Here is a 95,313-nt window from a genome sequence, read left to right on the forward strand (position 1 = left end):
CCCACGGCCACATCGACCACGTCGCGTCGGTCGTCCCGGTCTGCGGCGCGCACGACGTGCCCGCGTGGATCCACCCCGAGGACCGGTACATGATGAGCGACCCGGAGAAGGCCATCGGCCGCGCCTTCGGCGCGCAGCTGCTCGGCGAGCTGACCGTGGGGGAGCCCTCCGACCTCAGGGAGCTGGCCGACGGCGCGGAGCTGAAGCTCGCCGGTCTCGACTTCTCCGTCGCGCACGCGCCGGGCCATACGAAGGGGTCGGTGACCTTCCAGCTGCCCGAGTCCGCCGAGGTCCCCTCGGTGTTCTTCTCGGGCGACCTGCTGTTCGCCGGCTCCATCGGACGCACCGACCTGCCCGGCGGATCGCACGCCGACATACTCGAGTCGCTGGCACGCGTGTGCCTGCCGCTCGACGACTCGACCGTGGTCCTGCCCGGCCACAACGAGCACACGACCATCGGCCGTGAGCGCGCCACCAACCCGTATCTGCGCCAGGTGGCCGCCGGCCTGGGAGCCGAAGCCGCTCCCCGACGAGGAATGTGACGAGAGAACACCCGTGAGTACCTTCCAGGCCCCCAAGGGCACGTACGACCTGCTGCCGCCGGACTCCGCGACCTACCTCGCCGTCCGCGAGGCCATCGCCGCCCCGCTGCGCAACTCCGGGTACGGCTATGTCGAGACGCCCGGCTTCGAGAACGTCGAGCTGTTCGCGCGCGGTGTCGGCGAGTCGACCGACATCGTCACCAAGGAGATGTACGCCTTCGAGACCAAGGGCGGCGACAAGCTGGCCCTGCGCCCCGAAGGCACCGCCTCCGTGCTGCGCGCCGCCCTGGAGGGCAACCTGCACAAGGCGGGCAACCTCCCGGTCAAGCTCTGGTACTCGGGCTCGTACTACCGCTATGAGCGCCCGCAGAAGGGGCGCTACCGCCACTTCTCGCAGGTCGGCGCCGAGGCGATCGGTGCCGAGGACCCGGCGCTCGACGCCGAGCTGATCATCCTGGCCGACCAGGCCTACCGCTCGCTCGGCCTGAAGGAGTTCCGCATCCTGCTGAACTCCCTCGGCGACAAGGAGTGCCGTCCCGTCTACCGCGCTGCCCTCCAGGACTTCCTGCGCGGCCTCGACCTGGACGAGGAGACCCGTCGACGCATCGACATCAACCCGCTCCGCGTCCTCGACGACAAGCGCGCCGACGTGCAGAAGCAGCTCGTGGGCGCGCCGCTGCTGGCCGACTACCTGTGCGACGCCTGCAAGACGTACCACGAGCAGGTGCGGGAGCTGCTGACCGCGGCGGGCGTCGCCTACGAGGACGACCCGAAGCTGGTCCGCGGGCTCGACTACTACACGCGCACCACCTTCGAGTTCGTCCACGACGGCCTCGGCTCGCAGTCCGCGGTCGGCGGCGGTGGGCGCTACGACGGCCTGTCCGAGATGATCGGCGGCCCCGCGCTGCCGTCCGTGGGCTGGGCGCTCGGCGTGGACCGCACGGTGCTCGCGCTTGAGGCGGAGGGCGTCACCCTCGACCTGCCGTCCGCCACCAGCGTGTTCGCGGTGCCGCTCGGCGACGAGGCGCGGCGGGTGCTGTTCGCCAAGGTGACGGAGTTGCGCCGGGCCGGGATCGCCGCCGACTTCTCGTACGGCGGGAAGGGGCTCAAGGGCGCCATGAAGAACGCCAACCGCTCGGGCGCCCGCTTCACCGTCGTCGCCGGTGAGCGGGATCTCGCCGAGGGCGTCGTCCAGCTCAAGGACATGGAGTCCGGCGAGCAGGAGGCGGTCGCGGTGGACGCGGTCGTGGCTGTGGTGAAGAGCAAGCTGGGCTGATGGTACGGAGTGGGCCCCGGGTGCGGAGGTGCGCCCGGGGCCCAGTCATTTCTTGGGGGCGTCTGCTCCTTGCTTGAGGCGAGGGCGCGCTGTTTTCTCCGGGAGTGCGGGCTCGGCTCTCCGGGAGTGCGGCTCAGCTCTCCGGGAACGCGGGCTCAGCTCTCCAGGAGCCCGTGCCGCATCGCGCTCGTCACCGCCGCCGTCCGGTCGGCCACCTCCAACTTGCCGAAGACGCGCAGCAGATGCGTCTTCACCGTCGACTCGCCGATGTGCAGCCGTCGGCCTATCTCGGCGTTCGTGCAGCCCTCCGCGACGAGCCGCAGGACGGCCGTCTCACGTTCCGACAGGTGCGGCCGCTCGGGTCTGGTGCGCAACTGGTCCACGAGCCGGGCCGCCACGGACGGCGCGAGGACGGTCTCCCCTCGGGCCGCCGCCCGTACCGCGTCGGCCAGTTCACCGCGGGCCAGGTCCTTCAGGAGATAGCCCGCCGCACCCGCCTCGACGGCGCGCAGGATGTCCCGGTCCGTCTCGTACGTGGTCAGGACGATGATCCGGCACGGGAGCCCCGCCGCCGTCATCCGTACGATCGCGTCCGCGCCGTCACCGCCGGGCATCCGTAGGTCCATCAGGACGATGTCGGGGCGCAGTCGCGCGGCGAGCGCCTCGGCCTGCGGTCCGTTGGCCGCTTCGGCGACGACGTCCAGGTCGGGCTCGGCGCTGAGCATGGCGCGCAGGCCTTCGCGGACGACGGGGTGGTCGTCGGCGAGCAGGACACGGATCACGGGGCGGTCCTTTCAGGGGGCTCTGAGGGCTCGGGGGACTCGTGGGGTGCGGGGGAGCGGCGAGGTACGGGGACGGCGCTGGGCCCCGACGGGGCGGGGGAGTCGGGGGGCTCCGGCCGGTCGTGGGCGTCAGGGGCTCCGTCCGGCTCGGGGAGCGGCAATCGGACCGTGACCGCGGTGCCCGCACCAGGCGCGCTGACCACCTCGGCCGTGCCGCTGACCTCGGCGGCCCGCGTCCGCAGCCCGCGCAGCCCGAAGCCTTCGTGGTGGGCGCCGGTGTCGAAACCGCACCCCGAGTCGCTGACCACCAGCGTGAGCCCGCCCGGCCGGTAGCCGAGGGCGACCCGCACCTCGGCGTCGGGGCCCGCGTGTTTCGCCGCGTTGGTCAGCGCCTCCTGGCAGGAGCGCAGGGCGACGACCTCCAGGCCGGGGGGCAGCGGCCGGGCGGTGCCGGTGACCGTGACGGCGGCGCCGTGGCGGGCGGCGACCCGGCGCAGGGCGTCCGGGAGGGAGCCGCCGCGCAGGTCGTCCGGCGCGCGGCCGGCCACGAGGGACCGGGCCTCCGCGAGGTTCTGCCGGGCTGTGGCCTGCATCAGCTCCAGATGGCGGCGGGCCGCCGCCACGTCGTGGTCCAGCTCCGCGTCGACGGCCTGGACGAGCATCAGCAGGCTGGTGAACCCCTGGGCGAGGGTGTCGTGGATCTCGCGGGACATGCGCTCGCGCTCGGCGAGGGCGCCGCGCTCGGTGGAAAGACGGGCCACTTCCTCACGGCTCGCCTCCAACTCCGCGATGAGGTCCGCGCGTTCCTGGCTCTGGGCGATGATGTGGATGATCCAGGTCCCGAGCGCCGCGCCGAACACCAAGGACACGGCGGCGCCCACCGAGTTGAGGAAGACGTTCTGCGCGTCCGGCCGCCACAGCAGCGCCCAGCCCGCCACCGGCGCGACGTTGATCACGGCGAGGGTGACCATGGCGCGGTGGATCCGCAGCGCGATGAAGCACTGCGGCACCAGGGCGAAGGTCAGCAGCCGGGTCTCGGTGATGAGGACGCCGGATGCCACGAACAGGGCCGTGGCCACCGTGAGATAGCGCACCGCCCGACGCTGATCGGCGCCCTCCGTGAGCAGCACCGGTCGGCCGCTGACCACGTACCAGACGAGGAGCAGCACGACCAGCGCGGCCGACCCCGGGCGGGCGGCGCTGCCGGGCGCCTCGACGCTGAGCGCCAGGACCAGCGTGCCGACCCACACGACGGCGAAGTAGCAGTCCCAGAGCAGGAAGCCGCGGTCCCACTGGTTGCTGTCCCGGGGACCGGGCTCCGCGCTCATCCGTCCCGGCGGCTCTTCCAACGAAAGGTCAACAGACACAGCGCCAATCCTCCGACGCACCAGGCCGTGAGCACCAGCGCGATGCGCCCGTACTCCCAACTCCCCGCCTGCTCAAGGACCTGGGCCGACTCCGGCAGGAACACCCCGCGGAAGCCCTGGCACATCCATTTGAGCGGGAACAGGGCGCCGAGCGTGAGCATCCAGTCCGGGACCGTGTCGATGGCTATATAGACACCGGAGATGAACTGCAGCACCAGGAACGGCAGGACCACCACGGACGAGGCGCTGCGGCCGGACCGAGGGACGCTGCTGACGGCGACGCCGAGCAGCGCGCAGCCCGTCAGGCCGAGCACGAAGATCCAGGCGAAGGTGAGCCACTTCTCCGGGGACGTCGGCAGCTCCAGGTCGAACATCGTCGCGCCGACGACGAGCAGCACCAGGGTCTCCAGGAGGCCGGTGACCAGGACGAGCCAGACCTTCCCGAGGAAGTACGCGGTCGGTGGCATCGGCGTGCCGCGCAGGCGCCGCAACACGTGCTCGTCGCGCTCCATCGCGATGGCGATGCCGAGCGACTGGAAGCTGATGGACATGATGCCCGCGCCGATCATCGCGGCGACGTAGAGCTGCGAGGCCGTGATGCCCGCGTCCGCCACGTCGTCCTTGAAGATCGACGCGAACAGGAAGAGCAGCACCACCGGGAACGCGAAGGTGAACACGCCCTGTTCGCGCTGGCGGAAGAACTGCTTCAGTTCCAGGGCGCCCTGGTGCAGCCCCAGCCACCAGGCTCCGGGAAGCCGCTCGGCACCGGACGCGGCCCGGGTGCGCCCAGGGAGACGCGGGGTCCGCGGAGCCCCGGGTGTGCCGCGCGAGGTCGTCGTGGTCATCGCTCGTCCTCCTCGGACTTCGGCCCGTCTTCCTGTCCGGTCAGGCGCAGATACACGTCCTCCAGGCTGGGGCGGCTGATCCGCAGGCCGGGGATCTCGCCGTCGAAGCGGCTCATCAGCTCGGCGACGGTCCGGGTCGGGGTCGTGGTGCGGAGGTCGCGGGGGCCGCCGTCGGGCTCGGTCCACTCGACGACGGCCTCGCCGCCGTACTCCCGGCGCAGGGCGGCGGGCTCGCCCTCGGCGACCACCCGGCCCCGGGCGATCACCGCGATGCGGTCGGCGAGCGCCTCGGCCTCCTGGAGATAGTGCGTGGTGAGGACGACGGTGGTGCCCTCGTCGGCCAGGGCCCGGATGACGTCCCAGAACTGGCGGCGGGCGGCCGGGTCGAAGCCCGTCGTCGGCTCGTCGAGCAGCAGCAGGTTCGGGTCGCCGATAATGCCGAGCGCCACGTCGAGCCGGCGGCGCTGGCCGCCCGAGAGCGCCTTGATGCGGCTGTCCGCCTTCTCCTGGAGGCCGACCAGATCCAGCACGTCCGCAGGAGAGCGCGGGTGCGGGTAGTACCGCGCGAAGTGGCTCACCGTCTCGCGCACCGTGAGCTCGGCGGGCGCCGACTCGTCCTGCCAGACGATGCCGACCCGGGCCCGCCAGTCACGGCCCGCCGTCGCCGGGTCGGCGCCCAGGACGGACACCTCGCCCCCGTCGCGTGTGCGGTGCCCCTGGAGGATCTCGACGGTCGTGGACTTGCCCGCGCCGTTCGGCCCGAGGATGCCGAAGACCTCGCCGTGCGGCACGGCCAGGTCGATGCCGTCCACGGCCGTCACGGGTCCGTACCGCTTGCGCAGCCCCCGGACGTCAACGGCCAGTTGCCCCGTCTCGGCCGCTCTCGCCCCCGCTGCCTTCGTCACTTGGGTCGTCCCTGTCGTCATGACTGCTTGCCTTCCGTCGTCACGACATCGAGCCTTCCGCCGGAGCGAACACGACGGGACCCCCATACGTATCTGCTTGTGTCCACCGATCGGTGGACACACAGCTACGTACGGCACAATGTCCCTGCCCGCAGGCCACCACGAGCGACGGAACGGCGTGATGAGTAAACCCATCTCGGTGAAGCAGCCAGTGAAGGACGGCGCCGCGGCCGGCCAGGACCACGAGGACGCGCCCGGGTCCGTCGGCGGCAGCAGGGCCCTCGCGCTGCTCCTGGTGATCACCGGCGCCGCCGGGCTGCTCGCCTCCTGGGTCATCACGCTCGACAAGTTCGAGCTCCTGAAGGACCCGAACTTCCAGCCGGGCTGCAGCATCAACCCGGTGGTCGCCTGCGGCAGCATCATGAAGAGCGACCAGGCGGAGGCGTTCGGCTTCCCGAACCCGATGCTGGGCCTCGCCGCGTACGCCGTCGTGATCGGCGTCGGCATGAGCCTGCTCGGCCGCGCCCGCTTCCCGCGCTGGTACTGGCTGACGTTCAACGCGGGCACGCTCTTCGGCGTCGGCTTCTGCACCTGGCTGCAGTTCCAGTCGCTGTACCGCATCAACGCGCTGTGCCTGTGGTGCTGCCTGGCCTGGGTCGCCACGATCCTGATGTTCTGGTACGTCACGGCTTTCAACGTCCGCAAGGGCTTCCTGCCCGCGCCGGGCTGGCTGAAGACCTTCTTCGAGGACTTCGCCTGGGCCCTGCCGGTCGTGCACATCGGCATCATCGCGATGCTGATCCTCACGCGCTGGGGCTCCGACCTCTGGATCTGAGGCGGCCGGGGCCGGTTGTCAGTGGGGTGACATAGGGTTTTCGACGTGGAGCCCGACCTGTTCACCGCCGCAGCCGAAGACCGCCAGGAGAAGGACCCGTCCAGCAGCCCCCTGGCCGTCCGGATGCGCCCGCGCACCCTCGACGAAGTCGTCGGCCAGCAGCATCTGCTCCGGCCCGGATCGCCGTTGCGCCGACTTGTCGAAGGCGGTGGCGGCCCCGCCGGAGCATCGTCGGTGTTCCTCTGGGGCCCGCCAGGCATCGGCAAGACCACCCTGGCGTACGTCGTCTCCAAGGCGACGAACAAGCGCTTCGTGGAGCTCTCCGCGATCACCGCGGGCGTCAAGGAAGTTCGCGCGGTCATCGACGGCGCCCGCCGCGCCCTCGGCGGCCACGGCAAGGAGACCGTCCTCTTCCTCGACGAGATCCACCGCTTCAGCAAGGCCCAGCAGGACTCCCTGCTGCCCGCCGTCGAGAACCGCTGGGTGACGCTGATCGCGGCGACGACGGAGAACCCGTACTTCTCCGTGATCTCCCCGCTCCTGTCCCGCTCCCTGCTGCTCACCCTCGAACCGCTCACGGACGACGACCTGCGCGGCCTGCTCAAGCGCGCCCTCACCGAGGAGCGCGGCCTGGGCGGCGCCGTCACCCTGCCCGCCGAGGCCGAGGACCACATCCTGCGGATCGCGGGCGGCGACGCCCGCCGCGCGCTCACCGCCCTCGAAGCGGGCGCGGGCTCGGCCCTCGCCAAGGGCGAGAAGGAGCTCACGCTCCAGACCCTGGAGGAGTCGGTCGACCGCGCGGCCGTGAAGTACGACCGCGCCGGCGACCAGCACTACGACGTCGCGAGCGCCCTCATCAAGTCCATCCGCGGCTCCGACGTGGACGCCGCCCTGCACTATCTGGCCCGCATGATCGAGGCGGGCGAGGACCCCCGCTTCATCGCCCGCCGCCTGATGATCTCGGCCAGCGAGGACATCGGCCTCGCCGACCCCACGGCCCTGCCCACCGCTGTCGCCGCCGCCCAGGCCGTCGCGATGATCGGCTTCCCGGAGGCGGCCCTGACCCTCAGCCACGCCACCATCGCCCTCGCCCTGGCCCCGAAGTCGAATGCCGCGACCACGGCCATCGGCGCCGCCCTCGAAGACGTCCGCAAGGGCCACGCGGGCCCTGTCCCGCCGCACCTGCGCGACGGCCACTACAAGGGCGCGGCCAAGCTGGGGCACGCCCAGGGCTATGTGTATCCGCACGACCTGCCCGAGGGCATCGCCGCCCAGGAGTACGCCCCGGAGGCCCTGCGGGGCCGCGAGTACTACACCCCCACCCGGCACGGCGCCGAGGCCCGGTACGCCGACGCCGTCGAGTGGACCAGGAAGCACCTCGGTCGCAAGCGGTCCTGACCGGCCTGTACAATTCCCGGAGCGCTGCGTCCCGTGTCCGGTCTCGTACCGGCACCACCAGAACGGGACATCCAGCCGGAGCCCCCGCCCCCGGGCAGGGAGTTCCAGGAGCGTCGCGCACCGTCGAAGGTGTCGCGGGCAGCCCACCACCCTCCCGGATCCCGGGAAACGGTCGGTGGGCCACTCGCGTGCTGCACATAGTGCCCAGACCAGGGAGCGGCTGCCAGGTGAGTCCGACCGGACCCATCGGGTTTCCCCGGCTGCGGATGTGACCTCCCCTAACCCTGGTGAAGCCGAATCCGTACAGAAAACAGAGGTGTTTGGTTCATGCCGAACCAGTCCCGCCCCAAGGTCAAGAAGTCGCGTGCTCTTGGCATCGCGCTGACCCCGAAGGCCGTCAAGTACTTCGAGGCCCGCCCCTACCCGCCGGGCGAGCACGGCCGTGGCCGCAAGCAGAACTCGGACTACAAGGTCCGTCTGCTCGAGAAGCAGCGGCTGCGTGCGCAGTACGACGTGTCCGAGCGTCAGCTCGTCCGCGCCTACGAGCGTGCCTCCAAGATCCAGGGCAAGACCGGTGAGGCCCTGATCATCGAGCTGGAGCGTCGTCTCGACGCCCTGGTGCTGCGTTCGGGCATCGCCCGCACCATCTACCAGGCCCGCCAGATGGTCGTGCACGGCCACATCGAGGTCAACGGCCACAAGGTCGACAAGCCGTCGTTCCGCGTCAAGCCGGACGACGTCGTCATGGTCCGCGAGCGCAGCCGTCAGAAGCCGCTGTTCGAGGTCGCCCGTGAGGGTGGCTTCGCCGCCGACGGCGAGACCCCGCGCTACCTCCAGGTGAACCTGAAGGCCCTGGCCTTCCGCCTGGACCGCGAGCCGAACCGCAAGGAGATCCCCGTGATCTGCGACGAGCAGCTCGTCGTCGAGTACTACGCCCGCTGATCCGGACGTAGCCTCACCTGCTTCAGCCCGCTGTCTCCCCGCCCCGCGTGGTCGGGGAGACAGCGGGTTCGCGCGTTTCCGGGGCCCCCGACGGCGCGGGCGGCTCACCGAGGCCCGGCCGGCACGCCCCCGTCGCCTCCGCGTGCTGGCGGCGCAGCGCCCGCGAGACCGCCACGTCGGGGCTCAGCTCGGCGCCCGCCCGCACACACGCCTCGTACCGCTCGTCGCCGAGCCGCTCCCGCGCCTGGGTCTCGCACAGCGCGTGCGGCCCGCCGAAGTGCTCCGAGCCGAACAGCGGCAGCCCCACCGACGGCCAGATCCGCGCCGCCGCCCCCTGCAGCACCGCCGCCTCCGTCGCGTCGCCCTCCGCCACCGTGAACAGCGCGAGCAACTCGACCGCCAGCACCGTGCCGAGCAGGTCGTGGAAGGCGTGGTCCAGGTCCAGACACCGGGTGACCAGGTCCCGCGCCCGCCCGTGCTCGCCGTGCGTCCAGGCCGCGTAGCCGAGGACGTACAGGGCATACGCCAGCGCCCAGCGCTCCCCGTGGTCCTCGCAGACCTGCCGCGCGTCCTCGCACAGCTCCACCGCGTCCCCGAGCGCCCCCTGGAAGGCCAGCGCCATCGCCAGCTCGACCTGACCCATCAGGACGTTGCTGTTCAGCTCCCCGATCCGCCGGTACTGATCGAGCGCCGTGCGCAGCAGCCGCTCCGCGCGCGGCATGTCGTCCGTGACCAGCGCCAGACAGCCCATGCGGTGCACCGCGTACGCGGCCGCGACCGCGCTGCCGGTGCGCTCCGCCGTGTCCTGGCACTCCTGGAGCGCGCACAGCGCGGGCACCGTGTCGCCCTGCAGGATCGCCACGTACCCGAGCACCCACAGCGCCTTCAGCCGCGACTCCTCGTGCGCGCCGTCCAGCTCGACGGCCCGCTCCAGCCAGTGCCTGCCCTCCGCGAGGCGCCCGCAGCCGACCCAGCAGAACCACAGCGTGCCCGCCAGGTACTGGCCCAGGTGCGTCTCGTCCGGCTCGGTCAGACAGAACTCCAGGGCGGTGCGCAGATTGGGCAGCTCGCACTCGACGAGCGTGGCCACCTCCGTCTGCCGGGGCGAGAACCAGTCCAGCTCGCACCACGTGGCGAGCCCCATGTACCAGTCGCGGTGCCGACGCCGCATCCGCGCCGCGTCGCCGGCCGCCTCCAGCCACTCCGAGCCGTACGCCCGGACCGTGTCGAGCATCCGGTAGCGCACCCCGGTCGGGCTCTCCTCACGGGACACCACCGACTGCGCCAGCAGCTCGTCGAGCACGTCCAGGACGTCGTCGGCGTGCAGCCCGTCCCCGCTGCACACGTACTCGACCGACTCCAGGTCGAACGGCCCGGAGAAGACGGAGAGCCGCGCCCACAGCAGCCGCTCCCGCGCCGTGCACAGCTCGTGGCTCCAGCCGATCGCCGTCCGCAGCGTCTGGTGCCGCGGCGGCACATCGCGCCGGGTACCGGCGAGCAGCCGGAACCGGTCGTCCAGGCGGGCCAGGAGCTGCCCCGGCGAAAGGACCCGCAGCCGCCCCGCCGCCAGTTCCAGGGCGAGCGGGATGCCGTCGAGGCGGCGGCACAGCTCCCGCACGTCGTCGAGGTCGCGCCCGTCCGGCGCGAAGCCCGGCAGGCAGGCCGCCGCCCGGTCGGTGAACAGCGCGGTCGCGTCCGGCTCCGGCATCGGTGCCAGCGGCAGCACCCGCTCACCGGCCGTGCCGAGCGGCCTGCGGCCCGCCGCGAGCACCCGCAGACCGGGGCAGCGCAGCAGCAGATCCTGCACCAGCGACGCCGTCGCGTCCACCAGGTGCTCGAACCCGTCGACGACGAGGAGCAGTTCACGCCCCGCGAGCCGGTCGAGCAGCACCTGCCGGGGCGAGCGCCTGGTGTGGTCCGTCAGCTCCAGCGCGCTGGCCACGGCGTGCTCCACCAGGTGCGGGTCACGCACCCCCGCCAGCTCCACCAGCCAGGCCCCGTCCCGCGGCCCGACCGCCGCCGCCACCCGCGCCGCCAGCCGCGACTTGCCCACGCCGCCGACGCCCGTCACGGTCACCAGGCGGGCCGAGGCCAAGGCCGCGGGCAGCGCCGCCAGTTCGGCGGTGCGCCCGAAGAAGGCGGTCAGCTCGGCCGGGAGGTTCCCCGCGACAGGCGGGCAGCCGCGGGCGCGGGCGGAGTCGTTCCGACGGTCGTCGGGGCGCTGAGAGCGTCGCATGGGGTACGGAGCGTACTCAGACGTAAGCATTCCGTACAATCGGTTCGCCCGGGCTTGCGCGTACTGCCGCGCCCAAGTGCCGCGTGCGGTAATGCGGTACGGAGCCGGGGCCCCGGCGCGATAGGGTCGGAGGACGACTTTTCGACGTTCGACGACCTTGGGATCCACGAGGAATCCAGGGCGATGTCTCAGGGAGCGGTGCCCAGTGTCCGGTGGAGAGGTGGCCGGGATCCTGGTGGCCGTCTTCTGGGCGATTCTGGTGTCCTTCCTGGCCGTGGCGCTGGCGAGGCTGGCGCAGACGCTCAGGGCGACCACCAAGCTCGTCGCGGACGTGACCGAACAGGCGGTCCCGCTGCTCGCGGACGCCTCGACGGCGGTGCGCTCGGCGCAGACCCAGATCGACCGGGTCGACGCCATCGCCACGGACGTCCAGGAAGTGACGTCGAACGCGTCGGCGCTGTCCACGACCGTGGCCTCCACCTTCGGTGGCCCGCTGGTCAAGGTGGCGGCGTTCGGCTACGGAGTGCGCCGGGCGCTCAGTCGTAAGGAAGTGCCCGCCAAGCCGTCCCGTCGTACGGTGATCGTGGGCCGCACCCTCCCGTCCGCACGGCGGGGCAAGCGGAAGAAGGACTGACGCAGCGATGTTCCGACGTACGTTCTGGTTCACCGCGGGCGCTGCCGCCGGTGTATGGGCCACCACCAAGGTCAACCGCAAGCTGAAGCAGCTCACGCCGGAGAGCCTCGCCGCCCGGGCCGCCGACAAGGCGCTCGAAGCGGGCCACCGGCTCAAGGACTTCGCGCTCGACGTCCGCGACGGCATGGCCGAGCGCGAGGCCGAGCTGGGCGACGCCCTCGGCGTGAACGCCCCGGTCGACCCCGAGCTGCCCGCCCAGCGTCGCATCGCGCTCGTCCAGCCCGCCACGAAGAAGCACCCCAAGTCCCTCGCGAACACGACGGACGCGACGGACACGACGTACTCGTACAACCGGAATGAGGACCACTGATGGAGTCGGCTGAAATCCGCCGCCGCTGGCTGAGCTTCTTCGAGGAGCGTGGGCACAAGGTCGTGCCGTCGGCGTCGCTGATCGCAGACGACCCGACGCTGCTCCTCGTTCCCGCGGGCATGGTCCCCTTCAAGCCCTACTTCCTCGGCGAGGCCAAGCCGCCCGCCCCCCGGGTCACCAGCGTGCAGAAGTGCGTGCGCACGCCCGACATCGAAGAGGTCGGCAAGACCACCCGGCACGGCACGTTCTTCCAGATGTGCGGCAACTTCTCCTTCGGCGACTACTTCAAGGAAGGCGCCATCAAGCTCGCCTGGGAGCTGCTCACCGCGCCCCAGGACAAGGGCGGTTACGCCCTGGACCCGGAGAAGCTCTGGATCACGGTCTACAAGGAGGACGACGAGGCCGAGCGCATCTGGCGCGACGTCATCGGCGTCCCCGCCGAGCGCATCCAGCGCCTGGGCATGGGCCCGAACTTCTGGTCCATGGGCGTCCCCGGCCCCTGCGGCCCGTGCTCGGAGATCAACTACGACCGCGGCCCCGAGTTCGGCGAGGAGGGCGGCCCGGCCGTCAACGACGAGCGCTACGTGGAGATCTGGAACCTGGTCTTCATGCAGTTCGAGCGCGGCGCGGGCACGGGCAAGGAGGACTTCCCGATCCTCGGCGACCTGCCGTCGAAGAACATCGACACGGGCCTCGGCCTGGAACGCCTCGCCATGATCCTCCAGGGCGTACAGAACATGTACGAGACCGACACCCTGCAGGTCGTCATGGACAAGGCCACCGAGCTGACCGGCGTGCGCTACGGCGCCGAGCACGGCTCGGACGTCTCGCTGCGCGTGGTCGCCGACCACATGCGCACGTCCGTGATGCTCATCGGCGACGGCGTCACGCCCGGCAACGAGGGCCGCGGCTACGTGCTGCGCCGCATCATGCGCCGCGCCATCCGCAACATGCGCCTGCTCGGCGCCTCCGGACCGGTCGTCGCCGAACTGGTCGACACGGTCATCAAGACCATGGGCGAGCAGTACCCGGAGCTCCTCACCGAGCGCAAGCGCATCGAGACCGTCGCCCTCGCTGAAGAGGCCGCCTTCCTCAAGGCCCTCAAAGGCGGCACGAACATCCTCGACACCGCCGTCACCGAGACCAAGGCCGCCGGTTCCACCGTGCTGCCCGGCGACAAGGCGTTCCTGCTCCACGACACCTGGGGCTTCCCGATCGACCTCACCCTCGAGATGGCCGCCGAGCAGGGCCTGACCGTGGACGAGGACGGTTTCCGGCGCCTGATGAAGGAGCAGCGGGAGCGCGCCAAGGCCGACGCCCAGGCCAAGAAGACCGGCCACGCCGACCTCGGCGCCTACCGCGAGATCGCCGACAACGCCGGTGCCACGGACTTCACCGGCTACACGGCCACCGAGAACGAGGCCGTGATCGTCGGCCTCCTCGTCGACGGCGTGTCCTCGCCCGCGGCCACCGAGGGCGACGAGGTCGAGATCGTCCTCGACCGCACCCCGTTCTACGCCGAGGGCGGCGGCCAGATCGGCGACACCGGCCGCATCCGCCTGGACAGCGGCGCCGTCGTCGAGATCCGCGACGTCCAGAAGCCGGTGCCGGGCGTGCACGTCCACAAGGGCGTCGTGCAGGTCGGCGAGATCACCGTCGGCGCCCCGGTGTGGGCCTCGATCGACTCCCACCGCCGCCGCGCCATCGCCCGCGCCCACTCCGCCACGCACCTCACCCACCAGGCGCTGCGCGACGCGCTCGGCCCGACGGCCGCCCAGGCCGGTTCGGAGAACCAGCCCGGCCGCTTCCGCTTCGACTTCGGCTCGCCGTCCGCCGTGCCCACGGCCGTGATGACGGACGTCGAGCAGAAGATCAACGAAGTACTCGCCCGGGAGCTGGACGTCCAGGCCGAGGTCATGTCGATCGACGACGCCAAGAAGCAGGGCGCCATCGCCGAGTTCGGCGAGAAGTACGGCGAGCGCGTGCGTGTCGTGACCATCGGCGACTTCTCCAAGGAGCTGTGCGGCGGCACCCACGTGCACAACACCGCCCAGCTCGGCCTGGTCAAGCTGCTCGGCGAGTCCTCCATCGGCTCGGGCGTGCGCCGCATCGAGGCCCTCGTCGGCGTCGACGCGTACAACTTCCTGGCCAAGGAGCACACGGTCGTCGCCCAGCTCCAGGAGCTGGTCAAGGGCCGTCCGGAGGAGCTGCCCGAGAAGATCTCCGGCATGCTCGCCAAGCTGAAGGACGCCGAGAAGGAGATCGAGAAGTTCCGCGCGGAGAAGGTCCTCCAGGCCGCCGCCGGTCTCGCCCAGGGCGCCAAGGACGTGCGCGGCGTCGCCCTGGTCACCGGCCAGGTCCCGGACGGCACCGGCGCCGATGACCTGCGCAAGTTGGTCCTCGACGTACGCGGCCGCATCCCGGGCGACCGCCCGGCCGTGGTCGCTCTGTTCACCTCGGCCAACGGCAAGCCCCTCACGGTCATCGCCACCAACGAAGCCGCCCGCGAGCGCGGCCTCAAGGCCGGTGACCTGGTCCGCACCGCCGCCAAGACCCTCGGCGGCGGAGGCGGCGGCAAGCCGGACGTCGCCCAGGGCGGCGGCCAGAACGCGGCCGCCATCGGCGACGCCATCGCCGCCGTCGAGCGCCTCGTCACCGAGACGGCCTGAGGCCCGCCCCGATGACCGAAGGCATCCGTCGCGGGCGCAGGCTCGCGATCGACGTCGGGGACGCCCGGATCGGGGTCGCCTCGTGCGACCCCGACGGGATCCTCGCCACCCCGGTGGAGACCGTGCCGGGACGTGACGTCCCGGCCGCCCACCGGCGCTTGCGGCAACTCGTCGAGGAGTACGAGCCGATCGAGGTCGTCGTCGGACTCCCTCGCTCCCTCAAGGGGGGCGAGGGCCCGGCCGCCGTGAAGGTCCGCGGCTTCGCCCAGGAGCTCGCCGCCGGGATTGCGCCCGTTCCGGTGAGACTCGTGGACGAGAGGATGACCACAGTGACGGCCAGCCAGAGCCTGCGCGCCTCCGGCGTGAAGTCCAAAAAGGGCAGGTCTGTCATCGATCAGGCGGCGGCCGTCGTGATCCTCCAGCAGGCATTGGAGTCCGAACGGGCGTCAGGCAAGGCCCCCGGCGAGGGCGTCGAAGTGGTCATCTGATCGCGATACGGTAACGTTCCGCGCGATGCGGCGGCGTTCGAACAGCTGCCGCACAGCATCAAGAGGCGGAACGGTTGCCCTGACATCCAGCCGGCGGCCCCCGCCTCGCGGCTCGTAGGGGATCGATGACTGAGTATGGCCGGGGCCCAGGCTCCGAACCGTGGCATCCCGAGGACCCGTTGTACGGGGACGGCGGATGGGGAGGACAGCAGGCCGACGCCGCGTCCCCCTACGGCGGCCAGGAGCAGTACCACCCTCAGCAGCCCCACCAGCAGCACCCCCAGCAGTCGCACCACCAGCCCCACCCGCAGCAAGGGCAGTACCAGCAGCCGCATCCCCAGCAGGCCCAGCACCCCCAGCAGCAGGCTCCGTACGGCGACTGGAACACCGGCCAGCAGCAGGCCTACGGCCACGGCCAACAGGGGTACGACCAGCAGGGCTACGCACCCGCCCAGGCGCAGTACGGCGGGGGCGGCCAGCCCGGCGACGGCGGCTGGGACACCGGGCAGCACGGACACGTCCCGTACGGCGGTGACCCGGCGGACCCCTACGGCGGGCAGCCCGGGCCCTACGCCGAGGAGCGCCCCGACTACTACGGCACGCCGGAGGCCTACCCGCCGCCCGAGCCGCCGGGACGCCGGCGCCCCGCACCCGAACCGGAACCGGAGACCGACTGGGACCCCGGACCCGACCAGGGCGAACACGCCTTCTTCGCGGACGGCGCCGACGAGGACGAGGACGACAGCGAAGCGGGGCGCGGCGGCGGTCGCGGCGACCGGCGCGGGCGCGGCGGCAAGAAACCCAAGAAACGCCGCAGCGGTTGCGCCTGCCTGGTCGTGACCCTGGTCTTCGCCGGTGGCCTCGGCGGCATCGGCTACTTCGGCTACCAGTTCTACCAGGATCGTTTCGGCACGGCGCCGGACTATTCGGGCGACGGTACGTCGTCCGGTGTCATCGTCACCATCGACAAGGGCTCCGGCGGCTACGACATCGGCAACAAGCTCAAGGCGGCCGGAGTCGTCAAGAGCGTCGACGCATTCGTCTCCGCACAGGGAAAGAACCCCGACGGACAGAAAATCCAAGCGGGCGTCTACAACCTGAAGAAACAGATGTCGGCCGCGTCCGCCGTCGAATTGATGCTCAGTCCGAAGAGCCGTAACAACCTCATCATTCCGGAAGGCAAGCGGAATGCATGGGTGTACCAGCAGATCGATGAACGACTGGAACTCGACAAGGGCACCACGAAGGCCGTCGCCCACGACGAATGGAAGAGTCTGGGCCTGCCGAAGTGGGCCTCGGCGAACATGACCAGCGAGGTCAAGGACCCCCTGGAGGGATTCCTCTACCCCTCCAGCTATCCGGTCGCCAAGGGGCAGAAGCCCAAGGAAGTACTGCGGAAGATGGTGGCCGAAGCCACCGCCAAGTACGACGCGATGGGCGTCGAGGCGCAGGCCTCGGAACTGGGCCTGAAGAACCCGCTCCAGGTCGTCACGGTGGCGAGCCTCGTGCAGGCCGAGGGCAAGTACAAGCACGACTTCGAGAAGGTCGCGACGGTCGTCTACAACCGCCTCAAGCCCGGCAACACCGAGACCTACGGCCTGCTGGACTTCGACTCGACGGTCAATTACATGAAGGGCCAGTCCAAGCTGGCCATCGGCTCCGTCGACGAGCTCCGCAAGCTGAAAGACCCGTACAACACCTACAAGATCAATGGCCTGCCGCCCGGACCGATCGGCAACCCCGGTGAGGTCGCGATCAAGTCCGCGCTCAAGCCGGCCACGGGCAACTGGTACTACTTCGTGTCCGTCAGCGCGGACGAGACGCTCTTCTCGGAGACGAACGAAGAGCACAACCGGAACCGCGAGAAGTACGAGCAGAACCTCAAGGAACAGAAGGGTCAATGAGCGCGCAGCAGCGCCGAGCGGCCGTGCTCGGCTCTCCCATCGCCCACTCTCTCTCCCCGGTGCTGCACCGCGCCGCCTACGCCGAACTCGGTCTCACCGACTGGTCGTACGACCGCTTCGAGATCGACGAGGCGGCGCTGCCCGCGTTCATCGGGAAGCTCGGTCCCGAATGGGCGGGTCTTTCGCTGACGATGCCGTTGAAGCGGGCGATCACGCCGCTGCTCGACGAGGTCAGTGAGACGGCGGCGTCCGTCGAGGCCGTGAACACCGTCGTGTGCACGCAGGACGGCAGGAAGGTCGGCGACAACACCGACATCCCCGGCATGGTCGCCGCCCTGCGGGAGCGCGGCATCGAGCAGGTCGAGTCCGCCGCGATCCTCGGCGCGGGCGCCACCGCGTCCTCCGCGCTCGCCGCGCTCGCCCGGATCTGCACCGGCGAGGTCGTCGCGTACGTACGCAGCGAGGCCCGCGCCGCCGAGATGCGGCAGTGGGGCGCGCGGCTCGACGTCGACGTGCGCACCGCCGACTGGGCGGACGCCGAGCGGGCCCTGCACGCCCCGCTGGTCATCGCCACCACCCCGGCGGGCGCCACGGACGCGCTGTCCCACGCCGTGCCGGAGCGGGCCACCACGCTCTTCGACGTGCTGTACGACCCGTGGCCCACGACGCTCGCGGCCCGCTGGTCGGCGTACGGCGGCGCCGTCGTGAGCGGCCTCGACCTGCTGGTGCACCAGGCGGTGCTTCAGGTCGAGCAGATGACGGGGCGGACGCCCGGGCCCCTGGACGCGATGCGCAAGGCGGGGGAGCGGGCGCTCGCGGAGCGCTGACGGCCGCCGCCGCGAGGAACCGCCGTCCGTTCCGGCGTCCGTCTGCTGGACCGGGCGCCGGGTCACATCCCGGACGTGGGAGGATCGGGGTGGCGGGCCAGGGCCGCGCATCCGGTCGCGCCGACAAGCAGTTTCAGGCGCGAGCATGAGGAGCACCGTTGAGCAGGTTGCGCTGGCTGACCGCGGGGGAGTCGCACGGACCCGCACTGGTGGCGACGCTGGAGGGCCTTCCGGCCGGCGTCCCGATCACCACGGACATGGTGGCGGACCATCTCGCCCGGCGGCGCCTGGGCTATGGGCGCGGCGCCCGCATGAAGTTCGAGCGCGACGAGGTCACGTTCATCGGCGGCGTCCGGCACGGCCTGACCATGGGCTCGCCCGTCGCGGTCATGGTGGGCAACACCGAGTGGCCCAAGTGGGAGCAGGTCATGTCGGCCGACCCGGTCGACCCCGCCGTGCTCGCCGAACTGGCCCGCAACGCCCCGCTGACCCGCCCCCGGCCCGGCCACGCCGATCTCGCGGGCATGCAGAAGTACGGCTTCGAGGAGGCCCGGCCGATCCTGGAGCGCGCCTCCGCCCGCGAGACCGCGGCCCGCGTGGCCCTCGGCGCGGTCGCCCGCTCCTACCTGAAGGAGACGGCCGGGATCGAGATCGTCAGCCACGTGGTGGAGCTGGCCGCGGCCAAGGCCCCCTACGGCGTCTACCCGACCCCCGCCGACGTGGAGAAGCTCGACGCCGACCCCGTGCGCTGCCTCGACGCCGACGCGTCGAAGGCGATGGTCGCGGAGATCGACCAGGCCCACAAGGACGGCGACACCCTGGGCGGTGTGGTCGAGGTGCTCGCGTACGAGGTGCCGGTGGGCCTCGGCTCGCACGTGCACTGGGACCGGCGTCTGGACGCGCGGCTCGCGGGTGCGCTCATGGGCATTCAGGCGATCAAGGGCGTCGAGGTCGGCGACGGCTTCGACCTGGCGCGGGTGCCGGGCTCGCAGGCGCACGACGAGATCATCGCCACCGCCGACGGCGTCAAGCGCGCCACCGGCCGCTCCGGCGGTACCGAGGGCGGCCTCACCACCGGTGAGCTGCTGCGGGTGCGCGCCGCGATGAAGCCCATCGCGACCGTGCCGCGCGCCCTCGCGACCATCGACGTGGCCACCGGCGAGGCGGCCAAGGCGCACCACCAGCGCTCCGACGTCTGCGCCGTGCCCGCCGCGGGGATCGTGGCCGAGGCCATGGTGGCGCTGGTGCTCGCGGACGCTGTCGCCGAGAAGTTCGGCGGCGACAGCGTGCCCGAGACCCGCCGCAACGTGCGGTCGTACCTCGACCACCTCCAGATCCGGTGACGGCCGCCGCGACCGGATCGGGGACCGGGCCGCGCGTGGTGCTCGTGGGCCCCATGGGCTCGGGCAAGTCGACCGTCGGCGCGCTCCTCGCCGACCGGCTCGGCGTGGCCTACCGGGACACCGACGCCGACATCGTGGCCGGCGAGGGCCGTGAGATCGCCGACCTCTTCCTCGACGAGGGCGAGCCGTACTTCCGCGAGCGCGAGCGCGCGGCGGTGCGGGCCGCCGTCGCCGACCACGACGGCGTCCTCGCCCTCGGCGGCGGCGCGATCCTCGACGAGGGCACCCGCGCGCTGCTGCGGGGGCTGCCCGTGGTCTACCTCGCGATGGACGTCGAGGAGGCGGTACGCCGGGTCGGCCTCAACGCCGCCCGCCCGCTGCTCCTCGTCAACCCGCGCAAGCAGTGGCGCGAGCTGATGGACGCGCGCCGCCATCTGTACGAAGAAGTCGCCCGTGCCGTCGTCGCCACGGACGACCGCACCCCCGAAGAGGTCGCGGAAGCGGTCCTCGACGCACTGGAGTTGAAGGAAGCATGAGCGAGGCAGTGACGCGGATCCACGTCGGCGGCACGGCGGGCACCGAGCCGTACGAGGTGCTCGTCGGGCGGCAGCTCCTCGGTGAACTCGGCGCCCTGATCGGCGACACCGTCAAGCGGGTCGCCGTGATCCACCCCGAGTCGCTGGCCGAGACCGGCGACGCGCTGCGCCAGGACCTGGCCGACCAGGGCTACGAGGCCGTGGCCGTGCAGGTGCCCAACGCCGAGGAGGCCAAGACCGCCGAGGTCGCCGCGTACTGCTGGAAGGCGCTCGGCCAGTCCGGCTTCACGCGCACCGACGTGATCGTGGGCGTCGGCGGCGGTGCCACCACAGACCTGGCCGGATTCGTGGCCGCGACCTGGCTGCGCGGGGTCCGGTGGGTCGCCGTGCCGACGACCGTGCTCGCCATGGTGGACGCGGCCGTCGGCGGCAAGACCGGCATCAACACCGCCGAGGGCAAGAACCTGGTGGGCGCCTTCCACCCGCCCGCGGGCGTGCTCTGCGACCTGGCGGCGCTCGACTCGCTGCCGGTGCACGACTACGTCTCCGGGCTCGCTGAGATCATCAAGGCGGGCTTCATCGCGGATCCGGCCATCCTCGACCTCATCGAGGCCGACCCGGAGGCCGCCCGTACGCCCGCCGGGCCGCACACCTCCGAGCTGATCGAGCGCTCCATCAAGGTCAAGGCCGAGGTCGTCTCCGGCGACCTCAAGGAGTCCGGCCTGCGCGAGATCCTCAACTACGGGCACACGCTGGCGCACGCCATCGAGAAGAACGAGCGCTACAAGTGGCGGCACGGTGCCGCCGTCGCCGTCGGCATGCACTTCGCGGCCGAACTCGGCCGCCTGGCGGGCCGCCTTGACGACGCGACCGCGGACCGCCACCGCACCGTCCTGGAGTCCGTGGGGCTCCCGCTGAGCTACCGCTACGACCAGTGGCCCAAGCTCCTGGAGACCATGAAGGTCGACAAGAAGTCCCGCGGTGACCTGCTGCGCTTCATTGTCCTCGACGGCCTCGCCAAGCCCACCGTCCTGGAGGGCCCGGACCCGGCGGTGCTGCTCGCCGCGTACGGGGAAGTCGCCGACTGACCGCGCGGTCCGCCCCGTTCGGGGCGGACTGAACCAGCCATGGGCACTTCTCGGCCGCCCCGGCCGTTCACACAACATCGGCCGGGGACGGTACCGTTCGGTAAGGGTGGCCCCGGCTGCCGCCCGCACCAGCAGTCGTACGAGACGGAGTGGCACCGGATGCAGCACGCAGTGGGGTCTCCGCTGCCGCCGCCCCCTCAGCCGGGGCACGGACCGGCCACCGGCTGGTCCCCGGCCGCACACCACCCGAGCGGGCCGCCGCCGGGTGCGGGTCCGGGGTCTCCGCCGCCGCATGTGCCCGGGGCGTCGGCTGCGCCGGGGGCGTCACATGTGCCGGGTGGCTCGCTCGCGCCGGGATCGCAGCAGGCACCGGGTGCCTCGCACGTGCCGGGTGCTGCACACGTGCCAGTTGCTTCTCACGCGGCGGGGGCGCCGCAGGCACCGGCGGCTCCGCACGGCCATGGACCCGCTCCGCATGCTCCGGGGAACCCACACGGAGGCGGACCGGCACCGCACGCTCCTGGACCGGCACCGCAGGGTCCCGGACCTGGCTCGCACGCCCCGGGGTCAGCGCCGCAGGCTCCAGGACCGGCCCCACATGCTCCCGGGCCGACGTCGCACGCTCCGGGACCGGCCCCGCAGGCCCCCGTACCGGCTCCACATGCCCCCGGACCAGCCCCGCACGCTCCCGGCCCGGGACCGCACGCCCCCGGGCCGACGTCGCACGCCCCGGGCCAGGCCCCGCACCCCTCGGCCCCCACGCACGCCCAGACCGGCCACCCCGGCCCCGGCCCCGCCTCGCACCATGCACCCGCGGCCGCCCCGCCCGCCCGTGACACCACCGGCCACATCCAGCTCCCGCCCGGCGGCCCCGTCGCCATGCCGAGCCCGCCGCCCGGCACAGCCCGGGCCGACACCGGCTCCACCACCCTCGCGGTGCTGCTCATCGGCCCCGCTGGCGCGGGCAAGACCAGCGTGGCGAAGTTCTGGGCCGAGCACCGGCGCGTGCCGACGTCCCACATCAGCCTCGACGACGTACGCGAGTGGGTGCGCTCGGGCTTCGCCGACCCCCAGTCGGGGTGGAACGACCACTCCGAGGCGCAGTACCGCCTGGCCCGCCGCACCTGCGGCTTCGCCGCGCGGAACTTCCTGGCCAACGGCATCTCTTGCATCCTCGACGACGCCGTTTTCCCCGACCGGCCCGTCGTCGGCCTCGGCGGCTGGAAGCGGCACGTCGGCCCCGGCCTGCTGCCCGTCGTCCTGCTCCCCGGCCTCGAGGTCGTCCTGGAGCGCAACGCCCAGCGCAGCGGGAACCGTCGTCTCACGGACGAAGAGGTGGCCCGCATCCACGGCCGCATGGCCGGGTGGTACGGCTCGGGGCTGCCGATCATCGACAACTCCCAGCTCGACGTCCCGGCCACGGCCCGCCTCCTGGACGACGTCCTGGCGCGGGCGATCGCGAGCCCGCCGCAGTGGTGAGGGCGTCGGGGCGCGCGTGACGGCAGACGGCGCGGTAGCGGTGGCCTCAGCCGCCTCAGCCGCCTCAGCCGCCTCAGCCGTGCGGTTCACGCGTCACGAGTAGGTCGCCCCCACCCCCAAAGCTCTTACGCGCCGGACGCCCCGGCGCTACGGTCGGGGCCCAGCGGTATCAGTCCTCGGGGGACGAGATGACCACTCCGCACGTCACACCACCCGGCACACCCCGCACCGCGCCCAAGTGGGCGCGAAAGCGCTTCGTGATCCCCGCTCTCGCCGTCGCGTTCCTGATCGGCATCGGAGCGGGCGCCAGCGGCAATGAGTCCGAGGGCGACAAGAAGTCCACGGAGGCCGCCGCACGGTCCACGGTCACCGCGACCGCGACGGCGACCCCCAAGGCCAGGACGGAGAAGGCCGAGCCCGAACCGGCGGACACCGTCACGGTGCGCACGACGAAGACGGTGAAGGCAACCGTCACGGTGCGGCCCCCGGACAGCGGCTCGGGCGACGACGAGCCGGGTGGTTCCGGCGACGACGGTTCCGGCGGCGGGGCCGTCTACTACGAGAACTGCGCGGCGGCCCGCGCAGCGGGCGCGGCACCCGTGCGACGCGGCGAGCCGGGCTACGGCCGCCACCTCGACCGCGACGGCGACGGCGTCGGCTGCGACACCTGAGCGCGAGGCCGACCTGTGCCCCGTAAAGGGCGCGGGGAACTGCGCGACCAGCCACAACAAAAGCCGCAGTCGCATCTGCCGGGATCTCGGCAGACGCGTCTGCGGCTTTTCGCGCGCTGAGCGCGCAGTTCCCCGCGCCCCTGACGGGGCCCGGCCCCGGCCACACGGGGCGCCCGTGCGGCGGGCAAGCCCCATCCGGACGCGCTGAACCGGCCGCGCCCCCTCCGCGCTCATAGGCTCGCCCCATGTCAGAGGTGTACGCCGCGCGCAGGGAGCGGCTCAGGGAGCGCTGTGCGGGGGGTGGGAGCGCGGCCGCGCTGGTGTCGCGGCCCGCCAATGTGCGTTATCTCGCGGGCACGGCGCCCAGCGGGGCCGTGCTGCTGCTCGGGCGGACCGAGGACGTGCTGGTGTGCGGGCGGCCGCCGGGGGAGGAGCCGGGGACGGAGCTGGCCGACGCGGGGCTGCGGACGCACGTCCTGGCGGCTCCGGGGGGCGACCCGGCCGTCGTGGGGGCGGGGCAGGCCGCGGCGCAGGGGGCCGAGACGCTGGCCGTGGAGGAGCACCACCTCACCGTCGCACGTCATCACGCGCTGGCCTCCGTCGCGCCGGGGGTGCGCCTGACGGACCTCGGGCAGGGTGTGGAGCAACTGCGGCTGGTGAAGGACGAGGAGGAGATCTCCTGCCTGCGGATCGCCGCCGAGATCGCCGACCAGGCGCTGGGGGAGCTCCTTGAGTCGATCCTGGTGGGGCGCACCGAGCGGCACCTCGCGCTGGAACTGGAGCGCCGCCTCGTGGACCACGGAGCCGACGGACCGGCGTTCCCGACCTCCGTCGCCACCGGTCCGAACTCGGGCCGCGGCGGCCACCGCCCCACCGACCGGCGGGTCGAGGAGGGCGACTTCCTCTCCGTCTGCCTGGGATCCTGCTATCGGGGCTACCGCAGCGAGATCGGCCGCACGTTCGTCATCGGCACCTCGCCCGCGGACTGGCAGATCGAGCTGTACGACCTCGTCTTCGCCGCTCAGCGGGCCGGTCGCGAGGCCCTGGTGCCGGGCGCTGCCTGCCGTGACGTGGACCGCGCGGCACGCCACGTACTCGACGCGGCGGGCTACGCGGACGGCCTTCCTCCGCTCACCGGACACGGCGTCGGACTCGAAATCGACGAGGACCCGCAGTTGGCGCCCGCAGCCATGGGTAAACTGGACGCTTGCGTGCCGGTCACCGTCGAACCGGGGGTCCACCTCCCGGGCCGGGGCGGGGTCCGGATCGATGACACGCTCGTCGTCCGCTGCGAAGCGGACGGCGGACCCGAGCTACTCACCATTACGACCAAGGAGCTGCTCGCGCTCTAGCGGTACCCACCGCGGCGCGTGCCCCGGCGTCGTCCACGTCAGTCCAGGAGATTCCGCAACCGTGGCTTCCACGAACGACCTCAAGAACGGCCTGGTGCTCAAGCTCGAAGGCGGCCAGCTCTGGTCCGTCGTCGAGTTCCAGCACGTCAAGCCCGGCAAGGGCCCGGCCTTCGTGCGCACCAAGCTCAAGAACGTGCTCTCCGGCAAGGTTGTCGACAAGACGTTCAACGCCGGCGTCAAGGTCGACACGGCCACGATCGACAAGCGCGACATGCAGTTCTCCTACATGGACGGCGACTACTTCGTCTTCATGGACATGGAGACCTACGACCAGCTGCACATCGACCGCAAGGCCGTCGGTGACGCCGCGAACTTCCTGATCGAGGGCTTCACCGCCACCGTCGCGCAGCACGAGGGCGAGGTCCTCTTCGTCGAGCTGCCCGCCGCCGTCGAGCTGACCATCGCGGAGACCGAGCCGGGCGTCCAGGGTGACCGCTCCACCGGCGGCACCAAGCCCGCCACCCTGGAGACCGGCCACCAGATCCAGGTCCCGCTCTTCATCACCACGGGCGAGAAGATCAAGGTCGACACCCGTGACAGCGGCTACCTCGGCCGGGTGAACAGCTAACCGTGGCCGCCCGTAACACGGCCCGCAAGCGCGCCTTCCAGATCCTCTTCGAGGCCGACCAGCGCGGTGCAGACGTCCTGACGGTCCTCGCGGACTGGGTGCGCCACGCGCGCTCCGACACCCGGCAGCCGCCGGTCAGCGAGTACACGATGGAGCTCGTCGAGGGATACGAGAAGCACGCTTCCCGCATCGACGAGCTGATCTCGCAGTACGCCGTCGGATGGACGCTCGACCGGATGCCCGTCGTCGACCGCAACATCCTGCGCCTCGGCACGTACGAGCTCGTCTGGGTCGACGGAACGCCCGACGCGGTCGTTCTGGACGAGGCCGTCCAGCTCGCCAAGGAATTCTCCACGGACGAGTCGCCGGCCTTCATCAATGGGCTGCTCGGCCGCTTCAAGGAGCTGAAGCCGAGTCTTCGCCGGGCAGAGTAGGCTGCTGCCGCTTTTCTCGGACCCCGTAGGGCCCGCAGCCGTTTGGCTGCGGGCCCTACGGGGTTTCTCTTTCCGGCCCGGCAGGTTTTTTCGTCCGCCGCCCGTCATTGGCGGCGCCGGCGGTTCCGGGGCAGCACACGAAAAAGCCGCCGGGGTGGCCGGAACCCAATCGGTTCCGGCCACCCCGGCGGCACGTTTCTGCTCAACTCTCCCTTGGGAGAATCAGACCTCTTCGTGGGCCACGGCGCGGCGCGCGTCGGCGTCGAGAACGCCCCAGCTGATGAGCTGCTCGGTGAGCACCGAGGGCGACTGGTCGTAGATGACGGCGAGGGTGCGCAGGTCGTCCTGGCGGATGGAGAGGACCTTGCCGTTGTAGTCGCCGCGCTGGGACTGGATCGTGGCGGCGTAACGCTGCAGGGGACCCGCCTTCTCGGCCGGGACGTGGGCCAGCCGCTCCAGGTCCAGGACCAGCTTGGGCGGGGGCTCGGCGGCACCGCCGGGCGGGGTGCCCGGGAGGAGTTCCTGCACCGGAACGCCGTAGAAGTCCGCCAGCTCGGCAAGGCGCTGCACGGTCACGGCACGGTCGCCGCGCTCGTACGACCCGACCACGACCGCCTTCCAGCGACCCTGGGACTTCTCCTCGACTCCGTGGAGGGAAAGGCCCTGCTGGGTGCGGATGGCGCGGAGCTTGGCCCCGAGCTGTTTGGCGTATTCGCTGGACATATAGCTCCCCGGACGCTGTGACAACGTGCGGCTCCGCCGCGCTGCTGGTGACTCACTGTGAGGTTACGCAGCGTTACTTGGCTGCGTCAAGCCGAATGAGTCCGAGGGCCCCTTCCGTGGGGGTGGTGACGGCCCGCGTTGCCGTTGCTGGTACCGTAGAAGACGCAGTTGGCGCAATTTAGACGTCCTTTAAGGTCCGTCCCGTGAGGCGGAGAAGGAGGTCCGTTTTACATGGACACGCATGACTCCGATGTCGCGCGGCCCGTTCTCGAAGGCCCGGACATCGCACGGGTGTTGACCCGTATCGCCCACGAAATCGTCGAGCGCGCCAAGGGCGCGGAGGACGTGGTCCTGCTCGGCATTCCCACTCGGGGTGTCTTCCTCGCCCAGCGGCTCGCCGCGAAGCTCGAGGAGATCACCGGCCGCAAGATCCCGGTCGGCTCCCTCGACATCACGATGTACCGCGACGACCTGCGGATGCACCCGCCGCGCGCCCTCGCCCGCACCGAGATCCCCGGTGACGGCATCGACGGCCGCCTCGTCGTCCTCGTCGACGACGTGCTCTTCTCCGGCCGCACCATCCGTGCCGCCCTCGACGCCCTGAACGACATCGGCCGCCCGCGCGCGGTGCAGCTCGCCGTTCTCGTCGACCGCGGCCACCGGGAACTGCCCATCCGCGCCGACTACGTCGGCAAGAACCTCCCGACGTCGCTGCGGGAGACGGTCAAGGTCCAGCTCGCCGAGGAGGACGGCCGCGACGCCGTGCTGCTCGGTGCCAAGCCGACCGCTCCGGCCGGCGAGCGCTAGCTCCTTACCGCACGGCCCGGCCCCCGTGGCCCCTGGTCCGTGCGCGAGCTGACGCGCGCCCGCATGCCCGCCGTGCCCCGCGGGGGACACCCGCACCCGGGCACCCGCACACCTGAATTCCCTTACGGAGCCCACCAGATGATGCGACACCTCATCTCGGCCGCCGACCTCACCCGCGACGACGCCGTTCTCATCCTCGACACCGCGGAGGAGATGGCCCGCGTCGCCGACCGGCCGATCAAGAAGCTGCCGACCCTGCGCGGCCGCACCGTCGTCAACCTCTTCTTCGAGGACTCGACCCGGACCCGGATCTCCTTCGAGGCCGCCGAGAAGCGCCTCTCCGCCGACGTCATCAACTTCACCGCCAAGGGGTCGAGCGTCTCCAAGGGCGAGTCCCTGAAGGACACCGCCCAGACCCTGGAGGCCATGGGCGTCGACGCGGTCGTCATCCGCCACGGCGCCTCCGGTGCCCCGTACACGCTCGCGAACTCCGGCTGGATCGACGCGGCCGTCATCAACGCGGGCGACGGCACTCACCAGCACCCCACCCAGGCCCTCCTCGACGCCTTCACCATGCGCCGCCGCCTGGTCGGCCGGGACACCGGGCTCGGCCAGGACCTGGCAGGCAAGCGCGTCACGATCGTCGGCGACATCCTGCACAGCCGCGTCGCCCGCTCGAACGTCGACCTGCTGCACACCCTCGGCGCCGACGTCACCCTGGTCGCGCCGCCCACCCTGGTCCCGGTGGGCGTCGAGCAGTGGCCGTGCGAGGTGTCGTACGACCTCGACCGGGTGCTGCCCAAGTCGGACGCCGTGATGATGCTGCGCGTACAGCGGGAGCGCATGAACGCCGCGTTCTTCCCCACCGAGCGGGAGTACTCGCGGCGCTACGGCCTCGACGGCGAGCGCATGGCGCGGATGCCCGAGCACGCCATCGTGATGCACCCCGGCCCGATGGTCCGCGGCATGGAGATCACCGCCGAGGTCGCCGACTCCGACCGCTGCACGGTCGTCGAGCAGGTCGCCAACGGCGTCTCCATCCGGATGGCCGTCCTGTACCTGCTGCTCGGCGGCAACGAGCCCGCCGTCACCCACACCCGCCCCACCACCGAGCGCCCCGCGCACACCGTTCTCTCGGACGAGGAGAAGTAAGACCATGAGCAAGATCCTGATCCGTGGTGCGCAGGTGCTCGGCGGCGAGCCGCAGGACGTACTGATCGACGGCGAGACCATCGCCGAGGTGGGCACCGGCCTCAGCGCCGAGGGCGCCACCGTCGTCGAGGCCGACGGCAAGGTCCTCCTGCCGGGCCTGGTCGACCTGCACACCCACCTGCGCGAGCCCGGCCGCGAGGACTCCGAGACCGTCCTCACCGGCACCCGCGCCGCCGCCAGCGGTGGCTACACCTCGGTCTTCGCGATGGCCAACACCTTCCCCGTGGCCGACACCGCCGGCGTCGTCGAGCAGGTCTACCGGCTCGGCAAGGAGTCGGGCTACTGCGACGTACAGCCCATCGGCGCCGTCACCGTCGGCCTGGAGGGCAAGAAGCTCGCCGAGCTGGGCGCCATGCACGAGTCGGCGGCCGGTGTCACGGTCTTCTCCGACGACGGCAAGTGCGTCGACGACGCCGTGATCATGCGGCGCGCCCTGGAGTACGTGAAGGCGTTCGGTGGCGTCGTCGCCCAGCACGCGCAGGAGCCGCGGCTCACCGAGGGCGCCCAGATGAACGAGGGCATCGTCTCCGCGGAGCTGGGGCTCGGCGGCTGGCCCGCCGTCGCCGAGGAGTCGATCATCGCCCGGGACGTGCTGCTCGCCGAGCACGTCGGTTCGCGCGTGCACATCTGCCACCTGTCGACCGCGGGCTCCGTGGAGATCGTGCGCTGGGCCAAGTCCCGCGGCATCGACGTCACGGCCGAGGTCACCCCGCACCACCTGCTCCTCACCGACGAGCTGGTGCGCTCCTACAACCCGGTCTACAAGGTCAACCCGCCGCTGCGCACCGAGCGCGACGTCATGGCGCTGCGTGAGGCCCTGGCCGACGGCACCATCGACATCGTCGCCACCGACCACGCCCCGCACCCGCACGAGGACAAGGACTGCGAGTGGGGCGCGGCCGCCATGGGCATGGTCGGCCTGGAGACCGCCCTGTCCGTGGTCCAGCACACGATGGTCGACACCGGCCTGCTCACCTGGGCGGGCGTCGCCGACCGGATGGCCCACACCCCCGCGCGGATCGGGCAGGCCGACGGCCACGGCCGCCCCGTCTCGGCAGGCGAGCCCGCGAACCTCACGCTCGTCGATCCGGCATACCGTGGACCCGTGGACCCCGCGGGATTCGCCTCCCGCAGCCGCAACACCCCCTACGAGGGCCGTGAGCTGCCGGGACGCGTCACGCACACGTGGCTGCGGGGCCGGGCCACGCTCGTCGACGGGAAGCTCCAGTGACCGCAACGCACCTTCTTGCCAACACCCACCTGACCCATCTGGCCGCCGAGGAGAAGTCGGCGGAGGTCACCGACTGGGCCGCCCGCCTCGGCTGGGTCGTCGGCCTGCTGCTCTTCATCGCCCTCGTCTACTGGCTGATGCGCGAGGGCTGGAAGTGGCGCGGCACGCTCCAGTCGGACCTGCCGGAGCTGGCCGGCGTGCCGTCCGACCTCGGCCCGGCGAAACTTGAGCTGACCGGCAGGTATCACGGCTCGACCACCGCGGGCCACTGGCTCGACCGGATCGTGGCGCACGGCCTGGGCACCCGCAGCCGGGTGGAGCTGACCCTCACGGACGCGGGTCTGGACGTCGTACGCCCCGGGGCGCGGGACTTCTTCATCCCGAAGGAGGCGCTGCGCGAGGCCCGGCTCGACAAGGGCATCGCGGGCAAGGTCCTCGCCGAGGGCGGCCTGCTGATCGTCACCTGGGCGCTCGGCGACAAGCTGCTCGACTCCGGTTTCCGCTCGGACCACGCCGCCGAGCAGGCGGAGTGGGTCGACACCATCAACAACATGATCAACAGCACCGAGACCGACGGCGCCGGCGCCGGGGTCGACAGCACGACGCAAACGGAAGGCGCACGATGACGACCTCCACTCGGGGAGCCGTGAAGACTCCCGCCGTACTCGTCCTGGAGGACGGCCGCATCTTCCGCGGACGCGCCTACGGGGCCGTGGGGGAGACCTTCGGAGAGGCCGTCTTCTCCACCGGCATGACCGGCTACCAGGAGACCCTCACCGACCCGTCGTACCACCGCCAGGTCGTCGTGATGACCGCCCCGCACGTCGGCAACACCGGCGTCAACGACGAGGACCCCGAGTCGGCCCGGATCTGGGTCTCCGGCTACGTGGTGCGCGACCCCGCGCGCGTGCCCTCCAACTGGCGCGCCGAGCGCTCCCTGGACGAGGAGCTGGAGCGCCAGGGCGTCGTCGGCATCAGCGGCATCGACACCCGCGCGCTGACCCGGCACCTGCGCGAGCGCGGCGCCATGCGCGTCGGCATCTTCTCCGGAGACGCCGTCGCCGCGGACGCCGACCTGCTCGCCAAGGTCCAGGACGCCCCGCAGATGAAGGGCGCGAACCTGTCCGCGGAGGTCGCCACCAAGGAGACGTACGTCGTCCCCGCGATCGGCGCGAAGCGCTTCACCGTCGCCGCCGTCGACCTCGGCATCAAGGGCATGACCCCGCAGCGCATGGCCGAGCGCGGCATCGAGGTGCACGTGCTGCCCGCGACCGCCACCGCCGAGGACGTGTACGCCGTCAGCCCCGACGGCGTCTTCTTCTCCAACGGCCCCGGTGACCCGGCCACCGCCGACGGCCCCGTCGCCGTCATGCAGGAGGTCCTGCGGCGCGGGACGCCGTTGTTCGGCATCTGCTTCGGCAACCAGATCCTCGGCCGCGCCCTCGGCTTCGGCACGTACAAGCTGAAGTACGGCCACCGCGGCATCAACCAGCCCGTGCAGGACCGCACCACGGGCAAGGTCGAGGTCACCGCGCACAACCACGGCTTCGCCGTCGACGCGCCCCTGGACCAGGTCTCCGACACCCCCTACGGCCGCGCCGAGGTCTCCCACGTGTGCCTCAACGACCAGGTCGTCGAGGGCCTCCAGCTCCTCGACCAGCCCGCGTTCAGCGTCCAGTACCACCCCGAGGCGGCCGCCGGCCCGCACGACGCCGCGTACCTCTTCGACCGCTTCGTATCTTTGATGGAGGGCCAGCGTGCCTAAGCGCACCGATATCCAGTCCGTCCTGGTCATCGGCTCCGGCCCGATCGTCATCGGCCAGGCCGCGGAGTTCGACTACTCCGGTACCCAGGCGTGCCGCGTCCTCAAGGCCGAGGGCCTGCGCGTCATCCTCGTCAACTCGAACCCCGCGACGATCATGACCGACCCGGAGATCGCCGACGCCACGTACGTCGAGCCGATCACCCCGGAGTTCGTCGAGAAGATCATCGCCAAGGAGCGCCCCGACGCGCTCCTGCCCACCCTGGGCGGCCAGACGGCCCTCAACACGGCCATCTCCATGCACGAGCAGGGCGTCCTGGAGAAGTACGGCGTCGAGCTGATCGGCGCGAACGTCGAGGCCATCAACAAGGGCGAGGACCGCGACCTCTTCAAGGGCGTCGTCGAGGCCGTCAACGCCAAGATCGGCCACGGCGAGTCCGCGCGCTCGGTGATCTGCCACTCCATGGACGACGTCCTGGGCGGCGTCGACGAGCTCGGCGGCTACCCGGTCGTCGTGCGGCCCTCCTTCACCATGGGCGGCGCCGGTTCCGGCTTCGCGCACAACGAGGACGAGTTGCGCCGCATCGCGGGCCAGGGCCTCACGCTCTCGCCGACCACCGAGGTGCTCCTGGAGGAGTCCATCCTCGGCTGGAAGGAGTACGAGCTGGAGCTGATGCGCGACAAGCACGACAACGTCGTGGTCGTCTGCTCCATCGAGAACTTCGACCCGATGGGCGTGCACACCGGCGACTCCATCACCGTCGCGCCCGCGATGACGCTCACCGACCGCGAGTACCAGATCCTGCGGGACGTCGGCATCGCGATCATCCGTGAGGTCGGCGTCGACACCGGCGGCTGCAACATCCAGTTCGCCGTCAACCCCGACGACGGCCGGGTCATCGTCATCGAGATGAACCCGCGCGTCTCGCGCTCCTCGGCGCTCGCTTCGAAGGCCACCGGCTTCCCGATCGCCAAGATCGCCGCGAAGCTCGCCGTCGGCTACACTCTCGACGAGATCCCCAACGACATCACCGAGAAGACCCCGGCGTCCTTCGAGCCGACCCTCGACTATGTCGTCGTCAAGGCCCCGCGCTTCGCGTTCGAGAAGTTCCCGCAGGCCGACTCCACGCTGACCACGACCATGAAGTCGGTCGGCGAGGCCATGGCCATCGGCCGCAACTTCACCGAGGCCCTGCAGAAGGCGCTGCGCTCCCTGGAGAAGAAGGGCAGCCAGTTCACCTTCACCGGCAAGCCCGGCGACAAGTACACGCTCCTGCGCGCCGCCGTGCGGCCCACCGACGGGCGCGTCAACACCGTCATGCAGGCCATCCGCGCGGGCGCCACACCCCAGGAGGTCTTCGACGCCACGAAGATCGACCCGTGGTTCGTCGACCAGCTCTTCCTCATCAAGGAGATCGCGGACGAGCTGACGGCCGCCGAGAAGCTCGGCCCCGAGCTGCTCGCCGAGGCCAAGCGGCACGGCTTCTCCGACGCCCAGATCGCCGAGATCCGCGGCCTGCGCGAGGACGTCGTCCGCGAGGTCCGGCACGCCCTCGGCGTCCGTCCCGTCTACAAGACGGTCGACACCTGCGCCGCCGAGTTCGCCGCCAAGACGCCGTACTTCTACTCCTCCTACGACGAGGAGTCCGAGGTCGCGCGGCGCGAGAAGCCCGCAGTGATCATCCTGGGCTCGGGGCCCAACCGCATCGGCCAGGGCATCGAATTCGACTACTCGTGCGTGCATGCGTCGTTCGCGCTGAGCGACGCGGGCTACGAGACCGTCATGGTCAACTGCAACCCGGAGACCGTTTCCACGGACTACGACACCTCCGACCGGCTCTACTTCGAGCCGCTCACCCTGGAGGACGTCCTGGAGATCGTCCACGCCGAGCAGCAGGCGGGCCCGGTCGCGGGCGTCATCGTCCAGCTCGGCGGCCAGACCCCGCTCGGCCTCTCCCAGGCCCTCAAGGACAACGGCGTCCCGGTCGTGGGCACCTCGCCCGAGGCCATCCACGCCGCCGAGGACCGTGGCGCCTTCGGCCGCGTGCTCGCCGAGGCGGGCCTGCCCGCGCCCAAGCACGGCACCGCGACGACGTTCGCCGAGGCCAAGGCCATCGCCGACGAGATCGGCTACCCCGTCCTCGTCCGCCCCTCCTACGTGCTCGGCGGGCGCGGCATGGAGATCGTGTACGACGAGGCCCGGCTGTCCTCGTACATCGAGGAGTCGACCGAGATCAGCTCGTCCCGGCCGGTCCTCGTCGACCGCTTCCTGGACGACGCCATCGAGATCGACGTGGACGCGCTCTACGACGGCCACGAGCTGTACCTGGGCGGCGTCATGGAGCACATCGAGGAGGCCGGCATCCACTCCGGCGACTCGGCGTGCGCGCTGCCCCCGATCACCCTCGGCGGCCATGACATCAAGCGCCTGCGCGCCTCCACGGAGGGCATCGCCAAGGGCGTCGGCGTGCGCGGCCTGATCAACATCCAGTTCGCGATGGCCGGGGACATCCTGTACGTCCTGGAGGCCAACCCGCGCGCCTCGCGCACCGTCCCCTTCACCTCGAAGGCGACCGCGGTGCCGCTGGCCAAGGCCGCCGCCCGCATCTCGCTCGGCGCGACCATCGCCGAACTGCGCGCGGAGGGGCTGCTCCCGGCGGTCGGCGACGGCGGCGAACTGCCGCTGGACGCGCCGATCTCCGTCAAGGAGGCCGTGATGCCCTGGTCGCGCTTCCGCGACATCCAGGGCCGCGGCGTCGACACCGTGCTCGGCCCGGAGATGCGCTCCACCGGTGAAGTCATGGGCATCGACTCGGTGTTCGGCACGGCGTACGCCAAGTCGCAGGCGGGCGCGTACGGTCCGCTGCCGACCAAGGGCCGCGCGTTCATCTCGGTGGCCAACCGCGACAAGCGCTCGATGATCTTCCCCGCGCGGGAACTGGTCGCCCACGGCTTCGAGCTGCTCGCTACCTCCGGCACCGCCGAGGTCCTCAAGCGCAACGGCATCAACGCCACCGTCGTGCGCAAGCAGTCCGAGGGCGAGGGCCCGAACGGCGAGAAGACCATCGTCCAGCTCATCCACGACGGCCACGTCGACCTCATCGTCAACACCCCGTACGGCACCGGCGGCCGCCTCGACGGCTACGACATCCGTACGGCCGCCGTGGCGCGCTCCGTGCCGTGCCTGACGACCGTGCAGGGCCTCGCCGCCGCCGTCCAGGGCATCGACGCGCTCAACCACGGGGACGTGGGCGTGCGCTCGCTCCAGGAACACGCGGAGCACCTGACCGCGGCCCGCGACTAGCAGCCCAGGAGGGGGACACCGGATCCGGTGTCCCCCTCCGTATGCCGTATGCCGTATGCCGTATGCCGTATGCCGTATGCCGTGCGCCACACGCCTCACGAGCACCCTGAGCACACTGAGGACACCACCCATGTACAAGCTCTTCTTCCGCCTGGTCTTCACGCGCATGGACCCCGAGCAGGCCCACCACCTGGCCTTCCGCTGGATCCGCCGCGCTGCCCGCGTCCCCGTCCTGCGCACGTTCGTCGCGGCCGCCCTCGCCCCGCGCCACAAGGAACTGCGCACCGAGGCCCTCGGCCTGCGCATGCACGGCCCCTTCGGGCTCGCCGCCGGGTTCGACAAGAACGCCGTCGCGATCGACGGCATGGCGATGCTCGGCTTCGACCACGTCGAGATCGGCACGGTCACGGGCGAGCCGCAGCCCGGCAACCCCAAGAAGCGCCTGTTCCGCCTCGTGCCGGACCGCGCGCTGATCAACCGCATGGGCTTCAACAACGACGGCTCCGCGGCCGTGGCGGCCCGCCTGGCGGCCCGTACGCCCGTCTTCAGGACCGTCGTCGGCGTCAACATCGGCAAGACCAAGGTCGTGCCCGAGGCCGACGCGGCCGCCGACTACGTGAAGTCCACGGAGCGCCTGGCCCGGCACGCCGACTACCTGGTCGTCAACGTCTCCTCGCCGAACACCCCGGGTCTGCGCAACCTCCAGGCCACCGAGTCGCTGCGCCCCCTGCTGAGCGCCGTCCGCGAGGCCGCCGACCGCAGTGTCGAGGGCCGCCGCGTCCCGCTCCTCGTGAAGATCGCGCCCGACCTCGCCGACGAGGACATCGACGCCGTCGCCGACCTCGCCGTCGAGCTCGGCCTGGACGGCATCATCGCCACGAACACCACCATCGCGCGCGAGAGCCTCGGCCTCGCCTCCGACCCGGAGCTGTACGCGGAGACCGGCGGTCTGTCCGGCGCGCCCCTCAAGGAGCGCTCCCTGGAGGTCCTGCGCCGCCTCTACGCGCGCGTGGGCGACCGGATCACCCTCGTGGGCGTCGGCGGCATCGAGAACGCCGAGGACGCCTGGCAGCGCATCCTCGCGGGCGCGACGCTGGTGCAGGGCTACAGCGCGTTCATCTACGAGGGCCCCTTCTGGGGACGCGCCATCCACAAGGGCCTCGCCGCCCGCCTCGCCACCTCGCCGTACGCCACGCTCGCCGAAGCGGTCGGCGCCGACACCCGAAAGGCCTCCGCAGCATGAGCCCCCTGGAACCCTTCGGCGCCCGGCTGCGCCACGCCATGGACACCCGCGGCCCGCTCTGCGTCGGCGTCGACCCGCACGCCTCGCTGCTCGCCGCCTGGGGCCTGAACGACGACATCCAGGGCCTGGAGAGCTTCACCCGCACCGTCGTCGAGGCCCTGGCCGACCAGGTCGCCGTCTTCAAGCCGCAGTCGGCGTTCTTCGAGCGCTTCGGCTCCCGGGGCATCGCCGTCCTGGAACGGGCGGTCGCGGACCTGCGCGCGGCGGGCGGCCTGGTCGTCATGGACGCCAAGCGCGGCGACATCGGCTCGACCATGGCCGCGTACGCGGAGACGTACCTGCGCACGGACGCCCCGCTCTTCTCCGACGCCCTGACCGTCTCGCCCTACCTGGGCTACGGCTCGCTGCGGCCCGCCGTGGACCTGGCACGGGAGAGCGGCGCGGGCCTGTTCGTGCTCGCCCTCACCTCCAACCCGGAGGGCGCCGAGGTCCAGCGGGCCGTGCGCGAGGACGGCCGGAGCATCGGGGCCACCATGCTGGGGCACCTCGCGGCCGAGAACGCGGGCGCGGCGCCCATGGGGTCGTTCGGGGCGGTCGTCGGGGCCACCCTCGGGGATCTGTCGACGTTCGAGCTGGACATCAACGGGCCGCTGCTCGCGCCGGGCATCGGGGCGCAGGGTGCGACTCCGGCGGACCTGCCCCGGGTCTTCGGCGCGGCCGTGCGCAACGTCGTGCCGAACGTCAGCCGGGGCGTCCTGAAGGCGGGGCCCGACGCGGGCGCGCTGCGGGACGCGGCGGCGCGGTTCGCGGACGAGGTGCGGGCCGCCGTGGCCGCCGCGTAGGACGCGGGACTTCTTTCGCCGAGAGCGCGCACGTCGGGGGGACAGAAAGGCTTTTCCGGGTGCGGATCCGCGTTTCCGGGAGACGCCGACGAGGGCGTGCGTGCGCAGAACTGACGCGTTGCTTACGCGACACCCGGCCAAAACGGGGGTGAAATGCCCGATATGCCAGGCTCGGCGGAGGCTGACCAGGACTTTTCGTCTGTTCTCGCTGACTCCGGCGGCCATGGCCGCTAGTCTCCGACGAGTGGGGGCACCCCCCACACCCTTGAGGTAGTGGGGGACAACGGGCAAGCGCGTTGCACGTTGCTCCCCTGGTGTGGGGCGACTAGGTTCCTCACCGGTCCGTATCCGACAGTTCGACATCCGAGGTGACGTAGGCGTGGCTCTTCCGCCCCTTACCCCTGAACAGCGCGCAGCCGCGCTCGAAAAGGCCGCCGCGGCTCGCCGGGAGCGGGCCGAGGTCAAGAATCGACTCAAGCACTCCGGCGCCTCCCTTCACGAGGTCATCAAGCAGGGCCAGGAGAACGACGTCATCGGCAAGATGAAGGTCTCCGCCCTCCTGGAGTCCCTGCCGGGCGTGGGCAAGGTCCGCGCCAAGCAGATCATGGAGCGTCTTGGCATCTCCGAGAGCCGCCGTGTGCGCGGGCTCGGCTCCAACCAGATCGCGTCGCTCGAGCGCGAGTTCGGCGGCAGCGGGGCCTGACGGGCTCAGGACTTCCTGGGGCTCCTGGTCTCAGGCAGTCCCGAGAGGCTGGATAATCGCTGCATGGCTGCAACATCCCGGGGGACGACCCCCGTACCCCCGGACGCACGTCCGCGGCTGACCGTGCTCTCCGGCCCCTCCGGGGTCGGCAAGAGCACGGTCGTCGCTCATATGCGCAAAGAACACCCCGAGGTCTGGCTCTCGGTCTCGGCGACGACCCGCAAGCCCCGTCCCGGCGAGCGTCACGGCGTGCAGTACTTCTTCGTCTCCGATGACGAGATGGACAAGCTGATCGCCAACGGCGAGCTCCTGGAGTGGGCGGAATTCGCGGGCAACCGCTACGGCACCCCCCGCAACGCGGTCCTGGAGCACCTGGAGGCGGGCGTCCCCGTCCTGCTCGAGATCGATCTGCAGGGTGCCCGCCTGGTGCGCGAGTCGATGCCCGACGGTCAGCTCGTCTTCCTGGCCCCGCCGAGCTGGGAGGAGCTGGTGCGCCGGCTCACCGGCCGGGGCACGGAGTCGCCCGAGGTGATCGAGCGCAGGCTCGAGGCCGCACGCGTCGAACTGGCCGCCGAGGCCGAGTTCGACATCACCCTGGTCAACACCTCGGTCGAGGATGTAGCACGCGAGCTGCTAGCCTTGATGAAAGTTGTTTGATCTTCACCCCTTTTCTTGACCCCCTTCGGAAGGCAGAGCGTGTCCTCTTCCATCACCGCGCCCGAGGGCATCATCAACCCTCCGATTGATGAGCTGCTCGAGGCCACCGACTCGAAGTACAGCCTCGTGATCTACGCCGCCAAGCGCGCCCGTCAGATCAACGCGTACTACTCGCAGCTCGGCGAGGGCCTCCTTGAGTACGTCGGCCCGCTGGTGGACACCCACGTCCACGAGAAGCCGCTCTCGATCGCGCTCCGCGAGATCAACGCGGGTCTGCTGACGTCCGAGGCCGTCGAGGCCCCCGCGCAGTAAGCACCCAAGTCCTTCAGCACGGGCCCGGCAGAGCACCTGCCGGGCCCGTGGTGTGTCATGGAGTCGTACGTTTTCGAGTGCGGGGAGGCACGGTGGACAAGCCGAAGGTCGTTCTGGGGGTCAGTGGTGGGATCGCCGCCTACAAGGCGTGCGAGCTGCTGCGCCGGCTCACCGAGTCCGGACACGACGTACGCGTCGTCCCCACGGAGTCCGCGCTGCACTTCGTCGGCGCCGCGACCTGGTCGGCGCTGTCCGGCCACCCCGTTTCCACGGAGGTCTGGTCGGACGTCCACGAGGTGCCGCACGTGCGCATCGGGCAGGGCGCCGACCTGGTGATCGTCGCGCCCGCCACCGCCGACATGCTCGCCAAGGCCGCCCACGGCCTGGCCGACGACCTGCTCACGAACACGCTCCTCACGGCCCGCTGTCCGGTCGTCTTCGCCCCGGCCATGCACACCGAGATGTGGGAGCACCCCGCCACCCAGGAGAACGTCGCCACGCTCCGCCGCCGCGGCGCCCTGGTGGTCGAGCCCGCCGTCGGCCGCCTCACCGGCGTCGACACCGGCAAGGGCCGCTTCCCGGAGCCCGCCGAGCTCTTCGAGGTCGTACGCCGCGTCCTCGCCCGGGGCGACCGTCCCGCCCAGGACCTCGCCGGCCGCCACGTCGTCGTCAGCGCCGGCGGCACCCGGGAGCCGCTGGACCCGGTGCGCTTCCTCGGCAACCGCTCCTCCGGCAAGCAGGGCTACGCGCTCGCCCGCAGCGCGGCGGCCCGCGGCGCCCGCGTCACCCTGCTCGCGGCGAACACCGCGCTGCCGGACCCGGCGGGCGTCGACATCGTGCCCGTCGGCACCGCCGTGCAGCTCCGCGAGGCCGTCCTGAAGGCCGCCGCCGACGCCGACGCGGTCGTGATGGCCGCCGCCGTGGCCGACTTCCGCCCCGACACGTACGCCACCGGGAAGATCAAGAAGAAGGACGGCGAGGCGCCGCCCACGATCACCCTCGTGCGCAACCCGGACATCCTGGCCGAGATCGCAGGCGAGCGGCCCCGCGCCGGTCAGGTCGTCGTCGGCTTCGCCGCCGAGACGGACGACGTCCTCGCCAACGGACGCGCCAAGCTCGCCCGCAAGGGCTGCGACCTTCTCGTAGTGAATGAAGTCGGTGAACGCAAGACATTCGGCTCTGAGCAGAATGAGGCGATCGTCCTCGGCGCCGATGGCAGTGAGACTCCTGTGCCGTATGGGCCCAAGGAAGACCTGGCGGACACGATCTGGGACCTGGTGGTTCAGCGACTGACGTGAACCGGTGCGCATCCACGCCGAAAACTGGGGCGAACGTCACTTTCGTCCAAGTGGAGGGCCCAAATCCTGTGAATTCGGACGGCAGGCCCTCTGGTGGAGACCGATCGTCGTATCGCACAATGCAGTGCCGCAGGTCACAGGGCTCCCATGTGGCGAGACAGGTGACCGCGCGGCGGAGTGCGACCGATAAACTGGTCGAGGACGACGCCGAGCGCAGCTCTCGGCACGTCCGCCAATGATCAGCCAGCAGCCGCTGCAACCACAGGGAGCGATGTGTCCCGCCGTCTTTTCACCTCGGAGTCCGTGACCGAGGGTCACCCCGACAAGATCGCCGACCAGATCAGCGACACCATCCTCGACGCCCTTCTGCGTGAGGACCCGACCTCCCGGGTCGCCGTGGAAACGCTCATCACCACCGGCCTCGTGCACGTCGCCGGTGAGGTCACCACCAAGGCGTACGCGCCGATCGCGCAGCTGGTGCGCGACAAGATCCTCGAGATCGGCTACGACTCCTCCAAGAAGGGCTTCGACGGCGCCTCCTGCGGCGTGTCGGTGTCCATCGGCGCCCAGTCGCCCGACATCGCGCAGGGCGTCGACACGGCGTACGAGAAGCGTGTCGAGGGCTCCGCCGCCGGTGCGGAAGATGACGAGCTCGACAAGCAGGGCGCGGGCGACCAAGGCCTGATGTTCGGCTACGCCTGCGACGAGACCCCCGAGCTGATGCCGCTCCCGATCCACCTCGCGCACCGCCTGTCGCGGCGCCTGTCCGAGGTGCGCAAGAACGGCACCATCCCCTACCTGCGCCCCGACGGCAAGACCCAGGTCACCATCGAGTACGACGGCGACAAGGCCGTCCGCCTCGACACCGTGGTCGTCTCCTCGCAGCACGCCTCGGACATCGACCTGGACTCGCTCCTGGCCCCCGACATCCGTGAGTTCGTGGTCGAGCCCGAGCTGAAGGCGCTCCTCGACGACGGCATCAAGCTGGAGACCGAGGGCTACCGCCTCCTGGTGAACCCCACCGGCCGCTTCGAGATCGGCGGCCCGATGGGCGACGCCGGCCTCACCGGCCGCAAGATCATCATCGACACGTACGGCGGCATGGCCCGCCACGGCGGCGGCGCCTTCTCCGGCAAGGACCCGTCCAAGGTCGACCGCTCCGCCGCCTACGCCATGCGCTGGGTCGCCAAGAACGTCGTCGCGGCCGGCCTCGCCGCCCGCTGCGAGGTCCAGGTGGCCTACGCGATCGGCAAGGCCGAGCCGGTGGGCCTGTTCATCGAGACCTTCGGCACCGCCAAGGTCGACACGGACAAGATCGAGGCCGCCATCGGCGACGTCTTCGACCTCCGCCCGGCCGCGATCATCCGCGACCTGGACCTGCTGCGCCCCATCTACTCCCAGACCGCCGCGTACGGCCACTTCGGCCGCGCCCTCCCCGACTTCACGTGGGAGCGGACGGACCGGGTCGAGGCGCTGCGCAAGGCCGTGGGCCTGTAGGCACGGCTGCTGCTTCTAGGTCACTGAGGCCCGGTGCTCCCCTCGGGGAGGCCGGGCCTCAGTGCGTCCTGGGGGCCGTCCCGCGGCCTGGTGGGACGCAGGCGGTGTCCGCCCGGGTCGGCGCTGTCACTGCCGTCTGGTAGGAATTTGGCTGTGAGCAGCGAGAACGGTCAGTCGGATGACGGGGAGGGCGGCGGGCCCGAGCAGCTCGCGCTCATTCGGGAGAGTGTGCGCAAGGCCAAGGTGCCCAAGGCGAAGCCGCGTACGTGGCGGGGGGCCGCGTTGGCCGAGGGGCTGCCGGTGGCGCGGGTGGTGGTCGACAAAGGGGTGCTGCACCTCGATCGGTACTTCGACTACGCGGTGCCGGCGGAGTTGGACGAGGCCGCGCAGCCCGGGGTGCGGGTGCGGGTGCGGTTCGGGGCCGGGGCACGGAACGTGCGGGACGGGCGGCGCGAGGGGGGCGGGCTCATCGACGGGTTCGTCGTCGAGCGGTGCGCCGAGTCGGACTACAACGGCCCGCTGGCCGCGCTCGCGCAGGTCGTGTCGCCGGAGCCCGTGCTGGACCAGGAGCTGTTGGGGCTTGCCCGGGCTGTCGCCGACCGGTACGCGGGCAGTCTGGCCGATGTGCTGCAGCTGGCCGTTCCGCCGCGGCACGCGCGTGCCGAGTCCCGGCCCTCGCCCGCCGCGGCTCCGCCGCCACCCGTGCCGGAGCCGGGGTCCTGGGGGCGGTACGGGCGCGGTGCGGAGTTCGTGGCGGCGCTCGCCTCCGGTGGTGCGCCCCGGGCCGTGTGGACGGCGTTGCCGGGGCCGCAGTGGGCCGACGAGATCGCCCGGGCCGTGCAGGCGACGCTCGCCTCGGGGCGCGGCGCCCTCGTCGTCGTACCGGCCGGGCGGCCCGCCGCGCGTGTCGACGCGGCGCTGCGGGAGCGGCTGGGGGAGGGGCAGCACGCCGTCCTCACGGCCGACGCCGGGCAGGAGCGGCGGTATCGGGAGTGGCTGGCCGTCCGGCGCGGGTCCGTGCGGGCCGTCGTCGGGACGCGGGCGGCGATGTTCGCCCCGGTGCGCGACCTCGGGCTCGTCGTCGTGTGGGACGACGGCGACGCGAGCCACAGCGACGACAACGCGCCCTTCCCGCATGTGCGGGAGGTGCTTGAGCTGCGCGCCTCGCGCGACAAGTGCGGCTTTCTGCTGGGGAGTTGGGGCTGCACGGTCGAGGCCGCACAGTTGGTGGAGAGCGGGTGGGCGCTGCCGCTGGTCGCCGGGCGCGAGCAGGTGCGGGGGGCCGCGCCGCTGGTGCGGACCGTGGGGGACGGGGACCTCGCGCGCGACGAGGCCGCGCGGGCCGCGCGGCTGCCCACGCTGGCCTGGCAGGTCGCCCGCGAAGGCCTGAAGCACGGGCCCGTCCTGGTGCAGGTGCCCCGGCGCGGGTACGTGCCGCGGCTCGCGTGCGAGCGGTGCCGGGAGCCCGCCCGCTGCCGCCACTGCGCCGGGCCGCTGGAGGCCCGCGACAACGGCTCGCTGTGCTGTGCCTGGTGCGGGCGGGACGAGGGTGCCTGGCACTGCTCCGAGTGCGGGGGTTTCTGGCTGCGGGCGCAGGTCGTGGGGGCGCGGCGGACCGCCGAGGAGCTGGGGCGTGCGTTTCCCGCGGTGCCGGTGCGGACCTCCGGGCGGGAGCAGGTCCTCGACACGGTGGGCGGCGCGCCCGCCCTGGTGGTGAGCACCCCGGGCGCGGAGCCGGTGGCCGAGGGCGGGTACGCGGCCGCGCTGCTGTTGGACGGTTGGGCCATGCTCGGCCGCCCCGATCTGCGGGCGGGCGAGGAGGCGCTGCGGCGGTGGATCGGCGCGGCCGCGCTGGTACGCGACCAGGGCGCGGGCGGCACGGTGGTGATCGTCGCCGAGCCGACGCTACGACCGGTGCAGGCGCTGGTGCGGTGGGACCCGGTGGGGCACGCGGTGCGGGAGTTGTCCGAGCGGGCCGAGCTGGGCTTTCCGCCGGTGTCGCGAATGGCGGCGGTGACCGCGGCCCCGGACGCGCTGTCCGAGTTCCTCCGCAGCGCCGAACTGCCGTCGGACGCCGAGGTGTTGGGGCCGGTGCCGGTCGCCACCGCGGAGGCCGGGCGGCCCCGGCGGCCCGGGGACGCGCCGCCCGGCGAGCGCTGGGAGCGGGCTCTCGTACGGGTGCCGCCCGGCAGCGGCGCGGCGCTCGCCCGGGCGCTGAAGACGGCGCAGGCCGCGCGGATGGCCCGGGGGGCGGGGCAGCAGGCGTTGGTGCGGGTGCGGATTGATCCCGCGGACATCGGGTGAGGCGGCTGGGGCGGGGTGAGCTGGCGGGCGTTGGGCGAGTTGGCGGGCGTTCGGTGAGTTGAGGGCGTCGGGCCGGGCGCGGGGCATCGGGTGAGCTGCCTGGAGTTGGGTGAGCCTGCGGGGGTGGGGTGAACTCGCGGGCGTGGGCGCCAGCTTGCGGGCGTTGGACGAGGCGGTGAAGGCAGGGCCAAAGGCGGCGGGCGTGGGCCAAGGTCGGCGGGCCGGGGGTGAGACGGCGGGCGTAGGGGCTAAATGCGGCGGGTGTAGGGCCAAGGTCGGTGCGTCGTGGGTGGGGCGGTGGGTGTGGGCTCGTCGGTGGGCGTGGGGTGAGTGAGCCCGTCCCCGGCGCTCGCCGGGCGGCGCGTCCCTTGGCGGGCGTAGGACCCGTCGGTTCGCGTGGCGTGCGTCGGCGGGTGGTGGCCGGTCCGGGAAACACGGCTGCCCCCTGCCCGTCGTGGGCAGGGGGCAGGCGGCTGCCGCCCGGGTCAGCCGTTGCGCGGGCCGGGGAAGGCGCCGGGTCGCATGTCGTCGCGGAGGCCGGGGCTGCCCGCTGACGGCTGGGTCGGCATGGTGCGGGCCGCGGGGACGGAGGGCAGGGGGGCGCCCACGGGGAGCGTGCGGGGCGGGGCGGGGGCCGTGGTGGCGGTCGCGGCGGTGGTCGGCTCGGGTGCGCGCTCGGGTTCGGCGGTGGTCTGGGCCGTGGTGCGGCGGGCGCCGTAGCGGCGGTGCACGGCCTGCTTGGTGACGCCGAGCGCGGAGCCCACCGCGTCCCACGAGAAGCCGAGTGAGCGGTCGAAGTCGACGGCCGCGGTCACCAGTGTCTCGACGCTGTCCCGCAGTTCCTGGGCCAGGCGGACGGTCGGAGCGGGAGCGCGTCCGTACACGACGAAGCCCGCGGAGGGGCTGGAGCGGCGCGGGCGGTAGACGTTGCCGAGCTGGGCGGTGAGGGTGCGCAGTGCGTCCACCTGCCGGCGGACCCGCTCGATGTCCCGCACCAGCAGGTGCAGGCTGGCCCGTGCCTGGGCGTCGTGGGTTGCGTGGTCGGCCATGAACAAGCCTCTCGAACCGGCGTTGAGGGATCGGGATGAAAGGAGAAGAAGGCGAGGTGAGGGGAGATGAGGGAGCGGGGGAACAAGGGGGACGGAGAGTGGATGCGGGGATGGCGTCGGGTGGGGACGGGTTGCGTGCGGGGGAGTGCGGGGACGTGCGGCGGGTGGTGAGCGGGGCGGGTCCGTGTCCGGGTCCCGCTGCGGCGGTGCGGGGTTGGCGGTGCTGTGCAATGAGGAGCGGGCCGCGTGTGCGGCCCGTCGTGGTCAACTTTCTCTTGACCCAACGCGCTACGTCGTGAGGGGTCACGGTCCAGGGGCGTATGTGCATATGCGCAGGGCGCACAGCCATGCGTACGCCCCCGGGAAACCTCTGGGCAGGGCCCATAGACTGGTGCGTCGCCGACCCCCAGAATCCGTCGCCGACCCCCAGAGAACCGAGGTATCACCCAGTGAAGCTGGTCTTCGCAGGCACCCCCGAGGTCGCCGTCCCCGCCCTGGACGCGCTGATCGCCTCCGGCAGGCACGAGGTGGCCGCCGTCGTCACCCGCCCCGACGCGCCCGCGGGCCGTGGCCGCAGGCTGGTCGCGAGTCCGGTGGCCGAGCGGGCGGAGGAGGCCGGGATCGAGGTGCTGAAGCCCGCGAAGCCGCGTGACGAGGCGTTCCAGGCGCGGCTGCGGGAGATCGCGCCGGACTGCTGCCCGGTGGTGGCCTACGGCGCGCTGCTTCCGAAGTCCGCCCTGGACATCCCGGTGCACGGCTGGGTCAATCTGCACTTCTCGCTGCTGCCCGCCTGGCGGGGTGCCGCGCCGGTGCAGCACGCGATCATGGCCGGGGACGAGATCACCGGTGCGTCCACCTTCCTGATCGAGGAGGGCCTGGACTCCGGCCCGGTGTACGGCACGGTCACCGAGGAGGTCCGGTCCACCGACACCAGCGGCGACCTCCTGACGCGCCTCGCCTTCGCGGGTTCGGGGCTGCTCGCGGCGACGATGGACGGCATCGAGGACGGCTCGCTGACGGCCGTGCCGCAGCCCGCCGACGGCATCAGCCTGGCCCCGAAGATCACCGTCGAGGACGCCCAGGTCGACTGGTCGGCGCCCGCGCTCCGCGTGGACCGGGTGGTGCGCGGGTGCACGCCCGCGCCCGGCGCGTGGACCGTGTTCCGCGGCGAGCGTCTGAAGTTGATCCAGGCCGTCCCCGTGCCCGACCGCACCGACCTCGCGCCCGGTGAGATCGCCGCGGGCAAGAAGAACCTGCACGTCGGCACGGGCTCGTACGCCGTGGAGCTGCTGTGGGTGCAGGCGCAGGGCAAGAAGCCGATGGCGGCCGCCGACTGGGCGCGCGGGGTGCGGATCGGCTCCGGGGAGCGGCTCGGCGTCTGACGGCGCCCGCCAGGGTGCGAGTGGGAGGCCGGGCGCGGGCGACGTACGCTGACATGGTTCGCCCCATCACCAGCAGCGGAGCACCTTTGAACGACCAGCCGAACCGGCGTCCCCGCACCCAGGGCAAGTCCTCAGGCCAGGGCAAGCCCGCAGGCCAGGGCCGCCCCGGGAACTCCGGCAAGTCCCACAAGCCGTACCGCCGCCCGCAGAAGGACCCCGTCCGCTTCCTCGCCTTCGAGGCGCTGCGGGCCGTGGACGAGCGGGACGCGTACGCGAACCTCGTGCTGCCGCCGCTGCTGCGCAAGGCCCGCGAGCAGGAGGGGCCGGAGAAGTTCGACGCGCGGGACGCGGCGCTCGCCACGGAGCTGGTGTACGGGACGCTGCGCCGCCAGGGGACGTACGACGCGATCGTCGCCGCCTGCATCGACCGGCCGTTGCGCGAGGTCGACCCGCCCGTGCTCGACGTGCTGAACCTGGGCGTCCACCAACTGCTCGGCACCCGCATCCCGTCGCACGCCGCCGTGTCCGCGTCGGTGGAGCTGGCGCGGGTGGTGCTCGGCGACGGGCGGGCCAAGTTCGTGAACGCCGTGCTGCGCAAGGTGGCGCGGGACGACCTCGACGGCTGGCTGGAGAAGGTCGCGCCGCCCTATGACGAGGACGCCGAGGACCACCTCGCGGTCGTGCACTCGCACCCGCGCTGGGTCGTGTCGGCGCTGTGGGACTCCCTCGGGGGCGGCCGCGCCGGGATCGAGGACCTTCTTGAGGCCGACAACGAGCGGCCCGAGGTGACGCTCGTGGCGCGGCCCGGCCGGTCCACGGCCGACGAACTCCTCGACTCGCTCGACGCGGACTCGGCGCTGCCGGGGCGCTGGTCGCCGTACGCCGTGCGGCTCAGCGAGGGTGGCGAGCCCGGTTCGCTCGAGCTGGTGCGCGAGGGGCGGGCCGGGGTCCAGGACGAGGGCAGCCAGCTGGTCGCGCTCGCACTCGCGAACGCCCCCGTCGACGGGTCGGACGCGAAGTGGCTCGACGGGTGCGCGGGCCCCGGCGGCAAGGCCGCGATGCTCGCGGGCCTCGCCGCCGAGCGCGGAGCCGTGCTCCTCGCCGCCGAGAAGCAGCCGCACCGGGCCCGCCTCGTGGGCCAGGCCCTGGCCGGGAACCCCGGCCCCTACCAGGTCGTCGCCGCCGACGGGACCCGACCGCCGTGGCGGCCCGGGAGCTTCGACCGCGTCCTCATGGACGTTCCCTGCACGGGACTCGGCGCGCTGCGACGGCGACCGGAGGCGCGGTGGCGGCGCCGCCCGGAGGACCTGGAGGGCTTCGCTCCGTTGCAACGTGCGCTGCTGCGCACGGCGTTGGAGTCGGTGCGGGTCGGGGGAGTCGTCGGGTACGCGACGTGCTCGCCGCATCTCGCCGAGACCCGGGCCGTCGTCGACGACGTGCTCAAGCAGTGGGGCGCCGCGGAGCTGGTGGACGCGCGGGAGTTGATGCCGGGGGTTCCGGCGCTCGGAGACGGGCCGGACGTGCAGCTGTGGCCGCATCTGCACGGCACCGATGCGATGTATCTGGCGGTCATTCGGCGCACGGGCTGACGGTTGCCAGGGCTGGGCAAGACGACTGCGATGCTGGCCTTCGCCCGGGACTTCCACCGCCGGGAGATCGCCGAGGGCGGTGCGTTCACGGCCGGCGGGCACGAACGGCTCCCGGTCTGCCGGGTGGGCCTGACCGGCAACACCGGGATGAAGGACTTCAACCGGGCGATGTCGGAGTTCTTCGGCCACCCCGGCCGCACCACCGGCACCACCGCGGAGTTCGCCCAGCGCGCCCTGGACCGCGTGCTCTCCTGTGCTGTGAAGCTCTTGATCGTCGACGACCTGCACTTCCTTCGGTGGAGGGCGGCCGGCGGTGTCCTTCGCCTGTCTCGACCACCATCTGCTGCTGGTCGATACCTGTCCTCGCTGCAGCCGTCCGCCGCGGCACTTCCCGGCGACGACCCGGCACCCGCTCGTTCCGGGGCGCTGCCACAGTCCGTCGCAGAAGCGGGCTCCGTCGGCTCGCTGCGGCCAGCCGTTCGAGGAGGTCGCCGCTCTCCGGCTGGACACGGAAGGCTCTGCGTCTGCGGCCCAGTGGCTCATCGACACGGCAATCTCGTCCCAGCAGGCCGACTTCGGTGTCTACCAGGCCAGGCCCCAGCCCAGTCTCGCGCTGTTCGGTGACCTTCGCGCCTTGGCGTCGATACTCCTGCGTCGTGCCCCCGATCGGCTGGTGGGCTTCGTCCCGCCGGAGATCTGGTCCCTGCACCAGCAGCCCTTCCCGGAGAAGCGACGCTCCTTTGACCCTGTTGAGGAGACCCGTCCGGGACGTCTGGCCCCGCAGCGGGCCGCGACCGCCGCCCTTGCCGTCAGCGCGGCCCTGCACATCCTCGGGCACGACAATGCGCACACGGCCGGAGCCGCCCTTCGCCACCTGATCAGCGACGCCGACGGCGCCATCCCGCTCAAGGTCGCACACAGGTGGCGCCACACCAGCCCGGTCTTCGACGCGGTCCACCTTGCGACGCTGGCCCCTCGCCTCAGTCACAGTGACCAACTGCGCTACCGCACCGCGGACCGGTTGCCTCGCAGGCCCGGCTCTGCGGCAGCCGCCCGGACCGCTCAGCGGGCTCGCAGGATCCCGACGCAGCTCTGGCCGGCGTGGTCCGCGCGGCTGAGCCCTTCGAGCGGGGCCCTGTCGCGCACCATCCGCCCGGCCCTGTCGTGCTACCCCCTGCTCATCGGCGGCACGGGAGACTTCACCACAGCGACCCGCCTCCTTCGGTCCCCGGCAGAAGACCGGCTCGGCCCTCACATGGCGCACCGGCTCACGAAGCAGAGGCACTGGAGGGCTGTCAGCCTCGGCCTGTCCGCGCCGGCGGACTACCTCGACCAGGAGGGATCACCGGTCGACTACGACCGCCGTCGCGCGGTCGACTACCGCGACCTGCTGCCCCAGGACACCTGGAGACAACTCTGCCGGGACATCGAACTCGAAGCCGGCGGCGTGCGGCGGCACCAATTCGCCCGAGCGCTGCTGTTCGAGCGGATCAGCGGTCTTCCGGCACCCCTCGCCCCGGCCGTCTACGCGCCTGCCACCCCGGAGCTGCGGACCCTGCTGCGGACCTTCGAAACGGATCTCGCCCCCGCGCCGGTGAGCCAACTCGAAGAGCACGCAGGCGAGTTTCTCGCCCGGCGGGGAATCCATGACGAGCCCCTCACCTGGCCGCCGCCGGCGGACATCATCGACGGTCTCGCGCTGCCCGGATGCGACCTCAAAGACGTCGACATCCACGCACTGCACCGCCTCGTCCGGGAGGAATCCCTGACGACGGCCGGGGCAGCCCGCCGCCTGGGCGTCAGCCACGACGCTGTCCGCTTCGTCCTGCAGGAGCAGCCGGCACCCTCCAAGTGATCCGCGATGTGGGAGAGAGGAGCGGCCATTCGCCGGGCTCGCGCCGCGCTCCCCAGGGACACGTTCGCCCGCTTCCACCTCGAGGAGTACCGCTCGCTCAAGTGGATCGCGAAGCATGTCGGCGTGAACGAGGAGGCCATCAAGGTCCTGGTCCGCGAGTACGGCATGAGCCGCGAGGGCAAAGCGACTCGCTGGCGCCAGATCGATCTCGACTGGCTCCGCGACCAACGGGCCGCTGGACGCACCTGCCGCGAGCTCGCCGAGGAGACCGGCTTCTCGCTCGGAATGATCAGCTACCTGGGCCGGCGGCATGATCTGCCCGGTCGCCGGGCAGGGGCCAATCGGGCCGACAGCAGTCGCTCCTGAAGCCTTCTGGCGGCGCCCGCGCTCCGTACGCGCCGCGCTTGTGAACAGCTCAGGTGTCTCAGCACCTCGACTGTCTCAGCGAGGCTGAGCGCCGAAGTGTCTCAGGTGTCGGCGAGAAGCGTCACCTGTCTGTGGCCTGTGTACGGTGCGGGGAGTCTTTCGGCTTGGCCCAGATGATCGGTAGGCAACGCCGCATCCCTAGACCCCCATTGAGGGCGCACCAGGAGTGGCGGACACGCGGCCGACGTCAGGAGCCATCACGGACGTGCAGGTGGAGCGTGCGAGCGAGGCCCTGGATGCTTTCGTCGACACGTTGGAGGTGCCGCAGCACCCGTCGCGTCGCGTTGATGTCCTCGGCCCGCGCCTCACCCTCGCTCACTGCTGGCGGGGTGGGAATCCCGGGGCCGCGCACGAGCGTGGTGCCGTCCTTGTCTCGGAGGGCTACCTGGCTGATCAGGGTCGTGAGGTTGCGGTCGATCCGGCGGGCTTCGTCCATGAGGCTTGGATCGGTGCCGATGTGGAGGCCGGCCGGGACCAGTTCGGCGGTGGCAGCCAGACTGCGGGCGTGGAAGGCCGCCGTTTCCAGCAGCCCCAGTACGCAGAGCGCGGTGCGCCGCCGGGACCTCAACGGACTGATCGGGGTGATCAGCGGTTGCGCAGAATGGCGCAGGCTGTCCAGGGCCGCGTCCAGCGCGCGGGCCGGATCCAGCAGGTCCCCGCCGGACTCACCGCCCAGCCGGGCCAATGACTGGGAGAGCACCGCGCGTAGTCGCTCCAGCGCGTCGTGCAGCAACTGGTCCGTGCGTTCCCGGGTGCGCACTGGCAGTACGAGCAGGGCGGCGATCAGTCCGCACGCGATGCCCAGCGCGGTTTCTTCGATCCGCACCACCAGTACGCCCGGGGTGAGGGTGTGGAGCAGCGCGTACAGCATGCCGATCATCGTGGTGACGAAGAAGGACATCAGCGTGTAGGACACCGCGAGCGTGTAGTACATCCCGAACACGCTGAGGCCCGCCAGGGCGAAGGCCAGCGTGGGGGTGTCGCCGATCAGGGCGGCGAGGGCGAGCCCGGCGACGACACCCGCCACCGTGCCGAGCAGGCGCCGGTATCCCCTGACCAGGATCTCGCCGGTGGAGGTGGTGCTGATGAACACCACCCAGCACGTGAACACCGCCCAGTACCAGCGCTGCGGCGAGATCAGTTCACCGCCGACGACGGCCAGCGCCGATCCGGTCGCGACCTGGAGCGCGGTCCTGGTGGTGGGGCGGACGCGGGGGACCGGCTGCTGCGGGACGGCCTTCTCCGCCAGGCCAGCATCCTTGGCCGGGTCGGCGTCCTTGGCAGTGGACTCCTCGCGCGACCGTGCCGTCTCGGGTGTGTCCCGGACCGCCGAGGTTGGCCCGTCGACGGCCAGGCGCAGCCCGATCAGGGCGCGGGTGAGTTCCCCGGCAGAGCGGAAGACGTCCTGCATCGCCGGGGATGCGTCGGGCAGTTGCTTGTCACCGCGGTAGCCGAGCAGCCGGTTGTGCACCGCGGCGGGATCGGTGCCCGCCGGCCGCTGCGGGCCGGTGCCGATGGCCGTGCGCAGCGCGCGCAGTTCCGAGACCAGCACGGGCAGCGTCGCCGCATCAAGGGTGCTGATGGCGGATCCGGCGAGGCGGGCCTGCGTCCGGTGCCCGCTCAGGGTATCGACGTCCGTACCGGGCCGCAGGACCCGCAGCACGAGGACGGCCAGCCGCTCCACGGCCGTCTCCGCTTCCGCCACGCGGCGCTGGATCGCGGAGGCGGTGCGTTCGTCGGGCGTGCCAGCTGCCAGCTGGTTCTGGACCATCAACGCGCCTGTGTGCAGGCGGGCTGTGGACCGGCGCAAGGTGGCGACCGCCCGCTCGCCGTGCGACGCCTGCGGTCCGCCCTCGGCCACGTCGATCAGCGCGTCCAGCACCAGCCCCAGACGCAACCCAAAGGCCCGCTGCAGCCGTGCCAGCGTCCGCCCGGGCGACGACCGCAGGACGGCGAACCTGACCAGCGCAGAGCTGGCGAAGGCCATCAGCACGGCCAGGAACAGCTGCGGCAACTGCCCCACGCGGGTGTTGACGAACTGGGTCACGAAGAAGAGCTGGAAGGCGAAGATGCCCAGCGTGGTGGCGCGCGGACCCAACCGCCGGATGTAGAGGGCGGCGAAGATCAGCAGCACGAACACCACGTCCGCCGTGACCCGGTGCGGTGCCAGCGCGCTGCCGACCGCTATGGCCGCCAGGGCGACCGGCACCCCCGTCGCGAGGGTCAGTGCCTGGTCGCGCGGCCGGGGTTCGGTGACCGCGGCCGTGCTGACCATCGCCGTGAGGGCGCCTGTCACCAGGATCGACACTGGGGCATCCAGCGCCGCGAGGGCGCCCAGCGTCAGCCCTACCGCGCAGACCGTGCTGAGCGCGGACCGCAGCCGGATCAGGCCGGGATCGGATGCCAAGAACCGGTCGTAGACGTCCGCCAACCGCGTTCGTACCCGCTGCATGCCCCAGCTGCTTTCCTCGCCGTACCGGTGGTGAAGGTGTTACGCCGTCAGCTCGTCGAGTGCGGCCAGGAAGTCGTCGACGCCGGTCACGTTGTGGGAGACCATGGTCAGGCCGCGCATCATCGCCTGGTAGGTGACCAGGCCGCCGGGGGCGGCTATGGCGTCGGTGAACGCCGTGACGTGGTAGCCGCGCTCCATCGCGGTGCGGGCCGTCGACTCCACGGCCATGATCCCGGAGACCCCGGCGATCGCCAGATAGTCGACGTTGCGCTGCCGCAGCTGGAACTCGAGGTCGGTGTGCTGCAGAACGTCGAGGCCCTTGTGCGGCGCGAGGACCACCTCACCCGGCTGGGGGGCCAGCTCCTCGTGGAACTCGGTGTTCCAGGTCTCGGCCTGGAACATCCGCTTGTCGAACATCTGCCGGTGGATCCCGGAGACGTGCCGCCAGGTCGAGTAGTCCTCATCGGTGAAGGCGGTCGTCGAGTAGAAGACGGGAACGTCCTCGTGCTGCCGCGCCCCGGCGATGAGCTTCTTCAGGCTGTCGATCGTGCCCAGGCGCTCGTATTCCGGCGCGTAGACGGGATAGCCCTTGCCGTCCTTCGAGAAGTTCTCGTTGACGAGGTCAACGAGCAGCAGTCCAACGCGACCGGGTTCGTAAACACTTGCCATGATCGTCCTCCAGCGTAGAAGTCATCAGCGGCAGGCCCGCAGGGGCCAACCGTTACAGTGAATGACTGTAACTTAATTGGTGTGTGAGTGCGAGCTGGTCAGGGCTCCCGCCCCTGAGGCGGTTGCGGGGCGACGGGCAGAACGCCGCCCCCGCAGGCCCGCCGAGTGCCCGCTGTGCCCGAGACCCTGGTCCGCAGGCACCTCCAGGATGTGTTGGACGCCTGCTGCGGACCGCACCAGGACCGGCCACCTCATGCTGGCCCGACGGTCCGGACGGCACTGCTTTCCGGCGCCGCCACCCTGGGATCGCCCGGGCGCCGGGCCGCGACCGCCGCCACGCGACGCGGACCGGCCGACACGACAAGCTTGTCGCATGCAGTACGAAGCTCCGCCGCCTGCAACCGGTAGCCGCCCCCAACTCGCCCTCGCTGCCCCGCGGGGCCCGCACCGCTGGAACCGCCGGGCCGGGCACTCGGTGCGCATCGCCGGGGCCGCGTGATGCCGGTGCCGCTTGGCTCGCGCGGCTCGGCGGGGCCTCGTCCTGGCCGAGGCCCGGATCGAGGACCCGTCCTTGTCCTTGCCGCGAGTGAGGTCCTCCTGCCGGTCGTGTGGCTCAACTGTGAAGGATCATGCAACATAGATAACGTTACAGATAATTTGCGTAACTTAACTTGGAGTGCCGTCGATCCTAGGTGGCTACTACTGTGAACCCGACAAGGAGGAACCGCTGTGAGCAGCAGGAACGAGACGGCCGCCAGCCGCAAGCGCCGCCCGCGAGGCCGTGCGCAGGCGGACGAGGCGGCGACTGAGCAGCAGGCCGCACCGCATCCCGGTGGCAGGCCCCGCGACCCCGCGATCGAGGAGGCAATCCTCAAGGCCACCCGCGCGCGCCTGGCCGCCGATGGCTACTCACGCATGACGATCGGTGACATCGTCGCGGACGCCGGCGTCACCCGCCCCACTCTCTACCGCCGCTGGCCCGGCAAGTACGAACTCACCGTGGATGCCCTCCTCTACGGCCTGCGCAAACAACGCGAGGCCTACCAGCCCCTCGCTCTGGACGCCATGACCCCGCTCGAGGCGTTCACTGAGGCGGTCCGCCGGGTCGACCCCCGCTACAGCAATCCGCGCGCCATGTCCCTGCACGGCAACTTCATGGCCGAAGCCGAACGCGAACCCGACCTGTTCGCCCTGATCCGCGAGCACGCCACCAAGCCGCGCTGCGACGAACTCCTGGAGACCCTGCGCCACCTCCAGGACATCGGGGCTGTCCGCCAGGACGCCGACCTCGACGCCGCCGTCACCCTCTGCCTCGGCAGCTACTTCGGCGACTATCTACTCACGGGCCGGGATACCCCCGGCGACCTCGCCGACCGCACCGTCGCTCTCCTGTGGCCCGTCCTGCGGGCAGACAACAGCGCACAGGCGCCACCCGCCTCGTGAAAGCAGACATGGCCGAGGGAATGTCCGACGGCCCCGGCTCAGCGTGGTCTTGGCCGTCTCCCGGACGCCCTCCCTCTGTGCAAGGCTTGGGCCGGTCGCCCGTGGGTGAGGAGGACGGCGGTCAGTAGCAGCGCCGTGCGGGTGGCGGTACCCGGCGCCGTCTTCGCGCCGCTGGGTGTGACGGGTGGTTGTGGCTCGTCGCTGATGCAGGTCAGCGCTGACTATGTGCGTGATGTGATCCATGCGTTCAACGAGCGGGCGTTCGGCGCGCTGGACCCAAACGGAGCGTGGAACGCCCCAGGACGATCAGTAGCCGGGTGCGCGAGCACATCTGCCTGATCGCGCGGACGTCCCTCTCCAACTGGGGGCTGGTCGGCCTGTTCACGTGGAGCCTGGGCGTGGACAGCGGCCCACGACATCGAGCTGGTCTTCCTGTCGACCTATGGATCCTGGCTGAACTGAATCGAGTCCGAGTTCGCGGCCCTGCGCTGCTTCGCCCTCAACGGCACCGACCACCGCAGCCACACCGCGCAGAACGCCGCCATCACCGCCTACGTCCGCCGCCGCAACGCCAGGGCCGAACCCAAGACTCGGTTCGGGCCTGGAGGGAGCCTCCGGCAGCCCAGGTCCGCCCGGGATGTCCCGGGGCCCCGTGTGCACCCGCTTACGCGGTGGCATGGCGGGCGGTGACGTCGTAGAAGATGCACCGGAGGGGAGGCAGAAAAGCGCGATGAGGCGCCGCCGCGTACCTCGGGGAAGGGGTGGCTGCCGGGGGCGGGCATGATCCAGCCGGGTCCCGGCAGCCGCTCGGCCCGACGAGCTCGGCGCCGGGGCCGACCCGGACATTCCGGCGCGGGGGCGCTGCTGCCTCGTCGCGCCGGGCGGCCGGCTTGCCGGTCAGCGGGAGCGGCTGGTGGCGATGGTCGGCCATAGGGCAGCGGCGACCCGCTGGGCGTGGTCGGCGGGGGTGGCGCGGCCGGTGCGCAGGTAGTGGGCGAAGTAGCTGCCGAAGCACAGGCGGACGACCGTTTCGAGGTCGCTGTCCGTGCGTACGGCGCCGCGCTGTTGGAGCCTGACGAGCGTCATGAGGAGCTCTTCGCGGCAGGGCTGTGCGCCGTGCTCGCGCAGCTGCTGCAGAAGGCCGGGCTCGCGTTCGGCCGCGCCCATGAAGCTGCCGTGCAGGGGCATCATGCAGCTGTCGCACTGGCGCAGGCCGAGGCGGCGCACGGCCTCGGTGAAGGCCTCGCGCGGCGGGAGGCGGTCCGCCTGCGGCGACGGATGCGCCTCGCGCCGCCTGCGCAGGGCGTGCCGGAGTGCGTCGAGGGCCAGCTCGTACTTGTTCGACCAGCGCCGGTAGAGGGTGGGGCGGGTGACACCGGCATCCGCGATGATGTCGCCGATCGTCATCGCCGAGTAGCCGTCGCTGGCCAGGCGGTTGCGGGCGGCCAGCAGGATCGCTTCCTCGATCGCCGGGTCGCGCGGACGCCCGCTGGTTCTGACGGGCGGTGCGGTGGCGGGGTTGCGGCGTCGGCTGCCCCGGTGAGGGGTGCGTTCGGCAGTCATCTCGCCCTCCTTCTGCCGCGCACCCTAGCGCCGTCCGGCTTTCGGTTACAGAGCTTGTCTGTAACTAAAAAGGAGGAGGTGCGTTACAGATAATGAGCGTAACTAAATCTGGGTCGTGGACCTCAGGGGCCTACTGCCGGAAGACGCGGGGCGCTGCTGTGAGCGCAGTCAGAGGGGCGGGGTCAGGCTCAGTTCGCCGCAGGGGTGGGCGCGTGGGCTGCGGTTGCGGCGCCGGCCCGCCAGGCCCGACGAAGGCGCCTCAGTGGGTGTGGTCCAGCCAGGGAGCCTCGGGGTGGGCCAGGAGCTGGTCCATGCGCGAGCGGCTGTCCTCATCAGCAGGAGTCCACACGGTGACGATCGTTTCGGCTACGGCGGGCAGCTCCATGCGCGTCAGGGACAGCGACAGCTCGCCGACCGCGGCGTGGTGATAGGTCATGGTCTGGGTCGGCGGTGCGCCGACGTCGTGGGTGGCCCACAGCCGCGTGAATTCCGGGCTGGCGGTGGCCAGTGCGCGGATCAGGTCGGTCCAGGCGGGGTCGTCGAGGTGGTGGGCGAAGTCGGCGCGGAACGAAGCGACCATGTGGGGCAGGCCGGCGTCGCGGTTGACGAACTGGCGGCAGCACTCGGGGGTGGTGAACATCTCCCACAAGACGTTGCGGGAGCTCTCGGGTGAGGTGAGCCGGGGCCACAGGGCGGCGGCCGCCGTGTTCCATCCCAGCAGGTCCCAGCGGGTGTTGATGGCCGCGGCGGGGAAGCCGGTGATGGCATCGAGGATCGTCTGCAGGGTGGGGGTGATCGGGTTGGCGGTGGCGGCCACCGCGGGGATGGGTACCTCGGCCAGGCGGTAGAGGTGGGCGCGTTCGGCGGCGTCCAGGCGCAGGGTGGTGGCGATGGCGTCCAGGATCTGCGGGCCGACGTTGATGGGGCGTCCCTGTTCGAGCCAGGTGTACCAGGTGATGGAGACCCCGGCCAGATGGGCGACCTCCTCGCGGCGCAGTCCTGGTGTCCGGCGGCGCAGTCCTGGTGCTATCCCGGCCGCGGCGGGGGTGAGGCGGTCGCGGCGGCTGCGCAGGAACGCGGCGAGTTCGGTGCGGCGGGGGGAGGGGGCGGAGTTCACCCGCCCATCATCAACCACGCCCCACACCGGCTGCCAGGTGCTGCTGGCACCAGCGTTAGCAGCGTCTTGGTAGGGGTGTCACCGCGGCGACAGGGTGGCTCTGCGACACCCGCTCCGACAAGAACTGGAGGTCTGCGCTGTGCGTGCCGCGCCCTTCCCGATGCGTTTCACCGCCCGCAGTGACGAGCCCGCCACCCAGGAACACGTGCTGACCCCACCGGACGGCGCCCACGCCGCCGAGGTGCACGGCGTCAGCACGCCGCTGGGCATGCGGACTTGGCGTCCGGTCGGCCCGGCGCGCAGCACCCGTCCCGCGCTGTTGGGCCCGGCGTGATCACGCACCCGGCGCCCGCCACCCAGGCCCCCAACTCGCGGAGAACGACATGAAATACCCTCTGGGACTGATCGATCACGGCTTCGTGCCGCGCAAGCTCACGGTCAGCTATGTGGCCATCTGCGCCGGTGCGGTCGATATCGCGGGGCTGCACACCGCGTTCGGGCTGCTGTGCGACAGGTATCCGATGCTGCGCGGCACGATAGAGACGAGCGGCGAGCAGTGCTGGCTGCACATACCCGATGGCGGCGCCGGCAACGCGGCCACCGAGACCGTGCAGGGCACGGTGGCCGACTGGCTCGAGCACGGCCTCACGGTCCTGGATCCCGCGCACGGCCTGGCGAAACTCACCATCGTGACCGAGGGCGAGCTGACCGCGGTCGCCCTGCAGGTGTCTCACGCGATCAACGACGCCACGCTGGGCTCGGCGCTGCTGGAGTACTTCTGGCACACGGCCGCCGCCCTGGCCCAGGGCGTGGTGCTCCCCGATCCGGCCCCGGTCCACCCGCGCAGCCTCGAACAGGCCTATCAGGCCCGCGCCATGGCCCTGCCCCGCCTCACCGCGGCGGCCGCGGGCCCGGTGCACAGCCTCCCCGCCGCCGACACCGGGGGCGGCGCGGGCTTCGCCCCCGAGCCGGCGCAGCGCATCACCCTGTCGCAGGCAGACACGGCCGCCCTGCTCGCTCACGCGCGGGCATCGGGGACGACCCTGCATGCCCTGCTGGCCGCGGCGATCATCCGCGCCGAACGCGCGATGCTCACCGAAGCGGCTGGTGCCGCCCCCGAACTGCCGATGATCATGTTCCATCTCGTGGACCTGCGTCCCCACCTGCGCCCGGTGGCGCGCCCCGACGAGGTCACCAATGCCGTGGGGTTCGCGCCCACGGTCACCGCATGCGGGCCCACTTCGGACCTGAACGCCCTGGCCAGGGAGACGAAGGCGCAGCTCGTCGCCGGGATCGAGGGCGGGAGGGCGCTCGCGGTCATGCGGGCCGCGGCGTCGGCGGCCGCCCAGGGCCGCGCGCGTACCGGCGTCGGGAACTTCGTCACCAACTGGGGCCCGGTGCCCGAGCTCGCCGTGCCGCCGGGGATGGAGGTCGTCGACTTCCGTGGCTTCGCCACCTCCGAGTCGGTGTCCTGGGTGGGCTATTTCGTCTCCACCTTCACCGGGCGGTGCAGCATCGAACTGGCCTGCTCCCCGCGCTACCACCGGCCCGCGCGGATGGCGCACCTGCGCGAGCGCATCGTCGCGGGCCTGGCCGAACTGACCCACCCCGCTGAACACCCACCCGCTGCGACTGCTGAGGCACCAAGCAGTGTGGCGCTTTCTGACAAGGCAGGCCCTTCGGCATGACGGTCACCGCACCCCCTCCTGCGGCCGCCCCCTCCCGCCCGTCCGGCCCGTCCGCGCGGGTGGTCATCACCACGCTGCTGGCGACGACGTTCCTGGTCAAAGCCTGCGGATTCGCCTACGACTTCCTCGGCTACTCCATCGGCGCGGCGCACGGCACCACCGCCGCCGGCGCCGCGCTGACGGTCTTCGGGGTCGGCTGGTGTGTCGGGCAGCTGGTCAGCGGGGCGATGACCGACCGGATCGGAGCCCGTGCCGCGTGCACGGCGGGACTGCTCCTTGCCGCAGTGATCTGCGCCGGGCTGGCCGTGGCCAGCAGCCTGCACGCCCTGCTGCTGCTCGCCTTCTGCCTGGGCTGCACCATGGACGTCCACCGGCCGGCCGTCTCCGCGCAGATCAACGACCGCCTCACCAATGAGGGAGCACGCACCCGCGCCCAGGGCTGGGTCTACTGGGTGTCGAACGTGGGCCTCTCGCTGAGCTCGGGCGTCGGCGGCTTTGTGGCCCACGCCCATGGCTACCGATTCCTGTTCGCCCTCAACGCCGTTGCCTGCGTGGCCGCAGCCCTCCTGGTGCGCGCCATGCTGAGCGGCCGGCCCAGCACGCCCCGGGGCGAACGCCGGCACGAGCACGCCACCTACGCACAGATCGTCTCCGACCCCCGGCTGCGGTGGATGGTCGCCGCGGCCGTCGCGGCGACGACCTGCGCCTACGGCCTGATCAGCGTCCTGCCCCTGGTCATGAGCGCGGACCACCTCGCCCCGTCCGCCTACGGCACCGCCATGCTCGCCAACTCCGCTGCGGTCCTGCTGCTCAGCCCGCCGCTGACCCGCCTGCTGGTCGGCGCCGACGACCGCGTCCGCTACCCCATCGGCCCGGTGTTCGCCGCCGGCAGCCTGATCCTGGGCGCCGCCATGGCACTGGCGGCCCTGCAGCACACCACCCTGGGCTACACCACCGCAGCTGTGATCATGGTGCCCGGCGAGATCTGCTACAGCGTCGCCGCCGGCGCCTTCGTCGCAACGGCCGCCCCGCCCGGCGCCATCGGCCGCTACCAGGCCGCCCTCAGCGTCGCGGGCGCGATCGCCTCGCTCACCCCGCTGGGCATCGCCGGCGCCCTCAACGCGGGCGGCCGCCCCCTGGTCGCCGGCCTCCTCATCACCAGCGCCGCCCTGGGGGCTCTGGCCTGCGTGCCGCTCGCCCGCACCCTGCGCACCTCCCCCACCTCAGCGCCGGCCTAGCACCGCCACCTGCCCAACTGCCCCTGTGACAGCCGGCATCCCTACGCCCACAGCTCTACAGCACCACGAGAGGAACAGCTCCATGAAGGTAGCGATCGTCGACGGATACTCCACCGGGGCGACACTGGCCAGGCGACTGGCCCGAGCGGGTGTCGACTGCATCCACGTGCGGAGCCAGCCGGACATCGGCGCCTTCCTCCTGCACTCGTTCAGCCGCGACGACTACGTCCTCGATCTGGGCTTCACCGCCGACTTCACCAGCCTCACGCGGGAACTCGCCCGCCTGCGCGTCTCCCGCGTGATGGCCGGCACCGAAACCGGCGTCGTGCTGGCGGAGACCCTCGCGAGCGCGCTGCATCTGCCGACGAACGACCCCGCCCTGGTCGCAGCCCGCCGCGACAAGTTCCTCATGCAGCAGGCGGTCCAGGCCGCGGGCCTTGCGACCCCGCACACCACCGTCGCCCGCTCCGCCCGCGCCGCAGCCGACTGGTACACCGTGTGGGGCCTGGAGGAGGTGGTGGTCAAGCCCCTGGCCAGCGCGGGCACCGACGGCGTGACGTTCTGCGGCTCGGCCGAGGAGGTCGGCCAGGCCGCCACCGCCGTCCTGGGCACCCCCAACCTCTTCGGCGAGCCCAACGACGCCGTGCTCGTCCAGGAACGCCTGCACGGAACCGAGTACTGCATCAACACGGTCTCCGCGGGCGGGCAGCACCACGTCGCCGAGATCTGGCGCTACACCAAACGCATCGGCCCGACCGCCGCACCCCTCTACGACTTCCAGGAGCCCGTCGATGCCGCCAGCGCCGCCGGGAAGGCGCTCATCGGCTACGTCCGGGACGTCCTGGACGCGCTCGGCATCACCGAGACGCCCGCCCACACCGAGGTCATGCTCACCGACCGGGGACCGGTCCTCATCGAGACCGGCGCCCGCCTGGGCGGAGGCACCGGGCCCGACGTGGTGGACGCCTACCTCGGCCCCTCCCAGACCGCCCTGGCGGTCACCGCCACGATCGATCCCGCATCCCTGCGCACCCGCACCACCCCCGATCCGGGCCGGCCGCCGCTGCTGCGGTGGGTCGACTTCATCAACCACCACCCCGGCCCGGCCGACCCCGACGCCCTCACCAAGATCGCGGAACTCCCCAGCGTCGTCGCGGTCTTCCCCGGCTTCGCCCCGGGCCAGTACCTCGCCCCCACCAGCAGCCTGCCGACCTCTCCCGGGTTCGCCTACCTCGCGGCCCCCACCTCCCAAGAGCTGATCGAGGACTACGACACCCTGCGCGCCTGGGAGCACGAGGGCCTCTACACAAGTCCACGCTGAGGCACGGCACGGCCGGGCCCCGCCACCCTCAGCAGCGGCTTGCGGACCCGCGATCCGCTCCCGCTCGCACGCCGCGAGGAGGAGCGCGCCGCACGACCGGTCCGCGCCCGCGAGCACCAGCCTTCGGGGCACGGTGCGGAACCTTCCCCGGCCCACCCACCCCCACCGACGTGACAGAGCACGAAGAAGGATCATGAACAAGGTCACTGCCCACGACAACTACACCGTCTCGGTGCTGCACCGGCTCTCGGCGAGAGGCGAGCGTGAGGCGATCGTCGCGGGAGCGCGGCGGATCAGCGGCACCGAGGCCGCCCGCACGGTCCTGCGCTTCGCTGCAGCGCTGCGGGGCAGGGGGGTGGCGGACGGAGACGGGGTGGCGCTGTTCGTGGAGAACTCGCCCGAGGCGCTCCTGCTGCAGCTGGCCGTCCATTTCGCCGGGGGCCGCCTGGTCTTCGTGCCGCCCGAGCCCGGCAACCGGGAACTCGAAGCGCTGGTCCGGCGCGCCGACGTCAAGGTGCTCCTGTTCGACCCGGTCTTCGAAGACCGGACCCGCCGGATCGCCGGCCAGGCGGCCATTCCGCATCTCTTCAGCATCGGCGCGTCATCGGTTGCCGCCGACTTCCTGACCGCGGCGTCCGGCCGTGCCCCGCTCTCGCTGAACGAGGCGGCCGACGGCCGCCACCTCGCGACACTTCTCTACACCGGCGGCACGACCGGCCTGCCCAAGCTGGTCGTGCACCGCAGCGGCTACTACGACGGCTACCTGCGGACCTCCCACGCCTGCGCCGACGGCGCGCCGGCCGACCCCGCGATGCTGATCGGCACGCTGGTGACGCACACCAGCGGCCACGCCGCCTTCCTGACCGGCGTCCTCAGCGGCCACACCATCGTCTTGCTGAGGACCTTCGACGCCGGCACGGCCCTGTCGGTGATGGACAGCGAACACGTCACCAGGATGATGGTCGTGACGCCGATGCTGTACGAACTGCTGGACCATCCGGACTGCCTGTCCGGCCGCTTCCCCGCGCTGACGACTCTGCTGTACGGCGGAGCGGCCGCTTCCCCCGCCCGTCTCAGGCAAGCGATGGAGCGTTTCGGTCCGGTCCTGCACCAGATCTACGCGGCATCCGAGAGCGGGCTCGTCACCGAGCTCACCCCCGCGGAGCATGACGTGCGGCGGCCCGCGTCCTTGACCAGCTGCGGACGCCCGGGGCCCGGGGTCGAAGTGGAGCTGCGGGACGCCGACGGCAAGCCCGTGCCCGTAGGGCGCATCGGCGAGCTGTACGTGCGCAGCCCTACGGTGATGGAGGGCTACTGGAACGACCCGGAACGCACCGCCGAGGTACTCGACGACGAAGGCTGGTTCCGCAGCGGCGACATCGCCCGCCGGGACGAGAGCGGCTATCTGTACCTGGTCGACCGCGCGCGGGACATCATCGTGACGGGCCGCACGGCCGACAACGTCTACTCCCGCCTCCTCGACGACTTCCTCACCGCACACCCGGCCGTCAAGGACGCCGCCGCCATCGGGCTGCCCGGTGACGACGACAAGGAGACCGTGCACGTGGTCCTGGTGCCCCGAGACCCGGCAGGCGCCCCGGACCTCGTACGGCTGACCCGCGGCATCGTCGACGCGCTCGGAGACCTCTACGCGCCGGCCTCCTACTCGATCACCGACTCCCTCCCGCGGACGGCCGTCGGCAAGACCGACAAACGAGCCCTGCGCGCAAGCCTGTTGACGGCCCGCACGTAGACCGTTCCGCAACACCACTGACACGGCGTCGCTGCTGCGCGCAGTGACGAGAGCGCGGCTGCCCGTGTGCCGCCCCTGTAAGACGAATTGAGGCCCCATGACCAGCTCGCTGCACCGCACCGAAGCGCCCCGGGAAAGTCTGTGGCCAAGGGCGGACCGGATCCGCCTGCAGGCGCAGGCCGCGGCCGCAGACACCGACCGCAGACGGCGTCTGGCGCCGGACGTGGTCGAGGCGCTCCGTGACGCGGGGCTGATGCGGTGCGCAGCGCCCGCCAGTGTCGGGGCCGCGCAGGCCCCGCCCGCCGACGCGCTCGCCGGCGCCGAGACGATTGCCCGGGGCGACGCCGCCACCGGCTGGTGCGTCTCCATCGCCATGGCCACCAGCCTGCTGGCGGCCTATCTGCCGGCCGCCGGCGCAGCCGAGATCTTCGGTGACCCGCGCTCGATCGCGGCCGGCGTGTGGGCGCCGCGGGGCACGGCCCGCCCGGTCGACGGCGGGCTGGTCGTCTCCGGGCGCTGGCCGTTCGCCAGCGGCATCACGCATGCGGACTACTTCTTCGGCGGCTGCCTCGTGGACGACGGCCGAGGCGAGCAAGGCGGCGCCCCGGCGATGCGCACCGTCGGGATCCCGGCCGCACAGCTGCGGATCCTCGACGACACCTGGCAGACGTCCGGACTGCGCGCAACGGGCAGTCACGATGTCGTGGCCGAGGACGTGTTCGTTCCCACCCACCGCACGCTGTCGCTGGCCGACGGTCCGGTGATCGACGCTCCGCTCTACCGGTTCCCCGTCTTCGGCTACTTCGCCCTGGCCATCGCCGCCACGGCCCTGGGCAACGCGCGCGGGGCCATCGACGACCTGCTCGACCTCGCGGGCCGCAAACTCTCCTACGGCGCGCGTCGCACGCTTGGCGAGAAGCCGGTGACACAGACCGCGATCGCCCAGGCAGAAGCCTCCCTGCGGGCCGCACGCGCCCTGTTCTATGCGGCCATCGAGGACGCATGGTGCGCCGCGTCCACCGGCGAGGCGATCGCGATGGACCTGCGCACCGGACTGCGCCTGGCGGCGACACACGCCGCTCGCACGTCCGCGGACGTCGTCCGGTCCATGTACGACCTCGGCGGCGGATCGGCCATCTACGACGGCTCGCCGCTGCAGCGCCGCTTCCGGGACGCGGCCACCGCCACCGCCCACATCCAGGTCAGCCCGGCCACATGGGAGACGACCGGCCGCATGCTGCTCGGCCTCCCCACGGACACGGACCGGCTGTAGGCAACCGTTCCGGCGCAGCCTTCCGGCAGCAGGTGCCATTCCGCTCGGATGCCCGCGTTCGTACTCCGGACCACCGGCCGACCGCGCTGCTGACGCAGGTTGCAGGAGAGCGCGTCCACCACCCGCTCGTGCCGGTTCGGCCCGCGCCGGTACCGGGCGGGGCGCGTTCCCCCGGCGTCCGCCACCACGGTGCCGATCGTCATCCGTGTGCGCCCGTCGGTGGCCAGATGTCCGCGCCCGGTCCGCGGGATCGCCTCGGTGACCGCCGGGTTCCGCGGCCTGCCCACCGGGGATGCGGTGTGCGCGTCTGCGTCCCGGCCCGGTGTCGCGGTCGGCGGGTACCGCCGACGCCCGCCTGGTTCTTGCTGCTCACAGCACGTTCCTTCCTGCCGGTGTGCGCACGGGCCCCGGCGCGGCGCCGGACTCCGCGAGGTTTAGTTTCGACTATTGACTGTAATCAAACTTGTGGTGCATCGTTGTCCCGCCGGACGGCGCGCCACTGGGCGGCCTGGCCGAAAGCCGCCGCCCACCGCCCCTGCTGGGAGCGCGGCATCCGCGCCCGGCGATCCATCCGCGGCCATGCCGCACCCTCACGAAGGAATCTCATGAGCACCGACAAGCACACCGGTCGCACCGCCGCGGTCGTCGGAACGGCCGCAGCCGCGGTCGTCGCCTCCCTCACCTCCCTGGCGCCCTCCGCCGACGCGCAGGACCTGGACGCCGCAAAGCCCAAGCCGACGGTGGTGCTGGTCCACGGCGCTTTCGCCGATGCCTCGGGCTGGACGGAGACCGCAGCCCGGCTGCGCCACCAGGGCTTCAAGGTCCGGGCAGTGGCCAACCCGCTGCGCGGCCTGGACTACGACACGGCGTACCTGCAGGGCCTGCTCAAGGGCATCAAGGGGCCGAAGATCCTCGTCGGCCACTCCTACGGCGGAGCCGTGATCACCAACGCGGCAACCGCCATCCCCGACGTCAAGGCGCTGGTCTACGTTGCCGCCTTCGCGCCGGACAAGGGCGAGACGCTCGGCGGTCTCCTTGAGCAGCACCCGGACCCGAGCGTCCCGCCGCTGCCGCAGCAGGCCTTCCAGTTCACCCGTCCCGACGGCACCACCGGCACCGAAGTCATGCTCGACCCGGCCAAGTTCGCCGACGCGTTCGCCGCCGACGTGCCCGCGAAGACCGCGGCCCTGATGGCCGCCTCCCAGCGGCCCATCGCGGCGGAGGCCTTCGGCCAGCCGGCCAAGCACGCCGCGTGGAAGACCATCCCGTCCTGGGCGCTGGTGGCCAAGAAGGACCACGCGATTGCCCCGAGCCTGGAGCGCTTCATGGCCAAGCGCGCCGATGCCCACATCACCGAGGTCAACAGCTCCCACGCGGTCATGGTCAGCCACCCCGACGTCGTCGGCGACGTGATCAACCGGGCCTACCGCGCCACCCGTTGACCCCCAGCTCCGCGCGGCGGCCCCCCGCAGCTGTGCGGACGGCGCCCGCCCGGCGGTATCCCCCCGAGCCACCGGGCGGGCAGCCCCCTTCTTCCACTCATCTGACGCTGCACACGTCCGCCCTGCGGCGGGCCGAGAAAGTCGAGGAACCCATGTCTTTGTTCGACCCCGCCCTCTGGTCCGGAAAGATCAACATCGACGGCTGGCGGGACGCCTCCGGCGGCAAGACGGCCGTCGTCAACCCCTCCACCGGTGACACCCTGGAGCACATCGGCTCCGCCGACGCGAGCGACATCGCCCGCGCCGCGTCCCGCGCCGCCGAGGTCCAGCGCGCCTGGGCCGCCACCCCGAACACCGAGCGCGCCGCGATACTGCGCCGGGCCGGGGAACTGTTCGCCGCCCACGCTCCTCAGATCCAGGACTGGCTGATCCGCGAGAGCGGCAGCACCCGGGCCCGGGCCGTCTTCGAGACGGACCAGGCGGAGCAGGAGTGCTACGAGGCGGCCGTGCTGTGCTCCCACCCCATCGGCCAGGTCATGCCGTCCGCCGAGCCGCGCCTGAGCATGACCCGCCGGGTGCCCGCCGGGGTCGTCGGTGTCATCTCGCCGTTCAACGTGCCGCTGATCCTGGCGATCCGGTCCGTCGCTCCGGCGCTGGCGCTCGGCAACACCGTGGTCCTCAAGCCGGACCCGCGCACCGCGGTCAGCGGTGGTGTCACCATCATGCGGATCTTCGAGGAAGCGGGCCTGCCTCAGGGCGTGCTCACCTTGGTCCCCGGCGACGGCGCGGCGGGCGCGGCGCTGGTCGATGACCCGCATGTGCGCGTCATTTCCTTCACCGGATCCACCGGGGCCGGGCGTAAGGTCGGCGAGGCGGCGGCCCGCGGCGTGAAGCGCGCCCACCTCGAACTGGGCGGCAACAACCCGATGATCGTGCTGGCCGACGCCGACCTGGACCGCGCCATCTCCACAGTCGCCTGGGGGTCCTTCTTCAACCAGGGCCAGGTCTGCATGGCCACCGGACGCATCCTGGTCCACGCCGACATCGCCGAGGAGTTCACCGCGCGCCTGGTCGCCAAGGCGGAGCAGCTCACCGTCGGTGACCCCGACACTGCCGACGTCGACCTCGGCCCCCTCATCAACGCCCACCAGCGGGACACCATCCACGCCCAGGTCACCGCCAGCATCGCCGCCGGTGCCCGGCTGCTGGCCGGCGGCACCTACGACGACCTCTTCTACCGCCCCACCGTCCTCGTCGACGTGCCCGACGACGCGCCCGCCTACGCGGAGGAGGTCTTCGGCCCCGTCGTACCCGTGCGCACGTTCACCACCCTGGACGAGGCCGCGCAACTGGCCGCCGACGACCCGTACGGCCTCTCGCTGGGCATCCTCACCCGCGACGTCATGACCGGCCTGGAACTGGCCGAGCGCATCCCCAGCGGCCTGGTGCACATCAACGACCAGACCATCAACGACGACGCCCGCATCCCCTTCGGCGGCGTCGGTTGGTCCGGCACCGGCGCCCGCTTCGGCGGCGAGGCCAACATCGACGCCTTCACCGAGACCCGCTGGATCACCGTCCGCAGCTCCCAGCCCGTCTACCCGATCTAACAACAGCCCACCTCGGCCAGCGCGGGCGCCCGCAGCCCTGCGGGCGTACGCCGCCGTGCCCGGCCGGCCCGGCACCGCCTGTGGTGCCGGGCCGGCGCCGACCGTTCTCCCGCCCCGCCCCTGCCTCCTTCGAAGGGCCCTCCGCGATGTCCGACCTGACCTTCCTCGCGATCTCCGGCAGCCTGCGCCGCTCCTCCCACAACACCGGCCTGCTGCGCGCCGTGCAGAACCTCGCGCCCAACGGTGTCACCATCGACCTCTACGAAGGGCTGGGCCGGCTTCCCTTCTTCAACGAGGACCTCGAGGACGGCCCCGAGCCCGCCGCCGTCGCCGACCTGAGCCGACGCGTGCGGGAGGCCGACGGCGTCCTCATCGCCACCCCGGAGTACAACTCGGCCATCCCCGGCGTGCTGATGAACGCCCTGGACTGGCTCTCGCGACCCGCCGGCCGGCACGCCCTGCGCCACAAGCCCGTCGCCGTCCTGGGCGCCTCACCCTCCCAGTTCGGCACCGCCCGCGGCCAGCTGGTCCTGCGGCAGATCCTGCACCGCATCCAGGCCCCGGTCGTGGCCCACCCCGAGGTCACCGTCTTCCAGTCCCACCAGCGCTTCGATGCCGACGGCACCTTCACCGGCGACGCCATCACCGAGAGCCTGCTGCGTGCCCTGCTGGCCGAACTGGCCGTCCTGGCCGACCTCCATGCCCCGGCCCACGCCCTCTGACACCGCCCGATCCCGGGCCCGCCCCAGCCGGGGCCGCACCCGGGCCGAAGAACCCATCCAGGAGGATGTGATGACCGGATCCAGCACGCACCTCACGTTCCCGGGATCCCAGGGCACACCGCTGGCGGCCATCCTTGACCTCCCGGCCCGGCCCCCGGCCGCGTATGCCGTGTTCGCGCACTGCTTCACCTGCGGCAAGGACAGCCACGCCGCCGCCCGGATCGCCAAAGCCCTGACCGCCCACCGCATCGCTGTGCTCCGCTTCGACTTCACCGGCCTGGGCCAGTCCGGCGGCGACTTCGCCAGCAGCACCTTCAGCTCCAATGTCCAAGACCTCGTGCGCGCGGCCGACCACCTGCGCGACCACTACACGGCACCGTCCCTCCTGATCGGGCACTCGCTCGGCGGCGCTGCCGTGCTCGCCGCCACCCACCGCATCCCCGGGGTCCGGGCCGTCGCGACGATCGCCGCTCCGGCCGCGCCCGATCATGTCGTGCACCAATTCGCCCACCACCGGCAGGAGATCGCCCAGCGCGGCGAGGCCGACGTCACCCTGGCGGGCCGGTCGTTCAGCATCCGGCAGCGGTTCATCGACGACCTCCTCGCCCAGCCCCAGGCGACGCGGATCCGCACCCTGGATGCGGCCCTGCTGGTCCTGCACGCCCCGACCGACCAGGTCGTCGACGTCGACAACGCGCGGCAGATCTTCGAAACCGCCCGCCACCCCAAGTCCTACGTCAGCCTGCCCGGCGCCGACCACCTGCTCAGCAACCGCGCCGACGCCCAGTACGCCGCTGCGGTCCTGGCCGCGTGGGCCAGTCGCTACACCCCCGCCCCGGCCGACGCGCCCCGGACCCGGCCCGGGCATTGACGCCTCGGCGTGCCGCCGCACCGACACCGTGCGGCACCACCGGACCGCACACCACCGCCGTATTGATCCCACCGACCTCAGGAGCACAGACATGCCCGAACAGCACACCCCCCCTTGAGCAGGCGGACGCTCCTGCGGCCGGCCCCGGAGACCTGCAGGACGCTCTCGTCACGGTCAGCGAGAACGGAACCGGCCCCTACGGGCAGCTGGTGCGGGCCGGACACCACGTGCTGGCGGCCGACGAGCCGGAGCCGGCCGGCGCGGACAGCGGACCAGGCCCCTACGACCTGCTGCTCGCCGCGCTCGGTGCCTGCACCTCCACGACGGTCCGGATGTACGCCGCCCGCAAGGGCTGGCCCCTCGAAAAGGTCACCGTCTCGCTCCGCAACCGACCACTACGTCGGCAAACCCGCGCCGAACGGCGCCCAGCAGAACCCCATCACCTACTTCAAGTCCCCGCTGGACAACCGGAAGTGCAACTGCGGCTGCGGCAAACCGATCGAACGCGGCGACTTCCTCCCCGGACACGACCAGCGGGCCATCCACGAGCGCATCGCCCGTGTCGGCACCGTGATGGACTTCATCACCTGGTTCGCCCAAACCTGGAAGGCCAAACCTGGAAGGCCGACGCGGACTAGCAGGACGATGCGGCATGAAGAAAGGCCACCGAACTGAGACGGAAACCGCGGGACATCTGATGAGACACCAGCATGAGCGGCAGGTCACCGCGGTCCGAACTGACAATGGCGGCGCGAACCTACAGACCAGTGGGCCGGGGCGTGCCCCGGCCCACTGGTGTGACGGTTGCCGGTCGGCCTGCGCGTCCGACGGTTGGCCGGTCGGTCTACTGGTGTGACAGTCGCCGGTCGGCCTCCTCGGCGGCCCCGATGCCGTCGATCAGTACATCCAGGCCGCCCTTGATGCGGTCCACGTCCCAACCCCGCTCCGTGCGCTGGAAGTCGAACAATCCCGGTGTGTACGCCATGAGGAGCAGATCCGCCAGGTAAGCGGCGTCCGCGCCGGGGGCGAGCTCCGTGACCATGCCGGCGATCTGCTCGTGGTGGCGGCGGAACGGCGCGCTGCGATAGCGCCCCGCCGGTGCGCTCGCCTCGGCCAGGAGCAGCAACTCCCGGTTGTCGTCGACGAGTTCGGCCATGCCGTGCAGAAAGGCGCGCAGCCGGTCGTGCGCCGAGGGGGCCCCGTCCGCGCAGTGCCGCGTGAACGCCTCCTGGAAGCGGGTCTCGTTGTCCTCGATGAGCGCGTAGACGAGCCCCGGCCGGTTGTGGAAGCGCCGGTAGACCGTGCCCACCCCGACCCCGGCCTCCTTGGCCACCGCGTCCAGGGACAGTTCGGTGAAGCCGTCCGCCGCGAGCAGGCGCCGGGCGGCTTCGAGGACGCGGAGGCGGTTGCGGGCGGCGTCGGCGCGCTCGGTGGGCGCGCGCCCTGCGGGGGCGGTCATGCGCAGCAGCGTAGCGGACGTAGCGGAGGCTTCTCCGGTTAACCCTTGATAACCGGAGAGGGCTCCGCTTAGGGTGGTGTCACATCAACCGGAGAACTCTCCGTTTGGTGGCCGGGACTTCACCGCGCCTTGCCCGGCACGCCCTTGCCTCAAGGAGATTCACGCCATGACCGCCGTCTCCCCTTCCGCTCCCACCACTGCTGCCGAGGCCCCTTCCGCCCCCCTCCTCAACGGCCAGATGATCGGCATCACGTACCACGCGATCGCCGCCGTCCGGGATCGGCTCCTCGCCGGTTCGGGTCTGACCTTCCACCAGTCCGTGGCGCTCAAGGCCGTGTCCGACGGGCTCGACCGCGCCGGTGCCGTCGGCTACCTGACCGCGAAGCTCAAGATCGGCGAGGCGGCGGCGCACACCCTGCTCGACGAACTCGCCGGGGCCGGGCTCGTCGACGGCGACCGGCCGTCCCTCACGGACACGGGCCACAGCACCCAGCGCGGCTTCACGGACGCCGTGGCCGAGACGGCCGAGCGGCTGTACGGCGACCTTTCCGAGGCCGACCGCGAGATCGCCGCCAGAGCGCTCGCACACGTCACCACCAGGGCGAACGCCGAACTGGCCGCCCAGGAGGCAACCGGCTCGGCCCGGTGAGTCAAAAAAGTTTCGCGGGTGCTGTCGAGAAGCCGCAACCGGCTCCGTCCCCGGGGTGAACGTGACCACAATGGGTCGCATCAGCACCGAGGAGAACACCATGGCCAAGTACCTGCTTCTGAAGCACTACCGCGGCGCTCCTGCGGCGGTCAACGACGTCCCCATGGACCAGTGGACGCAGGCGGAGATCTCGGCACACATCCAGTACATGCAGGACTTCGCCGACCGCCTGGAGAAGACCGGCGAGTTCGTCGACAGCCAGGCACTCGCCCCCGAGGGGACGTTCGTCCGGTACGACGGCGAGGGCCGCCCGCCCGTCACCGACGGCCCGTTCGCCGAGACCAAGGACCTCATCGCCGGCTGGATGGTGATCGACGTCGACAGCCACGAGCGGGCCCTTGAGCTGGCCGGAGAGCTTTCGGCCGCCCCCGGCGCGGGCGGCAAGCCGATCCACGAGTGGCTGGAGCTGCGCCCGTTCCTGGGCTCGCACCCCACCATCACGGAGTGACCTCACCCGTGCCGTCACCGATGAACGAGGCCCTGATCCGGAGCCTCACGCCGAGCGTCCTCGGCATCCTCGTCCGCCGCGGAGCCGACTTCGCGGCGGCCGAGGACGCCGTGCAGGACGCGCTGGTCGAGGCGGTCCGGATCTGGCCGACCGACGAGCCGCGGGACCCGAAGGGCTGGCTGGTCACCGCGGCCTGGCGCAAGTTCCTGGACGCGACCCGGTCGGACACCGCCCGCCGCCGACGCGAGGACCGCGTCGACGAGGAGCCCCCGCCCGGGCCCGCCGCCGCGGCGGACGACACGCTCCAGCTCTACTTCCTGTGCGCCCACCCGTCCCTGACGCCCTCGTCCGCCGTCGCGCTCACCCTGCGCGCCGTCGGCGGGCTCACCACCCGTCAGATCGCCCAGGCCTACCTGGTGCCCGAGGCGACCATGGCGCAGCGCATCAGCCGCGCCAAGCGCACCGTCTCCGGCGTGCGCCTCGACCGGCCCGGCGACGTCGCCACCGTGCTGCGCGTCCTCTACCTGGTCTTCAACGAGGGCTACTCCGGCGACGTCGACCTCGCCGCCGAGGCCATCCGGCTCACCCGGCAGCTCGCCGCCGCCATCGACCACCCCGAGGTGGCGGGTCTGCTCGCCCTGATGCTGCTCCACCACGCCCGGCGCGCCTCCCGGACCGCGCCCGACGGGAGCCTGGTGCCGCTCGCCGAGCAGGACCGCTCCCGGTGGGACACGGCGTCGATCGCCGAGGGCATCGGGATGCTGCAGGCGGCCCTCGCCCGCGACCGCCTCGGCGAGTTCCAGGCCCAGGCCGCCGTCGCCGCCCTGCACGCCGACGCGCCCGCCGCCGAGGAGACCGACTGGGTGCAGATCGTCGAGTGGTACGACGAGCTGATGCGGCTGACCGACAGCCCGGTGGTCCGCCTCAACCGGGCGGTGGCCGTCGGTGAGGCCGACGGACCGCGCGCCGGGCTCGCGGCGCTCGCGACGGTGCCGGACGCGACTCCCCGCCACGCCGCGGTGGCCGCGTACCTCCACGAGCGGGACGGCGACCTGACGGCGGCGGCCCGGTGGTACGCCGAGGCGGCCCACCGGGCGCCCAACCTCGCCGAGCGGGACTACCTGACGCGGCAGGCCGCCCGGCTCAACGCCCTCCGGTGAGGCCGGTCATGGCCGCTGGTGGGCCTCGTCGCGCGCCAGTGAGTGCGGCCACCAGACCTTCGGGCCCACGTCCAGGAACAGGGACGTGACCAGGACCGAGCGGACGATGAAGGTGTCCAGGAGGACGCCGAGCGCGACCGCGAAGCCGATCTCGACGAACGCCACCATCGGGATCGTGGCGAGGGCGGCGAAGGTGCCCGCGAGGACAAGACCCGCCGAGGTGATGACCGCCCCGGTCGCGGAGAGGCCGGTCAGCACACCGGGGCGGGTGCCCTGGCGGGCCGCCTCCTCGCGGATGCGGGTCGACAGGAAGATGTTGTAGTCGATGCCCAGCGCCACCAGGAAGACGAAGACGAACAGCGGGAAGTCCGTGGACTCGCCCGGGAAGTCGAAGACGTGGCGGAACACCAGCGCGCTGATGCCGAGGGCCGCCGAGAACGACAGGATCACCGTCGCGATCAGCAGCAGCGGGGCGATGACGGCACGCAGCAGGGCGGCGAGGATCAGCAGCACCACCAGCAGGACGAGCGGGATGACCAGCTTGTCGTCGCGGATGGTCGCCTTGTCCATGTCGAGCAGCGTCGCCGTGCCGCCGCCGACGTGCGCGTCCGCGTCCGGCACGGCGTGCACCGCGTCCCGGACCCGCTCCACGGTGTCCTTGGCCGCCTTGCCGTCGGCCGGATCGGTGAGGATCGCCTCGACGAGGACCTTGCCGTCGTACTCGGCCTTGGTGCCCGGGGGCACCGAGACGCTGCCCTGCTGCACACCGCGGGTGTCCTGGACGGCGCGGCTGACCTCGTCGGCGCGCGCCTTGTCCGCGATGACGACCATCGGGTCGCCGGTGCCCGCGGGGAAGTAGTCGGCCTTGACCTCCTGGCCCGTGACCGAGTCCGGCTTGTCGATGAAGGAGTCCTCGTTGCTGACCCCGGCCGCGCGGAGCTGGAGCAGGCCGAGGGCGAGTGCCGCGAGGGCCAGCGAAGTGACGATCCAGGTCTTCCGGGGCCGGACGGCGATCCGGCGGCCCATGCGCGCCCACAGGCCCTGCTCGGCCGGGTCGTCGCTGCCGTAGTGCGGGACCAGCGGCCAGAACAGCCAGCGGCCGCAGACCACGAGCACCGCCGGGAACAGCGACAGCATCGCGAGCACCGCGACCGCGACGCCGATCGCCGCGACGGGGCCGAGCCCGCGGGTGGAGTTCATCTCGGCGGCCAGCAGCACCAGCATGCTCAGGACGACGGTCGCACCGGACGCGAGCACGGCGGGTCCCGCCCGGTGCAGGGCGAGGGCCATCGCCTCGTGCCGGTCCTCGTGGCGGCGCAGCTCCTCTCTGTACCGGGCGACGAGCAGCAGCGCGTAGTCCGTGCCCGCGCCGAAGACGAGGACGGTGAGGATGCCCGCGCTCTGGCCGTTGACGGTCAGGTCCGCGTGCTCGGCGAGCAGATAGATCAGCGCCTGCGCCGCGTACAGCGACACGAACACCGAGAGCAGCGGGGCGAACAGCAGGATCGGGCTGCGATAGGTGATCAGCAGGGCCACCACGACGACCGCGCCCGCCGTGAGCAGCAGCGTCGAGTCGATCTCCCCGAAGGCCTCGGACAGGTCGGCGGAGACCCCGGCGGGCCCGGTGACGTACACCTCCAGGCCGTCCTCGCCGTCGCCCACCTTGCTCTTGACGTCGTCGACGGCTTCCGGCAGGTCGTTCCAGAGGTCGTTGTCCATCGTCAGCGGCACGTACACCTGCGCCGCCCGGGCCCTGGCGCCGGGTTTGTCGAAGGTCGGGCCGCGGGTCTCGTCGCCGCGGATCCAGTGCGAGCGCAACTGCTTGACCTCGCTCACACCGTCCGCGATCCGCGCCCGGTCCCGCGCCGTCAGCGGACCGTCCTCGCGGGCGAACAGGATCACCATCGGCATGGTCTCGGGCCGGAACCCCTCGGAGGTGTCCAGGACCCGGGTGGACTCCGCGGACCGCGGCACCCAGGACGACGCCGTGTTGTCCTGCTTGTCGGCGAGTTTCGAGGCCAGCGGCGCGGCGAGGACCAGGACGATCAGCCAGAACACCAGGACCAGCCACTTGGCGCGTGGCCCGCAGATCAGCCAGGCGACTCCCTGGCGTTCCTGGCGCTCGTTGTCGGACCGGGTCCCAGACCGAGACTTGGGCATGGTTGTCCCCCTGCCGTCCCACGCGCTGCCGGTGGACGGACAGCATGGCACGCGGTGCGCGGGCCGGGGGAGGTTGCTTTCACACCCGGTGCGCGCCCCTCGGTGACCTTGGCGGGACCGGCGAGGGCAACCGCCGCCCGGCATGGCAGTCTTGGGGCATGGCCGTGCAGATCAACCCCAGCATCCTCTCCGCCGACTTCGCCCGCCTCGCCGACGAGGCGCGCGCCGTTCAGGGCGCAGATTGGCTCCATGTCGACGTCATGGACAACCACTTCGTACCGAACCTCACGCTCGGGGTGCCGATCGTAGAGTCTTTGGCGCGGGCGACGGACACGCCCCTGGACTGCCATCTGATGATGACGGACCCCGATCGCTGGGCCCCGCAGTACGTCGAAGCGGGCGCCGGATCCGTCACCTTCCACGCCGAGGCGGCCGCGGCGCCCGTGCGGCTCGCGCGCGAGATCCGCGCCAAGGGCGCCCGCGCGTCCATGGCGCTGAAGCCCGCGACGCCCATCGAGCCGTACGAGGACCTGCTGCCCGAGCTGGACATGCTCCTGATCATGACCGTCGAGCCCGGCTTCGGCGGCCAGGCCTTCCTCGACATCATGCTGCCCAAGATCCGCCGCACCCGTGAGCTCATCAGCAAGCACGGACTCGAACTGTGGCTGCAGGTCGACGGCGGCGTCTCCACCGCCACCATCGAGCGCTGCGCCGAGGCCGGCGCGGACGTCTTCGTCGCGGGCTCGGCGGTGTACGGCGCCGAGGACCCGGCCGCGGCGGTACGTGCACTGCGCACCCAGGCCGAGGAGGCCACCGGGACCGCCGGGTGGGCGTGCGCCCACTGAGGCGCACGGCGGCCGCGACGGCGCCCCCGCTCGGCCGACGGCTTGGCCACGGGAACGTGAACGCGGCCCATCAGGGCTGATCAAGTACGCCGGATCTGCAAGGATGAACAGCGAATCCAGGTGTACGTATGTGGTGAACAGCAGTGAGGAGAGCGCCGTGTCGGCCATGTCGGCGGGTCGGTCAGCCATGCGGATGGGACCCGCGGAGCTGGTGCAGGCGGCGGCCATGGCCCGCCGTTTCTATCTCGAGGGCAAATCCAAGATCCAGATCGCCGAGGAGTTCGGCGTCAGCCGCTTCAAGGTGGCGCGGGTCCTGGAGACGGCTCTCGAACGAGATCTCGTACGGATCGAGATCCGCGTGCCCGCGGAGCTGGACGCCGAGCGCTCCGACGCGCTCCGCGCCCGCTACGGCCTGCGGCACGCCGTCGTCGTCGAGTCCCCGGCCGCGACCGAGGACATCGACGACTCCCCGGACCCGGAGAACCTCGGCGAGGTCGCGGCCGGACTCCTGGGCGAGCTGGTCAACGAGGGCGATGTGCTCGGCCTCGCCTGGGGACGCTCGACCATCAACATGGCAGCCGCGCTCGACGCGCTGCCGCCCTGCACGGTCGTGCAGCTGACGGGCGTGTACGACGCCGGGACCGCCGAGCGCGGCTCGGTGGAGGCGGTCCGGCGGGCCGCGCAGGTCTCCGGGGGCGACGCCCACCCGATCTACGCCCCGATGCTGCTTCCGGACGCGGCGACCGCCGCCGCGCTGCGCCACCAGACGGGGATCGCGCGGGCCTTCGAGTACTTCGACAAGGTCACCGTCGCGGCCGTGTCCATCGGCTCCTGGGAGCCCGGCATCTCCACGGTCCACGACATGCTCACCGACGAGGAGCGCGCGCACTACGCCTCGCTCGGCGTCGCCGCCGAGATGTCGGCGCACCTCTTCGACGCCGAGGGCCGCAGGGTCGGGCGCGATCTGGGCGAGCGCTGCATCACCGTCGAGGCGGACCGGCTGCGCCGCATCCCCGAGGTCGTCGCGATCGCCGGGGGCCAGCGCAAGGCCGCCGCGATCGACGCGGTGCTGCGGTCGGGGCTCGTCACGAGCCTCGTCACGGACACGGCGGCCGCGGACCAGCTCCTGATCGCCGGGTCGGCGCCGCGACCGGCGTTGGACCGGGCGGATCCGGACGGGGAGTAGCGGGTTCTGCCTGCGCGGCGCGTGGGGCGTGCGGGGCAGGAGCGGCCGGGGGCCGGGGGTCGGGAGTTTCGGGGGCAGTCGGGGGCTGATCGTGGGGGAGTGACCGCCGGGGCCGGGAGGCGTCGGCGGGGATGGTGACCGGCGCGTGGACGTCGGCGCGCGCCGGTGCGCGGAAGCTGGCAGCATCGGCCTCATGATCTTCCGGGCCTCCGGCCGTCCGCTGAGCGCGCTGCTGAGCGCGCTCCTGTTCTGCCTCGCGGTGCTGGTGGCGGGCTGCGGTACGGACGGGGCGGACACCCCCGACCGGCAGCGTGCCGCCGACCGGCGCGGCAGTCCGGACCACGCGGCCGCGACCCCCGCGTGGGCGCGCGGCATGGAGACCGTCGAGGTCGCCCGACTCCCCGCCGAGGCACGGCGGACGCTGCGCCTCATCGACGACGGCGGGCCCTTCCCGTACGAGAAGGACGGCAGCGTCTTCGGCAACTTCGAGGGCGAACTGCCCCGGCACGCACGCGGCTACTACCGCGAGTACACCGTCCCCACGCCCGGCGCCCGCAACCGCGGCGCCCGCCGCGTCGTCACCGGCCGCGAGCACGAGACGTACTACACGGACGACCACTACGCGTCGTTCAAGGCGGTGCTGCGATGAGGGAGATGGCGGCGCTACGGGGAGTGGGGGCACGTGGGGCGGGAAGGCGAGGCGGCATGGTGACGAAGTCGGCGGGAGTGGTGGACGTGGTCAGTCCGGTGGGCTTTCCGGGCTTTTCTGGCTTTTCTGGTGTACCGGGCTTTCCGGCTGTGCCGGGCTTTCCGGGCGTGCTGAGGGAGGCGAAGGCGTGACGGCGGCGGATGGTGCGGAGCGGGCCCACGCAGACGGCGCGGATGGCGTGGGTGGCGCTGACGGCGCTGGCGGCACGGACGGGCCGGGCGCGGGCGGGCCGCTCGCACCCATGCCCGCGTCCGTGCTCGACGCCGTGCGCGGCAGCGGCTGGGCCACGCTCGCACTCGATCTGGACGGCGTGCTCGACAAGGCCGCGTTCATGGACCGGTGCGCCGAGGCGCTGTCGCTGCCGGACTGGTTCGGGCGCAACTGGGACGCGCTCGCCGACTGCCTCACCGACCTGTCGTGGGCGCCCGACGCCCCGGGGCGGCTGCTCGTCGTCTCCGGGTGGCGGGAGTACGCCGAGGCGGCGCCGGGGGACTGGGCCGTCGCGCAGGAGGTGTTCGCCGACGCGGTGACGTACTGGAGCGGTCGCGAGCGGGGCCTGGAGGTCGTGCTCGTCGTGGGCCCGCTGGCGGACTGAGGGGCATGGGCTCGAAGGCCGGGCGCGCGGTTCCGGGCGCACCGCTCGGCCACGGGACCCCCATGCACCGCTCGGCCGCGGAACCCGCACGCACCGCTCGGCCACGGGACCCCCACGCACCGCTCGGCCGCGGAACCCGCACGCACCGCTCGGCCGCGGAACCCGCACGCACCGCTGGGCCACGGAACCCGCACGCACCGCTGGGCCACGGAACCCGCACGCACCGCGCGCCCACCGCAGCGGAGCGTGCCCGGCTTGGAGGATCCGCCCAGGGGCTTCGGGGGCCGTCTGGGTGATCGTCCCAGGCGGCGCAACGCCCGCGGCGTGGGACAATGAACTACGTGCTTTTCCCCCAGCTGTCCTGTTCGGGGGCCACCTCTGATCGACTGGGATGAGCAGCACGTGCGTTTCCTCAATGACATCCAGCCCGCGTACGACCTGACGTACGACGACGTCTTCATGGTGCCGAGGCGCTCCGCCGTAGGCTCCCGCCAGGGCGTCGACCTCTCGTCGCCGGACGGCACGGGCACCACGATCCCGCTGGTCGTCGCCAACATGACCGCGATCGCGGGCCGCCGGATGGCCGAGACCATGGCCCGCCGCGGCGGCCTCGTCGTCATTCCGCAGGACATCCCGATCGACGTCGTCACCGAGGTCATCTCCTGGGTGAAGACGCGCCACCTCGTCCTGGACACCCCCATCGTCCTGGCCCCCACGCAGACCGTCGCGGACGCCCTCGCGCTGCTGCCCAAGCGCGCCCACAACGCGGGCGTCGTGGTGGACGAGGACGGCAAGCCCGTCGGCGTCGTCACGGACGCCGACCTCAGCGGCGTCGACCGCTTCACCCAGCTCTTCGAGGTCATGTCCAAGGACCTCGTGCTGCTCGACGCGGACATCGACCCGCGCGACGCCTTCAACAAGCTGGACGGCGCCAACCGCCGGTACGCCCCGGCCGTCGACAAGGACGGCCGCCTCGCGGGCATCCTGACCCGCACCGGCGCCCTGCGCGCGACGCTGTACACCCCGGCCGTGGACGCGAACGGCAAGCTCCGCGTCGCCGCCGCCGTCGGCATCAACGGCGACGTGGCGGGCAAGGCCAAGCAGCTCCTCGACGCGGGCGTGGACACGCTCGTCGTGGACACCGCGCACGGCCACCAGGAGTCGATGATCGCCGCGGTCAAGGCCGTGCGCGCGCTCGACCCGCAGGTGCCGATCGTCGCGGGCAACATCGTCGCCGCCGAGGGCGTGCGGGACCTGATCGAGGCGGGCGCCGACATCATCAAGGTCGGCGTCGGCCCCGGCGCCATGTGCACCACGCGGATGATGACCGGCGTGGGCCGCCCGCAGTTCTCCGCGGTGCTCGAATGCGCCGCCGAGGCCAAGAAGTTCGGCAAGCACGTGTGGGCCGACGGCGGCGTCCGGCACCCGCGCGATGTCGCCATGGCGCTGGCCGCCGGCGCGTCGAACGTCATGATCGGCTCCTGGTTCGCGGGCACGTACGAGTCCCCGGGCGACCTCCAGCAGGACGCCAACGGCCGCCTGTACAAGGAGTCGTTCGGCATGGCGTCCGCCCGCGCCGTGCGCAACCGCACCAGCGAGGAGTCGGCCTACGACCGCGCCCGCAAGGCGCTGTTCGAGGAGGGCATCTCCACCTCCCGCATGTTCCTCGACCCGGCCCGCCCCGGCGTCGAGGACCTGATCGATTCGGTCATCGCGGGCGTCCGCTCCTCCTGCACCTACGCGGGTGCCGCGTCCCTCGCGGAGTTCGCCGAGAAGGCCACGGTCGGCATCCAGAGCGCCGCGGGCTACGCCGAGGGCAAGCCCCTGCACGCCAGCTGGAGCTGATCCTCCGGCACGCCCTGAGCCGTGCTTGGACGGCCCCCACCGGTCGGGAGACCGGTGGGGGCCGTCGTCGTCTCCGGGGTTGTTCGTCGGCCACCGGGGCTCCGGGTCGCAGGACGGTCGCGAAAAGGCCGAAACAAGCGGTCCATTTACGGCGTATAAGCCCTACCCTTTCCCGCCCCTGCCAAGAGGGGGAGATAGCGGTTCATTTACGGCGTATAACCCCCACCTCTCCGGCCCTGAACGGGCGTGGAAGATCGATTTTCCGTTTGCCTTCCCCGGGCGATTTCGTGGTGACGTAGCGGGGCACGGTATTCCTGGGTTCGTGAGCGACTTGCTGGCGCCGCAAGGCGGCTTGAAGCAAGGATGAGATCTCGTACCGCCATTCATCACCAGGCACCGTGGAGGCAATTGATGACCGCCCTTGACGAGCGATGGAACATACGGCCCGAGCATTTCTGGCTGCGCGGGGTCCGCCCGCAACAGCCGCTGGACTACGACCAGCAGCACGGGATGTGGAACGTCTACGGCTACGCGGAGGCCAGCGAGATCCTCGGCGACCCGACGACGTACACGTCCGACACCGCGCACCTGTTCCCCGTGGACATCGACCCCGCGCTCTCCGAAGGCGATGTGACGCACTTAGACCCTCCGGAGCACACCAAGCTGCGCGCGCTGATCAGCAGCGCGTTCACCCCGAAGGTCGTGGCCGACCTCGAACCGAGGATCCGCGAGATCACCGAGGAACTCCTCGACGAGGTGGCCGGCCTCGACCGGTTCGACTTCGTGGAGGCCCTCGCCTTCCCGCTGCCGGTGATCGTGATCGCCGAACTGCTCGGCCTGCCCCGCAGCGACCGCGGCATGCTCAAGCAGCTGACGTATCAGATCACCGAGAACAAGAGCCCGTTCGATCTCATCGACAACAGCGAGGTGGGGGACGGCAACCTCCAGACCCTCGACGACCAGATGCGGCAACTCCACGGCTACCTGCACGAACACGCCTCCGCGCGCCGGAAGGCGCCGCGGGAGGACCTGCTGACCCGGCTGGTCCAGGCGGAGGTCGACGGCAGGCGGCTGACCGACGGCGAGGTGGCGAACTTCGGGACCATCGTGATGTTCGCCGGGCACATCACCACGACGATGCTGCTGGGCAGCACGGTGCTGTGCCTGGACGCGTACCCGGAACACGCGGCCCGGGTCCGCGCGGACCGCACGCTGGTGCCGTCCACCATCGAGGAGTCCCTGCGCTTCCTGAGCCCCTTCCCGGCGACTTCCCGCGCCACCACCACCGAGGTGACCATCGGCGGACAGGTGGTGCCCGCCGACCAGATGCTCGTGGTGTGGCTCGCGGCGGCGAACCGGGACGACCGGCAGTTCACCGACGCGGACGTCTTCGATCCGACCCGCGACCCCAACCCGCACATCGCGTTCAGCCGCGGCAATCACTACTGCGTCGGCGCGCCCCTGGCACGCCTTGAGGGCCGCGTCGCGTTGAACATCCTCCTGGACCGCTATTCCGGCATGCACACGGACCCGGACAGCCCGCCGGTGTTCTTCCCGTCCATGGATCTGGCCGGCGCCAGGGTTCTCCCGCTCCGCGTCGCATAGCGCGCCGCCGACCAGCTCACGAACACCTCACCAGAACAACAGAATTGCCGACCGGAAGCGGCAGGGACGAGCTCTCATGTCCGGCTTCCGACGGTGTCCGGTCGGCAGGACGTATGAGAGAGGAAATTCGCACGATGGAACAGCAGATACAGCCTTCGCTGGCGAAGATGGCCCTCGGCTACATCACCGCGGAAATTCTGTACGTGGCCGCAGAACTGCGCCTCGCCGACGCGTTCGACGGCGGTCCGCGCAGTTACCAGGAGCTCGCCAAGGAGACGGGCGCGGACCCGCGTACGCTGCGCAGGCTCCTGCGGGCGCTCGTCGGAGAGGGCGTGGTCACCCAGGTCGACGCCGACCGGTTCGCACTCACCGAGCTCGGCGGGCAGCTGCGCGCCGACGCACCCGACTCGGTGCGGGACACGGTGCTGCTCACCAAGACGCCCGAGCTGCACCGCGCCTGGGGGCAGTTGCTGAGCGTCGTACGCAGGGGAGAGCCCACCCTGCACCCGGACACCGGGAAGACGCCCTTCGAATGGCTCCTGGACAACGAGGAGCTGGCGCCGAAGTTCCACCGGCTCATGGGGGAGAGCACGCGCGCGCTCGCTCCCGGGATCACCAGGGCCGGTGACTTCGGCCGGTTCGGCACGGTCGCCGACATCGGCGGCGGGGACGGCACGCTGCTCGCCGGGATCCTGGCCGAGGTACCGGGTCCGCGCGGGGTGCTCTACGACCTGGCCACGGCCATGGAGACGGCACCGGCCATCCTCAGCGAGGCCGGAGTCGCGGACCGGTGCGAGATCGTCGGGGGAGACTTCTTCTCGTCGGTGCCCTCGGGGGCCGACGCGTATCTCTTGAAGAACGTGATCCATGACTGGGACGACGAGAAGTCCGTCGCCGTGCTCCGCAACTGTCGGGCGGCCATGGGCCCCGACGCCCGGCTCCTCCTCGTCGAAACCGTCCTGCCGACGATCATGACCAAGGACAACGTGATCGCCTTCGCCGATCTCGGCATCATGGTCGGCTGCGGCGGTGCCGAGCGCAGCGAGGAGGAGTACCGGGAACTCTTCGACGCCTCGGGCTTCACGTTCACGAGCATCACCGAGGTGCTGGCCGACGGGCAGCCGACCGGGTTCCACGTCGTCGAGGGCACGCCCACGGCCTGACGTCCGGCCGCCGCGGGCCACCGCGCTCCCTCGGGAGCCGTCCGCGCGTGCCGTGTGCGCCGAAGTGCTCGCCGACCCGGTCGGCGAGCACTTCGGGCGGCCGCCTCATGCCGCGGGCTCGGCCTCCACCAGGTGGTACCCGGGCACCACCTCGGTCGTGGTGGTCAGGGAGAGCCCGGCGGCGCCGAGGAGGGCACGGAAGTCGTCCTCGGTCCGTTCCCGGCCGCCGCTCCAGACCAGCATGTTGAGGTCGCCCTGCGCCTGCGCCGAGGTGTCGGGCGTGCTCAGCGGCGGCAGGACGGTTTCGACGAGGAGGAGCCGGGCGTCGGGCCCCATGGCCGCCCGACAGTTGCGGAGCACGGCGACGGACTTCTCGTCGTCCCAGACATGGACCACGTTCTTCAACAGATACGCGTCGGCCCCCGACGGCACCGAGGTGAACACATCCCCCGCGACGATCTCGCACCGGTCCGCGACTCCGGCCTCGCTGAGGATGGCCGGTGCCGTCTCCATGGCCGTGGCCAGGTCGTAGAGCACCCCGCGCGGACCCGGTACCTCGGCCAGGATCCCGGCGAGCAGCGTGCCGTCCCCGCCGCCGATGTCGGCGACCGTGCCGAACCGGCCGAAGTCACCGGCCCGAATGATCTCCGGCGCGAGCAGGCGGCTGCCGTCCGCCAGGGCCGTGTGATAGGTCGCCGCCAACTCGGGGTCGCGCAGGGTGAATTCGGCGGCCGTCCGGCCGGTCTCCGGGTCGCGGGCGGGCGCCCCGGTCCGCACGCTGTGGCCGAGCCCGCCCCAGGACCGCCAGACCTCGGGCAGGGCGTGCAGCAGCACGTGGTCGCGGATCGAGTCGGGTGCGTCGGCGCGCAGTTGACGGCCCGTCCCGGTGAGCTCGAACCGGTCGGCGTCGACCTGGGTCACCACGCCGAGGCCGGCCAGGGCGCGCAGCAGCCTGCACAGGGTGGCCGGGTCCGTATCGGTGCGCTTGGCGAGATCCCGGTGGTCCTGTGGGCCGTCGGTGAACGCGTCGGCGAGCCTCAGCTCGACGGCGGCATGCAGGATGCGTGCCGGGATGTGGCCGAAGGCCAGCTCCAGCAGCGACATTTGATTCATGGCGCATCGTTCCTTTCCATTGAATTTCGGACATGCGCGGCGAGCGGTCTTCGCGCAAACGGCGCGTTGCGGTCGACCGGTCCGGGACCGGGCGACCGCAACGGGGTACGGCTGGACCAACGGGTGCGCTATCGCATGAGCATCGGCAGCGTTTGGACGCCGATCATGTCCGGAGTCGGAAAGAACGTCGGTGGATTGTCGGGGTCGGTACGCATGCTGGGAAAGCGGTCGAAGAGAAGGTTGAGCGCGATCCGGCCTTCCATGCGGGCCAGCGGCGCGCCGATGCAGAAGTGGATGCCTCGGCCGAACCCGAAGTGCGGGTTGGGGTCGCGGGCCGGGTCGAACGTATCCGGGTTCTTGAACTGGTTCCCGTCCCGGTTCGCCGCGCCGAGCCAGAGCAGCAGCAACTGGTCCTTGGGGATGAGCTGCCCGGCCAGTTCCACGTCCGTGGAGGTGGCGCGCGAAATTCCCGCCGACGGGCTGAGGAGCCTGAGCGCTTCTTCGATGGTGGTCGGCACCAGGGACCGGTCCGCGCGTACCCGGGCCGCCTCCTCCGGGTGGCCGTCCAGGCACAGCATGGTGTTGCCGAGCAGCATCGTGGTGGTGATGTGCCCGGTGATCAGCAGGATGTTCGCGATATTCACGACTTCGTTGTCGGTGAGGCGCTCACCGTCGACCTCGGCCTCGGTGAGATGGGTCAACAGGTCCTGCCGTGGCCGCTTTCTGCGCTCGTTCGCGTGCTCGCGCAGATACTCCAGCAGCGGCCGAATGTGGGTCATGGCGTCATTGATGTTGTTCTCACCCTCCTCGCCGTCGTTGAGGAAGGCGAAGCCGCTGAGGCTCTCGATGATCTTGTCGGCCCAGCCCTTGAACATGTGACGGTCACTGCTCGGGACGCCGAGCATCTCGGCGATCACGATGACCGGCAGCGGATAGGCCACGTCGGCGACCAGTTCCATGCTGTCCTGGTCGGACACGGCGTCGACCAGCTCCCGCGTGATCTCTTCGATGCGGGGTTCGAGTCCGGCCACGAGCTTCGGCGTGAACGCCTGGCTGACCAGATTGCGGATCTTGCGGTGGTCCGGGGGGTCCATCTGTGACATGTCGCCCTCGCTGAGCGACTCGTCGAGGGTCACGGGGAACAGGCGCGCGGTGTTGGAGGAGAAGGTTTTCGGTTCGCCGAGGATCCGCAGTGCTTCCGCGTATCCGTAGACGTTCCAGACCTTCTGTTCCTCGTCGAACTGGACGGGGTGCTCCGGGCGTTGCCCACGCAGCCACAGGTGACCCGGGTGGATGCCCCACCTGTCGACGAGTTGGGTGGTCATCTGAATTCCCCTTTCATACGGACTAGTGCTGGAGCGCATCACGGACAGGATGCCGACCGCAAGAGATGGAGCCGGTGCACCGTAGGGATCAAGTCACATATTTATTGGGTTTGATTCACGTAGCACGCTCATCGTTGCAGGCAGCATGCTCATCGCTGCAGGCGGCGTGCGTGAAATGTCCCTGATGGTGCGTCGGGCGATGACGCTGCGGTGGCTTGAACTGCCCCTGAATCGCCAGGCGGGATGTTTTTCCGGTGAAATCAATCGCGCCGTACTGTCGGCGGGACATTTTCGGTGCGGCCGGTCGATGTCATTCGCGTCGGTGCCTCGCCAAAATTCTGAATGTCTTGACCCCGCTGCGCTCCGGATGGAACGGTCGGAGAGTGTGTGCGCTATCCATACATCGAAAATTGGGGGCGGTAGTGTGCTTTCGCGGCAGCAGCGCGGACTATTGCATGAACTTGATGAGACGGCAGTACCCGTACCCGATGTGACGATTTCTGAATTGTTCGCGCGGCAGGCCGCCCGCACTCCGGACGCGGTCGCGGTGGTGGCCGGTGAGACGTCTTTGACCTATCGGGAACTCGACGACGCGGCGGATCGTCTGGCGCGGGAACTGGTCCGGCGCGGAGTGGGTCCCGGAGCGGTGGTGGGGGTGGTCATGCCCCGCTCGGCCGCACTGGCGACGGCGCTCCTAGCCGTGCTCAGGGCCGGGGGGACGTATCTGCCCCTGGACCCGGACTATCCGGCCGAGCGCGTGGAGTTCATGTTGCGCGACGTACGGCCGGTGCTGCTGCTCACCGCCTCGGCCGCCGCCGGTCTGCCTCCCGTGGCCTGCCCGAGCGTCGCGCTCGACGAGCTGGACGCCATGGCCTTGGCGGCCGAGCAAGCGGATGGAAGCACTCCGGATCCCGTCGTGGCGGTGCACCCGGATCACCTCGCGTACGTCATCTACACGTCCGGGTCGACCGGGACGCCCAAGGGCATCGGCATCACGCACCGGGACGTGGTGGGCCTCGCACTCGACCACTGCTGGCGCGGCGGCGCCCACGAGCGGGTGCTGCTCCACTCCCCGCTGGCGTTCGACGCCTCGATCTACGAACTGTGGGTGCCGCTGCTGAGCGGCGGCGCCGTCGTCGCGGACCCGTCCGGGGATCTGACCCCGGAGGTGCTGGCCGGCCTGGTGACCGACTACGGCGTCACCTCCCTCTTCCTGACCACCTCGCTGTTCAACCTCCTGGCCGAGGAGGACCCGGGCTGCATGGCCGGGCTGAAGGCCGTGTGGATCGGCGGCGAGCGCCTCACTTCGCGTGCCGTCCGACGAGCCGTCGAGGCCTGCCCGCACACGCAGTTCGTCAACGGCTACGGACCCACGGAGACCACGGTCTTCGCCGTCTGCCACGCGGTGGACCCCGCCGAGCCGGTCGGTGACGACATCCCGATCGGCCGCTCCATGGACACCATGCGTGCCTATGTGCTGGACGACCGGTTGCGGCCGGTTCCGGCGGGGACGGCCGGTGAGCTGTACCTGGCCGGTGTCGGGGTGGCGCGCGGCTACCTGAACCGGCCCGCGCTGTCCGCGGAGCGCTTCGTGGCCTGCCCGTACGGGGACCCCGGTGAGCGGATGTACCGGACCGGCGACGTGGTGCTGCGCACCCCCGGCGGCGAACTGGTGTACCAGGGGCGCGTCGACACCCAGGTGAAGGTGCGGGGCTTCCGGATCGAGCCCGGCGAGATCGAGACGGTGCTCCTCTCCCACCCCGGCGTGGCACACGCGGCGGTGATCGCCCGCGAGCCCTCCGGCGGCGCCGGGGCCAAGCAACTGGTCGCGTACGTCGTCCCGGTGGACTCCGGCGCGGCCGGCTGGGGTCCGGCCGGGGGCAGCATCGCCATCGACTCCGGCTTCCGGGTCGGGGACCTGCGCGGGTTCGTCGCGGGCCGCCTGCCCGAGTACATGGTGCCGTCGGTCTTCATGGTCCTCGACCGGCTGCCGCTGACCCCGAACGAGAAGCTGGACCGGGCGGCGCTTCCGGAGCCGGAGTTCGGCGGCGGCGACTACCGGGCGCCGCGCACGCGCGCCGAGGAGATCCTCGCGGAGCTGTTCGCCGAGGTCCTCGGCCTCGACCGGGTCGGCATCGACGACGACTTCTTCGCGCTGGGCGGGGACAGCATCCAGTCCATCCAGATCGTGTCGCGGGCGCGCGCACAGGGCACGCAGGTCAGCTCGCGGGAGATCTTCGAGCACCGGACCGTGGCCGCCCTGGCCGAGGCCGCCGCGCACCGCGGGTCCGGCACGGAGCCCGTCCTCACCGAGCTGGCCGGCGGCGGCACCGGATGGATGCCGCTGATGCCGGTGGCCCGGTGGATCCTTGAACGCGGTCCCGGCTTCGACCGGCTCGTCCAGGCCGTCGTACTCGAACTGCCGGACGGCATCGACCGGGCCGGTCTCGCCGCGACGCTCGGCGCGGTGCTCGACCGGCACGATCTGCTGCGCGCCCGCCTCGTGACCGGCGACGACAGCGCGCCCGAGCGGCCGGGCGAGGGCACGGGCCTGCACGTCTCCCCGCCGGGTTCGGCGGACGTGGCCCCGCTGATCCGGCGCGTCGAGTGCTCCGGCCACTGGGACGCGGAGTCCTGGCGCCCCCTGCTGCTGGGCGAACTCGACGCGGCTGCCGGGAGAATGGACCCGGCGGCCGGTCTGGTGGCGCAGTTCGTGTGGTTCGACCCGCGGGCCACCGAGGGCGGCGGAACCGTCGCCGACTCCGCGGCCGCCTCTTCCCCCGCGGCCACCGCTGCCGCCACGGCGTCCGCCGGTCCTGGCCGGCTCCTGGTCGCGTTCCACCACATGGTGATCGACGGAGTGTCGTGGCGGATCCTGATGCCCGACTTCGCCGCGGCGTGGGAGCAGGTGCGGGCCGGGCGCGACCCGGATCCGGCGCCGGTGACGACATCGGTGCGGCGCTGGGCGCATGCCCTGGTGGACGCGGCCGCCGCCCCGGAACGGGTGGCGGAACTACCGCTGTGGCGGTCGGTGGTGGCGGGTCCCGACCCCGTTCTCGGCACCCGGCGCCTGGACCCCGAGGTGGACGTGATGGCCACCGTGGAGAAGGTGCGGGTCCTGCTGCCGGTGCCGGTCACCGAAGCCGCCCTGACGGACCTGCCCGCGGCCGTCCGCGGCGGGGTCAACGACGGTCTGCTGGCCGCCCTGGCCCTGGCCGTCGCCCAGTGGCGCCGCCTGCGCGGCGTCGACGAGCCGTCGACCCTGATCCGGCTCGAAGGGCACGGCCGCGAGGAGGAGGTGGCACCGGGCGCGGACCTGTCCCGCACGGTGGGCTGGTTCACCAGCGTGTTCCCGGTGCGTCTGGACCTCGCGGGCGCCGACATCGACGACGCCTTCGCGGGCGGCCGGGCCGCGGGCGACGTGCTCAAGGCGGTCAAGGAGCAGCTCCTCGCCCTCCCCGACAAGGGCATGGGATACGGCCTGCTGCGGTATCTCAACCCGGAGACCGCCGAGGTGCTCCGCGACCACCCGATCGGTCAGATCGGCTTCAACTACCTCGGCCGTTTCTCCGCCGCCGACATGCCCGACGAACTGCGCGGACTCGGCTTCACCCAGACCACCGAACTCGCCGACTTCGCGGAGCTGGCCGAGCTGGACGCCGGGCATGACGCGCGGATGCCCGCGCTGTGCGAAGTGGACATCAACGCGACCGTCACCGACACCGCGGACGGCCCCCGGCTCGGTGCCGTCTTCGGCGCCCCGGCGGGCGTGCTCTCCGCCGACGAGGTGCGCGAGCTCGCCGACCTGTGGTGCGACGCCCTCACCGGCCTCGCCCGGCATGCCGAGCGTGCCGACGCGGGTGGTCTGACGCCGTCGGACGTCCCCCTGGTGACCGTGACCCAGAGCGCCATCGAGACCTGGGAACGCCGCTATCCGGGACTCACCGACATCTGGCCGCCGACCGCGCTCCAGTCGGGACTGCTGTTCCAGTCGCAGTTGAACGACTCCACGTTCGACGCGTACCAGGTGCAGTACACGCTGCACCTGTCCGGATCCGTCGACCCGGACCGGATGCGCGCGGCCGGACAGGCCCTGCTCGACCGGCACGCCGCCCTGCGGACCGCGTTCGTGTCCGACGACGACGGCGACCAGCTCCAACTGGTGGTCGACGGGGTCGCGCTGCCGTGGCACCACCACGACCTGTCCGGACTCGACGGGCCCGGCCAGGACGACGCCTTCGAGCGGTTCCTCGCCGACGACCTGGCCACCCACTTCGACGCCGCGACCCCGCCGATGCTGCGGCTGTCCCTGGTCACACTCGGCCCGGACCGCTCGGAGCTGATCCTGACCGCGCACCACGTGCTGTTCGACGGCTGGTCGCTGCCGCTCCTGACGCAGGACCTGCTGCGGCTCTACGCCACGCGTGGCGACGCGGCAGCGCTGCCGCGCGTGCGGGACTACCGGGACTTCCTCGGCTGGCTGGCGCGACAGGACCACGAGGCATCGGCCACCGCCTGGGCCAAGGAGCTCGACGGCCTGGACGAGCCCACCCTGCTCGCGCCCGCCGACGGACCCGGGACGGACCTCACGGGCATCGGCCAGGTGGAGGTGGAGCTGCCCGCCGACATCGCGCGCGCCCTGTCCCGGCGCGCGGCCGAGCTGGGCATCACCGTGAACGCCGTCGTCCAGGGCACCTGGGCGATCCTCCTCGCCCGGCTCACCGGCCGCCAGGACGTGGTGTTCGGCGCCACCGTCTCCGGCCGCCCGCCCGCGCTGACCGGCGCGGACTCCATGGTCGGCCTCTTCCTCAACACGGTGCCGGTACGGGTGCGGTGCGCCCCGGGGGACACCCTCGCCGAGCTCCTGACCGCGCTCCAGGACCGGCAGGCCGCGCTCCTCGACCACCATCACCACCCCCTCACCGACATCCAGCGGACCGCGGGCCTTGCCACGCTGTTCGACACCTACGTCGCGTTCGAGTCCTTCCCCCTGGACCGGTCCGGCATCGGTGAGGCGAGCCGGGCCGCCGGCATCGCCGTCACCGGCATCCGCCCGTTCGCCACCACGCACTTTCCGCTGACCGTGATGGCCCTCGCCGACTCCGACCGGCTGCGCCTGTCGCTGCAGTACCAGCGGAGCGTGTTCGACCGGGACGAGGTCGACCGCATCGGTGCCCGCTTCGGCCGGATCCTGCGTCAGGTGGCGGCGGACCCCGGCCACCGCGTGGGCGCCGTCGACGTGCTGGAGCCCGCCGAACGGGACCGGCTGCTCGGCCGGTTCGACGAGACGACGGCACCGGAACCCGGGCTGACCGTCCCGCAGCTGTTCGAGCGGCAGGCCGCCGCCACACCGGACTCGGTCGCGGTGGTGTGCGGCGAGGTGTCGCTGACGTACCGCGAACTCGACGAGCGGGCGAACCGCCTCGCGCGCGGCCTGGCCGGGCGCGAGGTCGGGCCGGAGAGCGTCGTGGCGGTGGCGCTGCCGCGCTCGGCGGACCTGGTCGTCGCGCTCCTGGGCGTGCTGAAGTCCGGCGCCGGCTATCTGCCGATCGACCCGCAGTACCCGAGCCGGCGCCTCGCGCACATCCTCCGCGACGCGCGCCCGGCCCTGGTGCTCACGGACCCCGCCACCGGCACGGCGGTGCTCCCCGACGACGGCACCCCCCGCGCCGGGCTCGACGAGATCACGGCCGGGGGCGGAACGGGCCACGGCCTCGGTGACGGGGACCGGGTGCGGTCCCCGGGGCCGGACCACGTGGCGTACGTGATGTACACCTCCGGGTCCACCGGGGCCCCGAAGGGCGTGGCCATCACCCACCGCAACGTGACCAGTTGTCTGCCGGGCCTCGCGGCCGCTCTCGGCGTCCCACCGGGGTACCGCATGCTGGCGGGCACCTCGGTCAACTTCGACGTGTCGGTGTTCGAGCTGTTCACCACGCTGTCCACCGGCGGCAGCGTCGAGGTGGTCCGGGACGTGCTGGTCCTGGGCGAGCGCGACGGCTGGTCCGGCGGGGTGATCAGCACGGTCCCCTCCGCGTTCACCGAACTCCTCGACCGGCTGGGCGGCAAGATCGGCGCGGACACGGTGGTGTTCGCGGGCGAGGCGCTGCCCGCTTCGCTGGTGCGCCGGGTGCGGGAGGCCCTGCCCGGCGTGCGCGTGGTCAACGCCTACGGCCAGAGCGAGACCTTCTACGCGACCACGCTCGCCGTCGACGGCACGGACGAGTGGCGGGCCACGGCGAACGCGCCGATCGGCACGCCGCTTCCGGGCAACCGGGTGTACGTCCTGGGCGACGGCCTGCTGCCGGTGCCACCGGGGGCGGTGGGCGAGCTGTACGTCGCCGGCGGGTCGGTGGGGCGCGGCTACTGGGGCCGGACCGCGCTGACCGCGGAACGTTTCGTCGCCGACCCGTACGGGCCGCCGGGAGCACGGATGTACCGCACCGGGGACCTGGCCCGCTTCAACGCGGCGGGCGAGCTGGAGTACGCCGGGCGCGGCGACGCACAGGTGAAGATCCGGGGCATCCGGGTCGAGCCCGCCGAGATCGAGGCGGTGCTGACCGCGCATCCCGGGGTCGACCGGGCGGTCGTCATCGCCCGGGACGGCCATGGCACGGGCCGGGCCGATCAGTTGGTGGCCTATGTCGTGCCGTCCGCGACGGGCGGCACCGGACCCGGCGACCTGCGCGGCTTCGCCGCCGAGCGGCTGCCCGAATTCATGGTGCCCGCGGCCGTCGTACCGCTGGACGTGATGCCGTTGATGCCGAACGGCAAGCTGGACCGGGCCGCGCTGCCCGAACCCGAGTTCACCGCCGGGCGGTACCGCGCCCCCCGGACACCGCAGGAAGAGACCCTCTGCCGCCTGTACGCCGAGGTCCTCGGCGTGGACCGGGTGGGGCTGGACGACGACTTCTTCGCCCTGGGCGGCCATTCACTCCTGGCCGCCCGCCTCCTCAGCCGGATCCGTTCCGAGCTCGGGGCCGATGTGCCCCTGCGAGCGATTTTCGACACCCCCCGCGTCACCGACCTGTCGAGCAAGGTGAAGGACGCCTCCGCGGCCCCTGCGAACGACTCCACCGCGTCGAGCCGACCTCGCCTGCGCAAGATGGATAGGAGCAAGTACTAAATGATCCCGTTGTCCTTCGCGCAGCGCCGCCTGTGGTTCATCGACCGTTTCGAAGGCCCGTCGGCGGCCTACAACCTTCCCTTCGTACTCCACCTGAGCGGTTCCCTGGACGTGGCCGCGCTGTCCTCGGCGGTGCGCGACATCGTCGTAAGGCACGAGAGTCTCCGCACGGTGTTCGGCGAGGACGAGGCGGGCGTGCCGGGGCAGCGGGTGCTGCCCGAGGACCAGATCCGACTGCCGGTGCCCGTGACCGAGGTGGCACCGGCCGACCTGGCCGGTGCGGTCGCCGAAGCGGTGTCCCACCGCTTCGACCTCGCCGCCGAGATCCCGGTGCGGGCGCGGCTGCTGCGCCGGGCCGCCGACGAGCACGTCCTCGTCCTGGTGATGCACCACATCGCCAGCGACGGCCAGTCGATGGGGCCGCTGGCCCGCGACCTGGCCGCCGCGTACACGGCCCGCCTGACGGGCGACGCCCCGCAGTGGCCGGAACTGTCCGTGCAGTACGTCGACTACACCCTGTGGCAGCGCGAACTCCTGGGCGACGAGTCCGACCCGGGCAGCGTCCTCGCCACCCAGTTGCGCTACTGGCAGGACGAACTCGCGGGCGCCCCCGAGAAGTTGCCGCTGCCGACGGACCGGCCGCGGCCGTCCGCCGCGAGCCACCGCGGCGACAGCGTGGAGTTCACGATCGAACCGGCCCTCCTCGCGGCGGTGCAGAACCTGGCCGACGACCGGGGCATACCCGGCCTGACCGCGTCGATGGTGATGCAGTCGGCCGTCGCCGTGCTGCTGCACCAGCTGGGCGCCGGCGAGGACATCACGATGGGCTCCACCATCGCGGGCCGCTCGGACTCCGAACTGGCGGACCTGGTCGGGTTCTTCGTCAACACCTGGGTGCTGCGCACCGATCTGGCCGCGAACCCGACACTGGAGCAGGTGCTCCAGCGGGTGCGGAACAAGGCGCTGAGCGCGTACGAGAACCAGGACGCCCCCTTCGAGCGCCTGGTGGAGGCGCTGAACCCGGAGCGTTCCACGGCCTACCACCCGCTGTTCCAGGTGATGTTCACCTGGCAGGGGGACTCCCGCGTCGACGTCGCCCTGCCCGAGGTGCGGGCACGTCTCGAAGCGGTTCCCACCGCGACCGCCAAGTTCGACCTGGAGTTCAACTTCGGCATCGACCCCGACGAGCGGTCCATGCGGTGCACGCTCGAGTACGCCACCGACCTCTTCGACCGGAGCACCATGGAGGCCGTCGCCGACCGCTTCATGCGGGTGGTGCGGGCGTTCGTGGCTGACCCGGGCACACGGGTCGGCTCGGTGGACGTGCTGGACGCGGCGGAGCGGGAGCTGGTGATCCACCGGTTCAACGACACGGCGGCGCCGACGCCCGACGTGACGGTCCCCGCGCTGTTCGAGCGGCAGGCGGCCGCCACCCCGGACGCGGTGGCGGTGGAGTCGGACGGCGTGACGCTGACGTACGCGGAGCTGAACGCGCGGGCGGAGCAGGTCGCCCGCGCCCTGGCGGGGCGTGGAGCGCGTCCCGAGTCGACGGTCGCGGTGGCGCTGCCGCGCTCGGCCGACCTCGTCGTGGGGCTGCTCGGCGTGCTGAAGTCCGGGGCCGCGTATCTGCCGATCGACCCGAAGTATCCGAGTACGCGTCTGGACCACATCCTGGCGGCCGCCCGGCCCGCCCTCGTCCTGACGGCCGCGGAGTCGGCCGACGTGCTGTCCGGGACCGACGTCCCGAAGCTGTTCGTCGCCGACATCGACAGCGAACCCCTTCCGGCGGACGCCGGGCAGGCGCCGCCGCGGCCGCAGAACGCGGCGTACGTGATGTACACCTCCGGTTCGACCGGCACGCCCAAGGGTGTGACCATCACGCACTACAACGTGGTCAACGACGTGCTGCGGCTCGCCGAGCGGGTGGGCATCGAACCGGGCACGCGCGTGCTCGCGGGCACCTCGGTGAACTTCGACGTGTCCGTCTTCGAGATCTTCGCCACGCTGTGCGCGGGCGGCACCGTCGAGGTGGTCCGCGACGTCCTGGTGATCGGTGAGCGGAACGGCTGGAGCGGAGGCGTGATCAGCACCGTGCCGTCCGTCTTCGCCGAGCTCCTCGACCAGATGAGCGCGAAGGTCAGCGCGGACGCGGTGGTGTTCGCGGGCGAGGCGCTGCCCGCCTCGCTGGTGCAGCGGGTGCGCGACGACATCCCGGGCGTGCGGGTCGTCAACGCGTATGGGCAGACGGAGAGTTTCTACGCGACGACGTTCTCACTGGCGTCCGGTGCGGAGTGGGACGGGTCGGGCAGTGCGCCCATCGGTTCGCCGTTGGGGAACATGCGGGCGTATGTGCTGGGTCCTGGGCTGCTTCCGGTGCCGCCGGGTGTGGTGGGGGAGTTGTACGTCGCGGGCAATGTGGCGCGGGGCTATCACGGTCGCGCGGGTCTGACGGCGGAGCGTTTCGTCGCGGACCCCTTCGGTGGGCCCGGCGCGCGGATGTATCGCACGGGTGACCTGGCCCGGTGGAACACCGACGGTCAGTTGGAGTACGCGGGGCGCGATGACGCCCAGCTGAAGGTACGCGGTTTCCGGATCGAGCCGGGTGAGGTGGAGGCGGCACTGACCGCGCATCCCGGTGTGTCCCAGGCCGTGGTCGCCACACGCACCGGCCGTGGCGTCAAGCAGTTGGTGGGCTATGTCGTGCCCGTCGGTATGGGCGAGGGCGGCATCGGCACCGTCGAGAGCCTCGGCCAGCTCGATGTCGACCTGACCGCCGGTGTGTCGGCACGGGAACTGCGGCGTTTTGTGGCGGGGCGGTTGCCGGAGTTCATGGTGCCGTCGGTGTTGGTGATGCTGGATCGGTTGCCGTTGGCGCCGAACGGGAAGCTGGACCGGTCGGCCTTGCCGGAGCCGGAGTTCGGTGGTGGTGCGTACCGGGCGCCGGGTTCGGTGGTGG

The 95,313-nt window shown here is 71.8% G+C and carries 78 protein-coding genes (1 of these 78 cut by a window edge); 63 read left to right on the forward strand and 15 right to left on the reverse strand.

Features of this window, described 5'->3' with window-relative positions; all coding sequences use genetic code 11:
- Nucleotides 1–542, forward strand: the 3' portion of a protein-coding gene (locus IE274_RS32745) for an MBL fold metallo-hydrolase (RefSeq protein ID WP_190119562.1). Its footprint begins 166 nt before the window's first position; the window shows 542 of its 708 coding nt (coding positions 167–708); its start codon lies beyond the left edge, outside the window; its stop codon occupies nucleotides 540–542.
- 13 nt (nucleotides 543–555) lie between these two features.
- Nucleotides 556–1,818, forward strand: a complete 1,263-nt coding sequence (gene hisS / locus IE274_RS32750) for a histidine--tRNA ligase (RefSeq protein ID WP_190119563.1) — start codon at nucleotides 556–558, stop codon at nucleotides 1,816–1,818.
- Between the two features lie 155 nt (nucleotides 1,819–1,973).
- On the opposite strand, the gene IE274_RS32755 is transcribed toward hisS, so the two are convergent.
- From IE274_RS32755 to IE274_RS32770, 4 genes are read right to left on the reverse strand one after another with little or no spacing between them, the layout of a single operon-like run.
- Nucleotides 1,974–2,600, reverse strand: coding sequence for a response regulator (locus IE274_RS32755; RefSeq protein WP_190119564.1), 627 nt, complete (start codon nucleotides 2,598–2,600; stop codon nucleotides 1,974–1,976).
- Nucleotides 2,597–3,928: a sensor histidine kinase gene (locus IE274_RS32760; RefSeq protein WP_190119565.1), complete on the reverse strand. Its 1,332-nt coding sequence runs from the start codon at nucleotides 3,926–3,928 to the stop codon at nucleotides 2,597–2,599. The genes IE274_RS32755 and IE274_RS32760 overlap by 4 nt, the downstream gene beginning before the upstream one ends.
- Nucleotides 3,925–4,812: an ABC transporter permease gene (locus tag IE274_RS32765; RefSeq protein ID WP_190119566.1), complete on the reverse strand. Its 888-nt coding sequence runs from the start codon at nucleotides 4,810–4,812 to the stop codon at nucleotides 3,925–3,927. The genes IE274_RS32760 and IE274_RS32765 overlap by 4 nt, the downstream gene beginning before the upstream one ends.
- Nucleotides 4,809–5,738, reverse strand: coding sequence for an ABC transporter ATP-binding protein (locus IE274_RS32770; RefSeq protein ID WP_190119567.1), 930 nt, complete (start codon nucleotides 5,736–5,738; stop codon nucleotides 4,809–4,811). The genes IE274_RS32765 and IE274_RS32770 overlap by 4 nt, the downstream gene beginning before the upstream one ends.
- A 160-nt stretch (nucleotides 5,739–5,898) precedes the next feature.
- Between IE274_RS32770 and IE274_RS32775 the strand changes: the two genes are divergently transcribed.
- The 3 genes from IE274_RS32775 to rpsD all read left to right on the forward strand — a co-directional run bounded on the left by IE274_RS32775 (nucleotide 5,899) and on the right by rpsD (nucleotide 8,892).
- Complete coding sequence (locus tag IE274_RS32775) at nucleotides 5,899–6,552, forward strand: vitamin K epoxide reductase family protein (protein ID WP_190119568.1); 654 nt, start codon at nucleotides 5,899–5,901, stop codon at nucleotides 6,550–6,552.
- 45 nt (nucleotides 6,553–6,597) lie between these two features.
- Nucleotides 6,598–7,950, forward strand: coding sequence for a replication-associated recombination protein A (locus tag IE274_RS32780; protein ID WP_190119569.1), 1,353 nt, complete (start codon nucleotides 6,598–6,600; stop codon nucleotides 7,948–7,950).
- 327 nt (nucleotides 7,951–8,277) lie between these two features.
- Nucleotides 8,278–8,892 carry a 30S ribosomal protein S4 gene (rpsD, locus tag IE274_RS32785; RefSeq protein ID WP_189734907.1) on the forward strand — a complete coding sequence of 205 codons (615 nt, stop codon included), beginning with the start codon at nucleotides 8,278–8,280 and terminating at the stop codon, nucleotides 8,890–8,892.
- Nucleotides 8,893–8,914: 22 nt separating this feature from the next.
- Here the strand turns inward: rpsD and IE274_RS32790 are convergent, their stop codons facing one another.
- On the reverse strand, nucleotides 8,915–11,128 hold the full coding sequence (locus IE274_RS32790; protein WP_229909965.1) for an ATP-binding protein: 2,214 nt from the start codon (nucleotides 11,126–11,128) through the stop codon (nucleotides 8,915–8,917).
- Between the two features lie 205 nt (nucleotides 11,129–11,333).
- Here IE274_RS32790 and IE274_RS32795 point away from each other — a divergent pair, with 205 nt between their 5' ends.
- The 14 genes from IE274_RS32795 to nusB all read left to right on the forward strand — a co-directional run bounded on the left by IE274_RS32795 (nucleotide 11,334) and on the right by nusB (nucleotide 25,551).
- Complete coding sequence (locus IE274_RS32795; protein ID WP_030360489.1) at nucleotides 11,334–11,762, forward strand: DUF948 domain-containing protein; 429 nt, start codon at nucleotides 11,334–11,336, stop codon at nucleotides 11,760–11,762.
- A 7-nt stretch (nucleotides 11,763–11,769) separates the two neighbouring features.
- Nucleotides 11,770–12,132 carry a DUF6167 family protein gene (locus IE274_RS32800; RefSeq protein ID WP_190119570.1) on the forward strand — a complete coding sequence of 121 codons (363 nt, stop codon included), beginning with the start codon at nucleotides 11,770–11,772 and terminating at the stop codon, nucleotides 12,130–12,132.
- Nucleotides 12,132–14,801 carry an alanine--tRNA ligase gene (gene alaS, locus IE274_RS32805; protein ID WP_190119571.1) on the forward strand — a complete coding sequence of 890 codons (2,670 nt, stop codon included), beginning with the start codon at nucleotides 12,132–12,134 and terminating at the stop codon, nucleotides 14,799–14,801. The genes IE274_RS32800 and alaS overlap by 1 nt, the downstream gene beginning before the upstream one ends.
- Nucleotides 14,802–14,824: 23 nt before the next feature.
- Complete coding sequence (gene ruvX, locus IE274_RS32810; RefSeq protein WP_190119638.1) at nucleotides 14,825–15,289, forward strand: Holliday junction resolvase RuvX; 465 nt, start codon at nucleotides 14,825–14,827, stop codon at nucleotides 15,287–15,289.
- A 125-nt stretch (nucleotides 15,290–15,414) separates the two neighbouring features.
- Nucleotides 15,415–17,193, forward strand: a complete 1,779-nt coding sequence (gene mltG, locus IE274_RS32815; protein ID WP_190119572.1) for an endolytic transglycosylase MltG — start codon at nucleotides 15,415–15,417, stop codon at nucleotides 17,191–17,193.
- Complete coding sequence (locus tag IE274_RS32820; protein ID WP_190119573.1) at nucleotides 17,190–18,020, forward strand: shikimate dehydrogenase; 831 nt, start codon at nucleotides 17,190–17,192, stop codon at nucleotides 18,018–18,020. Before mltG ends, IE274_RS32820 begins: the two co-directional genes overlap by 4 nt.
- 158 nt (nucleotides 18,021–18,178) lie before the next feature.
- Nucleotides 18,179–19,363, forward strand: coding sequence for a chorismate synthase (gene aroC, locus IE274_RS32825; protein ID WP_190119574.1), 1,185 nt, complete (start codon nucleotides 18,179–18,181; stop codon nucleotides 19,361–19,363).
- Nucleotides 19,364–19,416: 53 nt separating this feature from the next.
- A complete protein-coding gene (locus tag IE274_RS32830) occupies nucleotides 19,417–19,899 on the forward strand; it encodes a shikimate kinase (RefSeq protein WP_190119639.1) in 483 nt (160 codons plus the stop codon).
- Nucleotides 19,896–20,987, forward strand: coding sequence for a 3-dehydroquinate synthase (gene aroB, locus IE274_RS32835; RefSeq protein WP_190119575.1), 1,092 nt, complete (start codon nucleotides 19,896–19,898; stop codon nucleotides 20,985–20,987). The genes IE274_RS32830 and aroB overlap by 4 nt, the downstream gene beginning before the upstream one ends.
- A 402-nt stretch (nucleotides 20,988–21,389) precedes the next feature.
- Nucleotides 21,390–22,466: an AAA family ATPase gene (locus IE274_RS32840; protein WP_190119576.1), complete on the forward strand. Its 1,077-nt coding sequence runs from the start codon at nucleotides 21,390–21,392 to the stop codon at nucleotides 22,464–22,466.
- Nucleotides 22,467–22,654: 188 nt separating this feature from the next.
- Nucleotides 22,655–23,137, forward strand: coding sequence for an excalibur calcium-binding domain-containing protein (locus tag IE274_RS32845; protein ID WP_190119577.1), 483 nt, complete (start codon nucleotides 22,655–22,657; stop codon nucleotides 23,135–23,137).
- A gap of 245 nt (nucleotides 23,138–23,382) precedes the next feature.
- Nucleotides 23,383–24,489 carry an aminopeptidase P family protein gene (locus IE274_RS32850; RefSeq protein WP_190119578.1) on the forward strand — a complete coding sequence of 369 codons (1,107 nt, stop codon included), beginning with the start codon at nucleotides 23,383–23,385 and terminating at the stop codon, nucleotides 24,487–24,489.
- A gap of 61 nt (nucleotides 24,490–24,550) precedes the next feature.
- A complete protein-coding gene (efp, locus tag IE274_RS32855) occupies nucleotides 24,551–25,117 on the forward strand; it encodes an elongation factor P (RefSeq protein WP_190119579.1) in 567 nt (188 codons plus the stop codon).
- 2 nt (nucleotides 25,118–25,119) lie between these two features.
- Nucleotides 25,120–25,551: a transcription antitermination factor NusB gene (gene nusB, locus IE274_RS32860; protein ID WP_190119580.1), complete on the forward strand. Its 432-nt coding sequence runs from the start codon at nucleotides 25,120–25,122 to the stop codon at nucleotides 25,549–25,551.
- 222 nt (nucleotides 25,552–25,773) lie between these two features.
- Here nusB and bldD read toward each other — a convergent pair whose 3' ends face one another.
- On the reverse strand, nucleotides 25,774–26,274 hold the full coding sequence (gene bldD / locus IE274_RS32865) for a transcriptional regulator BldD (protein WP_016638847.1): 501 nt from the start codon (nucleotides 26,272–26,274) through the stop codon (nucleotides 25,774–25,776).
- A gap of 231 nt (nucleotides 26,275–26,505) precedes the next feature.
- Between bldD and pyrR the strand changes: the two genes are divergently transcribed.
- The 14 genes from pyrR to IE274_RS32935 all read left to right on the forward strand — a co-directional run bounded on the left by pyrR (nucleotide 26,506) and on the right by IE274_RS32935 (nucleotide 43,446).
- On the forward strand, nucleotides 26,506–27,081 hold the full coding sequence (pyrR, locus tag IE274_RS32870; protein ID WP_190119581.1) for a bifunctional pyr operon transcriptional regulator/uracil phosphoribosyltransferase PyrR: 576 nt from the start codon (nucleotides 26,506–26,508) through the stop codon (nucleotides 27,079–27,081).
- A 138-nt stretch (nucleotides 27,082–27,219) separates the two neighbouring features.
- Entirely contained in the window at nucleotides 27,220–28,233 is a 1,014-nt protein-coding gene (locus IE274_RS32875; RefSeq protein ID WP_190119582.1) for an aspartate carbamoyltransferase catalytic subunit, read from the forward strand.
- 4 nt (nucleotides 28,234–28,237) lie between these two features.
- Nucleotides 28,238–29,524 carry a dihydroorotase gene (locus IE274_RS32880; protein ID WP_190119583.1) on the forward strand — a complete coding sequence of 429 codons (1,287 nt, stop codon included), beginning with the start codon at nucleotides 28,238–28,240 and terminating at the stop codon, nucleotides 29,522–29,524.
- Nucleotides 29,521–30,150, forward strand: coding sequence for a PH-like domain-containing protein (locus IE274_RS32885; RefSeq protein ID WP_190119584.1), 630 nt, complete (start codon nucleotides 29,521–29,523; stop codon nucleotides 30,148–30,150). The genes IE274_RS32880 and IE274_RS32885 overlap by 4 nt, the downstream gene beginning before the upstream one ends.
- Nucleotides 30,147–31,289 carry a glutamine-hydrolyzing carbamoyl-phosphate synthase small subunit gene (gene carA, locus IE274_RS32890; RefSeq protein ID WP_190119585.1) on the forward strand — a complete coding sequence of 381 codons (1,143 nt, stop codon included), beginning with the start codon at nucleotides 30,147–30,149 and terminating at the stop codon, nucleotides 31,287–31,289. The genes IE274_RS32885 and carA overlap by 4 nt, the downstream gene beginning before the upstream one ends.
- A complete protein-coding gene (gene carB / locus IE274_RS32895; protein WP_190119586.1) occupies nucleotides 31,282–34,590 on the forward strand; it encodes a carbamoyl-phosphate synthase large subunit in 3,309 nt (1,102 codons plus the stop codon). Before carA ends, carB begins: the two co-directional genes overlap by 8 nt.
- A gap of 130 nt (nucleotides 34,591–34,720) precedes the next feature.
- Nucleotides 34,721–35,833: a quinone-dependent dihydroorotate dehydrogenase gene (locus IE274_RS32900; protein ID WP_190119587.1), complete on the forward strand. Its 1,113-nt coding sequence runs from the start codon at nucleotides 34,721–34,723 to the stop codon at nucleotides 35,831–35,833.
- The gene (gene pyrF / locus IE274_RS32905; RefSeq protein WP_190119588.1) at nucleotides 35,830–36,675 is read left to right on the forward strand and encodes an orotidine-5'-phosphate decarboxylase; all 846 of its coding nucleotides are present in this window, start codon (nucleotides 35,830–35,832) and stop codon (nucleotides 36,673–36,675) included. The genes IE274_RS32900 and pyrF overlap by 4 nt, the downstream gene beginning before the upstream one ends.
- Before the next feature lie 379 nt (nucleotides 36,676–37,054).
- A complete protein-coding gene (locus IE274_RS32910) occupies nucleotides 37,055–37,378 on the forward strand; it encodes an integration host factor (protein WP_016638838.1) in 324 nt (107 codons plus the stop codon).
- A 63-nt stretch (nucleotides 37,379–37,441) separates the two neighbouring features.
- Nucleotides 37,442–38,035 (forward strand): guanylate kinase, encoded by a 594-nt coding sequence (gene gmk, locus IE274_RS32915; RefSeq protein ID WP_190119589.1) that lies wholly within the window; start codon nucleotides 37,442–37,444, stop codon nucleotides 38,033–38,035.
- Nucleotides 38,036–38,074: 39 nt separating this feature from the next.
- Nucleotides 38,075–38,347 (forward strand): DNA-directed RNA polymerase subunit omega, encoded by a 273-nt coding sequence (gene rpoZ, locus IE274_RS32920; RefSeq protein ID WP_030360466.1) that lies wholly within the window; start codon nucleotides 38,075–38,077, stop codon nucleotides 38,345–38,347.
- A 92-nt stretch (nucleotides 38,348–38,439) separates the two neighbouring features.
- The gene (gene coaBC, locus IE274_RS32925; protein WP_229909967.1) at nucleotides 38,440–39,645 is read left to right on the forward strand and encodes a bifunctional phosphopantothenoylcysteine decarboxylase/phosphopantothenate--cysteine ligase CoaBC; all 1,206 of its coding nucleotides are present in this window, start codon (nucleotides 38,440–38,442) and stop codon (nucleotides 39,643–39,645) included.
- Between the two features lie 273 nt (nucleotides 39,646–39,918).
- Nucleotides 39,919–41,142, forward strand: coding sequence for a methionine adenosyltransferase (gene metK / locus IE274_RS32930; RefSeq protein WP_190119591.1), 1,224 nt, complete (start codon nucleotides 39,919–39,921; stop codon nucleotides 41,140–41,142).
- A gap of 153 nt (nucleotides 41,143–41,295) precedes the next feature.
- Nucleotides 41,296–43,446 (forward strand): primosomal protein N', encoded by a 2,151-nt coding sequence (locus IE274_RS32935; RefSeq protein WP_190119592.1) that lies wholly within the window; start codon nucleotides 41,296–41,298, stop codon nucleotides 43,444–43,446.
- Between the two features lie 485 nt (nucleotides 43,447–43,931).
- On the opposite strand, the gene IE274_RS32940 is transcribed toward IE274_RS32935, so the two are convergent.
- Nucleotides 43,932–44,495: a hypothetical protein gene (locus tag IE274_RS32940; RefSeq protein WP_190119593.1), complete on the reverse strand. Its 564-nt coding sequence runs from the start codon at nucleotides 44,493–44,495 to the stop codon at nucleotides 43,932–43,934.
- Between the two features lie 449 nt (nucleotides 44,496–44,944).
- On the opposite strand from IE274_RS32940, the gene fmt reads away from it, so the two are divergent.
- From fmt to IE274_RS32965, 5 genes are all read left to right on the forward strand, one after another.
- Nucleotides 44,945–45,877, forward strand: coding sequence for a methionyl-tRNA formyltransferase (gene fmt, locus IE274_RS32945; protein WP_190119594.1), 933 nt, complete (start codon nucleotides 44,945–44,947; stop codon nucleotides 45,875–45,877).
- Between the two features lie 86 nt (nucleotides 45,878–45,963).
- Nucleotides 45,964–47,466: an RsmB/NOP family class I SAM-dependent RNA methyltransferase gene (locus IE274_RS32950; protein WP_190119595.1), complete on the forward strand. Its 1,503-nt coding sequence runs from the start codon at nucleotides 45,964–45,966 to the stop codon at nucleotides 47,464–47,466.
- A gap of 3 nt (nucleotides 47,467–47,469) precedes the next feature.
- A complete protein-coding gene (locus IE274_RS39780) occupies nucleotides 47,470–48,090 on the forward strand; it encodes an AAA family ATPase (RefSeq protein WP_268255596.1) in 621 nt (206 codons plus the stop codon).
- A 10-nt stretch (nucleotides 48,091–48,100) separates the two neighbouring features.
- A complete protein-coding gene (locus tag IE274_RS32960) occupies nucleotides 48,101–49,321 on the forward strand; it encodes a hypothetical protein (RefSeq protein ID WP_190119596.1) in 1,221 nt (406 codons plus the stop codon).
- A 123-nt stretch (nucleotides 49,322–49,444) separates the two neighbouring features.
- Nucleotides 49,445–49,687 carry a hypothetical protein gene (locus IE274_RS32965; RefSeq protein WP_190119597.1) on the forward strand — a complete coding sequence of 81 codons (243 nt, stop codon included), beginning with the start codon at nucleotides 49,445–49,447 and terminating at the stop codon, nucleotides 49,685–49,687.
- Between the two features lie 247 nt (nucleotides 49,688–49,934).
- Here IE274_RS32965 and IE274_RS32970 read toward each other — a convergent pair whose 3' ends face one another.
- Nucleotides 49,935–52,199 carry an FUSC family protein gene (locus tag IE274_RS32970; protein ID WP_190119598.1) on the reverse strand — a complete coding sequence of 755 codons (2,265 nt, stop codon included), beginning with the start codon at nucleotides 52,197–52,199 and terminating at the stop codon, nucleotides 49,935–49,937.
- A 39-nt stretch (nucleotides 52,200–52,238) separates the two neighbouring features.
- Nucleotides 52,239–52,868 carry a cysteine hydrolase family protein gene (locus tag IE274_RS32975; RefSeq protein WP_190119599.1) on the reverse strand — a complete coding sequence of 210 codons (630 nt, stop codon included), beginning with the start codon at nucleotides 52,866–52,868 and terminating at the stop codon, nucleotides 52,239–52,241.
- 729 nt (nucleotides 52,869–53,597) lie between these two features.
- Between IE274_RS32975 and IE274_RS32980 the strand changes: the two genes are divergently transcribed.
- On the forward strand, nucleotides 53,598–54,311 hold the full coding sequence (locus IE274_RS32980; RefSeq protein ID WP_190119600.1) for a TetR/AcrR family transcriptional regulator: 714 nt from the start codon (nucleotides 53,598–53,600) through the stop codon (nucleotides 54,309–54,311).
- 897 nt (nucleotides 54,312–55,208) lie between these two features.
- On the opposite strand, the gene IE274_RS32985 is transcribed toward IE274_RS32980, so the two are convergent.
- Both IE274_RS32985 and IE274_RS32990 read right to left on the reverse strand, forming a co-directional pair.
- Nucleotides 55,209–55,874, reverse strand: a complete 666-nt coding sequence (locus IE274_RS32985; RefSeq protein WP_190119601.1) for a TetR/AcrR family transcriptional regulator — start codon at nucleotides 55,872–55,874, stop codon at nucleotides 55,209–55,211.
- Nucleotides 55,875–56,133: 259 nt separating this feature from the next.
- Nucleotides 56,134–56,991 carry a helix-turn-helix transcriptional regulator gene (locus IE274_RS32990; protein ID WP_190119602.1) on the reverse strand — a complete coding sequence of 286 codons (858 nt, stop codon included), beginning with the start codon at nucleotides 56,989–56,991 and terminating at the stop codon, nucleotides 56,134–56,136.
- A gap of 139 nt (nucleotides 56,992–57,130) precedes the next feature.
- Between IE274_RS32990 and IE274_RS32995 the strand changes: the two genes are divergently transcribed.
- The 11 genes from IE274_RS32995 (at nucleotide 57,131) to IE274_RS39785 (ending at nucleotide 69,547) form a co-directional block, all read left to right on the forward strand.
- Entirely contained in the window at nucleotides 57,131–57,325 is a 195-nt protein-coding gene (locus IE274_RS32995; RefSeq protein ID WP_190119603.1) for a hypothetical protein, read from the forward strand.
- Nucleotides 57,326–57,374: 49 nt separating this feature from the next.
- The gene (locus tag IE274_RS33000; RefSeq protein ID WP_190119604.1) at nucleotides 57,375–58,679 is read left to right on the forward strand and encodes a phthiocerol/phthiodiolone dimycocerosyl transferase family protein; all 1,305 of its coding nucleotides are present in this window, start codon (nucleotides 57,375–57,377) and stop codon (nucleotides 58,677–58,679) included.
- A complete protein-coding gene (locus IE274_RS33005) occupies nucleotides 58,676–59,917 on the forward strand; it encodes an MFS transporter (RefSeq protein ID WP_190119605.1) in 1,242 nt (413 codons plus the stop codon). The genes IE274_RS33000 and IE274_RS33005 overlap by 4 nt, the downstream gene beginning before the upstream one ends.
- An 82-nt stretch (nucleotides 59,918–59,999) precedes the next feature.
- Nucleotides 60,000–61,238, forward strand: a complete 1,239-nt coding sequence (locus tag IE274_RS33010) for an ATP-grasp domain-containing protein (RefSeq protein WP_190119606.1) — start codon at nucleotides 60,000–60,002, stop codon at nucleotides 61,236–61,238.
- A gap of 193 nt (nucleotides 61,239–61,431) precedes the next feature.
- Nucleotides 61,432–62,991 carry an AMP-binding protein gene (locus IE274_RS33015; protein WP_190119607.1) on the forward strand — a complete coding sequence of 520 codons (1,560 nt, stop codon included), beginning with the start codon at nucleotides 61,432–61,434 and terminating at the stop codon, nucleotides 62,989–62,991.
- A 97-nt stretch (nucleotides 62,992–63,088) separates the two neighbouring features.
- Nucleotides 63,089–64,264: an acyl-CoA dehydrogenase family protein gene (locus tag IE274_RS33020; protein ID WP_190119608.1), complete on the forward strand. Its 1,176-nt coding sequence runs from the start codon at nucleotides 63,089–63,091 to the stop codon at nucleotides 64,262–64,264.
- Nucleotides 64,265–64,869: 605 nt separating this feature from the next.
- Nucleotides 64,870–65,706, forward strand: coding sequence for an alpha/beta fold hydrolase (locus tag IE274_RS33025; protein WP_190119609.1), 837 nt, complete (start codon nucleotides 64,870–64,872; stop codon nucleotides 65,704–65,706).
- A 152-nt stretch (nucleotides 65,707–65,858) separates the two neighbouring features.
- The gene (locus IE274_RS33030) at nucleotides 65,859–67,316 is read left to right on the forward strand and encodes a benzaldehyde dehydrogenase (RefSeq protein ID WP_190119610.1); all 1,458 of its coding nucleotides are present in this window, start codon (nucleotides 65,859–65,861) and stop codon (nucleotides 67,314–67,316) included.
- Between the two features lie 146 nt (nucleotides 67,317–67,462).
- A complete protein-coding gene (locus IE274_RS33035) occupies nucleotides 67,463–68,038 on the forward strand; it encodes an NADPH-dependent FMN reductase (protein WP_190119611.1) in 576 nt (191 codons plus the stop codon).
- Between the two features lie 70 nt (nucleotides 68,039–68,108).
- Nucleotides 68,109–68,909, forward strand: a complete 801-nt coding sequence (locus IE274_RS33040; protein ID WP_190119612.1) for an alpha/beta hydrolase family protein — start codon at nucleotides 68,109–68,111, stop codon at nucleotides 68,907–68,909.
- A gap of 227 nt (nucleotides 68,910–69,136) precedes the next feature.
- Nucleotides 69,137–69,547 carry an OsmC family protein gene (locus IE274_RS39785; RefSeq protein ID WP_229909969.1) on the forward strand — a complete coding sequence of 137 codons (411 nt, stop codon included), beginning with the start codon at nucleotides 69,137–69,139 and terminating at the stop codon, nucleotides 69,545–69,547.
- Between the two features lie 206 nt (nucleotides 69,548–69,753).
- Here IE274_RS39785 and IE274_RS33050 read toward each other — a convergent pair whose 3' ends face one another.
- Nucleotides 69,754–70,368: a TetR/AcrR family transcriptional regulator gene (locus IE274_RS33050; protein ID WP_190119613.1), complete on the reverse strand. Its 615-nt coding sequence runs from the start codon at nucleotides 70,366–70,368 to the stop codon at nucleotides 69,754–69,756.
- Nucleotides 70,369–70,534: 166 nt separating this feature from the next.
- On the opposite strand from IE274_RS33050, the gene IE274_RS33055 reads away from it, so the two are divergent.
- From IE274_RS33055 to IE274_RS33065, 3 genes are all read left to right on the forward strand, one after another.
- Complete coding sequence (locus IE274_RS33055) at nucleotides 70,535–71,017, forward strand: winged helix DNA-binding protein (protein ID WP_190119614.1); 483 nt, start codon at nucleotides 70,535–70,537, stop codon at nucleotides 71,015–71,017.
- A gap of 100 nt (nucleotides 71,018–71,117) precedes the next feature.
- Nucleotides 71,118–71,525, forward strand: a complete 408-nt coding sequence (locus IE274_RS33060) for a YciI family protein (protein ID WP_190119640.1) — start codon at nucleotides 71,118–71,120, stop codon at nucleotides 71,523–71,525.
- 20 nt (nucleotides 71,526–71,545) lie between these two features.
- Nucleotides 71,546–72,685, forward strand: coding sequence for an RNA polymerase sigma factor (locus IE274_RS33065; protein ID WP_190119641.1), 1,140 nt, complete (start codon nucleotides 71,546–71,548; stop codon nucleotides 72,683–72,685).
- Between the two features lie 6 nt (nucleotides 72,686–72,691).
- Here IE274_RS33065 and IE274_RS33070 read toward each other — a convergent pair whose 3' ends face one another.
- Nucleotides 72,692–74,845 (reverse strand): MMPL family transporter, encoded by a 2,154-nt coding sequence (locus tag IE274_RS33070; protein WP_190119615.1) that lies wholly within the window; start codon nucleotides 74,843–74,845, stop codon nucleotides 72,692–72,694.
- A gap of 158 nt (nucleotides 74,846–75,003) precedes the next feature.
- On the opposite strand from IE274_RS33070, the gene rpe reads away from it, so the two are divergent.
- The 8 genes from rpe to IE274_RS33105 all read left to right on the forward strand — a co-directional run bounded on the left by rpe (nucleotide 75,004) and on the right by IE274_RS33105 (nucleotide 82,793).
- Nucleotides 75,004–75,690 (forward strand): ribulose-phosphate 3-epimerase, encoded by a 687-nt coding sequence (rpe, locus tag IE274_RS33075; protein ID WP_190119616.1) that lies wholly within the window; start codon nucleotides 75,004–75,006, stop codon nucleotides 75,688–75,690.
- Nucleotides 75,691–75,823: 133 nt separating this feature from the next.
- Entirely contained in the window at nucleotides 75,824–76,876 is a 1,053-nt protein-coding gene (locus tag IE274_RS33080) for a sugar-binding transcriptional regulator (RefSeq protein WP_190119642.1), read from the forward strand.
- Between the two features lie 193 nt (nucleotides 76,877–77,069).
- Nucleotides 77,070–77,525 carry a guanyl-specific ribonuclease gene (locus tag IE274_RS33085; RefSeq protein WP_190119617.1) on the forward strand — a complete coding sequence of 152 codons (456 nt, stop codon included), beginning with the start codon at nucleotides 77,070–77,072 and terminating at the stop codon, nucleotides 77,523–77,525.
- Nucleotides 77,526–77,581: 56 nt separating this feature from the next.
- On the forward strand, nucleotides 77,582–77,716 hold the full coding sequence (locus IE274_RS40130) for a hypothetical protein (RefSeq protein ID WP_268255597.1): 135 nt from the start codon (nucleotides 77,582–77,584) through the stop codon (nucleotides 77,714–77,716).
- A gap of 110 nt (nucleotides 77,717–77,826) precedes the next feature.
- On the forward strand, nucleotides 77,827–78,180 hold the full coding sequence (locus IE274_RS33090) for a barstar family protein (RefSeq protein WP_190119618.1): 354 nt from the start codon (nucleotides 77,827–77,829) through the stop codon (nucleotides 78,178–78,180).
- 402 nt (nucleotides 78,181–78,582) lie between these two features.
- Complete coding sequence (locus IE274_RS33095) at nucleotides 78,583–80,025, forward strand: GuaB1 family IMP dehydrogenase-related protein (RefSeq protein ID WP_190119619.1); 1,443 nt, start codon at nucleotides 78,583–78,585, stop codon at nucleotides 80,023–80,025.
- A 411-nt stretch (nucleotides 80,026–80,436) separates the two neighbouring features.
- Nucleotides 80,437–81,630 (forward strand): cytochrome P450, encoded by a 1,194-nt coding sequence (locus IE274_RS33100; protein WP_190119620.1) that lies wholly within the window; start codon nucleotides 80,437–80,439, stop codon nucleotides 81,628–81,630.
- Between the two features lie 134 nt (nucleotides 81,631–81,764).
- Nucleotides 81,765–82,793 (forward strand): methyltransferase, encoded by a 1,029-nt coding sequence (locus IE274_RS33105; RefSeq protein WP_190119621.1) that lies wholly within the window; start codon nucleotides 81,765–81,767, stop codon nucleotides 82,791–82,793.
- Nucleotides 82,794–82,898: 105 nt separating this feature from the next.
- Here the strand turns inward: IE274_RS33105 and IE274_RS33110 are convergent, their stop codons facing one another.
- The gene (locus IE274_RS33110) at nucleotides 82,899–83,906 is read right to left on the reverse strand and encodes a methyltransferase (RefSeq protein WP_190119622.1); all 1,008 of its coding nucleotides are present in this window, start codon (nucleotides 83,904–83,906) and stop codon (nucleotides 82,899–82,901) included.
- 128 nt (nucleotides 83,907–84,034) lie between these two features.
- On the reverse strand, nucleotides 84,035–85,231 hold the full coding sequence (locus IE274_RS33115; RefSeq protein ID WP_190119623.1) for a cytochrome P450: 1,197 nt from the start codon (nucleotides 85,229–85,231) through the stop codon (nucleotides 84,035–84,037).
- Nucleotides 85,232–85,721: 490 nt separating this feature from the next.
- Here IE274_RS33115 and IE274_RS33120 point away from each other — a divergent pair, with 490 nt between their 5' ends.
- Nucleotides 85,722–92,357, forward strand: a complete 6,636-nt coding sequence (locus IE274_RS33120; protein ID WP_190119624.1) for a non-ribosomal peptide synthetase — start codon at nucleotides 85,722–85,724, stop codon at nucleotides 92,355–92,357.
- Nucleotides 92,358–95,313 (forward strand): non-ribosomal peptide synthetase (locus IE274_RS33125; protein ID WP_190119625.1); only part of this gene is annotated, 2,956 nt, incomplete at its 3' end.

The organism is Streptomyces flavofungini (assembly GCF_014650815.1).
In the GTDB taxonomy this organism is placed as follows: domain Bacteria; phylum Actinomycetota; class Actinomycetes; order Streptomycetales; family Streptomycetaceae; genus Streptomyces; species Streptomyces flavofungini.

Bases quoted from the DNA above. Each gene is read 5' to 3' on its own strand.
- IE274_RS32875 (WP_190119582.1), top strand. From the start codon at position 27,220: ATGATGCGACACCTCATCTCGGCCGCCGACCTCACCCGCGACGACGCC.
- IE274_RS33035 (WP_190119611.1), top strand. From the start codon at position 67,463: ATGTCCGACCTGACCTTCCTCGCGATCTCCGGCAGCCTGCGCCGCTCC.
- IE274_RS33060 (WP_190119640.1), top strand. From the start codon at position 71,118: ATGGCCAAGTACCTGCTTCTGAAGCACTACCGCGGCGCTCCTGCGGCG.
- IE274_RS33090 (WP_190119618.1), top strand. From the start codon at position 77,827: ATGCCCGCGTCCGTGCTCGACGCCGTGCGCGGCAGCGGCTGGGCCACG.
- mltG (WP_190119572.1), top strand. From the start codon at position 15,415: ATGACTGAGTATGGCCGGGGCCCAGGCTCCGAACCGTGGCATCCCGAG.
- IE274_RS33100 (WP_190119620.1), top strand. From the start codon at position 80,437: ATGACCGCCCTTGACGAGCGATGGAACATACGGCCCGAGCATTTCTGG.
- IE274_RS33015 (WP_190119607.1), top strand. From the start codon at position 61,432: ATGAACAAGGTCACTGCCCACGACAACTACACCGTCTCGGTGCTGCAC.
- IE274_RS32975 (WP_190119599.1), bottom strand. From the start codon at position 52,868: ATGGCAAGTGTTTACGAACCCGGTCGCGTTGGACTGCTGCTCGTTGAC.
- IE274_RS32940 (WP_190119593.1), bottom strand. From the start codon at position 44,495: ATGGCCGACCACGCAACCCACGACGCCCAGGCACGGGCCAGCCTGCAC.
- IE274_RS40130 (WP_268255597.1), top strand. From the start codon at position 77,582: ATGGTGACGAAGTCGGCGGGAGTGGTGGACGTGGTCAGTCCGGTGGGC.
- IE274_RS33055 (WP_190119614.1), top strand. From the start codon at position 70,535: ATGACCGCCGTCTCCCCTTCCGCTCCCACCACTGCTGCCGAGGCCCCT.
- IE274_RS32970 (WP_190119598.1), bottom strand. From the start codon at position 52,199: ATGCAGCGGGTACGAACGCGGTTGGCGGACGTCTACGACCGGTTCTTG.
- IE274_RS32900 (WP_190119587.1), top strand. From the start codon at position 34,721: ATGTACAAGCTCTTCTTCCGCCTGGTCTTCACGCGCATGGACCCCGAG.
- IE274_RS32765 (WP_190119566.1), bottom strand. From the start codon at position 4,812: ATGACCACGACGACCTCGCGCGGCACACCCGGGGCTCCGCGGACCCCG.
- IE274_RS33115 (WP_190119623.1), bottom strand. From the start codon at position 85,231: ATGACCACCCAACTCGTCGACAGGTGGGGCATCCACCCGGGTCACCTG.
- IE274_RS32775 (WP_190119568.1), top strand. From the start codon at position 5,899: ATGAGTAAACCCATCTCGGTGAAGCAGCCAGTGAAGGACGGCGCCGCG.
- rpsD (WP_189734907.1), top strand. From the start codon at position 8,278: ATGCCGAACCAGTCCCGCCCCAAGGTCAAGAAGTCGCGTGCTCTTGGC.
- gmk (WP_190119589.1), top strand. From the start codon at position 37,442: ATGGCTGCAACATCCCGGGGGACGACCCCCGTACCCCCGGACGCACGT.
- IE274_RS33110 (WP_190119622.1), bottom strand. From the start codon at position 83,906: ATGAATCAAATGTCGCTGCTGGAGCTGGCCTTCGGCCACATCCCGGCA.
- IE274_RS33105 (WP_190119621.1), top strand. From the start codon at position 81,765: ATGGAACAGCAGATACAGCCTTCGCTGGCGAAGATGGCCCTCGGCTAC.
- IE274_RS32845 (WP_190119577.1), top strand. From the start codon at position 22,655: ATGACCACTCCGCACGTCACACCACCCGGCACACCCCGCACCGCGCCC.
- IE274_RS33030 (WP_190119610.1), top strand. From the start codon at position 65,859: ATGTCTTTGTTCGACCCCGCCCTCTGGTCCGGAAAGATCAACATCGAC.
- IE274_RS33000 (WP_190119604.1), top strand. From the start codon at position 57,375: ATGAAATACCCTCTGGGACTGATCGATCACGGCTTCGTGCCGCGCAAG.
- IE274_RS33005 (WP_190119605.1), top strand. From the start codon at position 58,676: ATGACGGTCACCGCACCCCCTCCTGCGGCCGCCCCCTCCCGCCCGTCC.
- IE274_RS32850 (WP_190119578.1), top strand. From the start codon at position 23,383: ATGTCAGAGGTGTACGCCGCGCGCAGGGAGCGGCTCAGGGAGCGCTGT.
- IE274_RS32880 (WP_190119583.1), top strand. From the start codon at position 28,238: ATGAGCAAGATCCTGATCCGTGGTGCGCAGGTGCTCGGCGGCGAGCCG.
- IE274_RS32830 (WP_190119639.1), top strand. From the start codon at position 19,417: ATGGGCTCGGGCAAGTCGACCGTCGGCGCGCTCCTCGCCGACCGGCTC.
- carA (WP_190119585.1), top strand. From the start codon at position 30,147: ATGACGACCTCCACTCGGGGAGCCGTGAAGACTCCCGCCGTACTCGTC.
- IE274_RS32760 (WP_190119565.1), bottom strand. From the start codon at position 3,928: ATGAGCGCGGAGCCCGGTCCCCGGGACAGCAACCAGTGGGACCGCGGC.
- IE274_RS33020 (WP_190119608.1), top strand. From the start codon at position 63,089: ATGACCAGCTCGCTGCACCGCACCGAAGCGCCCCGGGAAAGTCTGTGG.
- pyrR (WP_190119581.1), top strand. From the start codon at position 26,506: ATGGACACGCATGACTCCGATGTCGCGCGGCCCGTTCTCGAAGGCCCG.
- IE274_RS33085 (WP_190119617.1), top strand. From the start codon at position 77,070: ATGATCTTCCGGGCCTCCGGCCGTCCGCTGAGCGCGCTGCTGAGCGCG.
- IE274_RS33065 (WP_190119641.1), top strand. From the start codon at position 71,546: ATGAACGAGGCCCTGATCCGGAGCCTCACGCCGAGCGTCCTCGGCATC.
- bldD (WP_016638847.1), bottom strand. From the start codon at position 26,274: ATGTCCAGCGAATACGCCAAACAGCTCGGGGCCAAGCTCCGCGCCATC.
- IE274_RS32770 (WP_190119567.1), bottom strand. From the start codon at position 5,738: ATGACGACAGGGACGACCCAAGTGACGAAGGCAGCGGGGGCGAGAGCG.
- rpe (WP_190119616.1), top strand. From the start codon at position 75,004: ATGGCCGTGCAGATCAACCCCAGCATCCTCTCCGCCGACTTCGCCCGC.
- pyrF (WP_190119588.1), top strand. From the start codon at position 35,830: ATGAGCCCCCTGGAACCCTTCGGCGCCCGGCTGCGCCACGCCATGGAC.
- IE274_RS32985 (WP_190119601.1), bottom strand. From the start codon at position 55,874: ATGACTGCCGAACGCACCCCTCACCGGGGCAGCCGACGCCGCAACCCC.
- aroB (WP_190119575.1), top strand. From the start codon at position 19,896: ATGAGCGAGGCAGTGACGCGGATCCACGTCGGCGGCACGGCGGGCACC.
- IE274_RS33010 (WP_190119606.1), top strand. From the start codon at position 60,000: ATGAAGGTAGCGATCGTCGACGGATACTCCACCGGGGCGACACTGGCC.
- IE274_RS33040 (WP_190119612.1), top strand. From the start codon at position 68,109: ATGACCGGATCCAGCACGCACCTCACGTTCCCGGGATCCCAGGGCACA.
- IE274_RS33070 (WP_190119615.1), bottom strand. From the start codon at position 74,845: ATGCCCAAGTCTCGGTCTGGGACCCGGTCCGACAACGAGCGCCAGGAA.
- IE274_RS32800 (WP_190119570.1), top strand. From the start codon at position 11,770: ATGTTCCGACGTACGTTCTGGTTCACCGCGGGCGCTGCCGCCGGTGTA.
- IE274_RS33025 (WP_190119609.1), top strand. From the start codon at position 64,870: ATGAGCACCGACAAGCACACCGGTCGCACCGCCGCGGTCGTCGGAACG.
- IE274_RS32820 (WP_190119573.1), top strand. From the start codon at position 17,190: ATGAGCGCGCAGCAGCGCCGAGCGGCCGTGCTCGGCTCTCCCATCGCC.
- alaS (WP_190119571.1), top strand. From the start codon at position 12,132: ATGGAGTCGGCTGAAATCCGCCGCCGCTGGCTGAGCTTCTTCGAGGAG.
- IE274_RS32790 (WP_229909965.1), bottom strand. From the start codon at position 11,128: ATGCGACGCTCTCAGCGCCCCGACGACCGTCGGAACGACTCCGCCCGC.
- IE274_RS33050 (WP_190119613.1), bottom strand. From the start codon at position 70,368: ATGACCGCCCCCGCAGGGCGCGCGCCCACCGAGCGCGCCGACGCCGCC.